We start from the raw sequence: 111,543 nt of genomic DNA, 5'->3' as shown, positions 1-111,543 counted from the left end.
GGGATCGAGTTCGAGTTCGCGGGCCTGCTGCGCCGCGCGTTCCAGCGCGGGCCGCAGCAGCTCTTCGCGCGCGGGCGGACGTTCGCCACGGCCGGCGACCTGCATACCCTGGCCGCGGATGCGCTGGAACAGCCCCTCGCCTTCGAGCATGTTGTAGGCTTTGGACACGGTCATGGGATTGACGGCCAGCGCCTGCGCCACGTCGCGCACGGATGGCAGCAGGTCGCCCGGCGCCAGCGCGCCGGCTGCGATCAGGCGCCGCGCCTGCTCGACCAGCTGGCGGTAGATCGGATCGGAGGAACCGGTCGCGATCGAAAACAGCATGGATGAATGTTGGGTCATAATGTGTATATCTGTATTAGTTGATTAATACAGTATACACATGCAAACGCCCTGTCAAGCAAAAAAAAACCGCGCCGTAGCGCGGTTGTTTTTCAGTCCCGTTTTTTTCAGTCCAGTTTCGCCGCGTGTTCGCGGGTGGCGTGGAAGGTCAGTTGCGGCCAGCGTTCCTGCGTGAGGCGCAGGTTGACGCCGGAGGTTGCGAGGTAGGCCATATTGCCCGCCGCGTCGTAAGCCACATTGTGGCCCAGCGAGGCTTCGAAATCGGCCAGCGCCTTCTTGTCGTCGCTGCTCACCCAGCGCGCGCTGCTGATGCTGGTGCCTTCGAATACGGCATCCACGCCGTACTCGTTCAGCAGGCGGCTCGCCACCACTTCGAACTGCAGCACGCCGACCGCGCCCAGCACCAGCTCACCGCCCTGCACCGGCTTGAAGACCTGTACCGCGCCCTCCTCGCCCAGCTGCTGCAGGCCCTTGTGCAGCTGCTTGATCTTCAGTGGATTGCGGATGCGCACCGAGCGGAAGAAGTCGGGCGCGAAGTATGGAATGCCGGTGAACTGCAGCATCTCGCCTTCCGAGAAGCTGTCGCCGATCTGCATATTGCCGTGGTTCGGCAAGCCGATGATGTCGCCGGCATAGGCTTCTTCCACCTGCTCACGGGAGGATGCCATGAAGGTGACGACGGAGGACACTTTCACTTCGCGGTTCAGGCGCAGGTGCTTGACCTTCATGCCGCGCTCGAAACGGCCGGAACACACGCGCAGGAAGGCGATGCGGTCGCGGTGCGCCGGGTCCATATTGGCCTGGATCTTGAACACGAAGCCGGAGAACGGCTGCTCGGTCGGCGCCACGCTGCGCACCGTTGCATCACGCTCGCGCGGCGGCGGCGCCCAGTCCACCAGCGAAGACAGGATCTCGCGCACGCCGAAGTTGTTGATGGCGGAGCCGAAGAACACCGGGGTCTGCACGCCGGACAGGAACTCTTCCAGGTTGAAGGGATGCGAGGCGCCGTGCACCAGCTCCACTTCCATGCGCAGCTGGTCCATCTCCAGCGGGAACATCTCCTGCAGGCGCGGATTGTCGATGCCCTTGATGATCTCGAAGGCGCCGTCGGCGCGCTCTTCGCCGGCCTTGAACAGCATCACCTCGTCGTTCAGCAGGTGGTACACGCCGCGGAAGTTCTTGCCCATGCCGATAGGCCAGGTAACAGGCGCGCACTGGATCTTCAGCACGGATTCCAGTTCGTCCAGCAGCTCCAGCGGATCGCGCGTTTCGCGGTCCAGCTTGTTCATGAAGGTGACGATGGGCGTATTGCGCATGCGGCAGACGTCGAGCAGCTTGATGGTCTGCGCTTCCACGCCTTTTGCAGCGTCGATCACCATCAGGGCCGAGTCCACGGCCGTCAGCACGCGGTAGGTATCTTCCGAGAAGTCCTGGTGGCCCGGCGTGTCGAGCAGGTTGATGATGTGGTCGCGGAATTCGAACTGCATCACCGAGGAAGCCACGGAAATGCCGCGCTGCTTCTCGATCTCCATCCAGTCCGAGGTGGCGTGGCGCGCGCTCTTGCGCGCCTTCACCGTGCCGGCCATCTGGATCGCGCCCGAGAACAGCAGCAGCTTTTCGGTCAGCGTGGTTTTACCGGCATCCGGGTGGGAGATGATGCCGAAGGTGCGGCGGCGCTGCACTTCGCGCGCGATCAGCGCCGGGGTCTTGGCGCTGCTGGAATCTTGGCTTGTTACTTCAGTATCGTCGGACATGATGGCGGCCACTCAACGGCTCGGCAGGAAAACCTGCGATTTTACCGTTTTTTGGCCGCCTCCGGGTGGAAATCAGTCGCCCTTCACGCGCCGCCAGCCTACCGGGTGGGCGCCTTCCGAGTCCAGTTCCGTGATCGGACGGGTCAGGGTTTCGCCCTTGGCGGTGGTGGTGATCATCTTCAGCTGGCCGTTCGGCAGGCGGATGATGATGAAGCCCACCGCCGCCGAGGTATTCGACAGCGTGCCGCCGACCACCGTGCCGTTCACGCCGCTGCCGTTGCACACATCCACCGCATAGGCATTGCTGGTGCCGCCCACCGAGCAGGAGGAGCTGGAAGTCGGGATGTTGGTGACGACATTGGCCACGCCGCTGACGATGCGCGGGTCGATGTTCATGCGCTCGCCCGCATTCAGCTTCCAGTCGAAGTACCAGCCCGCCTTGGTGCGCAGGTCGGCCTTGTCTTCCTTGATCTCGTACACATTGCTGTTGCCGCCGCCCGTGCTCACCAGCGTCTGCTTTTCCATGCTGCTGCCGCGCAGGTCCACCAGCGCGCCCTGGTCCTTCAGCAGGTAGAGGCTCTGCACATCGGTATTGGTGGTGTCCGGCACGTCCAGCAGGCGGCCGGTGCCGACCAGCACCACGCGCTGCGCAGTCTTCGTGCCGTCAGTGCCCTCGATGGCGCACAGCGTCACGTCTGGCCGTGTGGTGATGGGCTGCTGCGGGCCGGTATCGCCCAGCTTCATCACCGTGCCGCCGCCGGCGCCGGTGAAGTCGAAGCGGAACAGGCGGCCCTGGTTGTCGCCGCCGTAGATATAGGTCACGCGCGGGTCGGTCTGCGGATCTTCCGTAATGGCCGTAATCTTCGCCAGGCCGCTCGGCGTGGTGGTGTTGTCCGAGGCATCGGTCAGGATCTCCTGGATCAGGGCGCCCGTCTGCACATTGACCACGTACAGCCTGCCCCGGCCGTCGCCGGTGTCCACATTGTCCGTGCCCGGCACGTTGTTGTAGCCGGAGGTGAGGAACACGGCCCAGGTGCCGTCCGCCAGCGTGCCGAATTGCGGATTACCGAAGCTGAGGCCCATATTCGGCTGTACATTGCCGCATACATCGGCATCGGCGCAGATTTCCCATAGCTGTTTGGGATTGTCCGGATCCGTGATGTCCAGCGCGTAGTAGCCGCGGCCGCCGCCGTTGTAGCCCGCCACCAGCACCGTATGCCAGGCGCCGCCGAAGTAGACATCGCCCACTTCCGGCGCACCGTCGGTGGTGAACTGGTGATTGGTTGCATAGGTGGTGCTGGCCAGCTTGTACAGCTTGTTCATCGTAACGCGCGGCACGTAAGCCCAGAGTTCCTCGCCGTCATCCGCATTGAAGGCATGCAGCATGCCGTCATTGGCCGCGGTGAACACGGTGGCATGGGTGCGGGCCTTGGCGGTCGCCACCTTCCAGGCCTGGTAGCCGTTCAAGGTGTAGTCCTTGCGCGGATCGCGCACATAGGCCGGGCGCGAGGAAGCGATATCGCCCAGCACCACGGGAATCGAGGGCGAGGTGGGCGACGGCGAATAGGCGCGGAAGATGGTGTCGTTCGCATATTGCTGCTGGCCGCGCAGCCAGTTCACCAGGTTCGTGCCGCTGTTGACGATGGCGCGGTCCGAGGCTGACAGCAAGGTGCATTGCGACAGCAAGGTGCATTTATCGGTGAACCATGGCTTCTCCACCGTCATGGTGCTGAACAGGAAGTTAGCCGGGGTGCTGCCGCTGGTGCCGGCCGCGTTCCACATATAGATCTTGCGCGTGTCGCTGCTGGCATCCACCTGGTGGCCCAGCGTATCGTTGGTGGTCCATTCCGGCGTCAGGCTCACATTGCCGTTGGTGATGTCGATCTTGCGCTTGTTCAGCTCACCGTACCATTTCACCGTGGTGAAGGTATCGGAGAAGATATCGTTGTCCTGCTGCGAAATGTTCGGGGTGGAGGTTGCCGCCGACGACGCCGCGCCCAGCGTGACCTGCATATTGGCCAGCGCATCGCTCAGGCCTTCCACCACTTCCTTCGGCTCGTTCGCGCTGAAGTATTTGCCGTGGCCATTGATGGCCGCGTGCCACAGGTCGTCCACCCGCTCCTGCACCGTGTTGCCGGTGTTGGTGACGTCCGGATTCGGCCAGGTGTAGGCGCCGCCGCCGTTCCATGGGCAGCCGTTGGTCACGCCCGTGATCAGGTTGTAGAAGTCGCCGCCGACCTTGGGCGCGGTGTCGTAGTTCTTCTCGTAGGTCATCACGCCGTCCATGCCCAGGCCCAGCGTGTAGGTGTTCATGTGCAGGTGGGTGTTGTCGCCGTCGCCCGCCGGCACCTGGCCCGGCTTGCTCATGTCCGGCTCCAGGTCGGGCCGCAGCGATACCGTGCTGTTCGAGGAACCGCCGTTGTACCAGTGCAGCGCCACGTCGGCAATCGAGGGCTGGGATTGCGAACGCGGGTCGACGCAGCCGCGCGAAGCCAGGCAGAAGCGGCTGGGCTGGTCGGTATTGTCGTTGCTGGTCACGTTGTTGGTGGTGCTGCCGTTCCAGTAGCCGTCTGTGGTCAGGATCAGGAAGTTCTGCTGGCAGGGATACTGGATCACCTCCTGCCCCGCCGCATAGTTGTAGGGCGAGAGATTGGCGAACATGCGGCCCACATTGTCCATCGCCGTGCGGATCGGGGTGGAACCGCTGGTGGTGGTGTTATACAGCGTGGTGTACCAGTTGGAGCGCGCAGTGCCGGAGAATTCCGCCGGCTTCAGGTCGATGGCGCCGGCAGCGCCGGCCTGCGACAGGCGCACATAGCCCACGCGGTAGTCGCTGGTAATCGCGGCGAAGGCGATGCCGACCGAAGTCTTCATCATTTGCAGGCGGCTCTTGTAGTAGGCGTACCAGTTCGCGAAGTTGGTCATCTCTTCTTCGTAGGTACACACGCCCGCCTGCGCCACGCAATCCACGCGGTTGTTTTCGCGCGGGTAGGTTTGGCCCGGCAGCAGGTTCACGCGGATAAAGGCGGTGGCGCCGGTCTGCGTGGTGGCGATGGCGGTGGCCGTTGCGGGCAGCGCCTCCTTCATGCTGGCGGAAGCCGTGAAGGCCATGCCCAGGGTGCCGCTGTTGGACAGCGTGCCTGTCAGGGCCACGTTGTCCGCCGCGCCGCTCGCGCTGTTGATGACGCATACCGTACTGGACGACTGCGCGGCGCATACCGGCGTCACCGAATCGCCGCCGATATAGGCGCGGATATTGTTGATGTTGGCATTGTTGATCGCGGTGCGGACCGTGGAAGCCACCGTGCTGCTGGTCTTGTTGTTGCCGAGATTGACCGACGAGAACAGCGTGGTGGCGCCGAACTTCAGGGTGCTCAGCTTGGGCGTGCCGCTGTTCGGCGTCTTGTTGCTGAAGGTGATCAGCGCAGTCGGCGGGAAGCCGGAGGTGGCGGCCGTGGTCTGGACTTCGGGGCGCGTCAACAGGATGCCCCAGCCAACGCGCGAGGCGGGATCGGTGGCATCGCTGTAAGGGGTGCAGGTATCGACCGTCTTGGTGCCGGTGCAGCTGACCGGAATCACCACCACCACGTTATCGGTGGACAGCGGAATGCTGTACTGCGAGCAGGACGGCACGCCGGACAAGGCCGAGGTACGCACGCAGGCCAGGTAGCCGGTGGTGGCGGCCGCTCCCTTGCCCTTGTCGATAATCGATTTCGCCAGTTGGTTTGCCAGCGCGGCCTGGTTGGCCGGCGTTTTGGTGCCGTTGGCGGCAGTCACGGCGCCATTGCTGATCAGCGTGGTCGCGCCGCCCGGGTCCTGCACCTTCACTTCCGTGATCTGCATCGAGGAAGTGGACACGGAAGCGCCGATGCTGATGGTGCCGAACACCACGTTCGCTCCGGTCGGCTGCGAATAGCGGGGATAGATATACGTCCCCACGCGTTTGGCCTGGCAGGTGGTCAGGGCGCGGCTGTTACACCAGCGCACCTTGGCGGGCACCGGGAAGCCGCTGGGCGCCGCGGCGCCGGGCGACACGGCGGTGCAGACCGTCATCGTCTCGTCCTTGCAGTACTCGGCAACGGCGATATTGAAGTAGTAAGGGCTGGTGGTGATGGCCGCGGACGCGGTGTAGGTATTGTCCGGATAGCTGTAGGTTGCCGTGTTCACGCGGCAGTCGCTGCTGTCGGCCGAATTGCACCATTTGAGGTCCGGGAATTCGGTGAGCAGGTTGATATTGGTGTCGCTGTTGCCCGACAGGTTCACGTTCTGCTTGCCGAAGCCGTCGCTCGGCACCACCGTCCAGCCGGTGGTCTGGTCCGAATTCATCTCGGCATAGTAGGTGCCGTCCGACTTGATCGGCGGCGTATAGCGGATGCGCGGATTGTAGTACTGGCGGTTGAAATCGGGGCTCATGAAAGGCGGCATGCCCACCTTGCAGCCGGTGAGGCTGCCCAGCGCCAGCGTGAGGCGGGTGCGGCAGATGGAGTCGTCCACATAATCCGGCGTATAGGTCTGGTCCATCGAGCCGGAGTTATCGAACAGCAGCATCAGGTTGGGCTTGACCGCGCCGGTGCCGGCAAGGTTCAGCAGCGGCACCTGGGCGATCTGCGTTACGCCGGCCATGGCGGCGGCAGGCAGGACGGCCAGCGCCAGCAGCAGGCGCGCAAGCATGGGTAAAAAACAGGATGAGATAAATGTCTTCATAGCTTAAGGCCCCATCATGACAACTGCCTGATTCATTACGTTGCCGCCGCGCGGGCCGCTGATGCGTGTGGTGATGACGTAGTGCAGCTGCGGCTTGCCCTGGTAGGCCGGCGCATCGGACGACAGGCTGTCGCCCACGCGCGTTTTGGCCTGCACCTTCTGGCGGGCCGCCGTCTGCACGCAATTATTGGTCGCCGTGTTGTACGCGCCCTGCTCCATGCACATGCGGTGGATCACGTACTGGATGGTGTTCGGATTCTCGGCAGTGGGGGCGATGGTGACTGCGCCGTTCCAGAAGGCGGGATTGCTCACGCCCTGCGCCGGGTCCGGATTGGCGGTGGCCACATAGCCCGCGGCAGGCACATTCACCCACAGCTCATTGCGGTCCACGCGCGAATTGAGCCACTGGTAAGCACGGTGGATGCCCAGGTCGGCCGCCTTGCTCAGCGAGTTCTCGTAAGCCAGGTTGGAGGCCGTCATGGTGGTGGAATTGGTGGAGCGCAGCAGGTAGACGGTACTGATCATCATCACTGCCAGCATGATCAGCATGACCGGCAGCGCAATGCCCTTCTGGTTGGCGGCTTGCCGCATCATGGCCTCCATCCCGCATTGCGGATCGGGACGATCGTTTCGAATACCCGGTAGCGGTAGCAGGTCCAGCTCACGGGATCGCCGGGCACGGCCAGGTCAACCTGCACCGGCACGGCGGCCACGGAGGCTGGCGCATTGCCGGCGAAAACCGTCAGCATGGCCGGCGTCACCGTGCAGGTGGCGGCACCGGCCGCAGGACGTTCCGGCATCGTGCTGCGCGCCACCACGGCAATGCGCACCGCGGCCACGCGCTGGAAGTCGCCCGCGCTGCCCACCGTCAGGTCGTTGTCGGCATCGACCATGGTGGAACTCCACTGCGTGACCTGCATGCCGTCATTAGGCGTGAAGGCCGGGCCAACGCGCGTATCGAAGCCGTATTGCGCCTTCAGCGACACCACATTGTCGATCACGGCCTGCGGGGCCTGCGACGCGCCGGCAAGGTCGGTGGCGCGCAGGCGCAGGGTGCTGCCGTTGATCGACCAGGTATGGAAGGAGAGCTTATCGGCGCGGCCGAGCACAAAAATACGCGCCTGCAGGCCGGTATAGTTGGTGGGCAGCGTGCCGGCGTTGAAACGGTAGGCGCCACTGGCTTCGATCCTCAGGTTCGAGGAATCGGGCGTGGCGCTGACCTGGGCAATGCTGCAGTCCAGGCCTGCCGGTTCCGGCGCCACCACCACCACGTCGCCGCGGTTGAAGCCGAAAGGCAGCGGCGAGTCGGTGCTGAGGATGCTGCCGCCCGCATAATTGTCCTTCAGGCGCACCGACCCCACACCGCTCATGGCGCTGCCGGAATACAGGGACAGCACGTCGGGCTCGTTGCCATTGTTCTGGATGATGACGGGCGCCAGCGGCGTGATGTCGGCGCCGCCGCGCTTCACGGTCGCGAGCTGGAAGCCCTCGTTGTCCGCCAGCGCGGTATTGCAGCCGCTGACCAGTTCATCGTTCAGGCCCCAGCCGGCCTGGGATGCGTCGCTGTTGATGGAGAACAGCGCCAGCATGCCGTTCTGCATGGAGTCCGAGCCGCCGAGCGAGGCGGACTTGTTCTGCTCCGAGCTCACCATCAGCCGGGTGGCGAACATCACGGCGAGCAGGCCCACCACCACGCTGACCATCAGCTCCACCACGGAGAAGCCGCGCATGCGGCCGGGATTCGGCAAGGGCTTCATAGCTTGGGCAGGTTGATGTAGGAGGTAAGGCGGTGCCGGTTCTCGGCCTCGTTGGCCTTGCGCTTCCAGCTGATCTCGATATCGACGCGGCTGCGCAGGGGGTCTTCCTGCACCACGGCCACGCGGACACGCGCGGAAGGAATCGCGCTTTTCGTCTCCGCCATCCAGGGTTCGAGCTCTTCCGGCGGCTGAGCGTCGAGCGCCACCTGGTAGTTCGCGAGGTTGGCGACGTCGTTGCTCATCACGCCGATCAGCTTGTCGGCGGCAATAGTGGCCTCGGCGCGCTGGCCCGCATCGGACAGCGCCGAATAGGCGCGCGCCTGCAGGCCGATGGTGCCCAGCAGGCCAATGCCGAGGATGATGATGGCGATCAGCACTTCCAGCAGTGCCACGCCGCCCTGTTTTTTCATTGGCGCCTTCATTGCGGGCAGGCCCGTGAATCGCCGGCCGCGACGCCGGGGTTGCACTTCACCGCCATGCCGGCCAGCGTGAGCACCAGTGAAGTCGGCAGGATTTCATTGGCATAGCGCGAGGCGGGATTCAGGCGGATCTGCGTGAGGCGCGTGTCCACCGTGGTGTCGGCCCAGCCCAGCTCCGTGAAATAGGCGGCAGTGGCGCCCTCCGGCGTCAGGACAGGCGCAATGACCTCTGACTTGGGCAGCTGCGACGCGGAGCGCAGCAGCGACTTGAATCCGTTCGCGCCCTCCGGATCGTTGGCGGCAACGGCCGCCGTGGTGGACCAGTTGCCCAGCGCGTCGTTGCATGGCGTGCCGGGCACGGGGAAGCAGATGTCCACCTGCCAGTCATACTGGCCGTTGGCATTGGCGCTCAGTACCAGGCGGCTGCGTGCGTTGTGCCGCACGGCTTCGCGGCGCGCCGTGTTCAGGCCCTCCGCGTAGAACTCGTGCGCGGAACGGGCCTTGTGCATGCTCACCCAGTTGTTCATGGCAGGCACACCGAGGGCCATCAGGATGCCGAGGATGGTCAGGCCGACCATCAGCTCGATCAGCGTGAAGCCGCGCTGTGGCGCCCGATGTGCTGTTAATTCGTGCATTGCCCGCTCTTGCGGTCTACCCAGCAGCCGGCCGTGATGCTCCAGCCGGTCGGGACGCTGGTGGTGGCGCGGTTGCCGTTCTGGTCGATGGTGTAGGCAAAGCCGGCCAGCTTGCCCTTGCCCGTTGCGGTCAGGGTATAGGTGGAGGCCGTGGCATTGCTGATGCTGTAGTCGAAGTAGGTGCCGTTCTTCGGGAAGGACGGGTTGTCCGCTGCCGTAAAGCCGGCGTAGCTGCGGGTGTTCGACCAGTGCTGCTCGGCCACCGGCTGCGCCGCGCCCAGCGCCACGAAGGCTTCGTTCAGGCGCGAACGGGTAACGTAGTCGTTATAGGCCGGCAGCGCGACGGCGGAGAGAATGGCCACGATCACAACGGTGATCATCACTTCAATCAGCGTAAAGCCCTGTTGTACGCGTTTCATTGCTGCCTGCCCCCGGAGTTTGTGCATTATGGGAACAGTCTAGCGGGGCAAGCTTGCATTTCCCTGAGGAAACCCTGACAAAACCCTGACAAAAGGAAATTAAGGCGCAAGCGCGTTGGGAAATTGCACGGTAAACAGGGCGCCCTGCCCGCTGGCGGGCGTATCGATCGCTACGGTGGCGCCGTGGGCGTGGGCGATGTCGCGCACGATGGCCAGGCCGAGGCCGCTGCCCGTGGTCTTGTCGTCCAGGCGGACAAAGCGGCTGAACACGGCTTCGCGGCGGCCTGGCGGGATGCCGGGGCCGCTGTCTTCCACCGTCAGCACGGCGCCGGCGCCGGTTTGCCTGCAGGCCACTGTGACGGCGCCATTTTCCGGCGTGTAACGAATTGCGTTGTCGATCAGGTTGTCGACCAGGTCGCGCAGCAGGAAGGGATCGGCGTGCACCACGGCCGGCTCCAGCTCGAAGCCGAGGTCGATCTGCTTGCGGGCGGCCTGGTGCACGAAATGCTGCACGGTGTCGGCAAGCAGCTGGTCCAGCTGGAGCGGTTCCAGGCGCTTCTTCTCGAAGTGGCTGGGCTCGGCGCGCGCCAGCGCCAGCAGCTGATTGGTCTGGCGGATCATGCGCTCGGTGGAGGATTGCATCATTGCCAGCGTGTGGGCGGTGTCCGGATCTTCGTGGCGGCGCGCCAGCACGTCGAGCTGGGTGCGCAGGCCGGCCAGCGGGGTGCGCAGCTGGTGGGCCACGTTGGCCAGGAAGTCCTGCTGGGCGCGTGCGCCGCCCTGGATGCGGTCCAGCAGGCCATTCAGGGCCTGGGCCACCGGCTCCAGCTCATAAGGGACTTCGTTCGACGGCAGCGGCGACAGGTCGTCGGCGCTGCGGGCGGCCAGCACGGCGCGCACCCGGTTCAGGGGGCGCAGGCCGCTGCTGACCGAGAACCAGATCAGCCCGACGGCCGCCAGCGCGAACAGCGTTTCCAGCAGGATCAGGGCGCGCACGATGGCCTGCCGCGCCTGGGTGCGCTTGCGCACCGTCTTGGCCACCGTTACCGATGCCTCCGCTGCGCCCGCCGCCGGCAATGCGCCCGGCTCGCCCTCAGCACGCGCGGCGCGGCGGGACGCGGCGGCCAGGCTGGACGCCGGCGCGCGGGCTGCGGGGGCAGCCGCGGCGGACGCAAAAGCGGTGGCGGCCCGAGCAGCGGGCGGGGGGACGGCGACAGTGAGCGTGACGACGCGGACGGCTTCGCCGCGCATGGCGGCGTCCCAGGCTGCCGGGCGCGGGCCCGAAACGGGCGGGAGGTCGGCGTCGCCCGCGACCAGGGCGCCCTGCGGGGACCGCACGGCGAAAAAGACCTCGTCATCGCCATCGCTGCGCAGCACCTGTTCGGCGCGCGCCGGCAGGTCCAGCTGCAGGCCGCCCTCGCCCATGCTCAGCCGCGCGCCCAGCCCGGCCGCCGCGTCGCCCAGGTTCTGGTCAAAGGCGTGCTGGGCCGGAATCCAGGCCAGCGCATAGATCAGCGCCCCGCCCGCCAGGTTGAGCACGAGAATCGGCCCGATCAGCCATTTCAGCAGGCGCAGCCGGATGCTAGGCATCGCCCGCTTCCAGCAGATAGCCGAAGCCCCGGATGGTGCGGATGGAAATGCCCGCGTCCGCCGTCTTCTGGCGCAGCCGCGAGATATAGACCTCGACCGCATTCTGCGTCACATCCTCGCCCCACGGCAGGATGGCATCGATGATCTGCTGCTTGGACAGCACCCGCCCCGGATGCTGCAGCAGATACTCCAGCAGCGCCCATTCCCGCACCGACAGATCGAGCGCGCGCTCGCCAACGCGCGCCCTCTTTGCGCCAACATCCAGCGTCAACGCGCCAAGAGTCAGCACGGTTGGCTGCGGCGCATTGCGCCGGGCCAGCGCCCGCACCCGGGCCACCAGCTCCGGCGTGGCGAAGGGTTTGACCAGGTAGTCGTCAGCGCCGGTTTCCAGGCCGCGCACGCGGTCCTCGACGGCGTCGCGCGCCGTCAGGAGCAGCACGGGCAGCGTACTGCCCCGCGCCCGCAGGCGGCGCACCACCTCGAAGCCGTCCATGCCCGGCAAGCCGATGTCGAGCACCAGCACGTCGGCCGGCTGGCCGCGCTGCAGGGCCAGGTCGGCTTCACTGCCGCTGCGCAGGGTATCGACCGCCATGCCATGGCCGGCCAGTACGCGGGCCAGGCCGTCGGCCAGCACTGCATCGTCTTCTACCAGTAATACGTGCATGAAATTTGCAAGAGTTGAATGTGCAGAGCATTATGCCCTTGCTTTCCCCCGGCAGGCCACTTTGCGCTTCAAGAGCCTGTAGGAAGATGCCGGGTTCCGGCCCGAACCGCCCTGCCTGGCGCCGGCTGCGCGCCCAGTGTTCCCGGGCGTACAGATAGGGGCCAAAACAGCCCCGACAGGGCGCTGCTGAGCTGCCGCAGGGCAAGCGGGCGACAGGGATGAACCTTTTCGTGATATAGGAATTGTAAGCCCAAGTAGGATCAGGCTTACAAAGTGTCATGTTGCCAACCTACATGAGGGCGGAAACACGTCTTATGTTCGTTACCTACATAGGAACTTAAAGTACTACCAACGCAATCGGCAAAGTGGGCGCGAGAACAGAAGCCCCACCCGGACGTCCAAACCGGCGCCGACCAGCGAACCGTGTACTTAAGTCTGTGAGGATAATATGAACAACGCTCAACCTGGCGCTACCGCTCAACACTCTGCATCGCGTGCCCTGCCTGCCAGCGCCCGCGACTTCAAAGTAGCGTCCCGGCCGGTTGTCAGCTATAGCGGCACCCAGCAGAACGAATTGCTGGCCGCACTGCCTCGTGACGTGCTGGAATCCCTGTTCGAGCACCTGGAACTGGTGCAAATGCCTTTCGGCAAAGAACTCTTCGAATACGGCAGCAAACTCGAAAACGTCTATTTCCCGACCACCGCCATTGTCTCCCTGCTGTATGTGATGGAAGACGGCGCCACCACCGAGATTGCCGTGGTGGGCCATGAAGGCGTGGTAGGCGTGTCGATGTTCCCGGGCGAGCGCGCCATGTGCAGCGCCGTGGTGCAAAGCGCCGGTTACGGCTACCGCCTGAAAGCGCAGGCCCTGCGCGACGTGTTCAACCAGGGCGGCGCCCTGCCCCAGCTGCTGATGCGCTATAACACTGCCCTGTTCGCCCAGATGGCGCAGAACGCCGTGGGCGGCCGCCACAGCTCCATCGAGCAGAAACTGTGCCGCTGGCTGCTGGACCGCCTGGACCGTTCGCCAAGCAATGAACTCAAAGTGACCCAGGAAATGATCTCCATCATGCTGGGCGTGCGCCGCGAAAGCATCACGGCCGCCGCCGGCAAGCTGCAGGAAGATGGCCTGATCACCTACCGCCGCGGCAATATCACTGTGCTGAACCGCGAGGGCCTGGAGCAGTATGCGGGGGAATGCTATAAGGTGGCGAAGACGGAGTATGATCGTCTGCTCGTTGACGTAGCGGGCTGCTGAGCCCGGCCGGTATCGCACGGGCGCCATGCACGGCGTCCTTTCCCTTCAGGGGGATATGGACTTCGATGCAGGTGCCCTGGTCATTCCGGCCACGGCGTATTGTCAGTGTTCCCCCCAGCAGCAGCGCCCTCTCCCGCATTCCCAGCAGGCCATGCGACATCGGCTTCACGATGTTGTTGGCCGCAATCCCCACCCCGTCGTCAATAATGCGCAGCACCAGCTGGCCGTCTTCATTGGTCTTCAGCGTGACCGTCACGTGCGAGGCCTTGGCGTATTTGCGGATATTGGTCAGCGATTCCTGCACGATGCGGAACAGTGCAATGGACAGGCTGTTGTCGCCGGCGCGCGCGATGCCATCCACCTCCGGCCCGATCTCGGTTTCGCAGGGGATCTTCGTCAGGCGGCTGAAGTCTTCAGAATAGCTGTCGATGGCGGCGCACAGGCCAAGGTTATCCAGCAGGCTCGGACGCAGGTTCTCGATGATGCGGCGCTTCAGCTCCACCGTTTCCACCAGCGTGCCGCGCGCCCGGCGCAGCTGCGCCGCCAGTTCCGGATTGGTTTTCTGCAGCTGGTGCGTGACGGCGGCGATATCCATGCTGATGGACGTGAGGTTGGCCCCCATCTCGTCATGCAGCTCGCGCGACAGGCGCATCTTCTCCTCTTCGCTGATGCTGATGAGGTGGCGCGACAGCACTGAGAGCTGCTCGGTGCGCTGCGCCACCATCGCTTCCAGGTTTTCGTTGGACTGCTGCAGCGCGTATTCCACGGCCGCGCGATTGATGAAGCTGCGCCGCACCAGCTGGTAGAACATCACCAGCACCACGATGGCCACCGCATTGATGCCCATGCCCAGCACAATGGCCTTCTGGTATTCGTGATAGAAGGCCGCGCTGCGCTTGGCCAGCATTTCGTTCTGCTCCTGGATCATGATGACGGTGAGCAGGCGGATTTCATCCATGCCATTGCGCTCGTCGGCATAGCGCGCCACATTCACCACTTCATCCAGGCCGCCGTGGCGGTAGATCTCCATGGTCTCGGCCAGGATGCCAAGCTTGCGCCGCACCAGCGTGTGCAGCTGGTTCAGGTTCTTGAGCTGGTTGGGATTATCGGCCAGCAGGCGTTCCAGCTCGCGGAAACTGGCTTCGGTCTTGGAGACGGCGGTACGGGTGGGGCCAAGGTAGATATCCTGGCCGGACAGGAAGTAGCCGCGCATGCTGCTCTCGGCGTCCTGCACCAGCACGTCGAGGTACTGCAGGCGCTCGGCGACGCGCGAGCTTTGCACCAGCTGCGCATTGGCGCCCTTCAGCGACCGCAGGTTCTGGAACAGGCTGATGCCATTTACCACCAGGATCAATGCGATGGTGACGCAGAGAACCGTCTTGTAGATGGGCAGCCTGTGTTGCGGCGCCGGTGTGAGAGTGAAGTGCATCCTGAAAGCGTCCTGACTGGTTTGCTCTACGGCAGGGCAAGTCATTATAGACCCGCCTGCGTGCTGCTGCCCCAGGGAAACCTATTGTGCGCAACATTTGCGCACGGGAAAACTGTAACAGGATGTTGCGGACGTATTAGTCCAACAAGTTGTTTTTCATTGCGTAATACGTCAGGTCGCTGTTCGACTGCAGGCCCATCTTTTCCATGATGCGCGTGCGGTAGGTCGACACGGTCTTGATGCTGAGCGAGAGCGCGGTGCCGATATCGGACACGGTAGCGCCCCGCGCCAGGCGCAGGAAGACCTGGAACTCGCGGTCCGACAATTCGGTATGCAGCGCCGTATTCGGATCGCGGTCGAAGCTCTGGGCCAGCAGCTCGCCAACCTGCGAGCTCACGTAGCGGCGGCCCTGGTAGACCGTACGCACGGCGGTAATCAGTTCTTCCGCCTCGCACTCCTTGTTCAGGTAGCCGTTGGCGCCCATCTTGAACAGGTTCAGCGCATACTGCTGCGCCGGGTAGCCGGACAGGATCAGCACCGGCAGGTCCGGCTGGCCCTGGCGGATGGTGCGCAGCGTGTCGATGCCGCTCTGGTCCGGCATGGCGATGTCCAGCAGGAGAACATCGCAGATTTCGCGGCGCGCAATGTCCAGCGCCTCGCGGCCGGTGCTGCCTTCGGCAACCACGGTGAAATCGTCCGATGACGAAAAGATCTGTTTAAATCCTGCTCTTACAATCTGGTGATCGTCACAAATGGCAACGCGTATCATTATCTAGCCTCAAATTCCTTCTATTGATCGATCAGCGTCTACATTTACTGGCAAAATTATAACGTTATTATTGTAGCACTAAAGATGTAACGTTTCCCGTCATTGTAGCGCCTACAGGCACTCCGGGTACAGGCGAAAAAAAGGCGCCTGCAGAGCGCCTTTCCCAGTGGAATTACTTCAGGAGGCTCAGTATCGCCTGCAGTTCGGCCCGGATCATCACCGGATCGAGCGGCGGTTCGGCCGTGAAATTGTCCAGAACATCGGCGCCATCCGCATGCTGGTGGGCGGCACGGCTGTCCAGCTTGTTGCGTGCGCCGCTGATGGTGAAGCCCTGTTCATACAGCAGCTCGCGGATACGGCGGATCAGCAGCACTTCATGGTGCTGGTAATAGCGGCGGTTGCCGCGCCGCTTCACCGGCTTGAGCTGGGTGAACTCCTGCTCCCAGTAGCGCAGCACGTGCGGTTTTACGCCGCACAGCTCGCTGACCTCGCCGATTGTGAAATAGCGCTTGGCCGGAATCGGCGGCAATACGGCGAGTTCAGTCTTGCTCAGGCGATCGTTCATGCCGCACCCTTATCAGGCTGCACGCGCCATGCCGGCGCTTTCTTCCACCATGGCCTTGAGCTTCTGGCTGGCGTGGAAGGTCACCACGCGGCGCGCGGTGATCGGAATTTCCTCGCCGGTCTTGGGGTTGCGGCCCGGGCGCTGCGGCTTGTCGCGCAGCTGGAAGTTGCCGAAGCCGGACAGTTTCACCGCCTCGCCGCGTTCCAGTGCATTGCGGATCTCGTCGAAGAAAGTCTCGACCATATCCTTCGCCTCACGCTTGTTCAGGCCGACCTGCTCGAACAGCAGCTCAGCCAGTTCCGCCTTGGTCAGCGTGGGCAAGTCTTTTTCAGCTTCCTTGCGTACCTTCGCGGTCTGCATGGCGCTGTGCAGCTCGGCGTCCAATGCGGATTGGAGTACGGCGGAATTGACGTCGTTGTTATTAATTTTCTTGCCCTGCCTTCTTAAAGAACTGGTGTTGCAAAAAGGTTCATCACGCGCGCAGTTTAGCGCCGTGCTTCGACTGCGCCGCATCTGCCAGCGCGGCCATCAGACCGTCCACCAAATCGTCCTGCAAAGTGTTTTGAGTATCTTGCAAGCTAAAGCGGAAAGCAAGCGATTTTTCGTCCACTTCCAGTCCCTTGCCGCGATATTCATCAAACAAAACAATGGCTTGCAAGACCTGGCCTTGGGCGTGGGCCTTGGCTGCAGCAGCGAAGGCGTCCTGCAGGTCCTGGGCCGCCACCTGCTGTTTTACCACCACAGCGAGGTCGCGCGTGGCGCCGGGGAACTTCGAAATTTCCACATATTCTGGCACGCGGCGTTGCTGCAACGCAACTGCATCGACCTCGAAAATGACGGGCGCTTTCGGCAGGTCGTATTTTTGCAACCAGCGCGGATGCAGCTCGCCGATAAAGCCGATGACCTTGCCGTCCAGCTCCACTGCGGCGGCGCGGCCGGGGTGCAGGGCCGGATGCGCCAGCTTGCTGAAACGCAGGGTCGCCGGGGCGAACAGCGCCTCCAGGTCGGCCTTCACGTCGAAATAGTCCACGTCGCGGGTGTCCAGGCCCCACTGCTCGTCGGCGGCCGGGCCGTAGGCGATGGCGGCCACGCGCTGCGGCTGGCTGTAGCCGGCCACGGTCAGCGGGCCGTCGGCCACGCTCGCGTCGCGCTGGTAGATGGCGCCCACTTCGAACACGCGCACACGCGGCGCCTTGCGGTTCAGGTTGTAGCGCACATTGGCCACCAGGCTGCCCACCAGCGAGGAACGCATGACGGACAGCTGGCTGGCGATCGGGTTCTGCAGCTTGATCGGGCTGTCGTTGCCGCTGAAGTCCTGCTCCCATTGCGCTTCCACGAAGCTCATGTTCACCACCTCCTGGTAGCCCAGGTCGGCCAGCTGGTGGCGCACGGCGAAGATCGAGCGGGTGTTCTCCGGCTCGATGCGCATGGTGTTCTCGGCCACCGGCGGCTTGGCCGGAATGTTCTCGAAGCCGTAGACGCGCGCCACTTCCTCGATCAGGTCTTCTTCAATTTCGATGTCGAAGCGGTAGCTCGGCGAAATCACCGAGAACACGCCCTGCTCCAGCGTGAATTCGAGGCCGAGGCGCTTGAAGATGTCGGCCACCACCTCGTCCGTCAGCGGCACGCCGATGACTTTCTGGGCGCGCGCGGTGCGCATCGTGACCGGCTTGCGCTGCGGGACGTTGACGGTCTGGTCATCGACCGGGCCGACCCTGGTGTCCGCGGTGCCGCAGATCTCCACGATCAGCGAGGTGATGCGCTCGATGTGCTCCACGGTCGTGGCGTAGTCCACGCCGCGCTCGAAGCGGTGCGCCGCGTCGGTGGAGAAGTTGTACTTGCGGGCGCGGCCCTGGATGGCGTTCGGCCACCAGAATGCGGCTTCCAGATAAATGTTGGCGGTATCCAGCGACACGGCGGTGGAGTCGCCGCCCATGATGCCGGCCAGCGATTCGATTTCCTTGTCGTCCGAGATCACGCCTACCCACTCATCGACGGCAACGGTATTGCCGTTCAGGAGCTTGAGCGATTCGCCAGCTTTACCCCAGCGCACATCAAGGCCGCCATGGATCTTGTCGAGGTCGAACACGTGGGTAGGACGGCCCACTTCCAGCATCACGTAGTTGGAGATGTCCACCAGCGCGGAGACCGAACGCTGGCCGCTGCGCTCGAGGCGCTGCTTCATCCATTCCGGCGTTGCCGCCTTCGCGTTCAGGCCGCGGATCACGCGGCCGGAGAAGCGGCCGCACAGGTCCGGCGCGCTGATTTTCACCGGCAGCTTTTCATCGGTGTTGACAGCCACGGCGCGGTACTGCGGCAGCGACAGCGGCGAACCGGTGAGCGCGGACACTTCGCGCGCCACGCCCAGCACGGACAGGCAGTCCGCCTTGTTCGGCGTGAGCTTGATGGTGAATTTCAGGTCGTTCAGCGCAAAGTAGTCGCGGAAGTTCTGGCCGACCGGCGCATCGTCCGGCAGCTCCAGCAGGCCGCTGTTCTCTTCCGACAGTTTCAGTTCGCGCGCGGAGCACAGCATGCCCTGCGACTCCACGCCGCGCAGCTGGCCCACCTTGATTTCAAACGGCTTGCCGTCGGCGCCCGGTGGCAGCACGGCGCCCGCCATCGCGCACGCGACCTTCAGGCCCGGGCGCACATTCGGCGCGCCGCAGACGATGTTCAGCAAGGTGCCGGTGCCCACGTCCACCTGGCAGACGTTGAGGCGGTCGGCATTCGGGTGCTTGGCCATTTCGCGCACATGGCCGACCACCACATTGGTGAACGGCGGCGCGACAGGATCCACTTCTTCCACTTCGAGGCCGGACATGGTGAGCAGATGGGAGAGCTCGTCCGAAGTCATCTTCGGATCGACCATGGTGCGGAGCCAGTTTTCGGAGAATTGCATATTGTTAGCCTTTTATCCGTCGTCCCCGCGGAGGCGGGGACCCAGGGGCGCCGCAGCGCACTCCTGGGCCCCCGCCTGCGCGGGGGCGACCATCAGTTGAACTGTTTCAGGAAGCGCAGGTCGCCTTCGTAGAACAGGCGCAGGTCATTGACGCCGTAGCGCAGCATCGTCAGGCGCTCGAGGCCGGAGCCGAACGCGAAGCCGATGTACTTCTCGGGGTCGAGGCCGAAATTGCGCACCACGTTCGGATGCACCTGGCCCGAGCCCGACACTTCCAGCCAGCGGCCTTTCAGCGGGCCGCTGCCGAAGGCGATGTCGATTTCGGCCGACGGTTCGGTAAACGGGAAGTAGGAAGGACGGAAGCGCACCTGCAGGTCGTCGGTCTCGAAGAAGGCCTTCACGAAATTCAGGTACACGCCTTTCAGGTCCGCGAAGCTGATGTTCTCGGCGATCCACAGGCCCTCGACCTGGTGGAACATCGGCGAGTGGGTGGCATCGCTGTCCACGCGGTAGGTGCGGCCGGGCGCGATCACCTTGATCGGCGGCTGGTGGCTGCGCGCATAGCGCACCTGCATCGGGCTGGTGTGGGTGCGCAGCAGCAGCGGCTTGCCGGTGCTGTCGTTGCCTTCGATGTAGAAGGTGTCCTGCATGGAACGGGCCGGGTGGTTTTCCGGGCTGTTCAGCGCAGTGAAATTGGTCCAGTCGGTTTCGATCTCGGGGCCGCCGGCCACGTCGAAGCCGATCGAGCGGAAGATGGCCTCCACGCGCTCCCAGGTGCGCATCACGGGATGGATGCCGCCGGTGGCGCGGCCGCGGCCCGGCAGGGTCACGTCGATTTCTTCGGCATTGAGGCGCAGCTGCAGCTGGGCTTCGGCCAGCGCATCACGGCGCGCGGTGAGCGCGGCTTCGATCTGCTGCTTGGCGGCGTTGATCAGGGCGCCCTGCGCCTTCTTCTCTTCCGGGTCCAGCTTGCCCAGGCCCTTCATCAGTTCCGTGACCTGGCCGGTCTTGCCCAGGTATTTGGCTTTGGCGTTTTCGAGGGCGGCAGCGTCTGCGGCGGCGACAAAATCAGCCTGCGCGGAGACGACGAGTTGTTCGAGGGAGTTCATCCGGCTGTGTTTTCCTGTTTTGGAAATTAAAAACGGGGCTCAGGTTGTTATACCCTGCCCCGCTCTTCACGCCGCCTTGCGGCGGCATGCAACATCAATCACTGTTCTTAGGCAGCGAGTTTTGCTTTCACGGCGTTGACAATCGCTGCAAACGCAGGCTTGTCTGCCACAGCCATATCGGCCAGGACTTTACGGTCCAGTTCGATAGCGGCTTTCTTCAGGCCGTTCATGAAGACGCTGTAGGTCATGCCGTGTTCACGCGATGCCGCGTTGATACGGGTGATCCACAGGGCGCGGAACACGCGCTTCTTGTTACGACGGTCGCGGTAGGCGTACTGGCCAGCGCGCATCACTGCTTGCTTGGCAATACGGTAAACCTTGCTGCGACGGCCGCGGTAACCCTTGGCCAGGTTCAGTACTTTTTTATGACGGGCACGCGCAGTAACCCCACGTTTTACTCGAGGCATAGTAGCTCCTTAGTATATGAGATTAAGCGGATGGCATCATTGCGTAGACGCGCTGGACGTCGGTCGCATCGATGTTACGGGTGCCGCGCAGTTGACGCTTGTTTTTGGTGGTTTTCTTGGTCAGGATGTGACGCTTGAACGCCATACCGGACTTCACGGTGCCACCTGGGCGAACGCGGAAACGCTTCTTCGCGCTGCTCTTGGTTTTCATTTTTGGCATGTTAAATGCTCCAAACATGACCGGATTGCAGGTGGCAGCCCTTTGCTGCGCTTTCGGTGCCTGCTCTCACGGGAACCTCGGATTGTAACACAAGAATTCCAAAACGGAAGGCAAAAGCCATGCACCTAGCCTGCGGCCCACGCCATTGGTGACAATTGGTGACTTTTCGCTATGCACAAAATGTTATGCTGAACCAATACTCGATGATAAAACGCAGGGTAAGCATAACCTTGTGCTCAGTCATCCGAACGTGGGCAACCGTATGGAGATGCAGTGATGGCAGTCAACCCGAGATTAAGCTGGCGCAAACCAATCGATCTTCCTTCGGATCAAAAAGATCCGGCAGTGAAGTCTATACCTGCTGCTGCAGGAATTTATGTATTCTATCGAGAATATGGGGAGTCTGTGCAAGTTTTTTATGTAGGTAAAGCCACGAAACTTCAAAGTCGGATCAAAAATCAACTCAACAATCACAGTCTTATGAAGGCAATTAGTAGTGCCAAGAATGGTAAACGTAAACTTGTTTGGGCGGAACTCAGATTAAAGCCCGGCCAAAGCGCGGCGACCACATTGAAATCAGCAGAAAAGTTAATGATTCGGCACTACGTTGAAGAAGGCCAACCTATACATAATATCCAAGGGAAACGAATTCCCGTTCAGATTTTGACCAACGAAAACATCAAAGCAGTAAAACATTTTGTCCCAAATTCAGTAAGCATTGACGCATAAGCGAATCAATTTACCATGTCGAATTTGCAGACAGCCAGTGTGCGGTATGTCAGATGGCAGGGCCTAGCCATTGCGCAATTCTCAGTTACAATCGCCTTAATTTCGGGACTATCAGTGGCCGGACTCGGCGTGGCCGTTTCAATGCTGATGAGTAGAGAATTACCGTTATCGAATTTCCCTAAGCTATCTAAAATGTGCTTCGCCGTGGCAGTAATATTACTTGTATGCGCCGCGTTCTCTAGCTGCGGTGCCGCGGTTACACGAACTCTGGATTTTCGTCTTACGGCCCGAAAAATTCGAAAAGCCGCGAACTACGCCTATAGGAAGCCACAAACCATTTTTGGCGCTGACTGCGATGGGTATAGCAGAGCCACATGGCGTCTCTTCTGGTGCAGTTTACTTTTTTTTATTAGTGGTGCGACGCTTTTTTCGATCGCAATTGGCACCGCCTATTCATATTTATTCTTTTAGCAGTGACCATTAAATCATAGGACGCGGCCTGAAATATACATCGCTTGCCACCTTCCAAGCAAATTAGTTAGTAGTGGCAGCTAATTCTTCGGGCATTCCTAAAGGGAACGCTCCCTTTAGATGCTCGATGAAGGCCACAACACGCGCGCTTAACAGGCGACGCGATGGGTACAAAACCCACAGCACAGTCTCTGGTAGGTCGGCATCCCCCCAATGTATCAATATGCCGGCTGCCAAGTCATGGAAAACCAATGACAACGGTAGGCGCGCCACACCGACGCCCATACGGGCCGCGTCTCGCGCCATGATCAGCGACGAGAGAGTCAGCACAGGATACACCGCAATACTCGATTGTCCGGCAGCCGTGCGGACGCCCCAGGTGGCGCTTTTTGCCCCCACGTCCCGCACCACGGCTGAGACCGGGGAGCCATCTAACGGGCGGACCAGGCTGGGGCTGGACACCACAACCAGCCGGTCGCGTAAGAGGATCCGACCCACCAAGCTTTCATCCGGATCGGGATTGACGCGAATAACTAAATCGTAGCCCTCCTCCACCATGTCGACGCTGCGGTCCTCCGTTGTCACCTCAAGACGCACTTCGGGGTATTTCAGCGCGAAACTAGCGGCCAGCTTGCCCATTGCCATTTGCGAGAACAGAAGCGGCGCACTGATACGCAAGGTGCCGCGCGGGCGGGCGCCGCCCTGGGCAATGGCGGCTGCGGTTTCGTCGATTTCGGTCAGCAAGGCGCCGGTCCGCTCGTGCAGCGCCCGGCCCTCCTCGGTGAGTTTCAGCATGCGCGAGCCGCGTTCGAAGAGGCGCAGGCCGAGCTCGGCTTCGAGTTCGGCGACGCGGCGGGAGAGCGTGGCCTTGGGGCGGTCAGTGGCGCGGGCGGCGCGGCCGAAGCCGCCGTGGCGGGCGACGAGGTTGAAATCAGCGAGAGCGAGCAGGTCCATGCGTTCCACCAGTGAGACAGGATGTCCAAATATACAGGCTTTCGGATCGCCCGTGGGATGCCTACCATGGGGACTGTCAACTGACATTCACTCACTGGAGAAAAAACCATGACTATCCTCGTTACCGGCGCTAATGGCACTGTGGGCCGCCAAGTTGTTGAACAACTCGTTAAACGCGGCGCCGATGTGCGCGCCCTCGTCCGCGATCCTGCCAAGGCAAATTTCCCTGCAGGCGTCAGCGTCGTGCAAGGCGATCTGCTCGACCCCGATTCCGTGCGCGCTGCGGTCCAGGGCGTTTCCACCATGTTCCTGCTGAACGCCGTGGCGCCGGATGAATTCACCCAGGCGCTGATCGCGCTGAATGTGGCCAGACAGGCGGGTGTGAAGCACGTCGTCTACCTGTCCGTCATCCACAGCGATCGCTACGTGAATGTGCCGCACTTCGCGGGCAAATTCGGGGTGGAGCGCATGATCGAGCAGCTGGGCTTCAGCGCCACCATCCTGCGCCCGGCCTACTTCATGGGCAACGACCTGACGATCAAGGATGTCGTGGTCAACTACGGTGTTTATCCAATGCCGATCGGCAGCAAGGGCCTGGCGATGATCGACGCGCGCGATATCGGCGAGATTGCGGCGATTGAACTGGTGCGCCGGAACGCGTCCAGCGCTGCGCTGCCGCTGGAGCGCTTCAACCTGGTCGGCCCTGATACGCTGACTGGCGCCGGCGTGGCCGCGATCTGGTCCGAAGTGCTGGGCCGGCCTATTGCTCACGGCGGCGATGATACGGCCGCTTTCGAGCAGAACCTGCGCAACTTCATGCCGGGCTGGATGGCGTATGACATGCGCCTGATGAGCGAACGCTTCCTGAGCGACGGCATGGTGCCCGAGGCAGGTGATGTCGAACGCCTGACCAAGCTGCTGGGACGCCCGCTGCGTTCCTACCGCGACTTCGCCAGCGAAACCGCTGCTGTTTAAGGAGAGCCATCATGATCTATGCAAGTGCTACCGTTCCGGTGAATCCGGAAGGCGTCACCCATCTGACCCGCGCGCAGGCATGGGCCGGGCTGGTGCAGAAGGCGCGCGATGCACGCCTGTTCCTGCCGCCCGGGCTCTGCACCCGCTGCGATGTGACCGAGGAGAGCCCCACGCACATCGTGCGCGAGGCCACCATCGGCGCCGATGATCTGCGCGAGATCATCAGCTTCGAGCCGGAGAGGAAAGTCTCTTTCTTCCAGGCCAGCGGCCCGCGCGAGGGCGTCATCATCAATGAATTGTTTGAAGATGACGCCGGTGCGCTGCAGCTCAGGTTCTACTGCTATCTCGGCCTGCGCGGAAAAACGCCGGGCGGGCCGGAAGAACAGGCCGAGCAAGCGTGGATGAGCGGCGAACAGGGATACAGGAAGGCCTTGCTATCCACGCTGGCGCGGACACGCGAGCTGCTTGCGGAGGGCAAGCTGGGCTGAGATGCAGCCAGCGCTATTTGCGCTGGCTTTTCTTTTCCTCCTGCTCGCGCGCCACGCGTTTGGCCAGCGCCTGATAGCCGAATTCGGTGTAAGCCTTGCAGCTGGCTGCGTCGATAAAGGTATTGTGCTGCGGCGTGCGGCGCGCGAGCTTGTCCATGGTATCGGTAACGCCGGGGTGGACGGAGACGATGATGTCGCAAGGGAGCGCTGCCAGCTTGTCGATCGTGCGCTTGAATGCGGCGGAGCGGTCGGGCTGGTTTTCACTGCCGGTGAAATAGTAGCCATCTTCCGAAATCGGGTTGATGCTGTCCGCATACACGATGTTGACGCACGAGGCGCCTTCGCAAGAGCGCCACGCCCAGCTGGTGCCGCCGGGGGTATGGCCTGGCGTGAAGTGCGCCGTCACCGCCAGGCTGCCCACCTTCAGCGTTTCGCCATCCCGGAGCACGCGCACCTTCGCGATTTTCTGCAGCATCGTTGGATTGGTGGGGTTGTACTGCGGATCGTCCTCGCCTACGGTGCCGCGTTCCAGCGCCGCCGCGGCGGAAGGACTGGCCGCCACCTGCGCGCCGCTGGCACGCTGCAATGCCGCGAGGCCGCCGGCGTGATCGAAGTGTTCATGGGAATTCAGGATCAGCTTGACGTCCTCCATCCTGAACCCCAGCTCGCGGATGCTGGCGGCGATCAGCGGCGCCGATTGCGGCAAGGCGCCATCGATCAGGATGTGGCCGTCTTTTCCTGCAATCAGGATGGAGGACAGTTCCGTGGTGCCGACGTAGTAGGTGCTGCCATGGATCCTGAACGGCTTTTGAGGGACGTTCCACTGCTTGCACTGTGTGCAGTTGATTGCGTCTTCATGCGCGGCGGACGGAAGGGCTGCGGCCAGCAGCAGGCTGGCGGCGAAAAGGTAGGAAGTTGGTTTCATGGCTTTCGTGTGGGTGGTTGAACCAGGCGAATCTTGCAACGCCGCGCGCAGGCTGCCAGCAGTTTTGTGACCAAACTCCGCTTCCGTGGGATGAAGGCGCCGCGCGGCCGTTTTTTGCCGATGGGCGCGCTGCTATACTTTTGGCATGACGACACTGGATGCAGCCCCGCCTGCCCTTCCCTTTACCAAAACCCGGTTTACGATCAAGTCCGCCTTCCTGAGCATGCTGCTGTGGGGGACGATCAGCGCGCTGGGCGCCCTGCAGACCTACAGTGACAACCTGAGGGCCGGCGCGGAGAGCCAATACAGCGCACTCCTGACAACGTGGTTCATCGAATATGCCGTCCCTCTCATGGTGCTGGCCACCGTCCTGAGCGCCCTGCTCTCCTACCGGCCGGCCCTCATCGCCAGGCCGCGCCATGTGGTTGCCTTGTTTGCCGGGCTGGTGCTCGTGTTCCAGCCGGCGCAGTGGATCTATATGGCATGGCTGCGCGGCTATCTGGAGCCCGGCGTCTTCCACGATATCTGGAGCGTGTTCCACCGCATGCTGCTGGTGGGGTGGTTCTCCAGCACCGGCACCTTCGCGGCCGTGCTGGCCATGCACTTCTGGCGGCAGGCGATTGCGCGCGAGCTGGCGTGGCAGCGCAGCCAGACCGACCTGCTCAACCTGCGGCTGGCGCTCGAAGAGCAGCGCATGCTGGCGCTCCGGGGGCAACTGGAACCGCACTTCCTGTTCAATGCGCTGAACGCGATCAGTGCACTGGTTCGCCGGGGCGACACGGCGGTGGCGCTGAGCGGCATTGGCAAATTGAGCGACCTGCTGCGCTATGCGCTGTCAGCGGGAATTGGCACGACAACAACGCTCGCTGAAGAATTGCAGTTCGTACGCGACTACCTGGACCTGCAGCGCCTGCGCTACGGGGAACGGCTGCAGGTGCATGTGCAGGGCGACCTTGAGCGTCTGCACCAGCTGGCGTGCGTGCCGCTGCTGCTGCAGCCGCTGATCGAAAATGCGCTGCGCCATGATCTCGATTGCCATGATGGACCAAGCGAAATTGGCCTGAGCTTCACGCAGGATGGCGATACGATGCTTATCAGGGTATCGAATGCGGCCAGCGCCAACATTTCGCCGAACCCGGGCGCCGGACTTGGTCTCGCCAACACCCGCGAGCGCTTGCGGCTCATGAACCCGGCCGCGACGCTGCAGGCTGAACGGCATGGCGAACGCTTCGTGGTCGAGGTTCGCCTGCCGCTGGCCGAAGCGGATTAGCGCCATGCCTGTGCCTTACATGATTGTCGATGACGAGGAGCTTGGGCGGGAGAACCTGCGGCTGGCGATGGCGGCGCATGCCGACTGGACGCTGGTGGCCGAATGCGGCAGCGCCAACGCGGCCCGCACGGCCTTGGCGAGCAGCGAGCCGGATCTCATTTTCCTGGACATCCACATGCCCGGCGAATCCGGGCTGGCACTGGCGCGCGATCTCAGCCGCATGCGCGAGCCGCCGCTGATCGTTTTCTTTACATCGCACAGCGGCCACGCTGTCGATGCATTCGAGGTGCACGCGCTTGACTACCTGCTCAAGCCCTTGAACGATGAACGGCTGGCGCAGGCGGTGGAACGGGCACGGCGCATGCTGCAACTGCGCCAGCGGGAGGCATATGGTGCTGCCCTGCGCGATTTCCTGCGCAGCGGCGAAGCGAAGCACGCCACGCACCTGAATGTGCGCTCGATCGGGCGCATTGAACAGATTCCGGCGGCAGATATATTGTGGGCGGAGTCGGCCGGCAACTACGTCGATCTGCACCTGGCCACACGTTCGGTACTGCACCGGGTGACGCTGGGGCATCTTGAGTCCCTGCTCGGCACGGAAGCGTACTTGCGGGTGCACCGGGGAACCATTGTGAGGCGCGACCAGATCGGCAGCCTGGCGGTCGATCATGACGGTTACTACCGGCTTACCCTGCGCTGCGGCAGCATTGTAAGAGTGAGCGAACGGCACGTGGGCGCTGTGAAAGCCTGCATGCAGTGAGCGCCGTTCAGCGGCTTGCGAGCACTTCGCCCAGGGACCGGGCTTCGGGAGCGTAGGCCTGCATGCCGAAGCCCGCGGCGCTGACCGCCAGCGTGGTGAGGACGAAGGAAAGGATGGTGCGCCTCAAGGCGGCGCGCATCCAGTGCTGCGGCTCCAGCAGGCGAAGCCGCCGGTACAAGCCGGCAGCCAGCAAGGCGTCCACCGCGATTTCGGCAAAGAGCACAGGCGCTGACCAGATCACAAACAGGGATGACAGCGCAATGCCAAGGGCGAGCAGAATGACGGCCAGGGGAATGGCGCCCTCGTCCGCGCTCGCAACGGCTTCAAGCGGATTCTCTGCGACAGCTTCGAGGGCGCTGCGGCTGCTGTCGGTATCGAAATTGGCGCTGGCGCCGCCGCCGTCGAAGCTTCCGCCTCCGCCGGCGATACCGGCAGCATCTTCCGTGGTATTGCCGCTGCCGATCGGAATCATGTCTATGTAGTCGGCTGCACTGGTGCGTAACCAGAGCCACAGGAGCATGAAGAACACGATATACGCAACGCCCATCGCCAGCGTGTAGCGCATGGCCATCGAATCGATTCCGGCACCGAGCATTGCGGCCGATGCGCCGAAACCTGCGAGGCCGGTCAGCGCTACCAGGATAAACATCTGGACGCGCGGGAAGCCCTCCCGCGTCAGGCGGACACGCATGCTTTCGACTGCGCTTGCGCGGGTGAAAAGGCGGGAACGGGTTCGGGTTTGGTTCATCAGCCGAGAATAGCACTGAGACCACAGCTCAAAAAGGGTCTAAAACTTAAGAGCGGGAACGAGAACGCAGTGCGGCTTAGACTTTTTCCCTGAAAAGTTAGACTGGATTAGACTTTCGCGATGAATTATTGGACCGTTTTAGACAGCGGCAGTGTAGATTTAGAACTGTTTAGAACGGAACAGCAGAAATTAGATTGAATTAGACCGGGGCGACATTTGGCATACCCACACCCTCCATCCAACGTGGCCGTTTATGACGGCATTGCGGACTGGTTTGACAGGACGCGGACACGCGAGCTGATCGAGAAGCCTTATCTGGACTTGCTGGTGCAGATGCTGAAGCGCGGCGCGTCGGTGCTCGACGTGGGCTGCGGCACCGGGGAGCCGATTCTGCGCTTTCTCGTGGAGCGGCAGTTCCGGGTGACGGGCGTGGATGCCAGCGCGGCGATGATATCGATTGCGGCCGGGCGCTTTCCTGAGGCGAGGCTCATGGTCGGCGATATGCGGGAACTGGCGCTGGACGAAACCTATGATGCTGCGATCCTGTGGCATAGCCTGTTTCACCTGCAGCATGAGGACCAGCGGGCGATGTTCGCAGCACTGGCGCGCCTGCTGAATCCGGGCGGGGTGCTGATGTTCACGTCGGGCAGCGAGTATGGGGAGACGTGGAGCGATAATGGCGGCGCGATGCTTTACCATGCCGCACTCGATCTGCGGGAGTACCGGAGCTTGCTGGAGGCGAACAGGTTCGAGGTAGTAAAGCTTGCAGTTGATGACGCGGCGTGCGGCGGTGCGACGGTGTGGATCGCGCGGCGCCAATAAAGAAATTAACCAGAGAGATGACAGGATGAGAGAAACACTACGGTTCATAACATTGTGCGCAGCGATGATGGGCGGCTCCGCTCTGGCACAGCAGCCGGCGCAGCCGCTTCCCTCATTGGGCGCCAACCTTGCGCAGACGTCCGTATCGGGCGTCTCGTCGGGCGGCTTCATGGCTGCGCAGGTGGCGACGGCCTATTCCAGCCGCATCATGGGCGTGGGCGTGATCGCGGGCGGCCCTTACTACTGCGCCGGCAGCTATCCGCAGGCATCGCTTCTTCAAACCGCAGTCACGACCTGCATGGCGCCCGTATCGGCCGCCGTGGCAGCGGACGGCAAGACTTCCTTCCGCAATGCCGCGGCGTTCGCGCAGCAAGGCCTGATCGATCCGGTGGCGCAGCTGGCGCGCCAGCGTGTCTACCTGTTCAGCGGGGCGAAAGACAGCACTGTGAGGCCGGTGGTCGTGGATGCTGTGCAGCAGTTCTACCTGCTGGCGGGCGCGCCTGCCGGCCAGCTGCGCTATCACAAAAGCCCGGACGCCGGTCACGGCTTCATCACTGCGAATCCGGATAGCGCGCCCTGCGATGCGACCACGTACCCCTTCATCAACAACTGCGGCTTCAACCAGTCACAGGAGCTGCTTCGGCATATCTATCCGGACAAGCAGGCTCCCGCCGCGCAGGGCGCCCTGGGCGGCGAGCTGATTCAGTTCGACCAGCGGGAATTCATCCGCGGTACGCACAGCAGCATGGACGCCACCGGCTACGCCTACATCCCGCAGGCCTGCCGCAACGGCAACTGCGCGGTGCATGTGGCCTTCCACGGTTGCCGGCAAGGCGCCAGCATGGTGGGCCCGGCATTTTATGGCCGCACCGGCTATAACGAATTCGCCGACAGGAACGCGCTCATCGTTCTTTATCCGCAAGTGCATCCTTCGCAGGGCGTTCCCGCCAATCCGCTCGGCTGCTGGGACTTCTGGGGTTATTCCGGCGACGATCCGCAGCACCCCACCTTCCACACGCGTGCTGCGCCGCAGATGGCGGCGGTGATGGCGATGGTGGAACGCCTCGGCCAGCCGGCGGCACGCCCATAAAGCGGGCAAAGTGTCAGCCCGCTTGCTCCCGCAGGCGGGCCAAGGAAAGAGCAGCACCATCAGCCGCCTGAAACCGGCCTAGGCGTAATCATCATCTTTGAACGCCGAAAAAGTAAGATGCACCTGTTCGGCAGCGTGGCGTTCGGGCAGCGTGAGGTCGGCAAAGTTCCTCAAGGGATTGCGGGATGGGTGATAAAACCCTATCGACGGCGCAGATTCCTCCATTGCGCCACCCACCCCGGTATTGCCGATTGTGTAGTCGCTCGTTTTCCGCGCCTTCATCCGCCCCACGTTCTCGGCAATGTCATGCTCTTGCGTGATGTGCCCGAAAGTGCCGCTGGGACGGCGGTAGTAGACCGTCGGCCGCTGCCCCGGCTGGCTTGTGGTCCCGATGATGTTGATCGGCTGGTATAAATGCTCGGCAACAACGTGATCGATTGCCGCCTTGCGCGCGTCGGAGAAGGATCCGAAGAACGCCTTGATTTTCCCCACCCGGCCAAGCGGCCTGCCCAGGTGTGCATCCACATCTGCCTGGAATTGATTGTATCTTTGCTTGTAACTGGCCATCGCCACCCTCCTTGCCAATGAAGCTTGAACAGGAATGGAATCAAGTGGACACGCTTCCGTGCCCACCTTCCAGTGGCGGCTGACGCAAATTCCATACCATTGGGCACGGCTGCGTATACAGGGGGAAGAGCCGCCTGAACCGGGTCAAATCCCACCCGGTCCAGGTCCCATCTCACCCTGTTGCATCGCGCGCAAAAAGAAAAAGCCAACCGTAAAGGTTGGCTTTTTCTGCGATGACGGCGAAGATTACTTTTTCTTCTTCGGCGCCAGCACCATGATCATCTGGCGGCCTTCCATCTTGGGGAACTGCTCGACCTGGCCGAATGGCTCCAGGTCGGCTTTCAGACGCTCCAGCATGCGCATGCCGATGTCCTGGTGGGCCATTTCACGGCCGCGGAAACGCAGCGTGATCTTGGTCTTGTCACCGTCTTCCAGGAACTTGGTCAGATTGCGCAGCTTGATGTTGTAGTCGCCATCATCGGTACCCGGACGGAATTTGACTTCCTTGACCGAGATCACCTTCTGCTTCAATTTGGCTTCGTGCGCCTTTTTCTGTTCCGAATACTTGAACTTGCCGTAGTCCATCAGACGGCAGACCGGCGGCACGGCGGTCGGTGCGATTTCCACCAGATCAACGTTCGCCTCTTCCGCCAGGCGGAAGGCTTCGGCCAGGCTCACGATGCCCAGCGGCTCATTGTTCACACCGGTCAAACGCATTTCCGGTGCAGTGATTTCGCCATTGATGCGATGCGACTTGTCAGTAGCTATTGCAGTTTCCTTTAAAAATGATTGAGCGGCCGGTAAGACGGGTTTCCGTCAGGCTTTGGAAGCGACATCCGACTGGAGTCGTTCCACCAGGGCATCGATCGACATGACGCCCAGATCGACATTGCCCCGCGCGCGCACGGCCACGGTGTTGGCATCCCGTTCCTTATCGCCAATCACTAGGATATATGGCAATTTTTGCACGGAATGTTCACGTATTTTATACGTTATCTTCTCGTTGCGCAAATCAGCGGTGACGCGGAACCCGAGCTTCCTCAGCTTTTGCTCAAGGTCTTTCGCATATTCCGCCTGGGCATCCGAGATATTCAAGATGGCAACTTGCACCGGCGCCAGCCACATCGGCAGCGCGCCGGCGTAGTTTTCGATCAGGATGCCGATGAAGCGCTCCAGCGAGCCGACGATGGCACGGTGCAGCATGACCGGGGTTTTGCGGGTGTTGTCGACCGCCACATACTCGGCGCCGAGGCGCTCGGGCATGAAGAAGTCCACCTGCATGGTACCCACCTGCCATGGACGGCCCAGCGAATCTTTCAGGTGGTATTCGATTTTCGGGCCGTAGAAGGCGCCCTCGCCCGGCAGCTCGGTCCAGGTCACGCCGCAGGCGCGCAGGCCGTGGCGCAGCGCCTCTTCCGCTTCGTTCCAGATTTCATCGGTGCCGATGCGGTTGTCCGGACGCAAGGCCAGCTTCACGTCGATATTGGTGAAGTCGAAGTCCTCGTACACTTCCATGGCCTGCTTGTGGAAGGCCACCACTTCCGGCTCGATCTGCTCGTGGGTGCAGAAGATGTGGCCGTCGTCCTGGGTGAAGCCGCGCACGCGCATGATGCCGTGCAGCGCGCCCGAAGGCTCATTGCGGTGGCACTGGCCGAATTCGCCGTAGCGCAGCGGCAGGTCGCGGTAGGAGCGCAGGTCGCTGTTGAAGATCTGCACGTGGCCAGGGCAGTTCATCGGCTTCAGCGCGTAGGAACGGTTCTCGGACTCGGTCACGAACATGTTTTCGCGGTAGTTGTCCCAGTGGCCGGTCTTGCCCCACAGGCTGGCGTCCAGGATCTGCGGCGCCTTCACTTCCTGGTAGCCGTTGTCCTGGTACTTCTTGCGCATGTACTGCTCCACCTGCTGCCAGATGGTCCAGCCTTTCGGATGCCAGAACACGAGGCCCGGCGCTTCGTCCTGGAAGTGGAAGAAGTCCAGCTGCTTGCCCAGCTTGCGGTGGTCGCGCTTTTCCGCTTCTTCCAGCATGAACAGGTACTGTTCCTGCTCTTCCTTTTTCGCCCAGGCGGTGCCGTAGACCCGCTGCAGCATTTCGTTCTTCGAATCGCCGCGCCAGTAGGCGCCGGCCAGCTTCATCAGCTTGAACACTTTCAGCTTGCCGGTCGACGGCACGTGCGGGCCGCGGCACAGGTCGGTGAAGTTGCCTTCGCTGTACAGGGACACATCTTCATTGGCCGGAATGGAGGCGATGATCTCGGCCTTGTAATGCTCGCCGATGGATTTGAAGTAGGCCACGGCTTCATCGCGCGGCAGCACCTTGCGGGTGACTTTCTCGTCTTTCTTCGCCAGCTCGGCCATTTTCTTCTCAATGGCTTGCAGGTCGTCCGGGGTGAAGGGACGCTTGTAGGAGAAGTCGTAGTAGAAGCCGTTTTCGATGACCGGGCCGATGGTGACTTGCGCGTCCGGGAACAGCTCCTTCACCGCGTAAGCCAGCAGGTGGGCGGTGGAGTGACGGATCACGTCCAGGCCTTCCGGATCCTTGTCGGTAACGATGGCCAGGTCCACGTCCTTGTCGATCAGGTAGGACGTATCGACCACTTTGCCGTCGACCTTGCCGGCCAGTGCTGCCTTGCCAAGGCTGGTGCTGATGTTGGTGGCAACCTGCGCTACGGTGAGGGGTGCGTCGAACTGACGGACGGAACCATCGGGAAGTCGGACTGAAACCATCATGATCTCCAATTGGGTGCTGCGGATACTGCGCTGAAAACTGCGGACGAAAAAAAACGCGGACTAGCCGCGTTTTTCTTCAATATTGACAAGCAAAAGAAAGCCGATCGACTAGCGTCACTCACTAACCAAGCTGGTAGTTCGCGGTGTCATAACCGGATTTGCCTTTCTCGCTCTTACTGTGTGTTCTGGTGGGCGGTGCAGAATTCGAATCTGCGACCCCTTGGATGTCGACCAAGTATTCTAACCAGCTGAACTAACCGCCCGATGGCCAGCATTATAGAGAGGCCGGGAAATAAAAACAAGGGCTTTTTCAGAGGGAACGCGGTGTTGCCCCTCGTGCTATATTGAGCGCCCCATGAAAAGATTCCTTCTTACACTGTTTATCAGCCTGTCCGCCGCCTGGGTACAGGCCGCGGAACGCGGCACGGTGGAGGAAGCGCAGCAGCTGGTGGAAAAGGCGGCGGCCATGATGCGCACGGCCGGGCCGGCGCGGGCGCTGACCGAATTCAGCAATCCACAAGGCTCCTTTACCTATCGCGACCTCTACATTGTGGTGCTCGACCAGAGCGGCGTGGTGCGCGCGCATGGCGCCCTGCCGCATATGATCGGGCAAAACGTGGCCAACTGGCGCGATGCCGACGACCGCTATGTGATGCGCGAACTGCTGCAGCGCGCACAGCGCGGCGAAACGGGACCAATCCGCTACAAGCGCCCTTATCTCGGCACGGACCAGGTGCGGCTGAAGATGACCTGGTTCAGGAAGGTGGACGGGTATGTGATTTTTTGCGGGGCTTATCCATGAATGATGCAGCACACCTGCATGCGCACCTGAAGGGCGATGCGCGGCACCAGCACTACCGCGCCGACCGCTCGCTGAAAATCCTGGCCTGGGCGCTGGGGCTGACGCTCGGCTTCGCCGGCGTTGAGGTGGTTGCAGGCTTTCTTTCGAATTCGCTGGCGCTGATTTCCGATGCGGGGCATATGGTGACGGATGCCGCGTCACTCGGCCTGGCGCTGTTGGCCCAGTTTATCGCGAAGCGTCCGCCCTCCTCCCGCTATTCCTTCGGCTACGGACGCGCCGAGGCGCTGGCGGCCTTTATCAACGGCATCGCCATGCTGTTCGTGGTGGGCTGGATTGTGTTCGAGGCGGCGCACCGTTTTTCGCATCCGCAGGCGGTGCAGGGCGAGATGGTGTTTATCGTGGCGGCGATCGGGCTGGGTGTGAACGTGCTGGTGGCCTGGGTGCTCTCCAAGGACCGCGACAGCATGAATACGCGCGCGGCGTTTATTCATGTGCTGGGCGATATGCTGGGGTCCGTGGCGGCTTTGGTGGCGGGTGCGGTGATCTGGTACACCGGGTGGATGCAGATCGACCCGCTGCTGTCGGTGCTGGTGTCGCTGCTGATCCTGAAGTCCACCATCGGCATTTTGCGCGAATCGAGCCACCATCTGATGGAAGGGGTGCCTTCGCATATCGATTACGCGCAGCTGGGGGCGGATCTCGAAGCTGTGGAGGGTGTGGTGTCGGTCCATGATCTCCACGTGTGGGACATGTCGCCGGGCGAGCCTGCATTGATCGGGCATGTGGAAGTGCCGGACCTGCAGGCCTGGCCGCGCACGCTGAAGGCCATCAGGACGATGCTGCGCGATAAGCATGGCATCGATCACATTACGCTGCAGGCCGAGGTCGCAGGCCGGCAAGGTGCTCCGCAGTAATATTGCTCAGAAATTGGGGACAGACCCGGATTTAAATAATCCGGGTCTGTCCCCAATTATTAGGCGCGGCGGGCTTCGAGGACGCCGCTGACTTCGGAGATGGCGGACAGGGCCTTCTGCAACTGGCTGGTGGAGCCGATTTCCGCCGTGAAGGTCATGCGCGCCTGGCCTTTCGCGCTTTGCGTGTTCACGCCGATCACATTGATCTTCTCGCGCGAGAAGACCTCGGAGATGTCGCGCAGCAGGCCCTGGCGGTCGCCCGCCAGCACGAACATGTCGACCGGGAACACCGTGTCGGTACGCGTGTTGCCCCACTCCGTCACAATCACCCGCTCCGGCGCCTTGGCGCGCATTTCGGCAAAATTCTTGCAGCTCAGGCGGTGGATCGATACGCCCTTGCCGCGCGTGACGAAACCCACAATCGGGTCCGGCGGCGCGGGCTTGCAGCAGCGCGCGAGCTGCGTCATCAGGCCGTCGGTGCCCACCACCAGCACACCCGACTTGGCGCCCTGTTCCGTGCTCGACGCGCGGCTCTTGTTGAGCACCACTGCATCTTCCGGCTCCACTACTTCCACCGGATCGTGCAGCGCCTGCTCTACGTGGCGCAGGCTGAATTCGTCCTTGCCCACGGCGGAGAACAGGTCGTCCACTTTCGAGAAGCCCAGCTTCTGCGCCAGCGATTCAAGGTTGACGGCCGTCTTGCCTTCTCGCTGCAGCGATTTTTCCACCAGCGCGCGGCCGTGCGCCAGCGTTTCCTGCATGTCGATGGCGTTGAACCAGGCGCGCACCTTGGCGCGCGTGCGGTTGCTGACCGTGTATTCGGCACTCAGCCAGTCGCGCGACGGGCCTACCGTGCCGGGCGCGCCCTTGGCGGTGATGATCTCGCAGGTCTGGCCGCTCTTCAGGCGCGTGTTCAGGGGCACCATCACGCCGTCCACGCGCGCGCCGCGGCAGCGATGGCCGACATCGCTGTGCAGGTGGTAGGCGAAGTCGATCGGGGTGGCGCCGACCGGCAGTTCCAGCACGCGGGCCTGCGGCGTCAGCACGAAGATGCGGTCGTCCAGCGAGGCGGACTTGAGCTTTTCCACCCATTCGCGCTGCACGTCTTCCTGGTCCACCACGGCATCGGCCACGTCGGTCTTCCAGGCCAGCAGCTGGCGCAGCCAGGCGATCTTCTCGTCGTATTTCTGGCCCTTGAAGTCCGAGCCGCCCTCTTCCTTGTAGCGCCAGTGCGCAGCCACGCCGTATTCGGCGAAGTTGTGCATTTCCTGGGTGCGGATCTGCACTTCCAGCGGGCGGCCGTCGTCCGCCGTCACCACCGTGTGCAGCGACTGGTAGCCGTTCGGCTTGGGACGCGAAATGTAGTCGTCGAATTCTTTCGGGATCGGGGTCCAGATGTTGTGGACCACGCCGAGCACCGTGTAGCAGGTCTTCACGTCCTTGACGATGACGCGGAAGGCGCGCACGTCATACAGCTCGGTGAAGTCGAGCTCCTTGCCCTTCATCTTGTTCCAGATGCTGTAGATGTGCTTCGGACGCCCGAACACTTCGGCCGCAATGCCGGCGGAAGCCAGCTCGGACTGCAGACGCTCGATGGACGAGGTGACGAAGCTCTCGCGCATCATGCGCTTCTCTTCCAGCATCTTGGCGATGCGCTTGTAGTTCTCCGGCTCGATCATGCGGAAGGACAGGTCTTCCAGCTCCCATTTGATCTGCCAGATACCGAGGCGGTTGGCCAGCGGCGCGTAGAGGTCCAGCGTTTCGCGGCCGTAGGCATGCGTCATCTCGTTGAACAGCTTGGTGTCCGCGAAGTAGCGCAAGGTGGTGCAGCAGGACGCCAGGCGCACCAGCACCACGCGCATGTCCGAGGCCATGGCCAGCAGCATCTTGCGCAGGGTTTCCAGCTGGGCGACGGCCTGCTGCGCCGCGTTCTTGCCGCGCGTGTCGGCATTGGCCGAGGACTGGGTGAGTTCGCGCAGGCGGATCAGCTGGCGCACGCCGCATACCAGGTCGTCGACTTCCTTGCCGAAGCGCTGTTCGATGAACGGCGCCTGCGCCGGTTCGAGCACGGTGAGCTCGAACATCAGGCCCGCAATGCGCGTTTCCACATCGGTGCGCAGGTAGGCCAGCGTGCTGGCCACACCGATGGCAAATTCAAATGCAGGCTGGCCGCTGCTCGCGGTCTTGCCTGCATAGGCTTCGTGCGCTGCATCGAGCGCGCCCTGCATGCGCAGGGCCTCGTCGGCTGAAAGTCCTTGTACCAGCAGCTCCGACGTAGCGCTGTTCAATGCTGCAGTTGAAACCATACGAAACCTTTACAACTAAAAACCGAACCTTAACGCTGTGCTGCCACCACAACCACTTCAACGAGGCAGGCCGGATTGGCCAGCTTGGCTTCCACCGTCGCGCGCGGCGGCGTGTGGCCGTTGGCAACCCATGCGTCCCACACTTCGTTCATGCCGGCGAAATTGGCCATGTCCGAGATATAGATCTGGGTCGACAGGATGCAAGTCTTGTCGCTGCCGGCTTCGGCCAGCAGGCGGTCCACATGGCCCAGCACTTCCGTCATCTGTTCCTGGATGCCGACGCTGGTGTTTTCAGCGATCTGGCCGGCCAGGTAGACGGTGCTGTTGTGGATTGCCACTTCGGACAGGCGTTTGCCCACGTGCAGTCGTTTGATTTCCATATTCTTCTCTTCTTTACTGGTTCAACAAAAAATCGCGCGCAATGGCGATCTGGTTATCGTGCATGAACGTCGGCGCATGGCCGACGCCCGGAATTTCGACCAGCCTGGCTTTCGGCCCGCGCTGGGTCATGGCCAGTGCAGTCTCGCGCGAGAGCAGGTCTGAATGCTCGCCGCGCACCAGCAGGGTCGGGCAGCGGATCGCATCGTATGCGGCCCACAGCATGGCCTGGTCGCGTTCCGCGGATTCCGGGGTGATGCTGCGGAAGGGATGTGCCAACCCCATATCATAATGGCGGCTCCATTGGCCGTCCTTGTCCTGGCGCAGAACGTCGGCGGCCAGCTTGTGCCATTCGGCGTCCGTATGCTCGCCGAAGGGCTTAGAGACTTCGCGCACCCACTGCGCGCCGGCCTCGAAACTGGGGAAGCGCAGCTCCTGGCTCAGGTAGTCGCCGATGCGGCGCAATGCCACGCCATCCAGCGACGGACCGATATCGTTCAGTATCAGGCGTTCAACCGGCGAGTCCGGCAGCGAGGCCAGGCCCATGCCGATCAGCCCCCCCATCGAGGTGCCGAACCAGGACACGGTCTGCTTTTCGCCATCGGCCAGCACACGCGCCAGCAAAGTCACCATATCGCTGACGTATTGCGGAATGCGGTACAGGTCCGGGTTGTGCAGCTTGCCCGAACGGCCGCGGCCCACAACATCGGGACAAACGATACGGTAATCCTTGCACAATGACTGTGCGAGAGCATCGAAATCGTCCGAAACGCGGGTCACGCCATGCACGCACACCAGTACGTCCGGATTGGAAGCATCGCCCCACTCCTTGTACGCCATGTGGTGCAGGCCTGCCATCGACAGGCATTGAACGGATTTTATTTTCGCTTCGGCCATCGCCTGGTCCCTCTGCCATTTGCTTTTCGGGCTACATTTTAACGTGCATTGGATTTAGAATCCTAACAAGCTTACTTTTACCACAGAGGATGAGATGACGAGCACTAACTTACGAGGCAAAACCGCGCTGGTAACGGGGTCGACTTCCGGCATCGGCCTGGGCATTGCGCGCTGCCTCGCGGCCGAGGGCGCCAATATCGTTTTCAACGGCTTCGGCGATGCAAAGGAAATCGAACAGCTGCAGGCCGATGTGGCAAAGGAATTCGGCATCCAGACCGCCTATCACGGCGCGGACATGAGCAAGCCGGCTGAAATCGAAGCAATGATGAAGTTCATCGACGAGAAATTCGGCGGCACCGATGTGCTCATCAATAATGCCGGCATCCAGCACGTGGCGAACGTGGACGAGTTCCCGGTCGAGAAATGGGACGCGATCATCGCCATCAACCTGACCTCCGCCTTCCACACCTCCCGCCTCGCGCTGCCGGGCATGAAGAAGAAAAACTGGGGCCGCATCATCAATATCGCTTCCGCCCATGGCCTGGTCGGCTCGGCGGGCAAGTCGGCCTATGTCGCGGCCAAGCATGGCATCGTGGGCCTGACCAAGGTGAGCGCGCTGGAAACGGCGACCACCGGCGTCACCGTGAACGCCATCTGCCCCGGCTTCGTGCTGACGCCGCTGGTGCAGAAGCAGGTCGACGCGCGCGCGGAAAAGGATGGGCTGAGCAATGAGCAGGCCAAGCACGCGCTGCTGGCCGACAAACAGCCATCCGGCGACTTCGTGACGCCGGAAGAACTGGGCGGCCTGGCCGTCTTCCTGTGCAGCGACGCGGCCAAACAGGTACGCGGCGTGGCGTGGAATGTGGACGGCGGCTGGGTGGCGCAATAAGCCTTATGGCATAAGTAGTAACGCATAGTGGTTTTCCGCATTGCGGTTAACCACAATGCGGATATTCACAATGGCGATATCTCTCATCGCCGCGCATGATGCGGTCATCAAAAGTGGAGACCGCATCATGAAAAAACCCTTCTACAAAATCCTGTACGTGCAGGTGCTGTTCGCGATTGCGCTCGGCGTCCTGCTCGGCATCTACCTGCCGACCGACGCCGTGGCCATGAAGCCGCTCGGCGACGGCTTCATCAAACTCATCAAAATGATCATCGCGCCGGTGATCTTCTGTACCGTGGTGTCGGGCATCGCCGGCATGCAGGACGTGAAGAAAATCGGCCGCGTGGGCGGCAAGGCCCTGCTCTACTTCGAGGTGGTGTCCACCTTCGCGCTGGTGATCGGCCTGTTCGTGGCCAATATCGTGCAGCCGGGCGCCGGTTTCAACGCCGATCCCGCCACGCTGGACACCAAGGCCATCGCGCAATACACCGAGAAGGCCAAGCACCAGTCCACCGTGGACTTCGTGATGAACATCATCCCGAATACCGTGGTCGATGCTTTCGCCAAGGGCGATATCCTGCAGGTGCTGCTGATCTCCGTGCTGTTCGGCTTTGCGCTGTCGCTGCTGGGTGAGCGCGGCAAGCCGATCACGAACCTGATCGACGATGCGGCCCAGGCCATCTTCGGCATGGTCAACATCATCATGAAGCTGGCCCCGATCGGCGCGTTCGGCGCGATGGCCTTCACCATCGGCAAATACGGCATCGCTTCGCTGCTGCCGCTGGCCAAGCTGATGGGCTCTTTCTACCTGACCTGCTTCCTGTTCGTGTTCATCGTGCTGGGCACCATCGCGAAGGCGACGGGCTTCTCGATCGGCCGCTTCATCCTGTATATCAAGGAAGAACTGCTGATCGTGCTGGGCACCTCGTCCTCCGAAAGCGCCCTGCCTTCGCTGATGCGCAAGCTGGAAAAGCTGGGCGCGCCGAAGTCGGTGGTCGGCCTGGTGGTACCGACGGGCTACTCCTTCAACCTGGACGGCACCAATATCTACATGACGATGGCGGCGCTGTTCGTGGCGCAGGCGACCAATACCGACCTCACGCTGACGCAGGAACTCACCATCCTGGGCGTGGCCATGCTGACGTCGAAAGGCGCTTCCGGCATTACCGGCGCCGGCTTTATCACGCTGGCTGCAACGCTGGCCGTGGTGCCGACCATTCCGGTGGCGGGCATGGCGCTCATTCTCGGCATCGACCGCTTCATGAGCGAATGCCGTGCGCTGACCAACTTCGTGGGTAATGGCGTTGCAGCGATCGTGGTGTCGAAGTGGGAAGGCGAGCTGGATACGGCAACGATGCAGCGCGAGCTGGCGCATCCCTCGCCGGTGGAAGCGGCTACCGGCAGCGCGCCGGAAATCGTGGAGCATGCGCCGGCCAAGTAAGGCTGCGGCGCAAAGCAAAAAGGCACGCCCGAAGCGTGCCTTTTTTTATGGTGCGGCGAAGTTTACAGTGCGCTGAAATCCAGCTCGACGCCGGTAGCGGCGGCGATCTGCTCCTTCGTTACACCCGGCGCCAGCTCGGTGACTTTCAGGCCTTTGTCAGTCACTTCCATCACACCGAGGTCGGTGATGATCAGGTCCACCACGCCCACGCCGGTCAGCGGCAGGTCGCATTTCTTCAGCAGCTTGTGCGAGGTGCTGCCGTCCTTGGCGGTGGCCACGTGCTCCATCAGCACCACCACCTTCTTCACGCCGGCCACCAGGTCCATTGCGCCGCCCATGCCCTTCACCATCTTCCCGGGGATCATCCAGTTCGCCAGGTCGCCCTTTTCGGAGACCTGCATCGCGCCCAGGATGGCGAGGTTGATCTTGCCGCCGCGGATCATGCCGAAGGAATCGGCGGAGCTGAAGTAGGCGGCGCCCGGCAGCGCCGTCACGGTCTGCTTGCCGGCGTTGATCAGGTCTGCATCCACTTCATCGTCGGTCGGGAAAGGACCGATGCCCAGCAGGCCGTTTTCGGACTGCAGGAACACTTCGATATCGGAAGGAACATAGTTGGCCACCAGCGTAGGCAGGCCGATGCCCAGGTTTACATAGAAGCCGTCCTGCAGTTCTTTCGCTGCGCGCGCGGCCATTTCATCACGAGTCCATGCCATGATTGTGTCTCCTCAGTTCGAACGCACGGTGCGCTGTTCGATGCGTTTTTCCGGCGTTGCGTTGAGCACGATGCGGTGCACGAAGATGCCCGGCGTATGCACTTCATCCGGATCGATCTCGCCGATTTCCACCAGCTGCTCCACTTCCACCACGGTGATCTTGCCGGAGGCCGCCACGTTCGGGTTGAAGTTGCGCGCGGTCTTGCGGTAGACCAGGTTGCCGGCCTTGTCGGCCTTCCAGGCCTTGACCAGGGCTACATCGGCCACCAGGCTGCGCTCCATCACGTACTGCTCGCCGTCGAATTCGCGGATCTCCTTGCCTTCCGCGACCACGGTGCCCACGCCGGTCTTGGTGAAGAAGGCCGGGATGCCCGCGCCGCCGGCGCGCAGCTTCTCGGCCAGCGTGCCCTGCGGCGTGAATTCCAGTTCCAGCTCGCCGGCCAGGAACTGGCGCGCGAACTCCTTGTTCTCGCCCACGTAGGATGCGATCATCTTCTTGATCTGGCGCGTTTCCAGCAGCTGGCCGAGGCCGAAACCGTCCACGCCCGCGTTGTTGGAGATGGCCGTCAGCTCTTTCGCGCCAGTGTCGCGCAGGGCTGCAATCAGCGCCTCGGGAATGCCGCACAGGCCGAAACCGCCAACAGCGATGGTCTGTCCGTCCTGGATGATGCCGGCCAGTGCGGCCTTGGCATCAGGGTAGATCTTATTCATGGGTGCCCCCTCTATTTTTTTGATAAGCTTGCTCTGTAGTACAGATCGCGACTCAGAATAGAATACGCGAGTCAAAAGCACAATACCGTAGAACTACCGCACAAACCGAAACGGAAACTGATGAACGCGCCTTACGAGATCGACTACGAGACCATTTTCAAGTATGCCCCGGTCGGCATGTGCATCTCGCTCAACCGCATTATCCAGTCCTCCAACGACGCGCTGACGTCCATGTTCGGCTACGGGCATGGGGAGCTGGACGGGCAATCGTTCCAGGTGCTGTATCCCACGGTGGACGAATTCCTGCGCACCGGCGACCGCATCATTCCCATCATGAACGCCAGGGGGCGCTATTCGGACGAGCGCATCATGCGGCGCAAGAACGGCGAGCTGTTCTGGTGCCACGTGACGGGGCGCGCGCTGGACCCGCAGCAGCCGCTGGGCGCGGGCGTGTGGACCTTCGAAGATGTGAGCGAAAAACGCCCGGTCTCGGCCGAACTGACGCCGCGCGAGCGCGAGATCGCGGCCTTCCTCGTCGAAGGCAAGACCAGCAAGCTGATCGCGCGCGAAACCGGCCTCAGCCCGCGCACGGTCGAGATGCACCGCGCCAAGCTGATGCGCAAATTCGGCGCCTCCACCTCTTCCGAGCTGGTCCACAAACTGATGGGCGTTACCGCCAAACCATGACACCGTGGGGTCAGGCGGGGCCGCCGAGGCACCTGTGTCAGCATGACAGGCGGTGCCTGACCCCATGGTGTCATGTTGCTCAGTGGCTATTGGGCGGTCATGCCGTCGTCGGCGGAGATGATGGCGCCGTTGATGAAGTGGGCTTCGTCGCCGGCCAGCAGCAACAGCAGGCCGTCGAGATCTTCCGGTTTGCCGGGGCGCTTGCGCGGCAGCATTTCGGCCAGGCGCTGGCCCTGCTCGCTGGCGAAGTAGTCCTCGTTGATCTCGGTCAGGATGTAGCCGGGACAGATGGCATTCGTATTGATGTTGTACTTGCCCCACTCCACCGCCATCGCCTTCGTCATGTGGATCACGCCGGCCTTGCTCATGCAATACACGCCGATCTGCGGCAGCACGCGCTGCCCCGCCACCGAGGCGATATTGATGATGCGGTGCTGCTTTTTCGGGTCGCCCTTGGCGCGCGCAATCATGCGCTTGGCCGCTTCCTGCGCCACGAAGAAGGCGCCGCGCAGGTTGGTGTCCATCACGAAGTTGTAGTCTTCCGGACTGACGTCCAGCAGCCTTTGCGTGGTCGATACGCCGGAGTTGTTGACCAGGATGTCGATCGGCCCCGCCTCCGTTTCGGCATGGGCGATCGCCGACTTGATGCTGGCGTAGTCCGTCACGTCCAGCGCCACCACGTGGGCCGCGCCGCCGTCGGCCTCGATCTCCGCCCTCAACTCCTTCAGCCGCTCGGTGCGGCGCGAGGCCAGCACCACCTGGGCGCCGGCGCCCGCCAGCACCTTGGCAAACCGCGCGCCCAGCCCGCTCGACGCACCGGTAATCAACGCGATCTTGCCTTCAAAATTCACTTCGATGCCCACGGCATTCCTCCTCTGTGTTCTGCACCCACATCATTACACAAAATGCCAGTATTAGACGGGAACATCTAATACAATGGCGCCGACATTGCGTTCATGCGAAAAAAGAAGCACACTCGTGCTAATTTGCTTTTTCAATATTCCTATAAAAAACATGACAAACCTCATCGAACAATACGGCCCACGCGAAGCGATGGAATATGACGTGGTCATCGTCGGCGGCGGCCCTGCCGGCCTGTCGGCGGCGATCCGCATCAAGCAGCTGGCCCAGGAGAAGGGCCAGGACGTGTCCGTCGTCGTGCTGGAGAAAGGCGGCGAACTGGGCGCCCATATCCTGTCCGGCGCCGTGATGGATCCGCGCGCCCTGACCGAACTGATTCCGGACTGGAAGGAAAAAGGCGCCCCGCTGAATACGCCGGTCACGGAAGACCGCATGCTGTTCCTGACCGAGGGCAAGGCGCTCAAGACCCCGAACTTCATGCTGCCGCAGTGCTTCCAGAATCACGGCAATTACGTAGTGTCGCTGGGTAATGTGGTGCGCTGGCTGGGCCAGCAGGCCGAGGCGCTGGGCGTGGAAATCTTCCCCGGCTTCCCTGCCGCCGAGATCCTGTACAACGATGATGGCTCGGTCAAGGGCGTGGCCACCGGCAATATGGGCGTGAAGCGGGACGGCGAGCCGGGCCCGGATTTCCAGCTCGGCATGGAGCTGCACGGCAAATACACGCTGTTCGCCGAAGGCGCACGCGGCCACCTCGGCAAGCAGCTGATGGCCAAATTCGACCTGAACAAGGGCAAGGACCCGCAGGCCTACGGCATCGGCATCAAGGAGCTGTGGGAAATCGATCCGGCCAAGCACAAGCCCGGCCTCGTGATCCACACCGCGGGCTGGCCGCTGGCCAGCGATACCTACGGCGGCTCCTTCCTCTATCACCTGGAGAACAACCAGGTGGTGGTGGGCTTCATCGTCGGCCTGAATTACGAAAATCCCTACCTGTCGCCTTACGAGGAATTCCAGCGCTATAAGACGCACCCGGAAATCCGCCACTTCTTCGAAGGCGGCAAGCGTATTTCCTATGGCGCGCGGGCGATCACGGCCGGCGGCCTGCAGTCGCTGCCGAAACTGGTGTTCCCGGGCGGGGCCCTGGTCGGCTGCGATGCCGGCTTCCTGAACATGAGCCGCATCAAGGGCAGCCACGCGGCCATCAAGTCCGGCATGCTGGCCGCCGAGGCCCTGTTCGACGCGCTGGGCGCCGGCCGCCAGCACGACGAACTGGCCGCCTACCCCGCCGCTTTCGAGCAGTCCTGGCTGCACGAGGAACTGCATGTGGCGCGCAATGTGAAGCAGTACCTGAGCAAGGGCCTGTATATGGGTTCGCTGCTGACCGGCATCGACCAGATCCTGTTCCGCGGCAAGGCGCCATGGACTCTGCACCACAGCCATGCCGACCATGAATGCCTGAAGCCGGCCGCCAACTACGCGCCGATCGCCTATCCGAAACCGGACGGCAAGCTGACTTTCGACAAGCTGTCCTCGGTCTTCATTTCGAATACCAACCACGCCGAAGACCAGCCGATCCACCTGACCCTGAAGAACCCGGCGGTGCCGGTGGATGTCAACCTGGCAAAATACGCGGGCCCGGAGCAGCGCTACTGCCCGGCCGGCGTCTACGAGTTCGTGCGCACGGACGAAGGCCAGGACCGGCTGCAGATCAATGCCCAGAATTGTGTGCATTGCAAGACTTGCGATATCAAGGATCCGACCCAGAATATTGTGTGGGTCACGCCGGAAGGCGGCGGCGGGCCGAACTATCCGAACATGTAAGCAGTAACAATATAACAACAGCGCAGCGCCCCGGCCTGCGCTGTTTTTTTATGTGCAAAAAAAATTTCAAAAATTTCCGCGTGGAATTTAATGTATGCTCGTAAACGGTCGTCTTGTACTTCTGAGAGCGCAGAGCGACTGCTGCTCTGGACTTGAACCCACCCCAACAGGAGTTTCTCATGCTGAGCCTTCACACTAATGCAGCGGCACTGTCCGCACAAAACGCGATCTCCAAGACCCAACAGAATCTGTCGATGTCGATGACGCGCCTGTCCACCGGCTACCGCGTCAATTCGGCAATGGACGACGCTGCCGGCCTGCAGATTGCAACCCGTCTGAAAGCGCAGACCAGCGGTATGGCTACCGCAGCGCGTAACACCCAGAACTCGATCTCCCTGCTGCAAACCGCTGAAGGTTCCTTCGACGAAGTGAACAACATGCTGGTGCGTATGAAGGATCTGGCAACCCAGTCCGCCGACGCTTCCTCGACCGACGACGACCGCGTTGCTCTGCAAGCTGAATACGATGCACTGGGCCTGGAACTGGCCAACATCATGAAAAACACCACCTTCGGCGGCCAGATCCTGCTGGAAGGCGGTACCGTTGCTGCTTCGATGGACTTCCAGATCGGTGCAAGCTCGGCTGAAAAAATGACGATCGACCTGTCGGCCGACATGACCCAGCTGACCGCAACCGACCTGACCGCTGTGACCTCGAACTACACCGCCGCTGCAACCGGCGCTGAAGTGACCACCCAGGGCGCGGCTTCCACCATCATCGACGTGATCAACACCGCTATCGACTCCGTCGGTAAAGTGCGTTCCGCACTGGGTGCTGCTGCTAACCGTCTGGACCACGTTGCCACCAACCTGGCCAACGTTTCGACCAACACCAAGAACGCAACCGGCCGTATCATGGACGTGGACTTCGCTTCGGAATCCGCAGCGATGACCTCGAACCAGATGCTGCTGCAAGCTGGTACCGCAATGCTGAAACAGTCGAACAGCCAGTCCTCGCTGGTTCTGTCCCTGCTGCAATAATAAGCGCAGACGAACCCCAGGCGCCCCCAGTGCCTGGCGGTTCCGGACAAGGAGCCAACCGGACGCCCGGTTGGCTTTTTTCGTTTGGACGCATGATATAGTGGCTATATGGCAATTGACCGTGTTCCGCCGTTAAATTCGGCGCTGACCATTCCGGAACGTGTCGCCCGCGAACAGCCGGGCCACGCGCAGCCGATCCCATCGGTCGCCCAGCCACATGACAGCACTCCCGAATTCGCCCTGCATTCCGGGCTGCCGGCCTCGGTCGGCGCCCTGCTCGATGCCGTCGACGGCGCCACCAAGGGCCAGCAGGCGGCCACGGCCGCCGCGGCCGGCCTGGCCGCGCGCCTGCTGTCCGGCGAGGAGCCGGCCGGCTCCATGGCCGCCAACCAGATTTTCCTGACGCGCCAGCTGGTCTGGCATCCGCCCGACACCAGCATCATGGCCGCGTCCTGGATGGTCATGGTGCGCACCTACAGCGAACAGCGCGCCGCGCTGCAGCGCCAGGCCAGCGGCCGCCAGGTGCCGGCCAGCCTGCTGATGGCCGACCCGGCCCACGCCGTCATGCTGCGCGACGGCGGCCGCCCGGCGCCGCAGCTGACGCAGGAGGTGGATGCCTGGCGCTTCGCCGTCTACGCCTGGGGCGCCGAGAAGCTGGTGCTGCGCGTGGTGGCGCGCGATCCGGGCCAGGAAGATGGCCCGAACCGCCAGCGCCGCCGCCCGCGCATCGCGCTGCGGCTGGAACTGAACCTGCCGGAATTCGGCAAGATCGTGATCCAGATGGAGCCCGCCGAAAACGGCGTGGCGCTCGAGATCGGCGCGGCCCAGGGCGCCGCCATGCAGCATGTGCGCGACATGCTGCCGAAAATCGCCTCGATGGTCAGCCGCTGCGGCGTGCAGATCGTGCGCGCGCGCCTGATGCGCGAACTGTCGCCGGTGAACGCCATCGACAACCAGCCCACCCGCAGCCAGGTCAACCTGCTGTCGCCGGCCATCTTCAAGGCGATGGCCGAAGTGGCGGTGCTGATGTCGCAGCCGCTGCCGCCGGATGAGCTGTTCTTCGAGCCTTCCGGCCAGGCCCGCGCCGGCTAGCCGGCGAACGCCGCCCGCAGGCTTGCGGTATCGCGGCGCAGCAGCGTTTCATTGAACCAGAGTTCAACCTTGCCGTCCTTCGGCGCGCGCAGGCGGACCTGCGCCTGCGCCAAGCGCGCTTCCAGTCCCGCCAGGCGTTCCGGCGCAATTTCCAGCACGGCGATATTGCTGCCCTGCTCCACCCGCTGCACGCGGAAGCCGGGCGTGGCCTCCAGCGCCGCCAGCAGCTGGTCGCCCGCGGCGCGCACGGCGGCCCAGCGCTGCTCCACGCCATCCAGCGCGGCCAGGGCCGGCAATGCCGCTTCCCAGCCGTTGTAGATGCTGGCGCCGAACTGGTGGCGCAATGCCCGCGCCTTCGCCATCATGGGCTTGCTGCCGGACAGCACGCCGCCGAAAGGCGCGTTCAGGTATTTGTACAGCGACACATAGACCGTGTCGAAAGGCGCGCAGTAGCCCTGCACCGTGAAGCCGGGCATGCCCGACATCAGCAGCAGGCGGGCGCCGTCCAGGTGCATGGGAATGCCTTTGGCACGCGCCAGCTGCGCGATCGCGGCCACCAGCGGCGGCGCCAGCGTGGCGCCCTGGGCGCGGCGCACCGGGCTTTCCAGCGCAATGGCGCCGACCTTGATCGGGTATGGGCCACTCTCGGCGCGCTCGATGGCGGCGGCCGTTTCGGCCAGCGTGGGCGCGGCGCGGCCCGGCGCCAGCGGCACCAGGTTGATGCCGCTCAGGTTGGTAACAGCATTCGATTCGTCGCGGTAGAGATGGCTTTCCTGCTGCACCAGCGCGTGGCGCGCTTCGCCGCACAGCAGGCGCACGGCAATGTGGTTGGCCAGCGTGCCGGTGGGCAGGAAGACCGTGTCCTCCTTGCCCAGCAGGGCCGAGAACTTCGCTTCCAGTTCCGCCACCGCGCCGCCGGACAGGTAGCTGTCGCTGACTTTCTCGCGCCCGGCCAGCAGGGCCTGCAACTGGGCGGCGTAGCCCGCGGGGCTGCGCGGCAGCGAGTCGCCGGTGAACAGGACCAGCTGGTCCGTATTCGCTGCCGGAAGCGCGCCGGGCTGGCCGGCGGCCTGCGCGGCGGCGGGCACGCCGAGCACCGCCAGCGGCAAGGAAGATCCCAGGAACTGGCGGCGGTTCAGCGTCATGGTGTTTTCCTTTATCCGACGGTGCCGATGATGCTGACTTCGCGGTTTTCCGGCACTTCGTTATACGAGAGCACATGCAGGCCCGGCGCGAACAGGCGCGCGTAGCGCGCCAGCAGCGGACGGATCTGCGGCAGCACCAGCAGCAGCGGCGGCGTGGCCTGCTGCTTCATCTGTTCGCGCGCCACCGGCATATTGACCTGCAGCTGCGACAGCAGGTGCGGGTCGATCGGGTAGTTGTCCAGCACCACCTTGCCGCTCTGGCGCGCCTGGTTCAGGGAACCGAGCAGCATGTTTTCCAGTTCGCCGCCCAGGTTGAAGGCCAGCATTTCGGTCTTCTGGCCGAACAGGCCGGCCACGATCTGGCGCCGCAGCGCGCAGCGCACTTCGGCCGCCAGCAGGATGGGATCCTTGGTGGTTTCCGAGCTGTCCAGCAAGGTGGTGGCGATCGGCACGATGTCCTTCAGCGACACGTTTTCCGCCAGCAGCGCGCGGAACACGCGCAGCATCTGGGTATGGGTCAGCGCCTTGTCCAGCGCACCGCCCAGCTTGGGCGACAGCGCCGTCAGGCGTTCGATGATGGCCGATACGTCCTCATGGCGGAACAGCTCGGGCAGGTATTCGCGGATCAGTTTCGACACGTGGGTGGCGATGGCGCTCGGGGCCTCCACCACCTGGTAGCCGAGGCCCAGGGCCTGGGCCTTGTCCTTGGGATCGATCCAGGTCACGGGCATGCCGTAGGCGGGCTCGATGCCGGGGATGCCGTCGACCTGGCCGTAGGTATTGCCGGAAGCGATGGCCATCAGGCGGTCGGGGAACACTTCGGCCTGCGCCACCACGGCGCCGCTCAGCACCACCGAATACTGCGAAGGCTTCAGGCCCAGGTCGTCGCGCACGCCGATCGGCGGCAGCACGATGCCCATGGATTCGGACAGGCTCTGGCGCACGCCGCGCACCCGCTTGGTCAGCAGCTCGCCGTGCGCCTTGTCGATCATGCCCACCAGCTTGTAGCCCAGCAGCACCTGCATCGGCTGCACCATGGGCAGGTTCTGCCACTCCAGCTCCGGCGTCTTCTGGTCGCTGAGGGCGGCCTCGATGGCGGCCAGGTTGCTATTGTCCGGCACCCGCGCCTGGCGCTGCTGCATGCGCCAGCCGACAAAGGCGATCACGCCGGCAAAGATCAGGAACACCTGCCACGGCATGCCCGGCACCAGGCCGAGGATGACCATGACGGCCGCCGCGCTGAACAGCACGTTCGGCGAGGCCAGCAGCTGGCTGCCGACCTGCTGTTCGAAGTCGCCCGAGTCGCTGACGCGGGTCACGATGATGGCGGCCGCGGCCGACAGCAGCAGCGCCGGGATCTGGGCCACCAGACCGTCGCCGATGGTCAGCAGCGCATAGGTGCGGAAGGCGTCGCCGAAGGACAGGTCGTGCATCAGCGAACCGATGGCCACGCCGCCCACCAGGTTGATGATGAGGATCAGGATGGAGGCGATGGCGTCGCCGCGCACGAACTTGGAGGCGCCGTCCATGGCGCCGTAGAAGTCCGCTTCGGTGGCCACTTCGCGCCGGCGCAGCTGGGCTTTTTCCTGGTTGATCAGGCCGGCATTCAGGTCGGCGTCGATCGCCATCTGCTTGCCGGGCAAGGCATCGAGCGTGAAGCGCGCCGACACTTCGGAGATGCGCTCCGCGCCCTTGGTGACGACGGCGAAGTTAATGATCATCAGGATCACGAACACCACCATGCCGACCACGAAATTGCCGCCGATGACCACATTGCCGAAGGCCTCGATCACCGAACCGGCGGCATGCGTGCCGTTATGGCCGTGCAGCAGCACCACGCGGGTGGAGGCCACATTCAGCGTCAGGCGGGCCAGCGTGGTGGCCAGGATCACGGTCGGGAACACCGAGAAGTCCAGCGGGCGCTTGGCGCTCACCGACACCAGGATGACGATCAGCGACAGCACGATGTTGAAGGTGAACAGCACGTCCAGCAGCATCGGCGGCAGCGGAAGGATGATCATCGCCAGGATCGCGACCACGAAGGCCGGGGTGGCGAATTTATGGCGGCGCATCTCTGCGATCATCCGGTTGAAGAAATTCATGACGTTGAAGCCTCACTCATCGATGTTGGAACCACTACCTGGTCCGGGAACGGGGGCAGCGCCTGGCGCCGGCCGGCCCGGAAAGCTTTCATCTGCAGCACATAATGCAGCACCTGCGACACCGCCTGGTACAGCTGCACCGGTATCTGCTGGTTGACCTGGCTGGTATTGTAAATGGCGCGTGCCAGCGGCGGCAAAGGCATGACCTCGACGCCGCTCTCCTGCGCGATCCTGCGGATGTACAGCGCCATCTCGTCCACGCCCTTGGCCAGCACAAAGGGGGCTTCGGCACGTTTCTCGTCGTACTTGAGGGCCACCGCATAGTGTTCCGGGTTGACCACCACCACGTCGGCATTCGGCACCGTCTTGCGCGCGCTGCGCTGGGCCAGGGCGCGCTGCAGCTGGCGGATGCGCTGGCGCACTTCGGGCCGGCCTTCGCTGGTCTTGTGTTCTTCCTTCAGGTCCTGCTTGCTCATGCGCTGCTGGCGCGCGTAGAAGAAGGCCTGGGCCGGCACGTCGATGATGGCGAAGATGACGAACACCGCCACCAGGGCCATCAGGCCGTCCAGCATCAGGGCCGAGCCGTTCAGCATGGCCTCGTCCAGCGGCAGCGACTGCAGCCGCGTGTAGTCGCCCACCGTGGAGCGCGCCACGTGCACCAGCACCCAGCCCAGCACGCCCGCCTTGCCGACCGACAGCGCCAGTTCCCAGGCGTGCTTGCCGCTGAACAGGCGGCCCAGGTTGGCGGCCGGGCTGAGGCGTTCGAACTTGGGCTCCCAGTGCTTGGTGCTGACCACCCAGCCGCCCGGCACCATGGCGGCCAGCACGATGAACAGCGGCACCACGAACAGCGGCACCAGCATCTTGAGCAGCAGCAGCGCCGAGTTGCCCAGCATGACCGTCATGCCGTTGTCGATGGCGCCCGGGCTGTCCAGGGACAGGAAGCCGGCATGGAACAGCGCGCGGAAATCCTGCAGGTAGCCGGGCAGCAGGAACACGAAAAGCTTGAGGCTGACCAGGATGCCGATGGCCGTGGCCAGGTCGCGCGAACGCACCACCTGCCCTTCCTGGCGGGCCTTCTTCAGCTTCTGGGCTGAGGCCTTCTCTGACTTGTCGCCGGTACTGTTGTCAGCCATGGCCCGCCGCCTGCATCTGCTGCCGTATCATGTCCAGCACGCGGCCGGACATGCGCACATAGTGTTCGGGAATGAAGCGCACCACATGGCCCAGCATCAGCAGGCCGAAGACGGTGATGACGGAAAAGCCCAGCGCGAACAGGTTCAGCGTGGGCGCCACCCGGTTCAGGAAGCCGAAGCCCAGCTGCACCACCAGCGTGGAAAACACGATCGGAATCGCCAGCAGCATGGCGGCCGAGAACACCCAGGCCACGTTCCAGGCCACCGTTTCCAGCAGCAGCGGCCTGTAGCCGCTGCCCAGCGGCCAGGCGCGGAAGCTTTCGCCGATCACGCCGGCCAGCACCAGGTGGGCGTCGACGGCGAAGAAGATGATGATGGTGAGCATGGCCAGCAGCGCCGATACCACGTCCGACGAGGTGCCGTTCAGCGGATCGTTCATCACCGCCAGCGAGAAGCCCATCTGGCTCGAGACGATGAAGCCCAGCACGCCGATGGCCGACATGGTGAAGTGGAAGGCCAGCCCGATCACGCCGCCGATGATGGCCTGCTCCAGCGTGGCCACCACCGCGCGCAAGGTGAAGGGGTCGATGACCACCTGCTCCTTGTTGGTGATGGGCAGCATGATGATGGCCAATACCAGGGACACCAGGATACGGACCGGCACCGGCACCATCATCTCGCCCAGCACGGGCGCGGCGCTCAGCATCGCCATGATGCGCACAAAGGGCCACCACAGTGCGTTCAGCAGGGGCAGCAGGTTGTACAGGACCGGTTCCATGCGGGGGTGGCGCTAGCCGACCAGGGTGGCGGCGCGGTTGAATATCGACACGCAGTAATCCATCAGGTAGCCCGCCATCCACTGCCCGGTGAGGATGATGGCCAGCAGCGTGACCAGCAGGCGCGGCAGGAAGCTCAGGGTCTGCTCGTTGATCTGGGTGGCGGCCTGCACCAGCGCCACCAGCAGGCCGGTGACGAGGCCGGGGATCACCAGCACCATGACCAGGATCATGACGATGTGCAGGGCCTCGATGATCAGGTCGACGGCAATTTCCGGCGTCAGCATATCAGTAGGCCTGGATGCTCGTGACGAGCGTGTTGACGGTCAGGGTCCAGCCATCGACCAGCACGAACAGCAGCAGCTTGAACGGCAGCGAGATAACCAGCGGCGACAGCATCATCATACCCATGGCCATCAGCACCGAGGACACCACCAGGTCGATGATCAGGAAGGGAATGAAGAGCATGCAGCCGATCTGGAAGGCGGTCTTCAGCTCCGACAGCACGAAGGCCGCCAGCTTGACGGCAAAGCCGTGCTCGGCCGGCGTGGCGATATGGTCCTCGCCCGCCAGGTGGGCGATCTGCTTCAGCGAGGCCTTGCTGGTCTGGGCCAGCATGAAGCGCGAAACCGGCTGTTCGGCGATCTTGAGCGCCTCGTTGAGGCCGATCTTGTCCTGGTCGTAAGGGAGGAAGGCGTCGCGCCAGATCTGGTCGCCGACCGGCTTCATCACCAGCAGGGTCAGGATCAGGGCCACGCCGGTGATGATGCGGTTGGGCAGGCCCTGCTGCAGGCCCAGGGCCTGGCGCAGCAGCGACAGCACGATGACGAAACGGGTGAAGCTGGTCATCATCATGACCATGATGGGCAAGAGGCCCAGCAAGGTCATGATGATCAGGATCTGCATCTTCACCGACAGCTCGGTGCGCGCGCCGGGCACGACATTGGCGAGCAGGTCCTGGGCCTGCGCGGGAAGGCAGGCAAACAGCAGTGCAGGCAGAACAAGCAGCGGCAGCGCCGCTGCGGGCATGCCGGCGGGCCTGGCTACGCGGCCGGCCGGCAGCAGGGGCGCCAACATCATGGCGCCATCATGTCCAGATTCAGTCCGTCGAGGTCGATTACCTTGAGGCCGTAGTTTTCGCCTGCCACCACCACTTCGGCGCGGCCGATGGCCGTGCCGTTGACCTTGATCACCAGCGGTTCGCCAGCCAGGGTGTCCAGCTCCACCACGCTGTCCGGTCCGATCGACATCAGTTCCTGCAGCGAGACGCGGGCCGAGCCCACTTCCAGGGTCAGCTGCACCGGGATCTTGCGCATCATCTGCGGCAGGTCGCGGCGCGGCGTGCGCGGCAGCGGCATATCGGACAGGTCGTCGCCAACCGGATCGATCAGCATCTCTTCCGCCATATCGTCCAGCAGACCGTCGTTATTGCCATTGGCATTTACATTCATCATGGATTACTCGATATCTTCAAAAGAGGTTAAGCAGAGTTTGCCTTTATGCTCAGTCACCGCTGCCGTAAACAGGCGGGAATCTTCGAGCATGACTTCTGCCCTGTTCAGGCTGATCGGAATGACGTCGCCGACGCGCATGTCGAACAGCGCGCCGAGCGAGACTTCCTTGCTGACCAGCCGGCCGTTCAGGCCCACCTGGAGCCGCGCCGCCAGCGGCCCCGGTGCTTTTGCCGCCTTGCGGCTGGTGTCGCGCTCGGGCAACAGGCCGCGCAGCACATCGGCAATCATCTGCTTGTCCAGCGCCAGGAAGATGCGGCCGCCGGCCGTGCCTCCCGTCTCGCTGACGGTAATCGTAATCACCCAGGTGCCCTTGGGCGGATGGGACCCGGTGGCCGGGCGGATTTCCTCCGCCGCTGCCTCGCCCTTGTCGACGGCAGGCAGGTTGAGTTCGATGCGGCCGGCCAGGGTGCTGGCCAGCTGTTGTCCCAGCACCACAGCGAGGCGCTCTTCCGTATTGGTGACCTTGATCTGGGATTCGTCCGTCACCGCCAGGCTGCCCTTGCCGCGGCCATACCGGAAGTTCAGCACCGCCAGCAGGGCCTTGCGTTCGAAGGCACAGCCAATACTACCGCCGGGCGCGGAAAAATGCAGCCAGCGCAGCGAGTCCTCGCGCCCCTGGAGTCGGGAAAACGCGACATCGTCGACCTGGAAGCTGCCCCAGTAGCGGCGGTTCAGCGGCAGGCGCATGGCCTGCGCCAGGTCCTCGCGCAGCTGGGCCGCGAACAGCGGCAGCCGGTGTACGGGGCGCCCCAGCAGGCAGGGATCGAGCACGAGGTGTTGGGTTTGTGTCTTGGTCATCAGTCTACTATGTCCGTCTGCACCATTCATCCTATCCCAATCTGTGAGGCGCGGGACGCTTTGGCAGCGTAGAATACATGAAATTCATCCATATTGCCACGCAACAATAGCCCTTTCGGCCAAGCTTCCCAAATACCTCTTTACAGGGTAGTTGCCAGAGGGTAAGCTTGTTCTTGGCGTGGCAGAGCACATGCCGCAGAACCATTGCAGCGCATTGATTCTTACTCGAACATAACAAGACGTGGGCCAAAGTCCACGCGCTGCCGATAAATCGGTCCAAAACGCAACACACTGGCAGAATTTTTTCCGACTTGTGGTTACTGTCCGCGGCGCTGGCGGACAGGACTGCAAACCGAACGATGTGAGACCAAGCTTTGCAAGTGGAGATGGCAAATGGCAAATGAACTCGCCGGCATGATCAAGGCCGATCTGGCGGCATTGAACAATGCGGCTTCCGGTCTGGCCCAGCATGCGGCCACCATCGCGCCGGCCGCGCAATTCAGCGCCGGCCACCAACCCAATACTGCTTCCTTCAGCCAGTCCATGGCCGATGCCATCCATGGCGTGAACGCGGCCGACCGCGCCGCCGGCGAAAAGATGGCCGATGTGGACGCCGGCCGCAGCGACGACCTGGTCGGCGCCATGCTGGCCAGCCAGGAAGCGAGCCTGTCCTTCCAGATGCTGATGCAAGTCCGCAACAAGGTGATGGGCGCTGTCGAAGACCTCATCAAACTCCCGCTGTAAGCTCCTGTCGTTTTACACGAAAGATCTGACGTGCTGAACACCATCAAGTCCGCCTTCGGGCGCTGGCGTACTGGCCCCAATGCCATGCCGGCCGTGCCACCGGCATTGCTGAAAAACCTCTATCCCCTGCTGCTGCTGGCCATCGGCGTGACCGCCCTGGTGCTGATGTTCCTGTGGAAGGACCAGGCCGGCTACAAGCCCGTGTTCGGCGCGCGCGAGAAGGTCGCCGTGGCCGACATGATGAATGTGCTGGACGCGGAGAAGGTTCCCTACCGCCTGCATCCGGATACCGGCCAGGTGCTGGTGCCGGACGAAGAGCTGGGCCGGGTGCGCATGCTGCTGGCCTCGAAAGGCGTGACGGCCCAGCTGCCGGCCGGCCTGGAGCTGATGGACAAGAACGACCCGCTGGGCGTGTCGCAGTTCGTGCAGGACGTGCGCTTCCGCCGCGGCCTGGAAGGCGAGCTGTCGCAAAGCATCATGACGCTGGACGCCATCGCTTCCGCCCGCGTCCACCTGTCGATCGCGAAATCGACCTCCTTCGTGTCGGCCGACGGCGACAAGTCCTCGGCCTCGGTGGTGGTGTCGACCAAGCCGGGCCGCAACCTGGCGCCGGAGCAGATCGCCGCCATCGTCAATATGGTGTCGGGCAGCGTGGCCTCGCTGGCGCCGGCGCGCGTCAGCCTGGTGGACCAGGCCGGCAACCTGCTGTCCTCGCGCGTGGACCTGACGGACGGCTTCGATTCCTCGGCCGCCACCAACGACAACCAGAAGCGCATCCAGGAAGAGATCAAGGGCAATATCCGCGGCCTGCTCGGCCCCATCGTGGGCGAAGACAATTTCCGCATCAGCGTGACGGCCGCCGTCGACAACGACAAGGTGGAAGAGACGGTGGAGAAATTCGGCGAAGCGCCGAAAGTCACCAGCGAAGCGATGCGCGAGGAACAGGACCGCAACCGCCTGGCGATGGGCGTGCCGGGCACCCTGTCGAACCGGCCGCCGGCCGCCGCCCCGGCCCCGGCCACCGGCGAAGACGGCCAGCCGGTCGCCAACCCGCAGGACGGCACCGCGCGCAAGAACGCCACCACCCGCCAGTACGCCTACGACCGCAGCATCACCCAGACCAAGCGCGCCCGCGGCCGCCTGGAACACCAGAATGTGGCGGTGGTGCTGGCCCATGCGGCAGCGCCCTTCCCTAAAACGGGCTGGACCGCGCCGGAGCTGGCCAATATCGACAAGGTGCTGCGCAACGGCCTCGGCATCAATGCCGAACGCGGCGACACCCTGGTGGTGACGGCGATGAACTTCCCGGCCAAGGCCGCGCCGGTGCCATGGTGGCAGGAGCGCGACAATGTGGTCGACTTCAGCACCTGGGCCAGCTACGCCGTGGCCGCCCTGCTCGGCTGGCTGCTGGTCCTGCGCCCGCTGATGAAGCTGCTGACCAACAAGCTGGCCCCGGCGCCGGCGCCGAGCGGCCCGCTGCTGGCCGGCGGCCTGCGCGGTGGCGGCGACCGCCGCGGCGCCAGCGCGGCCGAGGTGGCCGGCATGCCGGGCAGCGTGCTGCAGGGCGGCGCCATGGCCGGCGCGCTGGGCCTGCCGGAAGGCGCGGGCAGCGCCCTCGGCGTGGGCCATGTGGCGGCCGGCCTGCCGGGCGCCGAAATGAATGCCGCCGGCATGCCGGTGGTGCCGCTGCTGGAAAATTACGACCTGCCGCCTGCCGGATCACCGGTGGACGTGATGGTGGACCACCTGAAACTGCTGGCCGAAAAAGAGCCGGAACGCGTAGCCGAAGTCGTCAAACAATGGATGCAGAAACATGGCCGAGCTTAAAGACCAACTGGACGATCTGGACGAAGTCCACACCCCGGCCCTGACGCCGGTGGAGCAGGCAGCCATCGTGCTGCTGTCGATCGGCGAGGAGCAGGCCGCGGCCGTGCTGCGCTGCCTGTCGCGCGAGGAACTGCTGGAAGTGACGGGCGTGATGTCGCGCATGAGCGGCATCAAGGTCGAGGCCGTAAAGGAAGCGGTGCAGACCTTCTTCGACGACTACCGCCAGCAGTCCGGCGTGCACGGCGCCTCGCGCGCCTACCTGAAGCGCTCGCTGGACCTGGCGCTGGGCAACGACCTGGCAAATACCGTGCTGAACAGCATTTACGGCGACGAGCTGCGGCCGAAGATGGCGCGCCTGCAGTGGGCCTCGCCGAAGTGGCTGGCCGAATTCATCGCCAACGAGCACGTGCGCATGCAGGCCGTGTTCCTGGCCTTCCTGCCGCCGGCGCTGGCCGGCCAGATCATCGACGCCCTGCCGCTCGATACGCGCGACCTGGTGCTGCTGTCGCTGGCGCGCCTGGACGAAATCGATTACGACCTGCTGGGCGAACTGGACGAGCTGGTGGACCGCTGCCTGTCCAGCTTCGACATGCAGAGCACCAGCGTGGAAGGCGTGCGCCAGGTGGCCGAGATCCTGAACCGCCTGCCGGGCAACCGGGCCCAGATCGTGGAGCTGCTGCGCGCCCATGATCCGGCCGTGGTGGAACAGATCGAACTGTCGATGTACGACTTCCTGATCCTGGCCAACCAGACCGAGCAGGTGCTCACCCGCATCATCGAGGAAGTGCCGCTGGAGATGTGGGCGATCGCCCTCAAGGGCGCCGACCTGTCGATCCGCGAGGCGGTGATGCGCACCATGCCGAAACGCCAGGCCCAGGCCTTCGAGGACATGATGCGGCGCGCCGGTCCGGTGCCGATGTCGCGTATCGACCAGACCCGCCAGGAAATCATGGCGACCGTCAAGGCCCTGGCCGACGCCGAAGAGGTCGAAATCCAGCTGTTCGCCGAGACGGTGGTCGAATGAAACAGTTCCGTCCCTACCGCTTCCCGCCGCTGTCGCAGTTCGCGCCGCCGCCCGCGGCCGGGCGCAACGGGCATGGCGGCCACAGCGTGGGCGATGCCGCGCAGTGGCAGGCCTCGATCAGCGAAGGCTTCGAGCAGGGCCAGCGCGACGGCTATGAAATCGGTTTGCAGCGCGGCCAGGAGGACGGCTTCGAGGCCGGCCGCCAGTCCGGCTTCGAGCAGGGCCGCGAGGAAGGCCGCCAGGAAAACCTGGTCAACTTCGACCAGCTGGCGCGCCCGGTGGACGCCATGCTGCGCAACCTGAGGAAGCTGCGCGCCGACTACCGCGCGGCGCAGCGCAAGGAAGTGGTGGACCTGGTGGCGAAAGTGGCGCGCCAGGTGATCCGCGCCGAACTGGCGCTGCAGCCGGTGCAGATCATGGCCCTGGTCGACGAGACCCTGGCCTCGATGCCGCCGACCCGCGAGGAAATCGATATCTTCCTCAATCCGGAAGAACTGAAACGCATTGCCGAACTGGATCCGAAGCGCGCCAAGCGCTGGAACCTGATCGGCGACGCGCGCATGGAGCCGGGCGAAATCCGCATCCGCGCCGGCGACAGCGAGGTCGATGCCGGCTGCCACCAGCGCCTGAATGCCGTGATGGAACAGGTGGACCAGCAGCTGCAGGCCGCCGACGTGGATACCGAGACCGAAAGCGAAGAATGATCGCCGACGCCCTGCGCAAGCTGGAACTCGATGAAGTGCCGCTGGCCACCCCGACCGGGCGGCTGGTGGGCGCCTCCGGCCTGCTGCTGGAAGCGGTGGGCTGCAAGCTGCATACGGGCCAGCGCGCGCAGATCGAAACCCAGAGCGGCGAATGGCTGGAAGCGCAGATGGTGGGCTTCCGCGACAAGACCGCCTTCCTCATGCCCTACAAGAAAGCGGCCGGCCTGGCCACCGGCGCGCGCGTGCTGCCGCTGCCGGACAAGGTCAGCCTGCAGATCGGCCCGAGCTGGCTGGGCCGCATGATCAACGGCCTGGGCGAACCGCTGGACGGGCTGGGCAAGCTGGGCGGCGACACGCCGCTGGAGCTGCAGCCGCCGCGCATCAATCCCCTGCGCAAGCAGCCGGTGGCCGAACCGCTGGACGTGGGGGTGCGCGCCATCAATTCCATGCTGACCCTGGGCAAGGGCCAGCGCGTGGGCCTGATGGCCGGCTCCGGCGTCGGCAAATCGGTGCTGCTGGGCATTATCACGCGCCAGACCGTGGCCGACGTGGTGGTGGTGGGCCTGATCGGCGAACGCTCGCGCGAGGTGCGCGAATTCGTCGAGCTGTCGCTGGGCCCGGACGGCCTGCGCAAGGCGGTGCTGGTGATTGCGCCGGCCGACGAATCGCCGCTGATGCGCATCATGGCCACCGAACTGTGCCACTCGATCGCGGCCCACTACCGCGACCAGGGCAAGAACGTGCTGCTGCTGGTGGACTCGCTGACGCGCTATGCGATGGCGCTGCGCGAAGTGGCGCTGGCGCTGGGCGAGCCGCCGGCCACCAAGGGCTATCCGCCGTCCGTGTTCTCCAACCTGCCGCAGCTGGTGGAATCGGCCGGCAACGGCGAGAATCCGCAAGGCAGCATGAGCGCCATCTACACCGTGCTGGCCGAGGGCGACGACCAGCAGGACCCGGTGGTCGATACCGCGCGCGCCATCCTGGACGGCCATATCGTGCTGTCGCGCGAGCTGGCCGAACGGGGCCACTACCCGGCCATCAATGTGGCCGCCTCGATCAGCCGCTGCATGAACAGCATCATCAGCCGCGAGCACATGCTGGCGGCGCGCGCCCTGAAAGCGTCGATGGCGCGCCATGAACGGGTGCGCGACCTGATTCCGCTGGGCGCCTACGTGCCGGGCGCGGACCCGGTGACGGACAAGGCCGTCAACCTGCATCCGCACATCGAAGAATTCCTGTGCCAGGGCACCAAGGAAGGCGCGCCCTTCACGGCCTGCGTGGAACAACTGGAAAGGCTGATGGCATGAGCGAGAACCTGATCCGCAACCTGTCCACCCTGGTCGCGCTGCGCACCACGGAACTGGAAAAGCTGCAGTCCGAGCAGGCCGCCAAGGAGCTGATGGCCGAGCGCTACCGCAAGAACCTGGAGCGCCTGAACCAGCTGGCCATCAATAGCGGCGCGAGCGGCAAGCTGCCGATGGCGCTCGCCTCCAACTGCGGCGACTACAAGCAGGCCGTGCTGCAGATGGCCGACAACCACCGGCTCGACCTGACGATGCACGAGGCCGACATGGCGGTCTCGCAGCGGGCCCTGAACGCGGCCTGGACCAGGCGCGAAGTGCTGGGCCAGGTGCTGGAAAAGAAGCAGGCCGTGGTGGACACGGAAAAACGTGTCCAGGAACGCAAGCAACATGACGATCTGGCAACCCAACTGTGGTTGCGCAGTCAAAAAACGGACTGAAAACCAAGAAATTTCATAGAGAGCCTTCTTTGGTCGCCTTATAGCAGGGTACACTCTCATTTAATTTCCGCGGAGCACGAAAATGGCCACCTCTTCCGTCCCAACCTACGATCCGAAAACCACTGCGACCAACCTGGCCACGCTGTTGACGCAGGACCGGCAGGCACTGATCACTTCGCAGACCCAGTTCAGCAATTCCGTGAACACGGGATTGACCCAGCTCAACTCCGCGCTCAGCACCTTCCAGAGCGCGCTGAGCGCCATGACCACCAAGAAATCGGTGGTCGCCAATACCGCCACCCTGAGCGGCGACGCCGGCAAGGCCACGGCCAGCGCCAGCGCCATGCCGGGCACCTACAATTTCTACGTGGAACAGCTGGCGACCGCGGGCCAGGTGGCCTATAACGGCATGACGGACGCCACGGCCGCCGGCGCCGGCGTGCTGCAGATCACGCTGGCCAACGGCAGCACCTTCTCGGTCGACCTGACCACGGCCGACAAGGACCTGGACGGCGCGCTCAGCCCGAAAGAAATCGCGGCCGCGGTCAACACGGCGGTGGACAACAAGTCCATGGTGGTGGCCTCCACCATGACCATCAACGGCAGCTCCTCGCTGGTGCTGACCAGCGTGGAATCGGGCGGCGACGGCCTCAGCTCCGGCATCACCATCGATACCAGCGGCGCCAGCGGTGAACTGCAGGCCATGCTCGACCCTGGCATCGCCCAGGAACTGGTGAAAGGCCAGAACGCGATCATCTGGGTCGGCGCCCAGGGCACCGGCACCCAGATCGAACAGGCCTCCAATACCTTCAGCACGGTGGACGGCGTCAGCATGACCTTCAGCAAGGCTGCCACCGACGTCACGCTGACCGTGACCAACGACAAGGCCGGCACCGCGGCCAATGTGCAAGGCTTCGTCGATGCCTGGAACAAGGCGGTCGGCACCATCCGCGCCCTGGTCGACCCGGGCGATCCGTCCAGCGGCAAGAATGCCGGCATCTTCTCCGGCGACGCCGGCATCAATGCCCTGCTGACCCGCATGCAGGCCATGCTGCGCAAGGAGATCGGCACCCAGAGCCTGGTGTCCTTCGGCATCACGGCGCAGCGCGACGGCACCCTGGCGCTGAACACCTCGCGCCTGGAAAAGGCGATGGCCGCCAGCCCCGAGATCCTCGACAAGCTGTTCGGCAGCGCGAGCCTGACCACGCCGTCCGGCGTGATGGGCGACCTGGACACCCTGCTGCGGCAGTGGACCAATACCGTGGACGGCCAGGTCGGCGTGCGCAAGGAAACCAACCAGCGCCTGCAGAAAACGCTGGGCCAGCGCCAGGAGCGCCTGACCCAGCAGTACGACACGGCCTACGCGCGCTACCTGGACCAGTTCACGCGCCTGCAGACCCTGCAGAACCAGATGAACAGCAACACCAGCATCTTTGACGCCCTGTTCGGCAAAGATTCGAAGTAAGTTTTAAAGAGAGCCATGAATTACGACGCCTACAGCAGCTACCACGCCACCAATCTGGATGCCCAGACCGCCCGCGCCTCGCCAGTCGAACTGGTGCTGGTGCTGACGGATGGCCTGCTGGAAGAACTGGCGCGCGCCCGCGGCCATATCGTGGGCCGGCGCTTCGAACAGAAGGCGATCAGCCTGGACAAGTGCACCCAGATCCTGAACGGCCTGTCGAGCTCGCTCGACTTCGACAACGGCGGCGAAGTGGTAGCCAACCTGAGCCGCCTGTACGACTACTGCGTGGCCCGCCTCTACCGCGCCGGCGTCGATATGGACCCGGCCGTCATCGACGAGGTCACCGGCCTGCTGGGCACGATCAAGCAGGGCTGGCTCGGCGTGCAGGCCAAGCATGGATAGGCAACACCAGCTGCTGAAGATGGCGCAGCGCATGAGCGCGGCGGTGGCGGCCAGCGACTGGACCGAGCTGGCCGCCCTGAACACCATGATGAGCGCCTCGCTGCCGGCGATGGCGGCGCAGGGGCGCTGGACGGCGGCCGAAAAGGCTGCCCTGCTGGCCCTGCGCCAGCAGCACCGCCTGGCCGTCGCGCATACCGCGGCCGCCAGCGCCGAGCTGGGCAAGCAGCTTGAACACATGATAGCACACAAGACGGGCTGGCTTGCCTATGCCCTGGACAACGAACTGGCCGATAACGAAGCATGATACAAATGAACTTGCCCGCCAATGGCGGACCGGCCGCCCCCGACAGCATCCTGCTGCCCGGTTTTGCCGCCCCGGCCGATCCGGCCGCTGCGGCGGCCGCCGATGGCGCCGCCGCCCTGCCCCAGTTTGCCCAGCTGCTGGACCTGGCGGCCGCCCAGCCGGAAGATGCCGCGGCCGATGAAGCCCCGGCCGGCGAGGACAGCCAGGCCGGCAGCGGCACCGGCGCCGACAGTGCGCTGGCCGCGATGCAGGCGCCGTTGACGGGCCTGCCCCTGCCGGTGGCCGCCGCGCCCGCTCCTGCCGCTCCTGCCGCCCAGCCGCAGACCGGCGCAGCCGCGGCCGACGCCGCCGGCGCCATCGAGGGCGTGGCCGGCGTGACGGCCGATGCCGCCGCACCGGCGCGCAGCGCCGCCCCGTCTGGCACGGCAGCCCCCACCGCCGCACCGGCCCAGCCGGGCAAGCCTGCCGTCCAGGATGCCGGCGCCGTGGCAGCAAACAGCAGCACCGAACCGCAGCGCCAGGCCGAGGCCCCGCGCGCCGCCCTGGCCGCCAGCCAGGCAGCCGTGGCCACGCCTGCGCCGCAGACTGCCGCCGACAGCACGGCCCGCAGCACCGCCCGCAGCACGCCGGCGCCATCGGCGGCGCCGGCCGCCGGCACCGGCGGCAGCGCGGCCGCCGCACCGGCCCTGGCCGCCGCACCGGCCGCCGGCAAACAAGCCGGCAGCGAAAGCGGCAGCCAGGACCAGCCGCAACAGCAGGCGCCTGCCTTCCGCAGCGTGCTGGCCGGGGTGCGCGAAGCGGCGCCAGCGGCCGACAGCAGCGTGCGCCTGACGGGCAGCCCGGAACAATGGCAGCAGCCGCTGCGCGCCGCCCTCGGCGACCGCCTGCAGCTGCAACTGCAGCGCAACAGCGAGCAGGCGGTGATCCGCCTGGAGCCGCCGAATATGGGCACGGTCGAGATTTCGATCCGCCACAGCGGCGGCGCCCTGCAGGTCAACCTGTCGGCCTCCAACAGCGAGGTGCTGCGCCAGCTGAACAATATCGGCGATAACGTGCGCCAGGACCTGTCGCAGCGCCAGCTGGGCGATGTGGCGGTGACGGTGTCGTCGAGCGCCGGCCGCGGCCTGGCCGATGGCGGCAGCGGCCGCCAGCCCGAGCGCGAGCAGCAGGAGCGCACGCCGGGCCGCGCCCTGTCCGACGGCGCCGACACCAATTCCACCTTTGCCATGCTGACCGAGCGGGAGTAATTTTTAGATGAACAAGAAACTGGTGATCGTTTTCGCGGCTGTGCTACTGCTGGGAGGCGCTGCCGCCGGCGGCGCCCTGTGGTATCTCGGCAAGCCGGCCCCGGCCAATGCCGCGAACAAGGCCAAGCCGGTCGAGGAAGCGAAGCCCATGAAATACCTGACCGTGGACAAGGTCATCGTCATGCTGCGCCGCATGCCGGGCGAGAACGTGGCCCACTACATGTCGGCCGACCTGGTGGTGGCGACCCCGGTGGCCAAGGAAAAGGAAACCAAGGAACACCTGCCGATGCTGCGCAGCGTGGCCGTGCGCACCCTGTCGGCCTATCCGATGTCCAAGGCCGAGGCCATGACGATCGACCAGTATGCCGAGGAACTGAACAAGGCCTTCGACGAGACCTATGCGAAGGAAGGCCGCGAGCGCCCCTTCAAGGAAGTCATGATCGGCAAGCTGATCCTGGAGTGATGCCGCCGGCATCGCAAACCGAGTGAGACACGCAGCGAGACAAGCATGGCATATGCGGAACCGATAGCAGAAGCGTATTCGGAAGGCTATGGCGAGGCGCTGGCCCCCTCGCTCAGCCCGGCCGAGGAAGGCAAGCATCTGCTGGCCTATGCGCCGCTGGTCAAGCGCATCGTACGCCAGCTCAATTCGCAGGTGGCGGGCGCCATCGACCGCGACGACATGGAGCAGATTGGCCTGATGGGCCTGCTCGAAGCGCTGCGCCGCTACGGCCAGCCGGACGCCGCCTTCGGCAGCTACGCCAGCCTGCGCGTGCGCGGCGCCATCCTCGACGAGCTGCGGCGCCAGGACTGGCGCCCGCGCGCCGTGCGCCAGCACAGCCACAAGCTGCGCGACGCCGTGCGCGAACTGACGCGCAAGCTGGGGCGCGAACCGAACGAGCAGGAAACCATCGCCGGCCTCGGCATCACGGCCGACGAATACATGGCCTACCAGCTGGACGAGAATGCGGAGCTGATCGCCAGCTTCGACGAAGTGCTGCACGATGTGACGGCCAACCAGGGCAGCGCGCCCGGCCCGGAGGAGGCGCTGATGATACGGCGCAGCCTGGAACAGGCGCTGAACGGCCTGTCCGAACGCGAGCAGCGCGTGGTGCAGATGTATTACGAATTCGAACTGAGCTACAAGGAAATCGCGGCCGTGCTGGACCTGACCGATGCCCGCGTATGCCAGCTCAACAAAGCGGCGCTGGGCAAGATGAAAGCAGTGCTGACGTCCTGAGCGCGGACGCAGCCAATATAAAAACTAAGGGTAGAAAATCATGCAGCAACTAGTCGGCATATTTATCGTTCTGGGCAGTGTGTTCGGCGGCTACGCCATGATGGGCGGTTCGCTGCACCAGATCTGGCAGCCGATCGAGGTGCTGGTGATTGCCGGCGCCGGCCTGGGCGCCATTATCCTGGGCAACCCGATGCACGTGCTGCACGAGATGGTGGCCCAGATCAAGAAGATCGTCACCCGCAAGAAATACGACTCCGAGTTCCAGCGCCAGCTGCTGCTGCTGATGTATGAACTGCTGCAGCTGGCGGCCGGCGGCCTGAAGGCGCTGGACGCCCACGTGGAGGCGCCGAAGGACAGCCCGCTGTTCAAGCGCTACCCGGCCGTGCTGGAAGAGCCCAAGCTGCTGGCCTTCATCGTCGACAACTTCCGCCTGATGGCGATGGGCAAGATCAATGCGCACGAGCTGGAAGGCGTGCTGGAGCAGGAGCTGGAAGCCATCCACGAGGAGCTGACCCAGCCGGCCAAATCGCTCAACAAGATCGCCGAAGCGATGCCCGGCTTCGGCATCCTGGCCGCGGTGCTGGGCATCGTGATCACCATGGGCACCGTGAACGAAGGCGCGACCTCGGGCGAGATCGCGGAACACGTGGGCGCCGCCATGGTCGGCACCTTCATCGGTATTTTCTTCTGCTACGGCGTGCTGGACCCGATCTCGAACATGATGAAGCAGCTGGTGGGCGAAGAAGCGTCCACGCTGGAATGCGTGAAGGTGGTGCTGGTCACGCACGTGGCCGGCAAGCCGCCGCTGCTGGCGATCGACGCCGGCCGCCGCCTGGTGCAGCTGAACATCAAGCCAAGTTTCGCCCAGCTGGAAGGCTGGATCAATGCCATGGAAGGCCGCAACAGCGAGCCGGAAGGCGGTTCGCGTCGTGGAGGCAGCCGTGCTAAAGCCGCATGAGAAGGCCCATAGCGAAACCATCGTCAAGCGCGGCGGCGGCAAGCACGCGCACGACGAGCACGGCGGCGCCTGGAAGGTAGCGTTCGCCGACTTCTGCCTGGCGCTGATGTGCCTGTTCCTCGTGCTGTGGCTGATGGCCGCGCGCAATACCGAATCGCTGGAGCAGGTGCTGACCGAATCGGACGGCAACCGCACCGACCAGGGCAAGGGCGTGATGCCGCAGCAGGTGGGCGGCCCGCGCGGCAGCCTGATCGAACGCTTCCAGATGCCGCGCACCGGCACCGCCGACGTGCAGGGCGAAGGCAAGACCACCGACCCGGCCGACCCGTCGACCACCAAGGTCAGTTACCAGAGCCCGGAAGACCTGAAGAAGCTGGCCGACGCGCTGACGGAGATGAGCAAGGAAGCGGGCCTGGCGCCCAACCTGGAGTCCATCATCACGCCCTACGGCCTGCGCGTGATGCTGCACGATACCGACAAGCAGGGCATGTTCGTGCGCGGCAGCGCGGTGCCGACCGGCCGTTTCGCCAAGCTGCTGAAGAATATGGGCCCGCTGTTCGCGAAGATGGAAAACCAGATGCTGATCGTCGGCCATACCGACTCGGCGCAGTACGCCGACACCAGCTATTTCGCCTTCTCCAACTGGAACCTGTCGTCCAATCGTGCGATGGCTGCGCGCGCCCAGCTGCTGCTTGGTACAATGCCCACCAGCAGCGTGCTGCAGGTGGTCGGCATGGCCGACCGCGCGCCGCTGAACACGAAGAATGCCGCCGCGTCGGAAAACCGCCGCATCGAGCTGCTGATCCTGACCACCGGCCAGGCCAACGCCATCAAGGATATGTTCGGCATGCCGGGCGAACGCAGCAACACGACCGAGCTGGGCCAGGGCATCGACGCCCAGGTGCCGGATGCCGGCGTCATTCAGCAATTGCGCAACAAGCTCGCGCCGCAGAGGTAAGGCATGAGCATCGAAACCAAGGCAAGGGGGCCACGCATGAGAATTGTTACCGGTACGCCAGGCGGCGTCGTGGTACAGACCGTTACCGACGCAGCGCCGGCGGAAGCCGTGCGCGCCCCCGCTGCCGCGCCCCAGCAGGCCCTGCAATCGGCCGTGCTGCAGCCTGCGCTGCAGGCCATGAAGGAGATGCCGGATATCGACCACGAGCGCGTGGCCGAGCTGCGCGACGCGCTGGCCAAGGGCGAGCTGCCCTTCAACGCCGGCAAGCTGGCGGGCCTGATCCAGCGCTTCCATGGAGGCGAAAAGTGACGGAAGCCATTGCGCGCCCGGAAGCCATGAAGCAGCTGCTGCAAGGCATTGCGGACGATGCGCAGGATTATGCGAAGCTGCTGGAGCTGCTGGAACAGCAGTTCCGCGCCGCCATCAGCCACAAGCTCGGCATGCTGGCCGAGCTCGCTGAACAGCTGGGCCAGGTGGCCACGGCGCTGGAAACGCGCCGCGCGCGCCGCGTCGAACTGGCCACCGTGCTGGCCGGCCCGCAACCGAGCATGGACGCCGTGTTCGCCCTGCTGCGCCCGGACGCCCGGGCCCGCGTGCTGGCCGACTGGGCCGCGCTGGAACAGCAGGTCATCAGCGCCAAGGCCCTGAGCCGCCGCAACGGCGACCTGATGGCCGAGCAGTACACCATCATGCAGCGCGTGCTGCATGGCGACGACCAGACCTATGAGCCGGCCTGAATTCACGCTGCCGACCGCAGCCACCGCCGCCACCGTCTCCAATGTCACGGCGACGCGCCCTGCCCTGCCTGCCGCCTTCGGCAACAGCGGCGGCGCGCGCTTTTCCTCCACCTTCCTGGCCGTGCAGGCCGAGGTGGCCGGCTTCATCGAGAGCGGCAGCGGCGCCGCGTTCGCGGCCCCGGCGGCCGGCCTGAATGTGGACGGCGCCGCACTGCGTGCGCGCCTGAACAGCCAGGCCGCGATCGGCGGCACCGAGCCGCAGGCCGAGGGTGTGGACCAGCCGCTGCAGCAGGCCTTCCTGGCCTCCATCCGGCCCTATGCCGAAGAGGCGGGCCAGAAACTGGGCGTGTCGCCGGACCTGGTGGCGGCCCATGCCGCGCTGGAATCGGGCTGGGGCCAGCGCCCGCTGCGCCAGGGCGCGGCCGACAGCAATAATCTGTTCGGGATCAAGGCCGGCAGCGGATGGCAGGGCGCCGTGGCGGCCGCCGCCACCACCGAATACGAAGGAGGCGTGGCGCTGCGCAAGGTGGAGCGCTTCCGCAGCTACCCGGACCAGGCCAGCGCCTTCCGCGACTACGCCAGCCTGCTGGCCGGCAATCCGCGCTACCAGCATGCGCTCAATGCCGGCAACGATGCCCAGGCCTTCGCCAGGGGGCTGGCAGCGGGCGGCTATGCCACCGACCCGTCCTACGCGGACAAGCTGGCCAGCGTGGCCAAACGCATTTCCGCCCTCTCCAACTAATTCGCGGCCGGGGTATCGGCCGGCTCCACCTGCCCCAGGTCCGTGACCCGGGCGCGGATGGTATTGCCGCTGGCATTCTTCACCCGCACCACGGCGCCGCGCGCGCCCGCATCCAGCGCTTCGCCCGCCATGCTTACCTCAATCTGGTCGCGCCGCGCCACGATGCGCACCGGGTCGCCCCGCTTCACCAGCAGCGGCGCCGTCAGCATGTTCTGGCGCAGCACGTCGCCCGTGCGCAGCGAACGGCGGGCCGACATCTCGGCCACCGCCCCCAGGTCGGACAGGGCGTCCGGAATGGTGCTGATGTCGTGGCGCTCCAGCAACAGGTCGTTCGGGGATAAAAGTTTCCCTGCAGGCACGTCATTTGCCGCAACCACAACACGGGCCGTGATCCGGTTGCGGGTCTGGAAATCGTAGCGCCAGCCGCCCGGCTCCGGGCAGACGGCGATGAAGCGCATGCGGGCCGGATTGCGGGTATCGGCCGCCTCCACTCTGACCGGCTGGCCGCAGGGCGCGGCGGGGCGCCCGGTCCTGGCCACTTCGACATCGAAAGCAGGGTCGTTCAGGCCGGCGCTTTCCGCGTAGCGCACCAGCTGTTCCCGGGCCGCTTTCTGCACCTGGGCCGCCACCCCGCCCTGGTCCGGCGCCGCCGCCTGCAGCGCCGGTGTTGCGGCCAGCGCTAAAAATGCTAAAAAGTAGCACACAGGGGGGTTGTTGAGCATGGGCAATACCTTTACTATGATGAGTGCGGCGGTTTCACGCCGGAAATCGCTTGGGCGCCATTTTCACACGCCCTCCTTCCGGCAGGCAACCGCAGCCAACAAAACTGGGGAAAAATATGGGAATCAATTTCAAGGACGCTGCCGGCCCGCATGCGGATGCATTACATCTGCGCGCCGAACGCACCCGCATCCTCGCTTCCAACATCGCCAACGAAAATACGCCGGGCTTCCAGGCGCAGGATATCGACTTCGCGTCTTCCATGGCGCGCCTGCAGGCTGAAGCAAACGGCGAACTGCCACTGGACGGCGACTCGTCGCCGCTGTACCGCGTGCCCTACCACCCGACCGCCGACGGCAATACCGTCGAGATCGGTGTCGAGCAGGCGGCCTTTTCGCAGAACGCAACCGATTTCCAGACCAGCCTCACCTTCGTGAACATGAAGCTGCGCGGTCTGGCCAAGGCCATCAACGGCCAATAGGCGAGGTAGCCCATGAGCTTCAAGGATATATCCCAGATCGCCGGCTCGGCGATGGCGGCGCAGACCGTGCGCCTGAATACGGTGGCATCGAATCTGGCCAATGCCGATTCAGTGGCCGGCAGCGAGAACGAAACCTACCGCGCCCGCAAGCCGGTCTTCGCGGCCGTGATGAACGAAGGCCTGGACCCGAACGCGGGCGGCCGGGTGCAGGTGCTGGACGTGGTGCAAAGCGCCGAGCCGCTGCGCCGCGTGTATGAACCGGACAATCCTCTGGCCAACGCCGAGGGCATGGTGTTCTACCCGAATGTCAACCAGGTGGCCGAGATGACGGACATGATGTCCGCCTCGCGCGCTTTCGAAACCAATGTCGAGGTGCTGGGACGCATCCGCGGCATGCAGCAGTCGCTGCTCAAACTCGGCGAAGGCTAAGCCATGGCGATCGATACCAATTACTTCGGCAGCAGCGCCAATGCGGCGGCCAATGCCAACAATCCGCTGCAGAACGGCGTCAGCGCGCAGCAGGACATGTTTACCAAGCTGCTGGTGGCCCAGATCAAGAACCAGGATCCGCTGGCGCCCAGCGACCCGGCCCAGTTCGTGCAGCAGCTGACCCAGCTGGCGCAGACCGAAGCGCTGCAGAACCTGTCCAACCTGACCAGCGCGAACGCCAGCGTGCTGCAGAGCATGCAGGTGCTGGCCCTGGGCGCCCAGGTGGGCTCCGACGTCATGGTCAATGTCGACCAGGTGCAGCTGGACGGCGCCAAGGTCAAGGGCGAAGTCACGCTGGGCGCGTCGAGCACCAAGACCACGCTGGTGCTGACCAGCGTGGGCGGCAAGGAATACAAGGTCGAGCTCGGCTCCGTGGCGGCCGGCTCGGTGCCCTTCTCCGTCGACCCGACGGCGCTCGGCCTGCCGGCCGGCACCTACAAGCTGAAAGTCACCACCAGCACCGGCGAGGAACCGCCGGTCGACATCGCTGGCCGCCTGAACAGCGTGCGCCTCGGCGCCGGCGGCGCCATCGTCCTGAATGTCGCCAATGTGGGCGAAGTGGCGCCGGGCGCCATCACCGCCTTCAACGGCAAAGCCACCACTTCCACTGTCGCCACTGCCGGCGCAACGTCTTCCGCTCAATAAGGAAAGGAAACACCATGAGTTTCGATATCGCCCTGTCCGGCATCCAGGCCATCAACGAGCAGCTGGATACCATTTCGAACAATATCGCCAACGCCGGGACCTACGGCTTCAAGTCCTCGCGCGCCAACTTCTCGGCCATGTACGCAGGCACCACGCCGGTCGGCACCCAGGTGACCTCGACCACCCAGAGCATCGGTCTGAACGGCGGCGTGCTGAACACCGGCCGCGCCACCGACGCCTCGATCAACGGCCGCGGCTTCTTCGTGCTGAAAGACAACAGCGGCCAGACCGTGTACAGCCGTGTCGGTCTGTTCACCAAGAATGCTGACGACTTCCTGGTCGATGCCAACGGCCGCAAGGTGCAAGGCTTCCCGATCGCGCCCGGCGCCACGACCCAGGGCCCGCTGGGCGACCTGAAGGTTCCGACCGGCCTGATCCCGGCCAAGCCAACCACCGACATGAAATATGTCGCCAACCTGTCACTCGACTGGACCATTCCGGACCCCACCCTGTGGACCCCGCCGACCACTACCACCACGCCGCCCACGGTGCCGGACGTGGACGACTACAACATGACCAAGACCACGCTGGTGTACGACTCGCGCGGTACCGAACACACGATTACACAGTACTTCGTGAAAGTGGATGCCGACACGGTCCAGGTCCACATCGCCTTTGACGGCGAAGAAGTCACTACCCCGGCTACGCCGCCTACCCTCGAATTCGATGCGACCGGCAAACTGATCGACGTAGCGCCGGCCATCACCAGCTTTACGCCCGGCGACGGCAACACGCCACCCGGGCTGCCGATTGCCGGTGCGGATCCCCTGCTGTTCACCATCGACTGGAGAGGTACCACCTTCCAGGCCGGCGATGCCGTAACCTCGACCAACAAGGCGGATGGCTACTCCTCCGGCAACTATGTCGGCGTCGAGCTGCAGGACGATGGCAGCGTGATCGCCAAATACTCGAACGGCGAGCGCCAGCGCGTCGGCGTGATCGGCATTGCCACCTTCCCTAACGAAGACGCCCTGACCCAGGCCGACAACACCAGCTGGACCGCCAATACCGCAGCCGGCGACGTGAACGTGGAAAATCCGGGCATCGGCCTGGCCGGCACCCTGTCGGCCCAGACCCTGGAAGGCTCGAACGTGGACATCACCTCGGAACTGGTGGGCCTGATGACTTCGCAGCGCAATTACCAGGCGAACTCGAAGGTCATCACCACCGAGAACCAGATGCTGCAGTCGCTGATGCAGGCGATGTAAAGAGACTGAGCCGACATGGATGCGCTGATCTACACAGCAATGAGCGGGGCCGAGCGGGCCCTGCGCGGCCAGCAGGTACACGCCAACAACCTGGCGAACATGGACACCAATGGTTTCCGTGCCAACCTGGAACTGGCGGCCGCCCAGGCGGTGCCGGGCTACGGCTACGACGACCGCCATATGGCCAACCTGCAGGCCAATGCCATCTCCACCAAGCAGGGCGTGCTGAAGGCCACCGGCCGCGAACTGGACGTGGCCGTGTCCGGCCCCGGCTACTTCGCGGTGCAGGGCCCGACCGGCGAGGCCTACACCCGCGCCGGCGGCTTCACGCTGGACGCGGACGGCACGCTGACCGTGAACGGCATGCCGGTGCTGGGCGAAGGCGGCCCGATCACCCTGCCCCAGTACAACAAGATCGAAATCGGCACCGACGGCACCATCTCGATCCAGAGCCCGGGCGGCCTGGGCGAAATGCAGACCATCGACAAGCTGAAGCTGGTGCGCGCCGACGGTCCGGAGCTGACCAAGAACGAAGCGGGCCTGATCGTGACCCGCGACGGCCAGCCGCTGAACGCGGATGCCACGGTGCAGGTGCGCGCCGGCCACCTGGAAGGCAGCAATGTATCGGCGGTGGAGGAAATGATCGCCACCATGAGCCTGAACCGCACCTTCGAAGTGCAGATGAAACTCTTTAAAGCCAGCGACGACATGACCGTGGCCGGCAACCGCCTGCTCGGCGGCTAAGCAAGACAACCATTCGGGAGTAAGCCATGAATCCAGCAATGTGGATCAGCAAGACCGGCGTGCAGGCACAGGATGCCAAGCTGCAGGCCATCGCCAACAACCTGGCCAATGCCAACACCGTGGGCTACAAGAAAGACCGCGTGGTGTTCGAAGACCTGTTCTACTCGGTCGAAGGCCAGCCTGGCGCACAGCGCGCGGACAACAACACGCTGGCGCCGACCGGCGTGCAGCTGGGTAACGGCACCCATGTGGTGGGCACGCAGAAGGTGCACACCACCGGCGGCGTGCAAGTGACCAATAACCAGTACGACGTGATGGTCAACGGCAACGGCTTCCTGCAGGTGCGCCGTCCGAACGGCGAAGCGGGCTACACCCGCGCCGGCCAGCTGGGCGTGGACCAGAACGGCGTGCTGATCAACGCCCAGGGCCTGCCCCTGGTGCCGCAGATCACGGTGCCGAACAATGCCATCGGCGGCAGCCTGACCATCGGCGAGAACGGCACCGTGTCGGTGCTGCTGCAGGGCCAGACCGCGCCGACCGAGCTGGGCCAGCTGACCGTGACCACCTTCATCAATCCGGCCGGCCTGCAGGCCATGGGCGAGAACCTGTTCCAGGAAACGGCCGCCAGCGGCGCGCCGACCGAAGGCCGTCCCGGCGACGCCCAGTTCGGCAAGCTGCGCCAGGGCGCGCTGGAAAGCTCGAACGTGCAGGTGGTGGAAGAGATGGTGGACATGATCGCCGCCCAGCGTACCTACGAAATGAACACCAAGGTGCTGTCGGCGGCCGACAATATGCTGCAGTACCTGGCACAGGCGGCACGCTGATGAAAGCGCAACTGAGCGCAATGGCCGCGCTGCTGCTGGCCGGTTGCGCAAGCCTCAAGCCGGCGCCCGTGACGCCGGGACCGATCGACGAGCCGCCGCAGGTGGCCCGTACCTTTGCGCCGCGCGCCGTGGGCGGCGGCGTCTACCGCGAGGGCGGCCTGTCGCTGACCTCGGACAGCCGCGCCTTCCGCGTCGGCGACGTCGTCACCGTGATCCTGCAGGAGACCACCCAGGCCTCGAAGAGCGCCGGCACCACGGTGAGCAAGGACAACAGCCTGAGCATTGCCCCGCCTTCGCTGCTGGGCAAGACCTTCCCGAAAGGCGGCCTCGACCTGTCGAGCGGCCATTCCTTCGAAGGCGACGCCTCCAGCACCCAGCAGAACGCCCTGTCCGGCGCCATCACCGTGATCGTGCAGGAAGTGCTGCCGAACGGCCTGCTGCGCGTGGCCGGCGAAAAGGCGCTGACCCTGAACCAGGGCGAGGAATTCGTGCGCCTGCGCGGCTTCCTGCGCCCGGCCGATATCGATTCCAGCAACCAGGTGTCCTCGCTGCGCATCGCCAATGCGCGCATTGCCTATTCCGGCAAGGGCACGCTGGCCGAAGCCAACCAGCCGGGCTGGCTGACCCGTTTCTTCCTCGGCCCGCTGATGCCGTTCTGATGCAGGTGCGACCATGAAATTCCGATCCCTCCTCCCTCTCGCGCTGTGCGCCATGGCCCTGCTGGGCGCCGGTCCCGCCGGCGCGGCGCAGGCGCTGCGCAACCTGGTGTCCGTGGAAGGCGTGCGCGACAACCCGCTGGTGGGCTACGGCCTGGTGGTGGGCCTGAACGGCAGCGGCGACTCCACCCAGGTGAAGTTTTCCAGCCAGTCCATCGTCAATATGCTGAAGCAGTTCGGCGTCAAGATGCCGGACGGCGCCGATGCCAAGTCGAAGAACGTGGCCGCCGTCATGGTATCGGCCGTATTCCCGCCCGGCTACCGCCGCGGCCAGCCGATCGACGTCACCGTGTCCTCGCTGGGCGATGCCAAGAGCCTGCGCGGCGGCGCCCTGCTGCTGACCGAGCTGCGCGCGGCCGATAATGAAGTGTATGCCATCGCCCAGGGCAATGTGGTGGTGGGCGGCCTGAGCGCCTCCGGCAAGAGCGGCTCCTCGGTCACGGTGAATACGCCGACCGCCGGCCGCATTCCGAACGGCGCCATCATCGAGCGCGAGATCCCGACCGATTTCGCCACCAATCCCACGGTGCGCCTGTCGCTGCGCCATCCGCAGTTCGAAACGGCCACCAATATCGTCGACAGCATCAACCGCAAGTTCGGCAATATCGCCACCACCATGGACGGCACCAGCGTGGACGTGGTGGCGCCGGAGAACCCGACCCAGCGCGTGGCCTTCATGGCCCGCCTCGAAGCGCTGCCGATCGATGTCGGCGCCGAGAACCCGAAAGTGGTGTTCAATTCACGCACCGGCACCGTGGTGATCGCCGACGGCCTGCGCGTGAAGGCGGCCGCCGTGACCCACGGCTCGCTCAAGGTGGTGATCTCGGAGAGTGCCAAGGTCAGCCAGCCGGCGCCGTTCAGCCAGGGCCAGACCACGGTCACGCCGCAGTCCCAGGTCAGCGTGGACCAGGGCAATGCCCAGATGTTCAAATGGCCGGCCGGCGCCCGCCTGCAGTCCATTATCGACGTGGTCAACAGCCTGGGCGCGACGCCGGATGACATCATGGCCATCCTGCAGGCGCTGGACCAGGCCGGCGCCATCGAAGGCGAACTGGTGGTGATCTGATGAGCGGCGACTTCCTGCCCCTGCCCTCGTCCATCTTGCCGGCCAGCAATACCGGCGCGGACGAGACCATCAAGGCCGCCGCCGCGCCCCAGGACGACCCGGCTTACCGCAAGAAGGCCACCGAAGCGGCGCTCAAGTTCGAGAGCTTCTTCATCGCCCAGATGCTGCACAAGATGCGCGACAGCACCCGCACGCTGGCCGCGGACGACAGCCCGAACAAGAGTTCGGTGCACGACGACATGCTGGACATGGCCGACAACCTGGTGGCCGACCAGCTGGCGAACCGGCGCGCCTTCGGCGTGGCCGATGTGCTGCTGCGGCAACTGCTGCCCCAGCCGGCCGCCGCACCGGCCCAGCCGGTGATCAGCCAGGACAAAAAACTGCCGCCCGCTTAATATTGCGCCGCGGGTGGTCGCCTATTACCGTTAACGGCCCGGCATGGCCTGACAAACGCCGGCCTTTCGCCTCACCAGGAAAAAGAATCGCCCATGAGCAGCCTTATTAATAATGCATTGTCCGGCACCCTCGCAGCGCAGGCCTCGCTGAATACGACCAGCCAGAACATTGCCAATCTGCAAACGAAAGGCTACACCCGCCAGGGTGTGCTGCTGAACTCGATCGCCCCGGCCCAAGGCACCACGGGCGCCGGTTTCGGCGTGAAAGTGAGCGGGCTGCTGCGCTATAGCGATGCTTACAAAACCCAGCAGCTGTGGCGCGCCAACACCGATATGGCCCAGTACACGCAGGCCCAGCCTTACCTGACCCAGCTGGAACAGGTGATGGGCGATGCGACGGCCGGCCTCAGCGTGGGCATCGACAACTTCTTCAAGGCGCTGAACGCGGTGGGCGTGGACCCCACGTCGACCCCGCTGCGCGGCCAGGTGGTGCACACCGCCGAGGCGCTGGCCCAGAACATCAACAGCATTTACCAGCTGACCCGTACCCAGCAGCTGTCCATCGTCCAGCAGCGCGAGTCGGTGGTGCCGCAGTTCAATACCCTGACGGCGACGATTGCCACCCTGAACAAACGCATTACCGAGGCCAGCTCCCTGGGCACCAATCCCTCGGCCCTGATCGATGAGCGCGACCGCGCGATCGACTCGCTGTCCGAACTGGCGGCGCTGGAAGTGATCGAGCAGTCCGACGGCACGGCCACCGTGTCGCTGCGCACCGGGCAGCCGCTGGTGGTGGCGGGCGTGGCCGCCAAGATGGTGGTGGCGACCGGCAGCACGCTGGAAATCAACTTCGGCAACAACAGCTTTGCACTCGACGATACCCGCATGGGCGGCCGCCTGGGCGGCATCGGCAAGATGGAAAAGGAAACCCTGCTGCCGCTGCAGGCCTCCCTGCTCGACCTGGCGGAACAGGTGACCACCATGGTCAACACCCAGCACGCGGCCGGCTTCACGCTGGGCCCGCCTCCGGTGCCGGGCGGCGACATTTTCCAGTTCAATGGCGGCGGCAGCGGCGGCATCATGTCCCTCGTGCCCGGCTTTACCTCGACCGACCTGGCCTTCTCGTCCGATGGCACGCCGGGCGACAGCGGCAACCTGCAGCTGCTGGTGGACCTGAAAAACCAGACGGTGACGCTGGATTCGGTGGGCACCGTGATCCTGGGCGACGCCGATACCCAGCTGGTGGGCAAGCTGGCCGTGGAGAGCAAACAGAACCAGGCGCTGATCAAGACCAGCACCACCATCCGCCAGCAGGCCGAGGACGACTGGGCATCGACCAGCTCGGTCAACAAGGATGAAGAAGCGGTCAACCTGGTCGAGTTCCAGAATATGTATCAGGCCAATATGAAAGTGCTGGCCGTGGCCAATAACCTGTTCGACGCCACGCTGGCGATGTTCAACTAAGGATTAGCAGCATGCGTATCGCCTCCATGCAATTTGCGGCCACGATGAACCGCTCCCTGAGCCTGAATCAGGACCCGCTGGCGCGCCTGACGCAGCAGATGGCGGCCGGCACCCGCATCCTGGTGCCCTCGGACGACCCGATCGGCAATGTCCGCATTTCGCGCCTGCAGCGCGAAGAAGCCATCGTCGGCCAGTACCGCGACAATATCGCCTCCGTGCAGATCCGGCTGAACAAGAGCGAAGCCTTCCTCGACAGCATGATTTCGGACATGAACGAGGCGCGCGACCTGCTGGTCTGGGCTCCGGACACCAGTAATAACGCGGACGACCTGCGCGCCATGGTCAACAGCATGGTATCGCTGCGCGACAGCCTGTTCTATACCTCCAACCAGCGCGACCAGGAAGGCAACTACGCTTTCTCCGGCACCCAGACCGATATGGCGGCCATCGGCTACGACGCTACCCAGCCCCTGGGTTCGCGCTACACCTACCAGGGCAATAACAACAAGCAGGAAGTGGTGGTGGGCAGCGGCGTGACGCAGGATGCGAACGTCGATGTGGAAGGCATGGAACAATACCTGAACCTGCTCGACGTGGCGATCGACGGCCTGGCTACGGCGACCACCAATGGTTCCGAACCTGTGCTGGCCGGCAAGCTGCGCGCCGCGCTGGACGGCACCGATACGGCCCTGGCGCTGATCTCCGCCAAGATCGCGACCCTGGGCGGCGCCGGCAATGTGCTGAAAACGCTGGAAGAAAACCACGCCAACGTCAGCCTGTCGAACCAGACCGCCATCCGCGATATCGGCTCGCTCGATTACGCGGTGGCAGCGACCGAATTGAACGGGTATAGTCTGGCCTTGCAGGCAACGTACAAGTCGTATTCCCAGATTACTGGCCTCTCGCTGTTTAACGTCATCTGACCGCCATGCAAATCGCCCCGCGCTCATCCTCAGGAATCGGTACCGCCGGCCCGGCCACCTCGGCCAGCCAGCTGGACCCGCTCAACCTGGCGGAACAGAGCGACGCCCAGGAAACTGCCGCCGGCTCCGCGCCGGCGCAGCCTTCCGCGCCCTTGCGCCGCGGCCTGAGCAACTGGGACCAGCCCTTGCAGAACGATATCTCCAGCGCCCAACAGGCGGTCGACTTCCTCGAACAGAGTGCAGCCCAGCTGCGCGCCCTGAAATCGGACCTCAGCGCCAAGCTGGCCACGCGCCAGATGCGCGAAGGCCAGGTGGAACAGCGCATCCGCCAGTTCGCCGATACCTGGCGCCAGCGCCAGGAAGCCTCGGGCGGCACGCTGGACAACCGCCTGAACTACAGCACCGAACCGTCGGCGCAGCGCTTCAGCGTACGCGGCATGACCCTGGCCCACCTGCGCAACGGCGGCCGCGAAACCCTGGCGGTGGCGGTCGGCACCGGCCCGCAAAGCCTGCGCTCGGTACACCTGAGCCCCGGCCTGTCGGATGCCGAGATCGTGGCCCGCTTTGACGCCGCCCTGTCGCCGGTTGGCGTGCGCGCCGGCCTGACCCAGCAGGGCGAGCTGCAGTTCTCGACCTCGGAGGCGAACTGGCCGGGCGTGCGCGACGCGATCGCCGTGCAGGGCAGTGGCATCCGCTTCCCGACCGGCCAGCTGAACCGCCTGAAAGCCGAGCCGGAAGCGTCGCCGATTGCACCGGAAGCCTGGGGCACCGCTGATATCGAAGCCATGCGCGCCACCTTGCAGCAGGTGATGCAGGCCCTGTCCCATGTGGAAGCCGCGCTGGCCAAGGTGCGTGCCGAACTGAGCAACGCGTCGGTGCGCGCCGATGCCGCCATGCCGGAGATTGAAACGGCGGGCGTGGACAATCTGGCCGAACAGTTCGCCAATATCGCTGACGAACCCGGCTACCAGTCGCTGCTGGCGCTGACCTCGGCGCTGGTGGGCATCAACCGCGAACGCGTGGTATCCCTGCTCAGCTTGCGCTGAGCCCCCTGCCCTGGCGCGCCAGCGCCGCCACCTGGGCGGCCGGCATCGGCGCCGCCAGCACGAATCCCTGGGCGTAATCGCAGCCTGCCGCCTTCAGCGCGGCCAGCTGCCGCACATTCTCCACACCTTCCGCCACCACCTCCAGCCCCAGCTTGTGCGCCAGCGCCACAATGCCCTCGCACATGGCGTGCTGGCCGGCATCCTGCGGCAGGCCGGCCACCAGGCTGTGGTCGATTTTCAGGAAGTCGATGTCGGCCTGGCTGAGGTCGGCCAGCGCGGCCTGGCCGGTGCCGAAGTCGTCCAGCGCCACCTGCAGGCCCATGGCATGGAAGCGGCGCAGCTGGGCCAGCATGTCCAGGCCCGCCTCGCCCAGCACGGCTTCGCCGATATCGAGCACGATGCTGCGCGGCGGCAGGCCGAGGCCATCCAGGAAAGCGCCCCACTCATCGCAGCAGCCGCCGTCGCGCAGCAGGCTGGGCGAATGGTTGACGCTGACCTGGAAGGGCCGGTCCAGCTCGTGCTGCCAGCGCTGCACCTGCAGCGCCGCCTCGCGGAAGGCCCAGTCGCTGATCTCGCCCATCAGGCCGGCCGTTTCCGCGCTGCCGATGAAATCGCCCGGCGCCAGCAGGCCGCGCTGCGGATGGCGCCAGCGCAGCAGGGCTTCGGCGCGCGCCACCTGGCCGGTGGCCAGCTGCACGATGGGCTGGTAGACCAGCTCGAACTCCTGCTGTGCAACGGCGCGCCGCAGCTCGGCGGCCAGGCGCAGGCGCTGCTGGGCCGCGGCCTGCATGCTGCCGGTGAAATAGCTGTAGCGGTGGCGGCCCGAGTTCTTGGCGGCATACATGGCCTGTTCGGCGTGCCGCACCAGGTCTTCGGGATCGGCCGCGTCCGAAGGATAGAGGGCGATGCCGACGCTGGCCGAGACCATGGCCTTGCCGCCTGCCAGCGGGAAAGGCTGGTTCAGCGCGCCCAGCAGGTGCTGCGCCACGCGTTCGGCCAGGGCGATGTCCTCCAGCCCGCCGATCACGGCCGCGAACTCGTCGCCGCCGGTGCGCGCCAGCGAATCGGAAGCGCGCATGGCCGCGCCCAGCCGCACCGCGGCCTCGGCCAGCAGCACATCGCCCTGGGCCCGGCCCAGCTGCTCGTTGATCAGGCGGAACTGGTCGAGGTCGATGTACAGCAGGGCCAGGTAGTGCTGGCCGCGCCGGCACTTCTTCATTTCCTGGCCCAGGCGGTCGTACAGGATATGGCGGTTAGGCAGTCCGGTCAGGGTATCGAAGCTGGTCTGCTGCCAGGCCATGCCGGCCGGCAGGCCCTGGCTGTCCAGCTCATTGACCAGGGCCAGCGCGCCGAGATAGTTGCCGTGGGCGTCGAAGATGGGATTGGTGTCCAGGCTGGCCCATACCTCATGGCCGGCCCGGTGCAGGAACTTGAACTCGTGGCGCTCGGCCAGGCCCTGCTGGCGGCGCGCGATATTGCGTTCCAGGATGGAGCGCCCTTCGCGGTCCATGAAGCGCACCAGGGGCTGGTCCAGCATCTCCTCGATGCGGTAGCCCAGCATGGCCGCCATGCGCGGGTTGACGAAGCTGGTGCGCGCATGGGCGTCGATTTCCCAGATCCCTTCGCGCGCCATGTGCACGATGCGGCGGAAGCGCTCCTCGCTCTGCTGCAAGGCTGGCAGCCGCCCTTCCGCCGGCTCCACGACCACGCGCACCGCCTGGCCGCCCGCCGCGCCGCTGCCGATCAGCGTGACGGCGCATTCGGTCGCGCCGGGCCGCGCACGCAGCTTGAGCTGGCAGCGCTGCGCCTGTTCGCTGTTCAGCGCATGGCGCATGAAACCGGCGAAGTCCTCATGAAAACGGGGCACCACGAAATCGCGGAAATGGTGGCGGCCGGGCGCCCCGCGCACCAGGCCCAGCAGGCTGGCGGCGAGCACATTGCTCTGCAATACAAGGCTGTCCAGCCCCAGCAGCAGGTAGCCGACCGGCGCCAGCAGATAGAGTTCGTTAAACAGGTCCTGTTCGCGTTCCAGCCGCAGGCGGGCCGGACTCAGGGGCAAATCTTCGGGCAAGGCCATGCTGCGGCTGCCGCCCATGGCGGCCAGCATGGCCTCATGCGGCAGCAGGCCCGCAATGCCGGCGACGCCGGGCGCCAGGCCCTGCAGCAGGTCCGGCGCACGCTGGTCCTTCTCCATAAGCCCTCCGCTGGGGTTAGTGGAACCAGCCTACCATGCACGTTTGGCGATGTCGAGGGAGCAGCCCCAGCGGTGTTCAGCCGTGCTGGTGCGAACGGTTCAGGCGCCGCTCGGCATGGCGCTGCACCGCCTCGAACGCCAGGCTTAGCACCCAGTAAATGGCCGCCGCAGCCATATACAGGGGCAGCGGCTGGAAAGTGGTGGCGATCACTTCCTTGGTGGCAAGCATCAGCTCGGCCATGGTGATGACCGACACCAGCGAGGTGTCCTTGATCAGGCTGATCAGCGTGTTGCTCATGGCCGGCACCGCAATGCGCAGGGCCTGCGGCAGCACGATCCAGCGCAGGGTGGCGCCGTAGCCCATGCCCAGGCTGTAGCTGGCCGACCACTGGCCGCGCGCCACGCTGAGGATGGCGCCGCGCAGGCTTTCCGACAGGTAGGCGCCGGAATTGAGGCTCAGCGCCAGCACGCCCGCCGTGACCGGCGAGAACTCGATGCCCACGCTGGGCAGGCCGTAGTAAATGACGAACAGCTGCACCAGCAGCGGCGTGCCGCGGAACAGGCTCACATAGAAGGCGGCCGGCCAGCGTGCCAGCTTCCAGGGCACGATGCGCAGCACGGCCACGGGGAAACCGATCAGCAGGCCGCCCAGCATGGCCGCCACCGCGTACAGCACCGTATAGCCGGCGCCCTTGAGCATCACCGGGGCGGCCAGCTCCAGCAGTTCCATCCAGTCCATCGCTTACGGCGCCTTGCTGACGTCGATGCCGAACCACTTGACCGAAATCGCGGCCAGGCTGCCGTCGGCCGTGGCTTCGGCCAGGGCCTTGTTGATGGCGGCCTTGAACTCCGGATCGCCCTTGCGGAAGGTAACGGCCGCGCGCTCCACCTTGCCCACGCGGGCGCCGGCCTTGACCGGCAGCTTCGTCGTCTTCAGCAGCCAGGCGGTGATCAGGCTGTCGTTCAGCGCGGCGTCGATGCGGCCGGCGGCCAGGTCGGCCAGGTTTTCCGGCGCGGCCGGATAGCTCTTCACGTCGATGCCGCCCGCGGCGCGCGCCTGCTGCTCATACACGCTGCCCTGCCCCGCGCCCACGCGCTTTCCTTTCAGGTCGGCCAGGCTGCGGTAGTTGCTGTTGTCGTCCTTGCGCAGGATGAGCATGGGCGAGGAATAGGTATAGGGCGTCGAAAAATCGAAGCTCTGCTCGCGCACCGGGTTCACCGTTACCTGCGACACGATCATGTCGTAGCGTTTCGCGGCCAGGCCGGCGAGGATGGCCGGCCACTCGGTGGCCACGAACTGCGCCTTTACGCCCAGCTTTTTCGCCAGCAGGTTCGCCACATCCACGTCGTAGCCCGCCAGCTGGCCCGTTTTCTGGTCCTTGAAATTGAAGGGCGGATAGGTGCCCTCCATGGCCACGGTGACGGTGCCGCGCGCCTTGACGGTGGCCAGCAGGCCGGCCGCCGAAGCGTGCAGGGAGGCGGCAGCCAGCAACAGGCCGGCGGCGAAGCTCAGGACGGGTTTGCGCATGCGGGAATTCCTTCCGGTCAGAAAAAGCGGCGGCGGCCGAAGTTGTGGCCGACTACGAGGGTGGTGCTGGCAATCAGCGGAGACAGGCCCAGCACCAGCTGCACCAGTTTATCGTCGGGCAGCACCCACAGCGAGCCTTTCGGCGGCTCATCCTTGGACACGGCCACGATCAGGGGCGACACCCAATCGGCGTCCGGCGTAACATCGAGGAAAATGGCGCCATCGGCGGTCTGCATATAGATGTCGCCGCCTTCGGCCAGCGTGAAGCGCACGCCATAGCCGGTTTCGTTCTTGCCGACATGCTCCTGCAGGGCGAGGTTATGTTCGGCGATCCACAGTTCGGCGTCGGCCGGCGTTTCCAGCGCCATCCACGGCACGGGGCGGAAACGCGGCGGGGCCGCATCATCGTTATCATCAGGCTGCATAGCGCAGCAGTGTAACCGAAGAAGGAGGGAAGATGAAACTGACGCGTTACGTCTCGGAATTTGAAGAATTCCTCAACAAGTTCAAGGCAGAGCACCCCGGCACCGAGGAAAACCAGCGCCGCGGCTGGAATATCTGGTGGGACCACCGGCTTGACCTGGACGCGGTGGACCGGCAGCGCAAGGACAGCGTGCCGCCGAATCCCTATTACTACAGCTAGCCTTTCCAGCTCCGCTTGAGGCCCGTATCGGCGTGGATCCAGCCGCCGCGCGGGCCTTCGCGGTAATAGAAGCCGACGCCGCCCTGGCGGAAGCTCTTCACCAGTTCGCCCAGCACTTCGGCGTTCAGGTTGGCGATGCGGATATCGGCCGCCTTGCCTTCCATGTGCAGGGACTGGCGCGCGGCCGGCACGCCCTGCTCGATCAGGCGCTTATTGGAGGCCGGCGTGCGGTAGCCGGACAGGATCTCGACCGGGCTGTCGATGCCGTAGCGCGCCACGAAGGCCTGGGTGCCCCACAGGGTTTCCAGCAGCTTGGGATCGATGGGCGCGGTTTCCTTGCCGTTCACGTCGCGCAGCAGGTGGCACAGCTCCTGGTAGGCTGAATCGATCAGCTCGCCATCCCGCCAGTACAGCACCTTGGTCTTCTCCCCGCTCTGCGGGCGGGTGACGGCGATGGTGCGCGGCTTGACCCAGAATTCCAGGTCCAGCATCTGGGCGTCGAACAGGTCCGGCGGCGGCGCAATATCCTGCGCCTTGGCCGAAGTGAAGCCCAGCATCGGCGCGCCGACCAGGGCCAGGGACTGCTGAATGAATGCTCTGCGTGTTGCCATAGAACCATCCCATGATAGCGATAGGGTGAACTATAGCGTATAGCGGAGGGAGTTGAGAAAGCGCTTTAAGTTTGTGGCGCAAATTACTACAGATTTAAGCCTGGCCTAAGCTGCGGCAGCCTCCTCGGCCCGCGGCAGCGCGGCGGCGGGCTGGTCCAGCACCTGGCCCTGCACCAGCGGCCAGATGCCGGCCTGCTCGGCCTGACTGCTGAGGGCCGCGAGGGTTGCGCTGTCCTCGACGCGGCGAAACACGATGCGCGCGCTGGATTCGGCGGCGCACTGCAGCAGCTGCGGCAGCGCCCGGGCATCGCCCAGCTGGCGCGCGTCGACCCGGATCACGTCCGGCCGCACGCGGTCCAGCAGCTGCAGGGCTTCCTGCGCGCTGGCGGCGGCCGCGCCGAAGCGGAAACCGTTGCGGCGGTAATTGTCGGCCACATAGTTGAGCAGCCAGCCCTGCTGCGGCGTCGCCTCCGGCAGCTGCAGCACGATATGTTCAAGCGGCAGGCCCAGCGCATCCAGGATGCGGCGGAAAGCATGGCCATGGTTGCTGCTCACGGCGCCCAGCAGGCGGGCGTGCACGTTCAGGTGCAGGTCCACGCCATCGCTTTCCGGCTGGCGGAAGAAATTAATGGCATGCAGCATGCGGCACAGGCGGTCCAGTTCGATGGATTCATCGTCGCTGGCCGCATGGTCCAGCATGCGCCACAGCGACAGGCCATCATCCTCGCCGCTCGCGCTGCGCGCCAGGCCCTCGGCGGCGATGACGCGCCCGCTGTCCAGCTCGCGCACCGGCTGGAACACGCTGCCCATGGTGCAGTTGAAGAACCGCCCGCGCGCCCTGCCCTGCTGGTCGAGCCAGATGCTGCTGTGGGAATTCTCGCCGGCGCCGAGCCGCGCCAAGTACTGCTGGAGAACGGGGTAAGTCATTGCTGCCTCTGCGGATTGCATCGAAAGCGCCAGACTAAGGCCCGCCCCAAGCTTACGGAACGAATGGTTTCACCGATGCTTATGCGGCGGTGTTATATGCCACGGCTCACATAAACATATTAGAAAAGATTAGTTCTGGTTATAAGCGGCCACCGGTATCGTAGAGGCGTGTTCAATCAGGTGGTGAAACAGCATGTGCCAGCTCCTCGCAGTCAACAGCAGCAAGCCAGCCGACCTCGGCCAGTTCTTCGACGTGTTTGCGGAGCGTGGCGGCCGTACTGACGAGCACAAGGACGGCTGGGGCATCGCCTTCCACAGCGGCAAGCGCTGCCGCCTGTTCACCGACCACCGCGCCTGTGTGGAATCCCCGCTGGCGGCGCGCATCCGCGGCGCCTCGCTGCGGGCGCGCAACATCCTGGCCCACATCCGCAAGGCCACGCAGGGCCGGATCGCGCTGGAAAACAGCCACCCGTTCGCGCGCAAGCTGTGGGGCCAGACCTGGTCCTTCGCGCACAACGGCGACCTGAAGGGTTTCGCCCCGGCAGCGGGCCAGTTCATGCCGCAGGGCGACACCGACAGCGAGGCCGCCTTCTGCCACCTGCTGTCGCGCCTGGCAGAACGCTTTGCGGAAGCGCCGCCGGCTGTCGAGCTGCGCGCCGCACTGGCCGAGCTGTCAGCCGGCATTGCCAGCCACGGCACCTTCAACTTCATCCTCTCGAACGGCGAAACCCTGTACGCCCACTGCTCGACCAAGCTGCACTACCGCCTCGACGGCCGCCAGGCCCTGATCGCGACGGAGCCGGTCGACAGCGAAAGCGGCTGGATCCCCTTCGCCGCCGGCGAACTCAAAGCCTTCGCCACCGGCACCCTCGCCCACTAAGCCAATAACTTAATTGGGGACAGACCCTGATTATGGAAATTAGGGTCCGTCCCCAATTTCCAGCGTTTTGCGAGGCAGATAAATGCGCAAGGATGCGCAGGGCCATGCTTATCTGCTTCCGTCGCAGTCACTTCCGACAGGATCTGCCACTTCTGGGCGAATGGTCACAGGAAAAATTGGGGACAGACCCTAATTATCGAAATTAGGGTCTGTCCCCAATTAAAAAGCAATTAGTTGCTGCTGCAGCTGCAGAAGCGCTTGCGCTTGGTGGCGTCGGGCGGGGAGCCGTCGGCGGTGAGGGATTTCCAGAAGAGGATGGTTTCCACGCCGTAGGGAGAGCGGACATTGCCGTCGGCGGCGTAGCCGAGGCCGGCGAAGAAGGTTTCGGCGGTCGCCGTGCTGTGCAGGAAGAGGCTCTTGATGCCGAGCTCCAGCGCCAGCGCTTCCACCTGCTGCAGCATGGCCTTGCCCGCGCCGTGGCCGCGCGCTTCCGGCAGCAGGTAGCATAGGGCCAGCTTGCCGGCGCTGGTCAGCAGCGACACGCCAACCACCCGCCCTTCGCTGGTGGCAACGAAGGCGTGGTTGGTGGGGGATTCGAACCAGCTGGCCACCATCTGCGGCGTCTTGTTGCCCAGCCATGGCCCCAGAATCGCGGGGTCGTTGCGGTGGTCCGGTACACAGCATTCCGAGATGGACCGGCGCAGCACCTGGCATGCTGCCTCGGCGTCCCCTGCTTCCGCTCTGCGAATTTCAAAACCCATGTGTACTCACAAAATCTGCATTCCAAGGCCGGACTATACAACAAAGCGCGCACAAACGTGGCTCAGGGAATGTCTAAGCATATTACGAAAGATTCTTGGCGATCCGCATCAAAAGAACCCATCATTCGATATCTGTTTTTACTTCAGGAACCGTCATGCCAAATAAGAAAACCGAATTTAGCGCTGCCCGCCGCTCCGCCTCCCGCCTGCTCGCCGCCACCCTCGCCGCCGCTTCGCTGGCCCTGCCCGTGGCGGCATCGGCCAGGGATGTAACGCTGCTGAACGTCTCCTATGACGTCGCGCGCGAACTCTACAAGGAAATCAATCCGGCTTTCGAAGCGGCCTACAAGAAGCAGACCGGCACCGAAGTGAACGTGAAGCAGTCGCATGGCGGCTCCTCCAAACAGGCCCGCTCCGTGGCCGACGGCCTGGAAGCCTCGGTCGTCACCATGAACCAGGCCAATGACATCGACATGCTGGCCGACCGCGGCCTGGTGGTGCAGGACTGGGCCAAGAAGTTCCCGAACAATGCAGCGCCAAGCTATTCGACCATGGTCTACCTGGTGCGCAAGGGCAATCCGAAAGGCATCAAGGACTGGGCCGACCTGGCCAAGCCGGGCGTGCAGGTCGTCATTCCGAACCCGAAAACCGCCGGCAACGGCCGCTATACCTATCTGGCGGCCTGGGGTTCGGTGCTGAAGAAAGGCGGCAACGACGCCCAGGCGCGCGAGCTGGTGACGAAGATCTTCAAGAATGTGCCGGTGCTGGACGGCGGCGGCCGTGCAGCCACCACCACCTTCACCCAGCGCCAGATCGGCGACGTGCTGGTGACGTTCGAGAACGAGGTGCAGCTGGTGCGCGCCGAGTTCGGCGATAACTTCGACATCGTCTACCCGTCCATTTCCATCCTGGCCGAGTCGCCGGTGGCCGTGGTCGACAAGGTGGTCGACAAGAAAGGCATCCGCAAGGAAGCCACCGCCTACCTGAACTTCCTGTACTCCGAACAGGGCCAGGAAATCATCGCCAAGCATTACCTGCGCCCGCGCTCGGCCGCGGTGGCGAAGAAATATGCGGCAACCTTCAAGCCGATCAACCTGTTCACCGTGGACGAGGTGTTCGGCGGCTGGCGCGCAGCCCAGAAGCGCCACTTCGACGACGGCGGCGAGTTCGACAAGATTTTCGCCTCCAAATAAGCAAAATCGCATCGAAAAGGCCGCCATCAGCGGCCTTTTTTTCGTTTACTGTGAAATTTCTGTCGCGAACGGCTGACATGCCTTGGATGAGAAATCACTTTAATGTTATTCTCTAAGCTTGCAAAATATTTCCACACGGCTAGATTCCCATGCTTAAACATTTCGCTGCTGCTGCGTTGATGCTCTCGCTGTCCGCTGCCGCCCTGGCGGACGTGCGCCTTGGTTCCCAATCCGTGCTGGTGGTTGAGGATGGGACCGGCAAGGTATTGCTGGAAAAGAACGCGAATGTCGTGGTGCCGATCGCGTCCCTGACCAAGCTGATGACCGCCATGGTGGTGCTGGATTCCAAGCTGGACATGGATGAAGAGATCAGCATCGACAAGGAAGACGTGGACCTGCTCAAGCACAGCACCTCGCGCGTGCCGGTGGGCGCCACGCTGAGCCGCGGCGAGATCCTCCAGCTGGCCCTGATGTCCTCCGACAACCGCGCCGCCGCTTCGCTGGCCCGCACCTATCCGGGTGGCCCGACTGCCTTCAAGGCTGCCGTCAACGCGAAGATCCGCGCCCTCGGCATGAGCCAGACCCGCATTGCCGAGCCCACCGGCCTGTCGCCGCAGAACACCTCCACGGCCACCGACCTGGTGAAGATGGCCACTGCCGCTGCCGCCTATCCTGAAATCACGCGCCTCACCACCGACACCCGCGAGACCATGAAGATCAAGGGCCGCGCCGTCGAATACCACAACACCAACCGCCTGGTGGGCGCCAAGGGCTGGGACATCGGCCTGTCGAAAACCGGCTATACGGAAGAAGCCGGCCGCTGCCTGATCATGCGCATGACGGCCGCGGGCAAGAACGTTTCCGTGGTGCTGCTGAACGCGAAGGCCAGTTCCGCGCGCCTGATGGATGCGCTGAATATCCGCCGCTTCATTACCGGCGCCGACGAGCCGAAGGTGATGAAGGCAAATGGCCGCAAGAAGGCCAAGGCCTCGAAACCGCGCCGCCGCCGCGCGGCATCGTAAGGAGAAAGGACGCTGCGGCGTCCTTTTTTATTGCCCGATCAGGCCGCGCAAGCCGCTGGCGCGGTGCGTGCGTTCGGCGATGGCGGCAGGCAGCACCGCGGCATTGGGCGATACCAGCGTGAAGAATTCCTTCGCGCGCGTGATGCCGGTGTAGATCAGTTCCCGTGCCAGCACCGTGCCGCCGTCGCGCGGCAGCACCAGCACCGTGTGGCGGAACTCCGATCCCTGGGATTTGTGCACCGTCATGGCGTAGGCCGTGTCCACATTGCGCAGCCGGGTCGCGAGCACGCTGCGCACCGACTCGCCGTCGCTGAAGTAGACGCGCAGCACGCCGGGCCGCGCCGGGTCGGGCAGCGTGAGGCCGATATCGCCGTTGTACACGCCCGTGGCGTAGTCATTGCGCGTGACCATGACCGGCCGCCCCACATACCATTCGCTGCGGCGCCGGATCAGGCGCGCCGCTTCCAGCCGCTGTTCAATGGCCTCGTTCAGGCCCGCCACACCCCACTCGCCTTCGCGCACCGCGCACAGCAGGCGGAAGGCTTCGAAGCTGGCCAGCACGCCGCGCACCCATTCTTCATGCTGCGCAGGGTCTGCGCCTTCCGGCATGGCGCGGATCTTCTGCAGGTAGTCGCGGTAGCCGCCCGCCGCGCCTTCCCGGCCCTGCAGAGCCAGCTGCAGCACGGCCGATGGCTGGGCCGGATCGATCCAGTGCAGCACGCCGCCGCTGTCGCTGCGCAGCACCGCGCGCGCCGCCTCGGCATCGCCGTGATTGACCGCCAGTGCCAATTGGCCGATCGGGCCGCCGAAGCGACGGCTCTGGCGCAGCATGACGATCTGCTGCGCCAGCGCGCCGCCGGCGCCGGTGAATTGCGCGGGAAGCTGCTGGCCCGCGGCCGCTTCCACATAGGCCAGCGTTGCGGCGCTGTAGTTGCCCGCTTCCGCGTCATGGCAAAGGTCGCCCAGCACCGCGCCCGCCTCCACCGATGCCAGCTGGTCCTTGTCGCCCAGCAGGATCAGGCGCGCATGCGGCGGCAGGGCGGCCAGCAGCGCGGCCATCATCTCCAGGTGCACCATCGATGCTTCATCGACGATCAGCACATCCACTTCCAGCAGATTGCCGGCGTTGTGCTGGAAGCTGCGGGTGTCGGGACGGGCGCCCAGCAGGCTGTGGAGCGTGCGCGCCGCGCCCATGCGGGCGGCCAGCTCGCGCAGCGGCAGGTCGGCGCCAAGCTTGCCCGCCAGCTGGTCGAGGGCGCCGTCGATGGATTGCTTGAGGCGGGCCGCCGCCTTGCCGGTCGGCGCCGCGAGCGCAATGCGCAGCGATCCGGCCTCCGGTCCCGCCATGGCAAACAGCAGTGCCAGCAGGCGCGCTACCGTGTAGGTCTTGCCGGTGCCCGGACCGCCGGTGATCACGCCAAGGTCGCCGCGCAGCGCAACCGCACACGCGATCTTCTGCCAGTCAGGCCCGCCGTCGCGCGCGGCATGGTCGAACAGGCGGTCCAGCCAGCGCCGGACTTCGGCCGTGTCCACCGCATGAGTGTTCAGCGCGCGCTGGCGCACGGCGTGGGCCACGGTGGTTTCATCGCGCCAGTAGCGGCGCAGGTAGAGGCGTTCCCCATCCAGCACCAGCGGCTGCTTGAAATCGAGGCCGCCCACCGGCCACACCGCCTCGCGCGCCTGCAACAGGGTGCGCCAGCCGGCGGCATGGCGCGGCAAGGCGCCTGCCGCAGCACGCAAGGTGTTCCACTCGCCTTCGCTCCAGCCCAGCAGGCCGGAAGGATCGCCGGCCAGGTCGCCCAGCATCAGACAGCTGTGGCCGCGGCCTTCCAGCTCCGACAGCAGCAGGCAGGCCAGCATCAGCGGCGGCGAATCCTGGCCGAGCCCCGCGACGAAACGCGCGAAGGCGCCGCTCAGGCGGCGCAGGCGGCCCGCTTCGGTCAGCAGCTCGATCTGCTCCAGCAGTGCGGCGCTGTCAGCCATGGCTGCCTCCCTCCAGCAGTGCATCCAGCCCGTCCAGCAAGGCCGGATCGGGCGGCAGCAGGTAGCAGCCATGGGTCTGCGCGTTGGCCACACCGCGCAGGAAGAAGAAGATGGCGCCCCCAAGATGCCGCGCAGGCTCGTACTGTTCGCCGAGGCGGCTGCGCAGCAGGCGGTGCAGGGCCAGCATGTAAATGGCGCCCTGGATGTCGTAGCGGTGCTCCGCCATGCCCAGCGCCAGCGCCCCCTTGTGGTAGGCCGCGTCGCCGCCGCCCAGTGCGTTCGATTTGTAGTCCAGTACCCAGTAGCGCCCTTCATGTTCGAAGACGAGGTCGCAGAAGCCCTTCAGCATGCCGTGCAGCTCGCGCTCCGGCAGCGCGGGGCGCGCGATACCTTCCAGCAGGTGCCGGCGGCACAGCTGGTCCAGCGCCTGCGAGGCAAGGTGCTCGCTGGGGAACCAGAATTCCATTTCCGGCAGCACGCCATGCAGGCGGTCCAGCGCGGCGCCCAGCGGCGGCAGTCCGGTGGTGGCGATGGCGCGCAGCCAGGCCAGCGCATCGTCGAAACGGTTGGCCCATCCGGCGCGCTCGATACGGCGCGCAAGGCGCGTTTCGAAATGCGGGTCATGCACGGTCGTGAAGCCTTCCTGGCCCAGCCACTCCAGCTGCTCGTGCAGGAAGTTGCCCGGCACGGAGCCGCGCGGGAAGCGGTGCCAGGGCGTGTCGTCCACGCGGCCCGGCAGCTCGCGGTCCGCCTCTTCCAGCAGCTTTTCCTCCAGCGCATCGCGCGGCACGGGCGCCGGCTCCGGCGAGCGCGTATAGGCTGCGGGGCCGGTGCGGCGGGCCAGCGATGTAAAACTGCCCACCGACCAGTCGCGCTCGAAACTGGCCCTGAAGGGCCGGGCCTCCAGCAGCGGCGGGCGCTGTTCAATGCGTTTCAGCAGCGTGGGCCGGCCGGTCTCGGGCAAGCGCGAAAGCCCGATGGCGGAGCAGCCGCCGCGCAGCCGTTCCCAGCGTTCCAGCAGCTGGTCCGCCGGCAGCGGCTCGCCGCCGGTGAGCAGGTAGCCCAGCGCCGATTCATGCAGCGTGTTCTCGCCCGCCTTGCGCGAAGGCAGGGCCGCCACGCCCAGCCACAGGAAGTGCCGGGCGCGCGTCAGCGCCACATAAAGCAGGCGCAGGTCTTCCGCGATGCGCGCCGCTTCCACGGCCTCCAGCGCTTCATCCGTCAGCGCCAGGTCAATGCGGCGCGCGCCTTCGCCATCGGTGAATTCGAGGAAGCTGCGGTTGCGCTTTTCCGCCTTGCGCGCGGTGACGGCGAAGGGCAGGTAGACCAGCGGATATTCCAGGCCTTTCGACTTGTGCACGGTGACGACCTTGACCAGCTCCGCATCCGATTCCAGCCGCAGCACGCGTTCGTCGCCGCCGCTGTCTTCGCCTTCGATCTGCTCCGCCATCCAGCGGATCAGGGCCTGTTCGCCATCGAGCTGGCGGCTGGCCGACTGCAGCAGTTCGGCCAGGTGCAGCAGGTTGGTGAGGCGCCGCTCGCCGCCGGGCTGCGCCAGCAGCGCCGCCGGCAGCCCGAGTTCATGGATGAAGCGGCGCAGCATGGCCAGCACGCCCTGGCGCTGCCAGACGCCGTGCAGGATCTTGAGCTGTTCCACGCGCTGTTCCCACGCCAGTTCGTCCGCCGACAGCTGCGCCAGTTCGGCCAGCGACAGGCCTGCCGTGCGGGTCGCAAAGGCGGCCCGCGCCAGCGCGCCGTCCAGCGGGCTGGCCAGCGCCGACAGCCAGCGCAGCACATCGGCCGCCTCCTCGCTCTTCAGCACGGAATCCTTGTCCGACAGGTAGACGCTGGGCACGCCGCGCTGCTGCAGGGCCTTGCGGATGGCGCCCGCTTCCCTGCGGTCGCGCACCAGGATGGCGATATCGGCAGGCTGCAGGCGCCTGAACTCCGCACCATTGGCGAAGCCTGCGCGCTTGTCGTTCAGCAGGCCGACGATGTGTTCCGCGCAGTGGTGGGCGAAGAAGTCGCGGTAGGCATCGGCCCTCAGGCCGTCCGTGCCGCAGGACACCGTCAGCGCCTGGATATCGCCATCGGTGCCCACCAGTTTTTCGGGACGGCCCTTGGCATCGACTGCATCGAAAGGCAGCGGGTTCTCCTCGCCGTCGCGGAAGCGGAAGGCGCCGCGCGCGAAACCGCCCTCGCCCACTGAGCGCTCGGCATGCAGGAAGATCTGGTTGACCGCCTGCACAACGTCCGCCGTGGAGCGGAAATTGGTACCGAGCTGGTAGTGGCGGCCTTCGGTGGCGCGGCGCGCCGCCAGGTAGCTGTGGATGTCGGCGCCGCGGAAGCCGTAAATCGACTGTTTGGGGTCGCCGATCAGGAACAGGCCCAGCGCGGCGTCGTTCTCCGCCACCCGGTACAGCAGGTTGAAAATCTGGTACTGGCTGGGCGCCGTATCCTGGAACTCGTCCACCAGCGCCACCGGATACTGCTCCGTGATGCGCTTGCGCAGTGCGGCGCCGTTGGCGCCCAGCAGCGCATATTTGAGGCGCTCCAGCATGTCCGCAAAGCCGAACTGGCGGTTGCGCTGCTTGAGTTCCTGCATGCGGCCCGCCACGCTGGACGCGGCATGGCGCAGCAGCAGGTGCTTCAGCGGCGTGATGGCCTGCAGCGCTGCCTGCAGGGGCGCCACTTCATCGAAATCCGCCGGCAGCTGCGGCGCGAAGCCCTTGGCGCAGGCATCCAGCAGGCCTTCCGGCGTCAGGCGTTCCCAGTTCTTCGCCGTGAGCTCCGGCAGCACGGCGCGCGGATCGGCCGCCCATTCGCGCAGCGCGGCGAACCATCTGGCCACCGATTCTGGTTTCATCTTCACGCCGTTGAAGCATTTGGGCGAGGCTTCGCGCTGCTGCAGTATCCATTGCTCCATGCGGTCCGCGCGTTTCGCCCAGCCCTGCTTCAGCCCCGCGAGCACTGCCTGCTGCTCATGCTGCACGCGCGCGATCAGCACGCCCAGCGGCTCGCTGCTGGCGCCGCCCAGCGTTTCCGCACGCCAGACCAGGTCGCGGATCGACTGCTTGAGCGCTTCCACGTCCGGCCAGGCGGCCAGCAACGGCGCCAGCGCATTGGCGTTCAGCGGATAGACCTGCTGGCGCCAGTAGTCGTGCGCCGCATCTTCGAACAGCGCGGATTCGTCGCTGACCAGTTCTTCGTCGAACAGGCTGCCGCTGTCGAATGCATGCTCGCGGAGCATGCGCTGGCACCAGGCATCGATGGTGAAGATCGCCGCCTCGTCCATCGTTTCCGCAGCCAGCATCAGGCGGTGCGCGCCCTGCTGGCGCTCGGTTTCGCCGGGATACGATTCCAGCAGCGCGTCCAGGTAGGGATCGGCCTTGTCCGACTGCCCACGGAAGTAGGCCGCCGCTTCCACCAGCCGTTCTCGCACGCGGTTCGACAGTTCGCGCGTGGCGGCGCGGGTAAACGTCATCACGAGGATATCGGCCGGCAGCAAGGGCCGCTGGTAGGCGGCGTCGCCGCCATGGCCGAGCACCAGGCGCACATACAGCGCGGCGATGGTCCAGGTTTTGCCGGTACCGGCGCTGGCTTCGATCAGGCGTGAGCCGTGCAGCGGGAAGCTGAGGGCATTCAGCAGCTGGCTCATTCGGCCTCCCCCGCCAGCGGCTCGGCCTGTACCGACGTGGCCAGCCACTCGGCCAGCGCGCCGTACAGCTCCAGCGAGCGCGCCATGAATTCAGGTTCGGCCGACAGGCACGCGAAATCGGGCCACAGGCGGGCCAGGCACAGGTCATCCACTTCGCCGTTCACTTCAAAGCCGCCGTCGTACACACTGCGCGGGTCGCCGTCGCGCGCCAGCGCCAGGCCGGTCTTGCAGGCCACCGGCAGCGGCTTGTCCATATTGGCCCGCCACAGGCGCGCGAGCGCCGCCAGCATGGCATGCGAATCCTGGGGCTCCAGCGGCGCCATGCGCAGCACGGCGTCGCGCGCCACCAGGATCCCGGCCACCGGCTGGCCCTGCGCGGCCGCAGCCAGCTGGCGCAGCCACATGCCTATCAGCTTGTCGCCGCGCGGCGCACCGGATTTATCCAGCGCTTTCGAGGACATCTGCATCAGCCATACCGTTTTGCCATCGCGGCGGTGCAGCTGGTCCACCCAGTCTTCCAGCACGATGCCGTCCAATACGAGGCTGATGGCCAGCTTGGGCGCGTCTTCCATGTGCTGCGCGCGCAGCTCCAGCCATTTGCTGCGCACCGGCACCAGCGCTTCCACCAGTTCTTCCTGCATACGCTCGCCGAGCAGGCCGATGGGCAGCACACCTTCGCGCCGCAGCCGTTCGGCACGCGCGCCCAGGCTGGCGCGCACGCTGGTTTCGGCTTCTTCACCTGCATCGTCCAGCATCATGTCTTCGCGCTTATACCGTTCCAGCCCATTCAGCAAGAACGGCTCCTCGTCCTCTCCCACTAAAGCTGACTCACCGAACCTTACACCCAGGCGCTGGCTGAAGAAATACTTCACCGGCTGGCGGATGAAGGCCGCCAGCGCCGACAGGCGCAACCTGAATTTCTCGTCCAGCTCATACGGCGGCAGGTCCGCCGGAATGGCCGCCGGCGCATCGTCCGCATGCGCCGCGCGCCATTCGCCGGCATAGGTCAGCAGGCCGCCGTCTTCAAAGTAGACGCGGCTGAAGGGCTGCAGCGCGTGCTCGGTACTGCGGCCTGCCAGGCTGTCCAGCTTCCAGCCGGCCTTCAGGTAGTCGCGCAGCTGCGCCACCAGCACGGAGGCCGGCTGTTCACTGTTGTCCCGCACATTGCGGCCGCACCAGCTGATATACAGCTTGTGGCGAGCCGCCAGCACGGCTTCCAGCATCAGGTAGCGGTCGTCGTCGCGGCGCGAGCGGTCGCCGGGCCGCGCCATGCCCGGCAGCGCCAGCAGGTCGAAATCGGCCTTGCTGGCGCGGCGCGGGAAATCGCCGTCGTTCATGCCCAGCAGGCAGACCACGCGGAACGGCACCGCGCGCATCGGCATCAGGGTGCAGAAGGTAACACCGCCGGACACGAACTGGTGCTCCAGCGAAGGCTCGTCCAGTGCGCCCAGCCAGGCTTCGCGCAGCACGGCCAGCGGCACCGCCTCGTCGAAGCCGGCGTTCTCGCAGGTCTCCAGCCATTTGTTCAGGGTTTCGTTCAGCTGGTTCAGCGTCAGCCTGTCGTCCTGCGCTCCGGCGTCGAAGAAGGCTGCCAGCAGCGCGCGCGCCTGGACGCCCCATTCCGCCGGGGTACGCGGCTGGTCCAGGATATCGCGCCATGCCAGCAGGCGTTCCACCAGCAGCGCCAGCGAGCCCGCCAGCGCGGCATCGAGGCCGCCCACTTCGCCATACGGTTCAATGCCGTTGAAGGCTGCGTCATTGCCGCTCGCGTAGCCGAGCAGCATGCGGCGCACGCCGAAGATCCAGGCATTCTGTTCGCCGGCCGGCGCCAGGCCCAGGCCTGCGCGGTGCCGCTGGTCCAGGCCCCAGCGCACGCCGGAACCTTCGATCCACAGGCCCAGGGTGGGCAGGTCGTCTTCCGACAGGCCGAAACGCTTCGCGACCGCAGGCACGTCCAGCAGGTCGCGCACCTCGCTCTGGCGGCAGCGCTGCTGCGGCAGGCGCAGCAGCCATTCCAGCGCCACCAGCAGCGGGTTCACGCTGCGGTCGTTCACATCGCCGATTTCGTGCGGGATAAAGCGTGGATCGCCGCGCCGGTGCTGGCCGAATACGGAACGGATGGAGGCGGTGAACACATCGATGTCCGGCACCATCACCACCACGTCGCGCGGGCGCAAGGTGCTGTCGGCCGCGAACATGGCCAGCAGCTGGTCATGCAGCACTTCGACTTCGCGCTGCACGCTGTGCGCGATATGGAACTCGATGGAACGGTCGCTGTCCGGCGGCGGCGCGAAATGGTGTTCGCGCAGCGGCAGCAGGTCACGCACGGCGCCCTGCACCTGCGCCAGCAGCGTGGCGCCTTCGCCTTCGCTGAACAGGTCTACGCGCAGGTGTTCATTGCCTTCGCCGGCGGCCGCCGCGTCGAATTCATCCAGCATGCGGATATAGTCGCGGCCCTGGCGTCCCCAGCTGGCCAGCAGCGGATGGCTGTGGGCATGCAGTTCTTCCAGCGGGATCTGGCCCAGGTCCAGGCCATTGCGCAGCTTCTGGCGGCGGTGGGCGGCGCGCAGCAGGTCGCGGCCGTCGATGATGTCGCCCCAGTAGAACTGGCAGGGATTCGGCACCGCCAGGATCACCTGCGTGAAGCGCGACAGCGAGGCCAGCGCCTGCAAGGTCTGGTAAGGCAAGGCGGATACGCCGAACAGCACCACGCGGCGCGGCAGGCGGCCCGCAGGCTTCTCCCCGCGTTCGATGGCGCGCACGAATTCGGTATGCACGCTGGCGCGTCCCAGGCTGCGCTCCTGCTCCGGCACGCTGGCCACCACGGCCCGCCACAGCGCGGCCTGCCAGCACTGGTCCTCCGGCAGCGGCAGTGCATCGCCGCGCGCGCTGCGCAGCACGTTGCGCCCGGCGGCCCAGTCTTCCAGCCAGTCGGCGCGGTACACCTGGTACTGGTCGAACAGGTCGGACAGGCGTTCGGCCAGCTGCAGGCGCCGTTCGGGATCGCCGTCGCCGAGGAAGTGGCGCAGCGGCGCGAAGACGGATTGCGCCAGCAGCGAAGGCAGGAGGCGCATCAGGCGCCAGGCCAGCGGCCCTTTGTCGAAGGCGGAAATGCGGGGCACGCGCTCGCGGTCCAGCATGCCGCGGTAAGCCTCCCACAGGAAACGGGCGGGCAGCGCCACGCGGGTGGCGGCGCACACGCCGCCCTCCTCGGCCAGCGCGATCTTCAGCCATTCGGCAACGCCGTTGGACTGCACCAGGAAGATGTCGGTTTCGAGCGGATCGAGCGGATGCGCGCGCAGCCACTGGAATACGGCGGCCCGCAGCTGTTCCAGCTGGTTGCCGTGCAGGATGATCAGGCCCGGTGCGATGCTCGATGTCATAGAAACGTTATTATCGCCGCTCCCGCCCCCTCAGGGAAGCTGCGCAGACATTTCCCCGGCAATCTGCGTTTTCAGGCGTTCCAGCATCAGGTGCATCTGGGCGACGATGGCCTGCGCCTCCTGCGGCGGGGCATCGGGCTTCAGCCGCTCCAGGGCCAGGCACAGCTCCGCGAAGCTCATGGCGCCCACGGCGCGCGCGGAGGACTTGATGCGGTGCCCCAGTTCGGACAGGCGCCGGCTGTCGCCGCGCCCCAGCGCTTCATCCACTTCGGCCAGGCTGTCGCGCGCGGAATCGAGGAACATGAGCGCGTACTTGCGCATTTTTTCGGGCTTGTTGCCGAAGGTTTGCGCCAGCATCGCCATGTCGAACAGTTCCGCCGACCCGGTATCCACCACCGCCGCCGGAGGCGCCAGCGGCACCTGCAAAGGCACCGCGCGCGGGGCGCGTTCGCCGGCGCGCTGGCTCATCCACTTCGAGAGCACCGAGAACAGCAGGTTGGGCGCAATGGGTTTGGTGACAAATTCGTCCATGCCTGCGGCGAGGCAGCGCGCCTGGTCTTCGCGCCCCGCATTGGCCGTCATCGCAATCACCAGGGTGCCGGAGAGGCGCGGATCGGCGCGGATCAGGCGCGTGGTTTCATAGCCATCCATCACCGGCATCTGCACGTCCATCAGCACGCAGTCGAAATGCTCCTTCAGCAGCAGGTCGATGGCTTCCTTGCCGTTGTTGGCGATGACCACCGTGGCGCCGGCATCCTCCAGCAGCTCCTGGCCCACCTGCTGGCTGAAGACATTGTCCTCCACCAGCAGGATGGACGAGCCCTGGATGGACGCGCGCAGGTCCGGCTCCAGCGCTTCGCCGTCCGCCGGCTGCAGCATCTGTACGCTTTTCTGCAGGCGCGCAGTGAACCAGAAGGTGCTGCCCACGCCCGGCGTGCTGTCCACGCCCACGGTGCCGCCCATCAGCTCCGCCAGCTGCTTGCTGATGACGAGCCCCAGCCCGGTGCCGCCGTAGCGGCGCGTGGTGGAGCTGTCGGCCTGGTGGAAGGACTGGAACAGCTTGGCCACCTGCTGCTGCGTCATGCCGATGCCCTGGTCCTGCACTTCGAAGCGCACCAGCACCTGGTTGTCGCGTTCTTCCACCGCCCGCGCGCGGATATGCACCTTGCCCTCCTCCGAGAACTTGATGGCATTGCTGGTGTAATTCAGCAGCACCTGTTCCAGCCGCAAGGGATCGCCGCTCACCTGATTTTCCAGTCCGGGCCAGATCTCGCACACCAGCTCCAGCCGGCGGCGCGCGGCCTGCTCGCTCAATTGGCTGCATACATTCGACAGCAGTGCGGACAGGTCGAAAGCCACCGATTCCAGTTCCAGCATGCCCGCCTCGATCTTCGAAAAATCGAGGATATCGTTGATGATGCCCATCAGGTGCTGGCCCGAATGGTAGATCTTCTGCAGGTAGTCGCGCTGCTTGGGATTGGTGACGGATTTGAGCGCGAGGTGGGCCATGCCGATCACGCTGTTCATCGGCGTGCGGATCTCGTGGCTCATATTCGACAGGAAGTCGCTCTTGGCGCGGTTGGCGGCCTGCGCCTCCTGCTTCAGCCGCTGCAGCTCCGTCACGTCGGTGGAGAGCGCGATGACGGCCAGCGCATCCGCGCTCAGTTCCACCGGCGCCTTCACCGTCCACAGGTGGCGCACCACGCCGTCGGCATCGGTGTACTGGGTTTCGCTGCTGCGCTTGACCCCATCGACGAAGACCTGGCTGTCTTCCTGCCATTCGCGGTCGGCCTCCGCGGCCGGGATCAGTTCCCGGTCCAGGCGGCCCACAATCTGGTCCACCGGCCGCCCCATCACCTGGGCCATCTTGGCATTCACATAGATATAGCGGCGGTCTTCGCCCTTCATATAGACCTGGGCGTCCACATTATTCAATATGCTGTCCAGCAGGCGGCGCTGTTCCTGCGCGCTGCGGCGCTGGGCGTACAGCGTGGCCATATAGCCGAAGAACAGCAGGCTGCCGGTAAAGCCGGTGGCCAGCGCCACCAGCGGCAGCCAGCGGTCGAAGCCGCTGATCAGTTCCGTCTTGCGGGCCACGAACTGCGCCTTCCACAGGCTGCCATTGAAGTCGATCGGCAGTACGGCAGCGAAATGCGTGGCCGGATCCGGCGCCAGGGCCGGCGGCGCATCGATGGAGCCGTTGTCGTTGTACAGCAGGCGGTCATCGGGCGTGATGGAAAGGCTGCGGCGATCCGGCTCGCTCGATCCGTCCGAGTACAGGATCATATGCACGTGGCGGTTCGCCATTTCGTCTATCGCGCCCTGCACCAGCTGCGCCACCGAAAAGCCGATGCCGACGGAGCCGAGGAAGGCCGCGCGGCGGCTCTCCACATCGTCCACCTTCGCGCCGGCGCGGTAGACCGGCAGGCGCATGCCGAGCCCGATATGGGGCTTGGGCCCCTTCACCACCACCGGCTGGCCGGAAGCGCTCATGGCGCCGGTATCGCGCGCCAGGTTGAGCGCCTTCTCGATGGCCGGGTTGGCGATGATGTTGACACCGAAGCGGCCCGGAATCACCGGCTCCATATAGGTCAGCGGCGCGTAATGTTCACGCTCGCCGGCGGGCTTGATGTCGAAGTCGGGGAAGCCCTCGGCCCGCACGCGGGCCACGAAAGCGGCGCGCTGGCCGTGGCTCACATCCGGCGCGTAGTTCACCGACTGGATCGCGGGGAAATGCTGCTGCAGGTCGAGCGCCTTCACATAGCTGTGGAACTGGGCGCGCGTAAGCTCATCGCTGGTCTGGAACAGGGCCACCAGGCCGCGCACCAGGTCGGTATAGGCTTTCACCCGCGCCGAAATGCTGTACTGCGTGGCGCGCGTGAGGTTGTCGAAACGCAGGCGCGCGTCCTCCTCCACCGAGTTGCGCACCGTCACGTACAAGGTGGCGCCCACTGCCGCCGCCAATCCGAGGCCGAGCACCCAAAGCAGCAGGCGACTGCTGATCAGGCCGCGGGATGATGGGGACGATTTGCGCATAGCGGCAGCATACTATCAAAGCATGAGATAGAACAAACTTCCCGCACGGGACCAGGGGAACTTGCATTTGCTCAGCCTGTCGAAGCAACAGGAGGTGAGCAAGATGTTTCGTCCTGGCGTTATCTTAGCGGGAAGCGGCGCGGACAGGCGGTCCGCTTCCCGCGGGGCAACGTTTGTGCTGGCGGCGCTGCTGCTCGCGCCGCCAGCAGCTTTTTGCGGCGAGCATGATGAGCTGGAAGCCTGGCTCCAGACGCCCTTCCGTCCGCAGCGGGGAGATGCTTTCATGCTGCACTTTGCCCATCCGGCGGCCCCGGCCGCCACGGTGGGCTGGCGCCTGGTCCTGTTGGGGCCGGATGGCGCCGCCGTGCGGCACTGGCGGGGCGAGGCGGCGCTGCGCCAAGGCAAGACGCAGGTCCGGCTGGCGCCCGGCGCCCTGCTTCGCTCGCCGCCCGGGTTGTATACCTTGCGCCTGGAAGCGGCGCTGCGCGGCCGGCACGAAGTCCCCGTGCAACAGGAACGCCGGCTGGCACTGGGCGCCTTGCCGCCGGTCAGGCTGGAGCCGTCGCAAGCTGTAGCGCCTGCTTTCGACATCTACCTTGGCAACCTGCACAGCCAGACCGGCCACAGCGACGGCGGCGGCCCGCTCGACCGCTGCACCGGTTCGCAGGCGCCGCAAAGCGCGGCTGACGGACCGGCCCAAGCCTATGCCTATGCGCAGCGGCATGGGCTGGACTTCCTGCTCACTTCGGAACATAACCATATGTATGACGGCTCGGAAGGCAGCGATCCCGATGCGGATCCGGAGGCCGCCGTGCAGCGCTACCGCGATGGCCTGGCGCAGGCCGCCGCCTTCAATGGCGCGCAGCCGGACTTCGCGGCCATGTACGGCATGGAATGGGGCGTGATCAGCAACGGCGGCCACCTGAATATCCTGAACAGCCCTGAACTGCTGGCCTGGGAGCGTGCTGCGGACGGCCGCCTGATGGGCGACACCTTCGTCGCGAAGGGCGACTACGGCGCGCTGTATGCGCTGATGCGCACGCGCGGCTGGCTGGGACAGTTCAACCATCCGTCGGCAAACCAGTTCCGTATCGGCACACAGGCGCTGGCCTTCAATGCGGACGGCGACGAGACGATGGCCCTGTGCGAAGTGATGAACAGCGCGGCCTTCTCCTCCAACGACAGCGAAACGGAAACGCGGCACAGCTTCTACGAAGCCGCCTGCCAGCGCCTGCTGGAAGCGGGCTACCACCTGGCCTTCAGCAGCAACCAGGACAATCACTGCGCCAACTGGGGTTCGGCGTACACCAACCGCAGCGGCATACTCCTGCCGCGCGGTACGCCGCTGGGCACCGCCGCGCTGCTCGACGCCATCCGCGCCCGCCGCGTTTTCGCGACGATGGACAAGGCCTCCAGCCTGGTGCTCACCGCAAACGGCCACCTGATGGGCGAACGCTTCACCAACCGCGGTCCGCTGACGCTGGCCCTGCAATACAGCGCCGGGGCCGGCCGCACCGCCCCCGGCGTCGCGGCCGTCGACATCGTGCACGGCATCCCCGGCCGGCGCGGCACACCGGACAGCATCGCGCTGCAGGACGGCAACCTCACCCTCACGCCGCCGCCCGGCGAGCACTACTACTATGCCCGCCTGACGCAGGAAGACGGCCGCATCCTGTGGAGCGCCCCGGTCTGGGTCACGCAGCAGCCCTGAGCGGGAATGGCGCCGCTCAGGATCTGTTCAAGGCAGTGCCACGGAGTCGCTGAGCTTCAGGTTGTCGATCACCAACCTGGAGGTCTGCGTGCCCCAGGAATATCCAAGGCCCGCGCGAAGCATGCCGACTTCGTACACTGCCGCGTCGTACACCGTGCGCGCGACTTCGGCGTCGTTCAGCAGCACTACCAGCGTCGTATTGCGCGTGCCGTTGCGCAGGATACGGAAGGTCCATTTATTCCATTGCCCCGTCAGGACATCCCGGTCGCTCAGTTTGCCGCCCACGGTGCCGTCCGGACGCAAATAGGACATCCCGGCATACAACTTGGCGCCCCACTTTTGCAGCCCCGCGCCGGCAGCGAACGCAACACCCGTGCGTGTCAGGAAAAACAGCGGGAACACGGATTCGCCATCGACCAGCGCCAGCGACGCCGGCATGACCCAAGCTTCCGCGCTCCATTGGAAGCGCCCGGCCGGAAGCACCGCCGCAATGCCCGCAAACTGGATCCCGGAGGCCCGTTCGCTGTCACTGGCGGCGAGCCCGCGCGAGTCCTCATATCCGGCGCCCCGGACGTTCGCCAGCGCGGCGCCGGCGCTGACGGCCGGGGTCCAGCCGGCAGGGCTCAGGGCGCCATCTTCAAAATCCAGGTTCCAGTCGGCCGCCATCTGGTCCGGCACCGGGACCGGCGCGCTGGCCGAGACGTTGCCGCGGACATCGGTCACGCGCGCCACCAGCGCGTTGCCGTTCGCCGGCAGATTGCGCACCATCACACCGTAGCTGAGGTCGTTGACGCCGTTCTTCGACATCGGCGATTCCTGGTATCCCTCCACCGCGATATCCCGCTCGTTATACATCAGCGCATCCCCCATGCCACGCCTCACCGTACGCGCGTCATCGAAATCGACCGTGCGGGTTTCCAGCACCGTGGCGCCATCCAGGATATCGACCTCAACCCTGGCAAGGTCGCCTTCCAGCCTGCTCGGCGCGCTGAAGCTCAGGCGCGCTGCCATCGCGCCGCCGATGCGATTGAAGCGCGCATCCGCAGGTGCGGTGAAGTTGGCCGTATCCGTATAGGGCAGGTAGCGCAGCGGATGAATGCTGAGGTCCTGGGCCGTGCCGCCTTTGCGGAACTCCAGGTGCAGGTGGCAATAGCTCGCGTCGTCCGTGCCCAGCACGCCCACCTCGTCACCCTGGCGAACGGCGGCGCCGGCCACCATGCCGTCGTTGACGCGCTTGAGGTGGAAGTAATATACGTACAGCTCGCCGCCACCGGCCGGGTCGTTCATCTTGAGCACGACATGGTTGGAACTGTAACCGCCGCCGGGCCCGCCCGCCTTGTACACGGTGCCGCCGCGCACCGCGTGAACCGGGGTGTTGCGGGCATCGCCCGTGCAGTCCGCATCCGCAGGCTGCGGCAGGTCGATGCCGTCATGAAAGTTCCAGCGCGCGAAGTCCAGGCGCGGGCCAAACGAGGTATTCATTGCATCCGGCGTGGCGGTGCCGCTGATCGGCCAGATGAAGCCGTCGGCCTCGTCCTGAGCCCGGGCCAGGCCCAGCGCGAGAGCCAGCAGCAGCCCAAGATATTTTTGCATGGCGCATCCCTTCGTAGTTTGTGCGAAGCCGATGCTAGGGTTGCAGGATGGCATCGTCAACGCGGCAAGGCCAGAAACAGACGCCCTGCACAAACTTCCGGACAACATGCAAATTTTTGCGGCGAAAATGCACGCCGGCCGTCATCGCCGCGCCTGGTGTAGAGTACGGCATCCACACTACAGGAGAAACAATGCGATCGTACGTGAAACTGGCCAGCGGCATGCTGCTGGGATTGGCCCTCGGCCACTCGCAGGCGCAGCAGAAGACCGATCCCTATGAATGGCTGGAAGATGTCGGCGGCGACCGCCAGCTGGCCTGGGTCAAGGACCAGAACGCCGTGGCGCTGAAGGAGCTGGAAGGCCGCGCGCAGTATCCCGCCATCCACGAGCGCCTGAAGACCATCCTGAATTCACGGGAACGCATTCCCTATGTGCAGCAGCACGGCGGCTACGTCTACAACTTCTGGCGCGATGCCGAGCATGTACGCGGCATCTGGCGCCGCACCACGCTGGCCAAGTTCCAGACCCCGGATCCGCAATGGGACACGGTGCTCGATATCGACCAGCTGGCCGCCGACGAGAAGGAAAACTGGGTGTGGCATGGCGTGTCCTGCCTCTACCCGAAAGGCGAGCGCTGCCTGGTATCGCTGTCGCGCGGCGGCGGCGATGCGGCCGTGGTGCGCGAGTTCGACACGGCCAGCCGCAGCTTCGTCAAGGACGGCTTCAACCTGGCCGAAGCGAAGAGCGACACCGGCTGGATCGACCAGGACACCCTGTTCGTCTCCACCGATTTCGGCCCGGACACCATGACGGCCTCCGGCTACCCGCGCATCGTCAAGGAATGGAAGCGCGGCCGCCCGCTGGCCGAAGCGCAGACCCTGTATGAAGCGAAGAAGGAAGACCTCGGCGTCGGCGCCTGGAAGGACTTCACGCCCGGCCTCGAATGGCAGTTCGTCACGCGCCAGATCGGCTTTTACAGCAGCGAATTGTTCCTGCGCGAAGGCGGCAAGCTGACCAAGGTGCCGAAGCCGGACGATGCCAATGCCTACACGGTGCGCGACCAGATCGTGATCGACCTGCGCTCGGACTGGACCGTCGGCGGCAGGACTTATCCGCAAGGCGCCCTGCTGGCCACGGATTTCCGCCGCTTCATGGCGGGCGAGCGCCAGTTCGAGGTGCTGTTCACACCCACCGCCACCAGCTCGCTGGACGGCGTGGCCGCCACCCGCAGCGCCCTGCTGCTGAATGTGCTCGACAATGTGAAGAACCGCCTGGTGGAGCTGCGCCGCGACGACAAGAGCTGGCAGCGCCGCGATGTGGATGCGCCCGCTTTCGGCACGCTGGAAGTCACCGCACTGGACGCCATCGCCTCCGACCAGTACTTCCTCACTGTGACGGACTTCCTGACGCCGACCACGCTTTACCTGGGCCAGTCCGGCAGCGACCAGCGCACCAGGCTGAAATCCCTGCCCGGCTTCTTCGACGCCAGCCCGTTTACGGTGAAGCAGTTCCACGCCACGTCGAAGGACGGCACCAAGGTGCCCTACTTCGTGCTGATGAACAAGAAGGCCAAACTGAACGGCAAGAACCCGACCGTGCTGTACGGCTATGGCGGCTTCGAAGTGTCGATGAAGCCGAACTACAGCGCGCTGGCTGGCTCCGCGTGGCTGAGCAACGGCGGCGTCTACGTGCTGGCGAATATCCGGGGCGGCGGCGAGTTCGGCCCGCGCTGGCACCAGGCGGCGCTCAAGCAGAACCGCCAGAAGGCCTTTGACGACTTCATCGCCGTGGCCCAGGACCTGGTCAAGCGCAAGGTGACGAGCCCGCGCCACCTCGGCATCATGGGCGGCAGCAACGGCGGCCTGCTGGTGGGCGCCGTGATGACGCAGCGTCCCGACCTGTTCAATGCCGTGGTGTGCCAGGTGCCCCTGCTCGACATGAAACGCTACAGCAAGCTGCTGGCCGGCGCTTCCTGGATGGGCGAATACGGCGACCCGGACGATCCCGAACAATGGAAGTTCATCAGCAAATACTCGCCTTACCAGAACGTGTTCAAGGACAAGCACTATCCGCGCGTGCTGTTCACCACCTCCACCCGCGACGACCGCGTGCACCCCGGCCATGCGCGCAAGATGGTGGCGAAGATGAAGGAACAGGGCCACGACGTGCTGTACTGGGAGAACACGGAAGGCGGCCATGCCGGCGCCGCCAATAACGACCAGCAGGCGCATATGTGGGCCCTGACCTATACCTTCCTGCTGAACCAGCTGAAGTAGCAATTGAAATAGCGCAGAAACAACACCGCGCGCAATCGTGCGCGGTGTTTTCCCCATCCTGCGTATCCTAGCGAAACATTTCCTGATAGCATTAAAAATAAGGCAAGAGTGTGTCTTCCAGAAATGGAGGATGCACCACTTTTCGCTTGACTCAGGCTCGCACAGGCGTATCGTTGGCGGGTTGGGCGAATTGACGAGAACAATCCATAAAAACCTGGCGATCTTCCTGTGCAGACTCCAAAAGTGCTACTGGTGAACGACGATCCAGCCGGCCTGTTCGCGCTGGAAAGCCTGCTGGCCGGCGAAGCCGTGCGGCTGGGCTATGAGATCGTCGGCGCCAGTTCGGGCGCGGAAGCCCTGCGCCAGGTGCTCAGGCACGAATTTGCCGTCATCATCCTCGACGTCAATATGCCGGACATGGACGGCTTTGCTGCCGCCGAAGCCATTCACTCGCATCCCCGCTCCTCGCATGTGCCCATCATCTTCGTCACCGCGCACTATGCGGACGAGATCAACCGGCTCAAGGGCTACCAGGCCGGCGCCGCCGACTATATGTTTACACCGCTGATTCCGCAGATCCTGCAGACCAAGGTGGCGGTCTTCGTCGAGATGACGAAGCAGAACATGCAGCTGCGCGAACAGGCGGCCGAGCTGCGCAAGCTGAACCAGGACCTGCGCGTGCAGCGCATGCAGGACCTGGAACGCGCCAACCGCGAGCTGGAACTGGAAATCGCCGAACGCAAGCTGGCCGAACAGCGCGCCAACGCCCTGTCCACGCGCGACCCGCTGACCGGGCTGGTGAACCGCCGTTCCCTGATCCAGCAGCTGGAACACGCGGTGGCCGCGGCCGAACGCCATCACAACCAGTTCGCCCTGCTGTTCCTGGACCTGGACCGCTTCAAGCAGGTGAACGACAGTTTCGGCCACGATGTGGGCGACGAACTGCTGCGCCAGGTTGCGGCCCGCATCACCTCCTCGGTCCGCATGGCGGACGTGGTGGCGCGCCTCGGCGGCGATGAATTCGTGGTCCTGATCGAAGGCAAAACCCCGGCCGCCAATGCGGCGCGTGTCGCGCGAAAGATCGCCCAGGCCCACGCGCGTCCCTTCGATATCGGCGGGCGCGGCATCTACACGTCCACCAGCATCGGCATCGCGCTTTATCCGCAAGACGGGGCGAATGCCCGCCTGCTGATGAAGAATGCGGACCTCGCCATGTACCACGCCAAGCAGGAGCGCGACGTGGCCGGCGCCGGGGTGCGCTTCTTCCATGAAGAGCTGAACCGGCGCGAAAAGGAACACGAGCTGTGGACCACGGAACTGCGCCACGCGCTGATCGGCGGCCAGCTGCTGCTGCACTACCAGCCGCAGGTGGACCTGGCCAGCGGCCAGGTACGCACGGTGGAAGCGCAGCTGACGTGGAACCACCCGCGCATCGGCCTGATCGCGGCCGAACGCTTCCTGCCCTGCATCCATGACCGCGGCCTGCTGGAGCGGCTCGATGCCTGGACCATCGCCGCGGCCTGCGAACAGGCGGCAGCATGGCGTGCCGCGCCTTCGGGCCTGGAGCGCGCCACGCTGGCGATCAACCTGGCCTCGCCCCAGCTGACCACGGAAACCCCGGCGCGGCTGGTGGCCGAAGTGCGCAAGCTGCGCCTGCCACCAGGCGCCATGATGCTGGAGCTGAACGAAGACCTGCTGGCCGCCCATCACAACGCGCTGGAACCGCTGCTGCGCCAGCTGCAGGCGGGCGGCGTGCGCCTGGCGCTGGACGAATTCGGCCACTCGCGCAGCTCCCTGGCCGCCTGCAAGAAGCTGGGCCTGGACCAGATGAAAATAGGCCGCGCCTTCATCCGCAATATCGGCGATGACGAAGGCGGCACGGATATGGTGGCCGCCATCATCCACCTGGCGCGCGCGCTGCGCATGCAGGTGGTGGCGCTGGGCGTGGACAGCGCCGAGCAGCTGGCCGTACTGAACACCCTTGGCTGCGACAGCTACCAGGGCGAATTTTTCTGCACGCCGCTGCCGGCGGCGGACCTGATGCACCGGCTGGAACAGCCAGCGCTTTCTACTTAGTAAATGAGGACTTCGTCGATGAATGACATGACCGAACTGCCAGAAGAACTGGATCTGAAGCTGATCCTGCAGACTTTGATGGCACTGAAAAAAGGCGACTTCTCGGCCCGCATGCCGTCCGACTGGACCGGCGTGTCCGGCAAAATCGCCGACACCCTGAACGACATCATCGAGACCAACGAAAAGCTGGTCAAGGCGGTGACGGAGGTGAGCCGCGTGGTGGGCCGCGAAGGCCGCTTGACGCAGCGCGCCTCGGTGCATAACGTATCCGGCGGCTGGTCCACCATCATCAGCGCGGTCAACACGCTGATCGATGACCTGGTGCGCCCGACCACGGAAATGGCGCGCGTGATCGGCGCCGTGGCGAAGGGCGACCTGTCGCAGACCATGGCGCTGGAAGTGGACGGCCACCCGCTGAAGGGCCAGTACCTGCGCGCGGCCACCACGGCGAACACCATGGTGGAACAGCTGTCCTCCTTCTCCTCCGAAGTAACGCGCGTGGCGCGCGAGGTGGGTACCGAGGGCAAGCTGGGCGGCCAGGCGCAGGTGAAAGGCGTGGCGGGCACGTGGAAGGACTTGACCGACTCCGTGAACTCCATGGCAGGTAACCTGACGTCGCAGGTGCGTAACATCGCGGAGGTGACCACCGCGGTGGCGAACGGCGACTTGTCCAAGAAAATTACAGTGGACGTGCGCGGCGAGATCCTGCAGCTGAAAGACACCATCAACGTGATGGTGGACCAGCTGCGTTCCTTCGCATCGGAGGTGACGCGTGTGGCGCGTGAGGTGGGCACCGAGGGCAAGCTGGGCGGCCAGGCATACGTGCCAGGCGTGGGCGGCACCTGGAAGGACTTGACCGACAACGTGAACTTCATGGCGTCCAACCTGACGGGCCAGGTGCGTAACATCGCGGCGGTGACCACCGCGGTGGCAAACGGCGACTTGTCGAAGAAGATTACCGTGGACGTGAAGGGCGAGATTCTCGAACTGAAAAACACCATTAACGTGATGGTGGACCAGCTCTCTTCCTTCGCATCGGAAGTGACGCGTGTGGCGCGTGAGGTGGGTACCGAGGGCAAGCTGGGCGGCCAGGCGCAAGTGAAGGGCGTGGCAGGCACGTGGAAAGACTTGACCGACTCCGTGAACTCCATGGCAGGTAACCTGACCGGCCAGGTGCGTAACATCGCGGACGTGACCACCGCCGTGGCAAACGGCGACTTGTCGAAGAAGATTACGGTGGACGTGAAGGGCGAGATTCTTGAGCTGAAAAACACCATCAACGTGATGGTGGACCAGCTGAACTCCTTCGCATCCGAGGTGACGCGTGTGGCGCGCGAGGTGGGTACCGAAGGTAAGCTGGGCGGCCAGGCAAACGTGCCGGGCGTTGCGGGCACGTGGAAAGACTTGACGGAGAACGTCAACCAGCTGGCAGGTAACCTGACGGGCCAGGTGCGTAATATCGCGGAAGTGACCACCGCCGTGGCGAACGGCGACCTCTCGAAGAAAATTACGGTGGACGTAAAGGGCGAGATCCTGGAGCTGAAAAACACCATCAACGTGATGGTGGACCAGCTGTCCTCCTTCGCATCGGAAGTGACCCGTGTGGCGCGTGAGGTGGGTACCGAAGGTAAGCTGGGCGGCCAGG

At 64.6% G+C, this 111,543-nt stretch carries 104 protein-coding genes and 1 tRNA gene (1 of these 105 only partly in view); 53 read left to right on the top strand and 52 right to left on the bottom strand.

Annotation, left to right across the window (positions count from 1 at the left end; translation table 11 throughout):
* The 10 genes from ACJRPG_RS19145 to ACJRPG_RS19100 all read right to left on the bottom strand — a co-directional run.
* Positions 1-324: the 5' portion of a GntR family transcriptional regulator gene (locus ACJRPG_RS19145; protein ID WP_408001699.1), read on the bottom strand. Its footprint begins 48 nt before the window's first position; only the first 324 of its 372 coding nucleotides appear in the window; its start codon is at positions 322-324; its stop codon lies beyond the left edge, outside the window.
* A 125-nt stretch (positions 325-449) separates the two neighbouring features.
* Complete coding sequence (locus ACJRPG_RS19140; RefSeq protein ID WP_408001698.1) at positions 450-2,096, bottom strand: peptide chain release factor 3; 1,647 nt, start codon at positions 2,094-2,096, stop codon at positions 450-452.
* Positions 2,097-2,168: 72 nt separating this feature from the next.
* Positions 2,169-6,767, bottom strand: a complete 4,599-nt coding sequence (locus ACJRPG_RS19135; protein WP_408001697.1) for a pilus assembly protein — start codon at positions 6,765-6,767, stop codon at positions 2,169-2,171.
* Between the two features lie 36 nt (positions 6,768-6,803).
* The gene (locus ACJRPG_RS19130) at positions 6,804-7,394 is read right to left on the bottom strand and encodes a pilus assembly PilX family protein (RefSeq protein WP_408001696.1); all 591 of its coding nucleotides are present in this window, start codon (positions 7,392-7,394) and stop codon (positions 6,804-6,806) included.
* The gene (locus ACJRPG_RS19125; protein WP_408001695.1) at positions 7,391-8,557 is read right to left on the bottom strand and encodes a PilW family protein; all 1,167 of its coding nucleotides are present in this window, start codon (positions 8,555-8,557) and stop codon (positions 7,391-7,393) included. The genes ACJRPG_RS19130 and ACJRPG_RS19125 overlap by 4 nt, the downstream gene beginning before the upstream one ends.
* Entirely contained in the window at positions 8,554-8,967 is a 414-nt protein-coding gene (locus tag ACJRPG_RS19120; protein ID WP_408001694.1) for a prepilin-type N-terminal cleavage/methylation domain-containing protein, read from the bottom strand. The genes ACJRPG_RS19125 and ACJRPG_RS19120 overlap by 4 nt, the downstream gene beginning before the upstream one ends.
* 8 nt (positions 8,968-8,975) lie before the next feature.
* Positions 8,976-9,611, bottom strand: a complete 636-nt coding sequence (locus tag ACJRPG_RS19115) for a GspH/FimT family pseudopilin (protein ID WP_408001693.1) — start codon at positions 9,609-9,611, stop codon at positions 8,976-8,978.
* A complete protein-coding gene (locus ACJRPG_RS19110) occupies positions 9,599-10,030 on the bottom strand; it encodes a type IV pilin protein (protein ID WP_408001692.1) in 432 nt (143 codons plus the stop codon). The genes ACJRPG_RS19115 and ACJRPG_RS19110 overlap by 13 nt, the downstream gene beginning before the upstream one ends.
* A 99-nt stretch (positions 10,031-10,129) precedes the next feature.
* Positions 10,130-11,620 (bottom strand): sensor histidine kinase, encoded by a 1,491-nt coding sequence (locus ACJRPG_RS19105; RefSeq protein WP_408001691.1) that lies wholly within the window; start codon positions 11,618-11,620, stop codon positions 10,130-10,132.
* Entirely contained in the window at positions 11,613-12,284 is a 672-nt protein-coding gene (locus ACJRPG_RS19100; protein WP_408001690.1) for a response regulator transcription factor, read from the bottom strand. Before ACJRPG_RS19100 ends, ACJRPG_RS19105 begins: the two co-directional genes overlap by 8 nt.
* A gap of 448 nt (positions 12,285-12,732) precedes the next feature.
* Between ACJRPG_RS19100 and ACJRPG_RS19095 the strand changes: the two genes are divergently transcribed.
* The gene (locus tag ACJRPG_RS19095) at positions 12,733-13,542 is read left to right on the top strand and encodes a Crp/Fnr family transcriptional regulator (protein ID WP_408001689.1); all 810 of its coding nucleotides are present in this window, start codon (positions 12,733-12,735) and stop codon (positions 13,540-13,542) included.
* On the opposite strand, the gene ACJRPG_RS19090 is transcribed toward ACJRPG_RS19095, so the two are convergent.
* The 8 genes from ACJRPG_RS19090 to rpmI all read right to left on the bottom strand — a co-directional run bounded on the left by ACJRPG_RS19090 (position 13,439) and on the right by rpmI (position 21,000).
* On the bottom strand, positions 13,439-14,971 hold the full coding sequence (locus ACJRPG_RS19090) for a CHASE3 domain-containing protein (protein WP_408001688.1): 1,533 nt from the start codon (positions 14,969-14,971) through the stop codon (positions 13,439-13,441). The two genes, ACJRPG_RS19095 and ACJRPG_RS19090, sit on opposite strands and share 104 nt — an antisense overlap.
* A 136-nt stretch (positions 14,972-15,107) precedes the next feature.
* Positions 15,108-15,740 (bottom strand): response regulator, encoded by a 633-nt coding sequence (locus ACJRPG_RS19085; protein WP_408001687.1) that lies wholly within the window; start codon positions 15,738-15,740, stop codon positions 15,108-15,110.
* Positions 15,741-15,912: 172 nt separating this feature from the next.
* Positions 15,913-16,305, bottom strand: a complete 393-nt coding sequence (locus ACJRPG_RS19080; protein ID WP_408001686.1) for a MerR family transcriptional regulator — start codon at positions 16,303-16,305, stop codon at positions 15,913-15,915.
* Between the two features lie 12 nt (positions 16,306-16,317).
* A complete protein-coding gene (locus tag ACJRPG_RS19075; RefSeq protein WP_408001685.1) occupies positions 16,318-16,665 on the bottom strand; it encodes an integration host factor subunit alpha in 348 nt (115 codons plus the stop codon).
* A gap of 112 nt (positions 16,666-16,777) precedes the next feature.
* Positions 16,778-19,204: a phenylalanine--tRNA ligase subunit beta gene (gene pheT, locus ACJRPG_RS19070; protein WP_408001684.1), complete on the bottom strand. Its 2,427-nt coding sequence runs from the start codon at positions 19,202-19,204 to the stop codon at positions 16,778-16,780.
* A gap of 92 nt (positions 19,205-19,296) precedes the next feature.
* Positions 19,297-20,313 carry a phenylalanine--tRNA ligase subunit alpha gene (gene pheS / locus ACJRPG_RS19065; protein WP_408001683.1) on the bottom strand — a complete coding sequence of 339 codons (1,017 nt, stop codon included), beginning with the start codon at positions 20,311-20,313 and terminating at the stop codon, positions 19,297-19,299.
* Between the two features lie 107 nt (positions 20,314-20,420).
* Complete coding sequence (gene rplT / locus ACJRPG_RS19060; RefSeq protein WP_231769783.1) at positions 20,421-20,780, bottom strand: 50S ribosomal protein L20; 360 nt, start codon at positions 20,778-20,780, stop codon at positions 20,421-20,423.
* 22 nt (positions 20,781-20,802) lie between these two features.
* On the bottom strand, positions 20,803-21,000 hold the full coding sequence (gene rpmI / locus ACJRPG_RS19055; RefSeq protein WP_056156036.1) for a 50S ribosomal protein L35: 198 nt from the start codon (positions 20,998-21,000) through the stop codon (positions 20,803-20,805).
* Between the two features lie 276 nt (positions 21,001-21,276).
* Here rpmI and ACJRPG_RS19050 point away from each other — a divergent pair, with 276 nt between their 5' ends.
* On the top strand, positions 21,277-21,729 hold the full coding sequence (locus tag ACJRPG_RS19050; protein WP_408001682.1) for a GIY-YIG nuclease family protein: 453 nt from the start codon (positions 21,277-21,279) through the stop codon (positions 21,727-21,729).
* Positions 21,730-22,263: 534 nt separating this feature from the next.
* Here ACJRPG_RS19050 and ACJRPG_RS19045 read toward each other — a convergent pair.
* Complete coding sequence (locus ACJRPG_RS19045; protein ID WP_408001681.1) at positions 22,264-23,154, bottom strand: LysR family transcriptional regulator; 891 nt, start codon at positions 23,152-23,154, stop codon at positions 22,264-22,266.
* A gap of 108 nt (positions 23,155-23,262) precedes the next feature.
* Here ACJRPG_RS19045 and ACJRPG_RS19040 point away from each other — a divergent pair, with 108 nt between their 5' ends.
* Positions 23,263-24,129: an SDR family oxidoreductase gene (locus ACJRPG_RS19040; protein WP_408001680.1), complete on the top strand. Its 867-nt coding sequence runs from the start codon at positions 23,263-23,265 to the stop codon at positions 24,127-24,129.
* A gap of 11 nt (positions 24,130-24,140) precedes the next feature.
* Positions 24,141-24,617 (top strand): AtaL-like protein, encoded by a 477-nt coding sequence (locus ACJRPG_RS19035; protein ID WP_408001679.1) that lies wholly within the window; start codon positions 24,141-24,143, stop codon positions 24,615-24,617.
* A gap of 13 nt (positions 24,618-24,630) precedes the next feature.
* On the opposite strand, the gene bla is transcribed toward ACJRPG_RS19035, so the two are convergent.
* Positions 24,631-25,542, bottom strand: coding sequence for a subclass B3 metallo-beta-lactamase (gene bla / locus ACJRPG_RS19030; protein ID WP_408001678.1), 912 nt, complete (start codon positions 25,540-25,542; stop codon positions 24,631-24,633).
* A gap of 145 nt (positions 25,543-25,687) precedes the next feature.
* Between bla and ACJRPG_RS19025 the strand changes: the two genes are divergently transcribed.
* Entirely contained in the window at positions 25,688-26,812 is a 1,125-nt protein-coding gene (locus ACJRPG_RS19025; RefSeq protein WP_408001677.1) for a sensor histidine kinase, read from the top strand.
* Positions 26,813-26,816: 4 nt separating this feature from the next.
* The gene (locus ACJRPG_RS19020) at positions 26,817-27,572 is read left to right on the top strand and encodes a LytR/AlgR family response regulator transcription factor (RefSeq protein ID WP_408001676.1); all 756 of its coding nucleotides are present in this window, start codon (positions 26,817-26,819) and stop codon (positions 27,570-27,572) included.
* Positions 27,573-27,579: 7 nt separating this feature from the next.
* On the opposite strand, the gene ACJRPG_RS19015 is transcribed toward ACJRPG_RS19020, so the two are convergent.
* Positions 27,580-28,263: a hypothetical protein gene (locus ACJRPG_RS19015; RefSeq protein WP_408001675.1), complete on the bottom strand. Its 684-nt coding sequence runs from the start codon at positions 28,261-28,263 to the stop codon at positions 27,580-27,582.
* Between the two features lie 300 nt (positions 28,264-28,563).
* Here ACJRPG_RS19015 and ACJRPG_RS19010 point away from each other — a divergent pair, with 300 nt between their 5' ends.
* On the top strand, positions 28,564-29,142 hold the full coding sequence (locus ACJRPG_RS19010; RefSeq protein WP_408001674.1) for a class I SAM-dependent DNA methyltransferase: 579 nt from the start codon (positions 28,564-28,566) through the stop codon (positions 29,140-29,142).
* A gap of 67 nt (positions 29,143-29,209) precedes the next feature.
* Complete coding sequence (locus ACJRPG_RS19005; protein ID WP_408001673.1) at positions 29,210-30,232, top strand: extracellular catalytic domain type 2 short-chain-length polyhydroxyalkanoate depolymerase; 1,023 nt, start codon at positions 29,210-29,212, stop codon at positions 30,230-30,232.
* Positions 30,233-30,310: 78 nt separating this feature from the next.
* On the opposite strand, the gene ACJRPG_RS19000 is transcribed toward ACJRPG_RS19005, so the two are convergent.
* The 4 genes from ACJRPG_RS19000 to ACJRPG_RS18985 all read right to left on the bottom strand — a co-directional run bounded on the left by ACJRPG_RS19000 (position 30,311) and on the right by ACJRPG_RS18985 (position 33,789).
* On the bottom strand, positions 30,311-30,799 hold the full coding sequence (locus ACJRPG_RS19000) for a hypothetical protein (protein WP_408001672.1): 489 nt from the start codon (positions 30,797-30,799) through the stop codon (positions 30,311-30,313).
* Between the two features lie 246 nt (positions 30,800-31,045).
* Positions 31,046-31,567 (bottom strand): translation initiation factor IF-3, encoded by a 522-nt coding sequence (infC, locus tag ACJRPG_RS18995; protein ID WP_408001822.1) that lies wholly within the window; start codon positions 31,565-31,567, stop codon positions 31,046-31,048.
* 48 nt (positions 31,568-31,615) lie between these two features.
* A complete protein-coding gene (thrS, locus tag ACJRPG_RS18990) occupies positions 31,616-33,523 on the bottom strand; it encodes a threonine--tRNA ligase (protein WP_408001821.1) in 1,908 nt (635 codons plus the stop codon).
* A gap of 189 nt (positions 33,524-33,712) precedes the next feature.
* Positions 33,713-33,789, bottom strand: a tRNA-Val gene (locus tag ACJRPG_RS18985).
* A 92-nt stretch (positions 33,790-33,881) separates the two neighbouring features.
* Here ACJRPG_RS18985 and ACJRPG_RS18980 point away from each other — a divergent pair.
* Together ACJRPG_RS18980 and ACJRPG_RS18975 are read left to right on the top strand one after the other, a co-directional pair.
* Entirely contained in the window at positions 33,882-34,328 is a 447-nt protein-coding gene (locus ACJRPG_RS18980; RefSeq protein WP_408001671.1) for a cache domain-containing protein, read from the top strand.
* The gene (locus tag ACJRPG_RS18975) at positions 34,325-35,242 is read left to right on the top strand and encodes a cation diffusion facilitator family transporter (protein WP_408001670.1); all 918 of its coding nucleotides are present in this window, start codon (positions 34,325-34,327) and stop codon (positions 35,240-35,242) included. The genes ACJRPG_RS18980 and ACJRPG_RS18975 overlap by 4 nt, the downstream gene beginning before the upstream one ends.
* A gap of 59 nt (positions 35,243-35,301) precedes the next feature.
* Here the strand turns inward: ACJRPG_RS18975 and ACJRPG_RS18970 are convergent, their stop codons facing one another.
* The 3 genes from ACJRPG_RS18970 to ACJRPG_RS18960 are packed head-to-tail and all read right to left on the bottom strand — an operon-like array spanning position 35,302 to position 38,823.
* Positions 35,302-37,548 (bottom strand): RelA/SpoT family protein, encoded by a 2,247-nt coding sequence (locus ACJRPG_RS18970; RefSeq protein WP_408001669.1) that lies wholly within the window; start codon positions 37,546-37,548, stop codon positions 35,302-35,304.
* Positions 37,549-37,577: 29 nt separating this feature from the next.
* Positions 37,578-37,928, bottom strand: coding sequence for a RidA family protein (locus ACJRPG_RS18965; protein ID WP_408001668.1), 351 nt, complete (start codon positions 37,926-37,928; stop codon positions 37,578-37,580).
* Positions 37,929-37,941: 13 nt separating this feature from the next.
* Positions 37,942-38,823, bottom strand: coding sequence for an alpha/beta fold hydrolase (locus ACJRPG_RS18960; protein ID WP_408001667.1), 882 nt, complete (start codon positions 38,821-38,823; stop codon positions 37,942-37,944).
* A 94-nt stretch (positions 38,824-38,917) separates the two neighbouring features.
* Here ACJRPG_RS18960 and ACJRPG_RS18955 point away from each other — a divergent pair, with 94 nt between their 5' ends.
* Together ACJRPG_RS18955 and ACJRPG_RS18950 are read left to right on the top strand one after the other, a co-directional pair.
* The gene (locus ACJRPG_RS18955) at positions 38,918-39,712 is read left to right on the top strand and encodes a 3-hydroxybutyrate dehydrogenase (protein WP_408001666.1); all 795 of its coding nucleotides are present in this window, start codon (positions 38,918-38,920) and stop codon (positions 39,710-39,712) included.
* Positions 39,713-39,839: 127 nt separating this feature from the next.
* The gene (locus tag ACJRPG_RS18950; RefSeq protein WP_408001665.1) at positions 39,840-41,153 is read left to right on the top strand and encodes a dicarboxylate/amino acid:cation symporter; all 1,314 of its coding nucleotides are present in this window, start codon (positions 39,840-39,842) and stop codon (positions 41,151-41,153) included.
* A 62-nt stretch (positions 41,154-41,215) separates the two neighbouring features.
* Here ACJRPG_RS18950 and ACJRPG_RS18945 read toward each other — a convergent pair whose 3' ends face one another.
* Positions 41,216-41,866 carry a CoA transferase subunit B gene (locus ACJRPG_RS18945; RefSeq protein ID WP_408001664.1) on the bottom strand — a complete coding sequence of 217 codons (651 nt, stop codon included), beginning with the start codon at positions 41,864-41,866 and terminating at the stop codon, positions 41,216-41,218.
* A 12-nt stretch (positions 41,867-41,878) separates the two neighbouring features.
* Complete coding sequence (locus ACJRPG_RS18940; protein ID WP_408001663.1) at positions 41,879-42,577, bottom strand: CoA transferase subunit A; 699 nt, start codon at positions 42,575-42,577, stop codon at positions 41,879-41,881.
* A gap of 120 nt (positions 42,578-42,697) precedes the next feature.
* On the opposite strand from ACJRPG_RS18940, the gene ACJRPG_RS18935 reads away from it, so the two are divergent.
* Positions 42,698-43,264 (top strand): LuxR C-terminal-related transcriptional regulator, encoded by a 567-nt coding sequence (locus ACJRPG_RS18935; RefSeq protein WP_408001662.1) that lies wholly within the window; start codon positions 42,698-42,700, stop codon positions 43,262-43,264.
* Positions 43,265-43,350: 86 nt separating this feature from the next.
* Here the strand turns inward: ACJRPG_RS18935 and ACJRPG_RS18930 are convergent, their stop codons facing one another.
* A complete protein-coding gene (locus tag ACJRPG_RS18930) occupies positions 43,351-44,127 on the bottom strand; it encodes an SDR family oxidoreductase (RefSeq protein ID WP_408001661.1) in 777 nt (258 codons plus the stop codon).
* Between the two features lie 190 nt (positions 44,128-44,317).
* On the opposite strand from ACJRPG_RS18930, the gene ACJRPG_RS18925 reads away from it, so the two are divergent.
* From ACJRPG_RS18925 to ACJRPG_RS18915, 3 genes are all read left to right on the top strand, one after another.
* Positions 44,318-45,946 (top strand): electron transfer flavoprotein-ubiquinone oxidoreductase, encoded by a 1,629-nt coding sequence (locus ACJRPG_RS18925; RefSeq protein ID WP_408001820.1) that lies wholly within the window; start codon positions 44,318-44,320, stop codon positions 45,944-45,946.
* A gap of 179 nt (positions 45,947-46,125) precedes the next feature.
* Positions 46,126-46,986 carry a flagellin N-terminal helical domain-containing protein gene (locus ACJRPG_RS18920; RefSeq protein ID WP_408001660.1) on the top strand — a complete coding sequence of 287 codons (861 nt, stop codon included), beginning with the start codon at positions 46,126-46,128 and terminating at the stop codon, positions 46,984-46,986.
* Positions 46,987-47,094: 108 nt separating this feature from the next.
* On the top strand, positions 47,095-48,078 hold the full coding sequence (locus ACJRPG_RS18915; RefSeq protein ID WP_408001659.1) for a hypothetical protein: 984 nt from the start codon (positions 47,095-47,097) through the stop codon (positions 48,076-48,078).
* Here ACJRPG_RS18915 and ACJRPG_RS18910 read toward each other — a convergent pair.
* Genes ACJRPG_RS18910 through ACJRPG_RS18875 form a run of 8 tightly spaced genes read right to left on the bottom strand, consistent with a single transcriptional unit; the run spans position 48,075 to position 55,549 of the window.
* Positions 48,075-49,223, bottom strand: coding sequence for a threonine aldolase family protein (locus ACJRPG_RS18910; RefSeq protein WP_408001658.1), 1,149 nt, complete (start codon positions 49,221-49,223; stop codon positions 48,075-48,077). The genes ACJRPG_RS18915 and ACJRPG_RS18910 overlap by 4 nt on opposite strands.
* Positions 49,224-49,234: 11 nt before the next feature.
* Complete coding sequence (locus ACJRPG_RS18905; protein ID WP_408001657.1) at positions 49,235-51,325, bottom strand: flagellar biosynthesis protein FlhA; 2,091 nt, start codon at positions 51,323-51,325, stop codon at positions 49,235-49,237.
* Positions 51,322-52,461, bottom strand: a complete 1,140-nt coding sequence (locus tag ACJRPG_RS18900) for an EscU/YscU/HrcU family type III secretion system export apparatus switch protein (protein WP_408001656.1) — start codon at positions 52,459-52,461, stop codon at positions 51,322-51,324. The genes ACJRPG_RS18905 and ACJRPG_RS18900 overlap by 4 nt, the downstream gene beginning before the upstream one ends.
* Positions 52,454-53,239 (bottom strand): flagellar biosynthetic protein FliR, encoded by a 786-nt coding sequence (locus ACJRPG_RS18895; protein ID WP_408001655.1) that lies wholly within the window; start codon positions 53,237-53,239, stop codon positions 52,454-52,456. Before ACJRPG_RS18895 ends, ACJRPG_RS18900 begins: the two co-directional genes overlap by 8 nt.
* A 12-nt stretch (positions 53,240-53,251) precedes the next feature.
* Complete coding sequence (locus ACJRPG_RS18890; protein ID WP_408001654.1) at positions 53,252-53,524, bottom strand: flagellar biosynthetic protein FliQ; 273 nt, start codon at positions 53,522-53,524, stop codon at positions 53,252-53,254.
* Between the two features lies 1 nt (position 53,525).
* Positions 53,526-54,266, bottom strand: coding sequence for a flagellar type III secretion system pore protein FliP (fliP, locus tag ACJRPG_RS18885; protein WP_408001819.1), 741 nt, complete (start codon positions 54,264-54,266; stop codon positions 53,526-53,528).
* A 47-nt stretch (positions 54,267-54,313) separates the two neighbouring features.
* Positions 54,314-54,688, bottom strand: coding sequence for a FliM/FliN family flagellar motor switch protein (locus ACJRPG_RS18880; RefSeq protein WP_408001818.1), 375 nt, complete (start codon positions 54,686-54,688; stop codon positions 54,314-54,316).
* Between the two features lie 6 nt (positions 54,689-54,694).
* Complete coding sequence (locus ACJRPG_RS18875) at positions 54,695-55,549, bottom strand: FliM/FliN family flagellar motor switch protein (protein WP_408001653.1); 855 nt, start codon at positions 55,547-55,549, stop codon at positions 54,695-54,697.
* Between the two features lie 393 nt (positions 55,550-55,942).
* On the opposite strand from ACJRPG_RS18875, the gene fliE reads away from it, so the two are divergent.
* From fliE to ACJRPG_RS18790, 17 genes are all read left to right on the top strand, one after another.
* Positions 55,943-56,293, top strand: a complete 351-nt coding sequence (gene fliE / locus ACJRPG_RS18870) for a flagellar hook-basal body complex protein FliE (RefSeq protein ID WP_408001652.1) — start codon at positions 55,943-55,945, stop codon at positions 56,291-56,293.
* 30 nt (positions 56,294-56,323) lie between these two features.
* On the top strand, positions 56,324-58,120 hold the full coding sequence (gene fliF, locus ACJRPG_RS18865; protein ID WP_408001651.1) for a flagellar basal-body MS-ring/collar protein FliF: 1,797 nt from the start codon (positions 56,324-56,326) through the stop codon (positions 58,118-58,120).
* Entirely contained in the window at positions 58,107-59,144 is a 1,038-nt protein-coding gene (locus tag ACJRPG_RS18860; RefSeq protein WP_408001650.1) for a FliG C-terminal domain-containing protein, read from the top strand. The genes fliF and ACJRPG_RS18860 overlap by 14 nt, the downstream gene beginning before the upstream one ends.
* Positions 59,141-59,848: a flagellar assembly protein FliH gene (gene fliH, locus ACJRPG_RS18855; protein ID WP_408001649.1), complete on the top strand. Its 708-nt coding sequence runs from the start codon at positions 59,141-59,143 to the stop codon at positions 59,846-59,848. The genes ACJRPG_RS18860 and fliH overlap by 4 nt, the downstream gene beginning before the upstream one ends.
* A complete protein-coding gene (gene fliI, locus ACJRPG_RS18850) occupies positions 59,845-61,155 on the top strand; it encodes a flagellar protein export ATPase FliI (RefSeq protein ID WP_408001648.1) in 1,311 nt (436 codons plus the stop codon). Before fliH ends, fliI begins: the two co-directional genes overlap by 4 nt.
* A complete protein-coding gene (locus tag ACJRPG_RS18845; RefSeq protein WP_408001647.1) occupies positions 61,152-61,589 on the top strand; it encodes a flagellar FliJ family protein in 438 nt (145 codons plus the stop codon). Before fliI ends, ACJRPG_RS18845 begins: the two co-directional genes overlap by 4 nt.
* 82 nt (positions 61,590-61,671) lie before the next feature.
* The gene (gene fliD / locus ACJRPG_RS18840) at positions 61,672-63,054 is read left to right on the top strand and encodes a flagellar filament capping protein FliD (RefSeq protein ID WP_408001646.1); all 1,383 of its coding nucleotides are present in this window, start codon (positions 61,672-61,674) and stop codon (positions 63,052-63,054) included.
* A 15-nt stretch (positions 63,055-63,069) separates the two neighbouring features.
* A complete protein-coding gene (fliS, locus tag ACJRPG_RS18835; protein ID WP_408001645.1) occupies positions 63,070-63,456 on the top strand; it encodes a flagellar export chaperone FliS in 387 nt (128 codons plus the stop codon).
* The gene (locus tag ACJRPG_RS18830) at positions 63,449-63,760 is read left to right on the top strand and encodes a hypothetical protein (RefSeq protein WP_408001644.1); all 312 of its coding nucleotides are present in this window, start codon (positions 63,449-63,451) and stop codon (positions 63,758-63,760) included. The genes fliS and ACJRPG_RS18830 overlap by 8 nt, the downstream gene beginning before the upstream one ends.
* A gap of 5 nt (positions 63,761-63,765) precedes the next feature.
* The gene (locus ACJRPG_RS18825; RefSeq protein ID WP_408001643.1) at positions 63,766-65,007 is read left to right on the top strand and encodes a flagellar hook-length control protein FliK; all 1,242 of its coding nucleotides are present in this window, start codon (positions 63,766-63,768) and stop codon (positions 65,005-65,007) included.
* A gap of 7 nt (positions 65,008-65,014) precedes the next feature.
* The gene (locus ACJRPG_RS18820; RefSeq protein WP_408001642.1) at positions 65,015-65,470 is read left to right on the top strand and encodes a flagellar basal body-associated FliL family protein; all 456 of its coding nucleotides are present in this window, start codon (positions 65,015-65,017) and stop codon (positions 65,468-65,470) included.
* Positions 65,471-65,515: 45 nt separating this feature from the next.
* Positions 65,516-66,247 carry a FliA/WhiG family RNA polymerase sigma factor gene (locus ACJRPG_RS18815; protein ID WP_408001641.1) on the top strand — a complete coding sequence of 244 codons (732 nt, stop codon included), beginning with the start codon at positions 65,516-65,518 and terminating at the stop codon, positions 66,245-66,247.
* 40 nt (positions 66,248-66,287) lie between these two features.
* The gene (gene motA, locus ACJRPG_RS18810) at positions 66,288-67,205 is read left to right on the top strand and encodes a flagellar motor stator protein MotA (protein ID WP_408001640.1); all 918 of its coding nucleotides are present in this window, start codon (positions 66,288-66,290) and stop codon (positions 67,203-67,205) included.
* A complete protein-coding gene (locus ACJRPG_RS18805) occupies positions 67,189-68,163 on the top strand; it encodes a flagellar motor protein MotB (protein ID WP_408001639.1) in 975 nt (324 codons plus the stop codon). Before motA ends, ACJRPG_RS18805 begins: the two co-directional genes overlap by 17 nt.
* 3 nt (positions 68,164-68,166) lie before the next feature.
* Positions 68,167-68,472, top strand: a complete 306-nt coding sequence (flgM, locus tag ACJRPG_RS18800; RefSeq protein ID WP_408001638.1) for a flagellar biosynthesis anti-sigma factor FlgM — start codon at positions 68,167-68,169, stop codon at positions 68,470-68,472.
* Positions 68,469-68,900, top strand: a complete 432-nt coding sequence (flgN, locus tag ACJRPG_RS18795; protein WP_408001637.1) for a flagellar export chaperone FlgN — start codon at positions 68,469-68,471, stop codon at positions 68,898-68,900. The genes flgM and flgN overlap by 4 nt, the downstream gene beginning before the upstream one ends.
* Positions 68,887-69,642, top strand: coding sequence for a glycoside hydrolase family 73 protein (locus ACJRPG_RS18790; RefSeq protein ID WP_408001636.1), 756 nt, complete (start codon positions 68,887-68,889; stop codon positions 69,640-69,642). The genes flgN and ACJRPG_RS18790 overlap by 14 nt, the downstream gene beginning before the upstream one ends.
* Here the strand turns inward: ACJRPG_RS18790 and flgA are convergent.
* Positions 69,639-70,364 (bottom strand): flagellar basal body P-ring formation chaperone FlgA, encoded by a 726-nt coding sequence (gene flgA, locus ACJRPG_RS18785; protein WP_408001635.1) that lies wholly within the window; start codon positions 70,362-70,364, stop codon positions 69,639-69,641. The genes ACJRPG_RS18790 and flgA overlap by 4 nt on opposite strands.
* A gap of 116 nt (positions 70,365-70,480) precedes the next feature.
* Between flgA and flgB the strand changes: the two genes are divergently transcribed.
* The 12 genes from flgB to ACJRPG_RS18725 all read left to right on the top strand — a co-directional run bounded on the left by flgB (position 70,481) and on the right by ACJRPG_RS18725 (position 80,423).
* Positions 70,481-70,843 carry a flagellar basal body rod protein FlgB gene (gene flgB, locus ACJRPG_RS18780; protein ID WP_408001634.1) on the top strand — a complete coding sequence of 121 codons (363 nt, stop codon included), beginning with the start codon at positions 70,481-70,483 and terminating at the stop codon, positions 70,841-70,843.
* Positions 70,844-70,855: 12 nt separating this feature from the next.
* Positions 70,856-71,272 (top strand): flagellar basal body rod protein FlgC, encoded by a 417-nt coding sequence (gene flgC, locus ACJRPG_RS18775; protein ID WP_408001633.1) that lies wholly within the window; start codon positions 70,856-70,858, stop codon positions 71,270-71,272.
* 3 nt (positions 71,273-71,275) lie between these two features.
* Positions 71,276-71,977: a flagellar hook capping FlgD N-terminal domain-containing protein gene (locus tag ACJRPG_RS18770; protein ID WP_408001632.1), complete on the top strand. Its 702-nt coding sequence runs from the start codon at positions 71,276-71,278 to the stop codon at positions 71,975-71,977.
* 14 nt (positions 71,978-71,991) lie between these two features.
* On the top strand, positions 71,992-73,245 hold the full coding sequence (locus ACJRPG_RS18765; RefSeq protein ID WP_408001631.1) for a flagellar hook protein FlgE: 1,254 nt from the start codon (positions 71,992-71,994) through the stop codon (positions 73,243-73,245).
* A 15-nt stretch (positions 73,246-73,260) separates the two neighbouring features.
* Positions 73,261-73,989 (top strand): flagellar basal-body rod protein FlgF, encoded by a 729-nt coding sequence (flgF, locus tag ACJRPG_RS18760; protein ID WP_408001630.1) that lies wholly within the window; start codon positions 73,261-73,263, stop codon positions 73,987-73,989.
* A gap of 26 nt (positions 73,990-74,015) precedes the next feature.
* Complete coding sequence (gene flgG, locus ACJRPG_RS18755; protein WP_408001629.1) at positions 74,016-74,813, top strand: flagellar basal-body rod protein FlgG; 798 nt, start codon at positions 74,016-74,018, stop codon at positions 74,811-74,813.
* Positions 74,813-75,472, top strand: coding sequence for a flagellar basal body L-ring protein FlgH (gene flgH / locus ACJRPG_RS18750; RefSeq protein ID WP_408001628.1), 660 nt, complete (start codon positions 74,813-74,815; stop codon positions 75,470-75,472). Before flgG ends, flgH begins: the two co-directional genes overlap by 1 nt.
* Before the next feature lie 13 nt (positions 75,473-75,485).
* The gene (locus tag ACJRPG_RS18745) at positions 75,486-76,595 is read left to right on the top strand and encodes a flagellar basal body P-ring protein FlgI (protein WP_408001627.1); all 1,110 of its coding nucleotides are present in this window, start codon (positions 75,486-75,488) and stop codon (positions 76,593-76,595) included.
* Entirely contained in the window at positions 76,595-76,990 is a 396-nt protein-coding gene (locus tag ACJRPG_RS18740) for a flagellar biosynthesis protein FlgJ (RefSeq protein ID WP_408001626.1), read from the top strand. Before ACJRPG_RS18745 ends, ACJRPG_RS18740 begins: the two co-directional genes overlap by 1 nt.
* Before the next feature lie 93 nt (positions 76,991-77,083).
* Positions 77,084-78,454 (top strand): flagellar hook-associated protein FlgK, encoded by a 1,371-nt coding sequence (gene flgK, locus ACJRPG_RS18735; protein WP_408001625.1) that lies wholly within the window; start codon positions 77,084-77,086, stop codon positions 78,452-78,454.
* Between the two features lie 11 nt (positions 78,455-78,465).
* Complete coding sequence (gene flgL / locus ACJRPG_RS18730; RefSeq protein WP_408001624.1) at positions 78,466-79,377, top strand: flagellar hook-associated protein FlgL; 912 nt, start codon at positions 78,466-78,468, stop codon at positions 79,375-79,377.
* Positions 79,378-79,382: 5 nt separating this feature from the next.
* The gene (locus ACJRPG_RS18725; protein WP_408001623.1) at positions 79,383-80,423 is read left to right on the top strand and encodes a hypothetical protein; all 1,041 of its coding nucleotides are present in this window, start codon (positions 79,383-79,385) and stop codon (positions 80,421-80,423) included.
* On the opposite strand, the gene ACJRPG_RS18720 is transcribed toward ACJRPG_RS18725, so the two are convergent.
* From ACJRPG_RS18720 to ACJRPG_RS18705, 4 genes are all read right to left on the bottom strand, one after another.
* Positions 80,410-82,617, bottom strand: coding sequence for a putative bifunctional diguanylate cyclase/phosphodiesterase (locus tag ACJRPG_RS18720; RefSeq protein WP_408001622.1), 2,208 nt, complete (start codon positions 82,615-82,617; stop codon positions 80,410-80,412). The two genes, ACJRPG_RS18725 and ACJRPG_RS18720, sit on opposite strands and share 14 nt — an antisense overlap.
* A 76-nt stretch (positions 82,618-82,693) precedes the next feature.
* Complete coding sequence (locus ACJRPG_RS18715) at positions 82,694-83,356, bottom strand: amino acid ABC transporter permease (RefSeq protein WP_408001621.1); 663 nt, start codon at positions 83,354-83,356, stop codon at positions 82,694-82,696.
* A gap of 3 nt (positions 83,357-83,359) precedes the next feature.
* The gene (locus tag ACJRPG_RS18710) at positions 83,360-84,145 is read right to left on the bottom strand and encodes a transporter substrate-binding domain-containing protein (RefSeq protein ID WP_408001620.1); all 786 of its coding nucleotides are present in this window, start codon (positions 84,143-84,145) and stop codon (positions 83,360-83,362) included.
* Positions 84,146-84,162: 17 nt separating this feature from the next.
* Positions 84,163-84,570: a hypothetical protein gene (locus ACJRPG_RS18705; protein ID WP_408001619.1), complete on the bottom strand. Its 408-nt coding sequence runs from the start codon at positions 84,568-84,570 to the stop codon at positions 84,163-84,165.
* A 32-nt stretch (positions 84,571-84,602) separates the two neighbouring features.
* Between ACJRPG_RS18705 and ACJRPG_RS18700 the strand changes: the two genes are divergently transcribed.
* Positions 84,603-84,788: a DUF3460 family protein gene (locus ACJRPG_RS18700; RefSeq protein ID WP_408001618.1), complete on the top strand. Its 186-nt coding sequence runs from the start codon at positions 84,603-84,605 to the stop codon at positions 84,786-84,788.
* Here ACJRPG_RS18700 and ACJRPG_RS18695 read toward each other — a convergent pair.
* Positions 84,785-85,399 (bottom strand): YcbK family protein, encoded by a 615-nt coding sequence (locus tag ACJRPG_RS18695; protein WP_445322690.1) that lies wholly within the window; start codon positions 85,397-85,399, stop codon positions 84,785-84,787. The two genes, ACJRPG_RS18700 and ACJRPG_RS18695, sit on opposite strands and share 4 nt — an antisense overlap.
* A gap of 105 nt (positions 85,400-85,504) precedes the next feature.
* On the bottom strand, positions 85,505-86,326 hold the full coding sequence (locus ACJRPG_RS18690) for an EAL domain-containing protein (protein ID WP_408001617.1): 822 nt from the start codon (positions 86,324-86,326) through the stop codon (positions 85,505-85,507).
* Positions 86,327-86,519: 193 nt separating this feature from the next.
* On the opposite strand from ACJRPG_RS18690, the gene ACJRPG_RS18685 reads away from it, so the two are divergent.
* Positions 86,520-87,206 carry a class II glutamine amidotransferase gene (locus tag ACJRPG_RS18685; RefSeq protein WP_408001616.1) on the top strand — a complete coding sequence of 229 codons (687 nt, stop codon included), beginning with the start codon at positions 86,520-86,522 and terminating at the stop codon, positions 87,204-87,206.
* A gap of 230 nt (positions 87,207-87,436) precedes the next feature.
* Here the strand turns inward: ACJRPG_RS18685 and ACJRPG_RS18680 are convergent, their stop codons facing one another.
* Positions 87,437-87,967 (bottom strand): GNAT family N-acetyltransferase, encoded by a 531-nt coding sequence (locus tag ACJRPG_RS18680; protein ID WP_408001615.1) that lies wholly within the window; start codon positions 87,965-87,967, stop codon positions 87,437-87,439.
* Between the two features lie 155 nt (positions 87,968-88,122).
* Between ACJRPG_RS18680 and ACJRPG_RS18675 the strand changes: the two genes are divergently transcribed.
* Together ACJRPG_RS18675 and ACJRPG_RS18670 are read left to right on the top strand one after the other, a co-directional pair.
* Complete coding sequence (locus ACJRPG_RS18675; RefSeq protein WP_408001614.1) at positions 88,123-89,160, top strand: sulfate ABC transporter substrate-binding protein; 1,038 nt, start codon at positions 88,123-88,125, stop codon at positions 89,158-89,160.
* 149 nt (positions 89,161-89,309) lie between these two features.
* Entirely contained in the window at positions 89,310-90,182 is an 873-nt protein-coding gene (locus ACJRPG_RS18670; protein ID WP_408001613.1) for a serine hydrolase, read from the top strand.
* Between the two features lie 27 nt (positions 90,183-90,209).
* Here ACJRPG_RS18670 and recD read toward each other — a convergent pair whose 3' ends face one another.
* The 4 genes from recD to ACJRPG_RS18650 are packed head-to-tail and all read right to left on the bottom strand — an operon-like array spanning position 90,210 to position 102,242.
* Positions 90,210-92,165, bottom strand: a complete 1,956-nt coding sequence (gene recD / locus ACJRPG_RS18665) for an exodeoxyribonuclease V subunit alpha (protein WP_408001612.1) — start codon at positions 92,163-92,165, stop codon at positions 90,210-90,212.
* Positions 92,158-95,823, bottom strand: a complete 3,666-nt coding sequence (recB, locus tag ACJRPG_RS18660; protein WP_408001611.1) for an exodeoxyribonuclease V subunit beta — start codon at positions 95,821-95,823, stop codon at positions 92,158-92,160. Before recB ends, recD begins: the two co-directional genes overlap by 8 nt.
* Complete coding sequence (gene recC / locus ACJRPG_RS18655) at positions 95,820-99,206, bottom strand: exodeoxyribonuclease V subunit gamma (RefSeq protein WP_408001610.1); 3,387 nt, start codon at positions 99,204-99,206, stop codon at positions 95,820-95,822. Before recC ends, recB begins: the two co-directional genes overlap by 4 nt.
* Positions 99,207-99,236: 30 nt before the next feature.
* Complete coding sequence (locus ACJRPG_RS18650; RefSeq protein WP_408001609.1) at positions 99,237-102,242, bottom strand: CHASE domain-containing hybrid sensor histidine kinase/response regulator family protein; 3,006 nt, start codon at positions 102,240-102,242, stop codon at positions 99,237-99,239.
* A 283-nt stretch (positions 102,243-102,525) separates the two neighbouring features.
* Here ACJRPG_RS18650 and ACJRPG_RS18645 point away from each other — a divergent pair, with 283 nt between their 5' ends.
* Entirely contained in the window at positions 102,526-103,953 is a 1,428-nt protein-coding gene (locus tag ACJRPG_RS18645; RefSeq protein ID WP_408001608.1) for a CehA/McbA family metallohydrolase, read from the top strand.
* 27 nt (positions 103,954-103,980) lie between these two features.
* Here the strand turns inward: ACJRPG_RS18645 and ACJRPG_RS18640 are convergent, their stop codons facing one another.
* Positions 103,981-105,546, bottom strand: a complete 1,566-nt coding sequence (locus tag ACJRPG_RS18640; RefSeq protein ID WP_408001607.1) for a M23 family metallopeptidase — start codon at positions 105,544-105,546, stop codon at positions 103,981-103,983.
* 191 nt (positions 105,547-105,737) lie between these two features.
* On the opposite strand from ACJRPG_RS18640, the gene ACJRPG_RS18635 reads away from it, so the two are divergent.
* From ACJRPG_RS18635 to ACJRPG_RS18625, 3 genes are all read left to right on the top strand, one after another.
* A complete protein-coding gene (locus ACJRPG_RS18635; RefSeq protein ID WP_408001606.1) occupies positions 105,738-107,822 on the top strand; it encodes a prolyl oligopeptidase family serine peptidase in 2,085 nt (694 codons plus the stop codon).
* A gap of 252 nt (positions 107,823-108,074) precedes the next feature.
* The gene (locus tag ACJRPG_RS18630; RefSeq protein ID WP_408001605.1) at positions 108,075-109,898 is read left to right on the top strand and encodes a putative bifunctional diguanylate cyclase/phosphodiesterase; all 1,824 of its coding nucleotides are present in this window, start codon (positions 108,075-108,077) and stop codon (positions 109,896-109,898) included.
* Between the two features lie 18 nt (positions 109,899-109,916).
* Positions 109,917-111,543 (top strand): HAMP domain-containing protein (locus ACJRPG_RS18625; RefSeq protein ID WP_408001604.1); only part of this gene is annotated, 1,627 nt, incomplete at its 3' end.

The sequence above is a fragment of the Pseudoduganella rhizocola genome (assembly GCF_045984285.3).
GTDB lineage: Bacteria > Pseudomonadota > Gammaproteobacteria > Burkholderiales > Burkholderiaceae_D > Rugamonas.
The sequence above is the reverse complement of the archived record's forward strand: the minus strand, read 5'-3'. Positions and strand labels throughout refer to the sequence as shown.

Bases quoted from the DNA above. Each gene is read 5' to 3' on its own strand.
- ACJRPG_RS19140 (WP_408001698.1), bottom strand. From the start codon at position 2,096: ATGTCCGACGATACTGAAGTAACAAGCCAAGATTCCAGCAGCGCCAAG.
- ACJRPG_RS19135 (WP_408001697.1), bottom strand. From the start codon at position 6,767: ATGCTTGCGCGCCTGCTGCTGGCGCTGGCCGTCCTGCCTGCCGCCGCC.
- ACJRPG_RS19130 (WP_408001696.1), bottom strand. From the start codon at position 7,394: ATGATGCGGCAAGCCGCCAACCAGAAGGGCATTGCGCTGCCGGTCATG.
- ACJRPG_RS19125 (WP_408001695.1), bottom strand. From the start codon at position 8,557: ATGAAGCCCTTGCCGAATCCCGGCCGCATGCGCGGCTTCTCCGTGGTG.
- ACJRPG_RS19120 (WP_408001694.1), bottom strand. From the start codon at position 8,967: ATGAAAAAACAGGGCGGCGTGGCACTGCTGGAAGTGCTGATCGCCATC.
- ACJRPG_RS19115 (WP_408001693.1), bottom strand. From the start codon at position 9,611: ATGCACGAATTAACAGCACATCGGGCGCCACAGCGCGGCTTCACGCTG.
- ACJRPG_RS19110 (WP_408001692.1), bottom strand. From the start codon at position 10,030: ATGAAACGCGTACAACAGGGCTTTACGCTGATTGAAGTGATGATCACC.
- ACJRPG_RS19105 (WP_408001691.1), bottom strand. From the start codon at position 11,620: ATGCCTAGCATCCGGCTGCGCCTGCTGAAATGGCTGATCGGGCCGATT.
- ACJRPG_RS19100 (WP_408001690.1), bottom strand. From the start codon at position 12,284: ATGCACGTATTACTGGTAGAAGACGATGCAGTGCTGGCCGACGGCCTG.
- ACJRPG_RS19095 (WP_408001689.1), top strand. From the start codon at position 12,733: ATGAACAACGCTCAACCTGGCGCTACCGCTCAACACTCTGCATCGCGT.
- ACJRPG_RS19090 (WP_408001688.1), bottom strand. From the start codon at position 14,971: ATGCACTTCACTCTCACACCGGCGCCGCAACACAGGCTGCCCATCTAC.
- ACJRPG_RS19085 (WP_408001687.1), bottom strand. From the start codon at position 15,740: ATGATACGCGTTGCCATTTGTGACGATCACCAGATTGTAAGAGCAGGA.
- ACJRPG_RS19080 (WP_408001686.1), bottom strand. From the start codon at position 16,305: ATGAACGATCGCCTGAGCAAGACTGAACTCGCCGTATTGCCGCCGATT.
- ACJRPG_RS19075 (WP_408001685.1), bottom strand. From the start codon at position 16,665: ATGCAGACCGCGAAGGTACGCAAGGAAGCTGAAAAAGACTTGCCCACG.
- pheT (WP_408001684.1), bottom strand. From the start codon at position 19,204: ATGCAATTCTCCGAAAACTGGCTCCGCACCATGGTCGATCCGAAGATG.
- pheS (WP_408001683.1), bottom strand. From the start codon at position 20,313: ATGAACTCCCTCGAACAACTCGTCGTCTCCGCGCAGGCTGATTTTGTC.
- rplT (WP_231769783.1), bottom strand. From the start codon at position 20,780: ATGCCTCGAGTAAAACGTGGGGTTACTGCGCGTGCCCGTCATAAAAAA.
- rpmI (WP_056156036.1), bottom strand. From the start codon at position 21,000: ATGCCAAAAATGAAAACCAAGAGCAGCGCGAAGAAGCGTTTCCGCGTT.
- ACJRPG_RS19050 (WP_408001682.1), top strand. From the start codon at position 21,277: ATGGCAGTCAACCCGAGATTAAGCTGGCGCAAACCAATCGATCTTCCT.
- ACJRPG_RS19045 (WP_408001681.1), bottom strand. From the start codon at position 23,154: ATGGACCTGCTCGCTCTCGCTGATTTCAACCTCGTCGCCCGCCACGGC.
- ACJRPG_RS19040 (WP_408001680.1), top strand. From the start codon at position 23,263: ATGACTATCCTCGTTACCGGCGCTAATGGCACTGTGGGCCGCCAAGTT.
- ACJRPG_RS19035 (WP_408001679.1), top strand. From the start codon at position 24,141: ATGATCTATGCAAGTGCTACCGTTCCGGTGAATCCGGAAGGCGTCACC.
- bla (WP_408001678.1), bottom strand. From the start codon at position 25,542: ATGAAACCAACTTCCTACCTTTTCGCCGCCAGCCTGCTGCTGGCCGCA.
- ACJRPG_RS19025 (WP_408001677.1), top strand. From the start codon at position 25,688: ATGACGACACTGGATGCAGCCCCGCCTGCCCTTCCCTTTACCAAAACC.
- ACJRPG_RS19020 (WP_408001676.1), top strand. From the start codon at position 26,817: ATGCCTGTGCCTTACATGATTGTCGATGACGAGGAGCTTGGGCGGGAG.
- ACJRPG_RS19015 (WP_408001675.1), bottom strand. From the start codon at position 28,263: ATGCGTGTCCGCCTGACGCGGGAGGGCTTCCCGCGCGTCCAGATGTTT.
- ACJRPG_RS19005 (WP_408001673.1), top strand. From the start codon at position 29,210: ATGGGCGGCTCCGCTCTGGCACAGCAGCCGGCGCAGCCGCTTCCCTCA.
- ACJRPG_RS19000 (WP_408001672.1), bottom strand. From the start codon at position 30,799: ATGGCCAGTTACAAGCAAAGATACAATCAATTCCAGGCAGATGTGGAT.
- thrS (WP_408001821.1), bottom strand. From the start codon at position 33,523: ATGGTTTCAGTCCGACTTCCCGATGGTTCCGTCCGTCAGTTCGACGCA.
- ACJRPG_RS18980 (WP_408001671.1), top strand. From the start codon at position 33,882: ATGAAAAGATTCCTTCTTACACTGTTTATCAGCCTGTCCGCCGCCTGG.
- ACJRPG_RS18975 (WP_408001670.1), top strand. From the start codon at position 34,325: ATGAATGATGCAGCACACCTGCATGCGCACCTGAAGGGCGATGCGCGG.
- ACJRPG_RS18970 (WP_408001669.1), bottom strand. From the start codon at position 37,548: ATGGTTTCAACTGCAGCATTGAACAGCGCTACGTCGGAGCTGCTGGTA.
- ACJRPG_RS18965 (WP_408001668.1), bottom strand. From the start codon at position 37,928: ATGGAAATCAAACGACTGCACGTGGGCAAACGCCTGTCCGAAGTGGCA.
- ACJRPG_RS18960 (WP_408001667.1), bottom strand. From the start codon at position 38,823: ATGGCCGAAGCGAAAATAAAATCCGTTCAATGCCTGTCGATGGCAGGC.
- ACJRPG_RS18955 (WP_408001666.1), top strand. From the start codon at position 38,918: ATGACGAGCACTAACTTACGAGGCAAAACCGCGCTGGTAACGGGGTCG.
- ACJRPG_RS18950 (WP_408001665.1), top strand. From the start codon at position 39,840: ATGAAAAAACCCTTCTACAAAATCCTGTACGTGCAGGTGCTGTTCGCG.
- ACJRPG_RS18945 (WP_408001664.1), bottom strand. From the start codon at position 41,866: ATGGCATGGACTCGTGATGAAATGGCCGCGCGCGCAGCGAAAGAACTG.
- ACJRPG_RS18940 (WP_408001663.1), bottom strand. From the start codon at position 42,577: ATGAATAAGATCTACCCTGATGCCAAGGCCGCACTGGCCGGCATCATC.
- ACJRPG_RS18935 (WP_408001662.1), top strand. From the start codon at position 42,698: ATGAACGCGCCTTACGAGATCGACTACGAGACCATTTTCAAGTATGCC.
- ACJRPG_RS18925 (WP_408001820.1), top strand. From the start codon at position 44,318: ATGGAATATGACGTGGTCATCGTCGGCGGCGGCCCTGCCGGCCTGTCG.
- ACJRPG_RS18920 (WP_408001660.1), top strand. From the start codon at position 46,126: ATGCTGAGCCTTCACACTAATGCAGCGGCACTGTCCGCACAAAACGCG.
- ACJRPG_RS18915 (WP_408001659.1), top strand. From the start codon at position 47,095: ATGGCAATTGACCGTGTTCCGCCGTTAAATTCGGCGCTGACCATTCCG.
- ACJRPG_RS18910 (WP_408001658.1), bottom strand. From the start codon at position 49,223: ATGACGCTGAACCGCCGCCAGTTCCTGGGATCTTCCTTGCCGCTGGCG.
- ACJRPG_RS18905 (WP_408001657.1), bottom strand. From the start codon at position 51,325: ATGAATTTCTTCAACCGGATGATCGCAGAGATGCGCCGCCATAAATTC.
- ACJRPG_RS18900 (WP_408001656.1), bottom strand. From the start codon at position 52,461: ATGGCTGACAACAGTACCGGCGACAAGTCAGAGAAGGCCTCAGCCCAG.
- ACJRPG_RS18895 (WP_408001655.1), bottom strand. From the start codon at position 53,239: ATGGAACCGGTCCTGTACAACCTGCTGCCCCTGCTGAACGCACTGTGG.
- ACJRPG_RS18890 (WP_408001654.1), bottom strand. From the start codon at position 53,524: ATGCTGACGCCGGAAATTGCCGTCGACCTGATCATCGAGGCCCTGCAC.
- fliP (WP_408001819.1), bottom strand. From the start codon at position 54,266: ATGCCCGCAGCGGCGCTGCCGCTGCTTGTTCTGCCTGCACTGCTGTTT.
- ACJRPG_RS18880 (WP_408001818.1), bottom strand. From the start codon at position 54,688: ATGAATGTAAATGCCAATGGCAATAACGACGGTCTGCTGGACGATATG.
- ACJRPG_RS18875 (WP_408001653.1), bottom strand. From the start codon at position 55,549: ATGACCAAGACACAAACCCAACACCTCGTGCTCGATCCCTGCCTGCTG.
- fliE (WP_408001652.1), top strand. From the start codon at position 55,943: ATGGCAAATGAACTCGCCGGCATGATCAAGGCCGATCTGGCGGCATTG.
- ACJRPG_RS18860 (WP_408001650.1), top strand. From the start codon at position 58,107: ATGGCCGAGCTTAAAGACCAACTGGACGATCTGGACGAAGTCCACACC.
- fliH (WP_408001649.1), top strand. From the start codon at position 59,141: ATGAAACAGTTCCGTCCCTACCGCTTCCCGCCGCTGTCGCAGTTCGCG.
- fliI (WP_408001648.1), top strand. From the start codon at position 59,845: ATGATCGCCGACGCCCTGCGCAAGCTGGAACTCGATGAAGTGCCGCTG.
- ACJRPG_RS18845 (WP_408001647.1), top strand. From the start codon at position 61,152: ATGAGCGAGAACCTGATCCGCAACCTGTCCACCCTGGTCGCGCTGCGC.
- fliD (WP_408001646.1), top strand. From the start codon at position 61,672: ATGGCCACCTCTTCCGTCCCAACCTACGATCCGAAAACCACTGCGACC.
- fliS (WP_408001645.1), top strand. From the start codon at position 63,070: ATGAATTACGACGCCTACAGCAGCTACCACGCCACCAATCTGGATGCC.
- ACJRPG_RS18830 (WP_408001644.1), top strand. From the start codon at position 63,449: ATGGATAGGCAACACCAGCTGCTGAAGATGGCGCAGCGCATGAGCGCG.
- ACJRPG_RS18825 (WP_408001643.1), top strand. From the start codon at position 63,766: ATGAACTTGCCCGCCAATGGCGGACCGGCCGCCCCCGACAGCATCCTG.
- ACJRPG_RS18820 (WP_408001642.1), top strand. From the start codon at position 65,015: ATGAACAAGAAACTGGTGATCGTTTTCGCGGCTGTGCTACTGCTGGGA.
- ACJRPG_RS18815 (WP_408001641.1), top strand. From the start codon at position 65,516: ATGGCATATGCGGAACCGATAGCAGAAGCGTATTCGGAAGGCTATGGC.
- motA (WP_408001640.1), top strand. From the start codon at position 66,288: ATGCAGCAACTAGTCGGCATATTTATCGTTCTGGGCAGTGTGTTCGGC.
- flgM (WP_408001638.1), top strand. From the start codon at position 68,167: ATGAGCATCGAAACCAAGGCAAGGGGGCCACGCATGAGAATTGTTACC.
- ACJRPG_RS18790 (WP_408001636.1), top strand. From the start codon at position 68,887: ATGAGCCGGCCTGAATTCACGCTGCCGACCGCAGCCACCGCCGCCACC.
- flgA (WP_408001635.1), bottom strand. From the start codon at position 70,364: ATGCTCAACAACCCCCCTGTGTGCTACTTTTTAGCATTTTTAGCGCTG.
- flgB (WP_408001634.1), top strand. From the start codon at position 70,481: ATGGGAATCAATTTCAAGGACGCTGCCGGCCCGCATGCGGATGCATTA.
- flgC (WP_408001633.1), top strand. From the start codon at position 70,856: ATGAGCTTCAAGGATATATCCCAGATCGCCGGCTCGGCGATGGCGGCG.
- ACJRPG_RS18770 (WP_408001632.1), top strand. From the start codon at position 71,276: ATGGCGATCGATACCAATTACTTCGGCAGCAGCGCCAATGCGGCGGCC.
- ACJRPG_RS18765 (WP_408001631.1), top strand. From the start codon at position 71,992: ATGAGTTTCGATATCGCCCTGTCCGGCATCCAGGCCATCAACGAGCAG.
- flgF (WP_408001630.1), top strand. From the start codon at position 73,261: ATGGATGCGCTGATCTACACAGCAATGAGCGGGGCCGAGCGGGCCCTG.
- flgG (WP_408001629.1), top strand. From the start codon at position 74,016: ATGAATCCAGCAATGTGGATCAGCAAGACCGGCGTGCAGGCACAGGAT.
- flgH (WP_408001628.1), top strand. From the start codon at position 74,813: ATGAAAGCGCAACTGAGCGCAATGGCCGCGCTGCTGCTGGCCGGTTGC.
- ACJRPG_RS18745 (WP_408001627.1), top strand. From the start codon at position 75,486: ATGAAATTCCGATCCCTCCTCCCTCTCGCGCTGTGCGCCATGGCCCTG.
- ACJRPG_RS18740 (WP_408001626.1), top strand. From the start codon at position 76,595: ATGAGCGGCGACTTCCTGCCCCTGCCCTCGTCCATCTTGCCGGCCAGC.
- flgK (WP_408001625.1), top strand. From the start codon at position 77,084: ATGAGCAGCCTTATTAATAATGCATTGTCCGGCACCCTCGCAGCGCAG.
- flgL (WP_408001624.1), top strand. From the start codon at position 78,466: ATGCGTATCGCCTCCATGCAATTTGCGGCCACGATGAACCGCTCCCTG.
- ACJRPG_RS18725 (WP_408001623.1), top strand. From the start codon at position 79,383: ATGCAAATCGCCCCGCGCTCATCCTCAGGAATCGGTACCGCCGGCCCG.
- ACJRPG_RS18720 (WP_408001622.1), bottom strand. From the start codon at position 82,617: ATGGAGAAGGACCAGCGTGCGCCGGACCTGCTGCAGGGCCTGGCGCCC.
- ACJRPG_RS18715 (WP_408001621.1), bottom strand. From the start codon at position 83,356: ATGGACTGGATGGAACTGCTGGAGCTGGCCGCCCCGGTGATGCTCAAG.
- ACJRPG_RS18710 (WP_408001620.1), bottom strand. From the start codon at position 84,145: ATGCGCAAACCCGTCCTGAGCTTCGCCGCCGGCCTGTTGCTGGCTGCC.
- ACJRPG_RS18705 (WP_408001619.1), bottom strand. From the start codon at position 84,570: ATGCAGCCTGATGATAACGATGATGCGGCCCCGCCGCGTTTCCGCCCC.
- ACJRPG_RS18700 (WP_408001618.1), top strand. From the start codon at position 84,603: ATGAAACTGACGCGTTACGTCTCGGAATTTGAAGAATTCCTCAACAAG.
- ACJRPG_RS18695 (WP_445322690.1), bottom strand. From the start codon at position 85,399: ATGGCAACACGCAGAGCATTCATTCAGCAGTCCCTGGCCCTGGTCGGC.
- ACJRPG_RS18690 (WP_408001617.1), bottom strand. From the start codon at position 86,326: ATGACTTACCCCGTTCTCCAGCAGTACTTGGCGCGGCTCGGCGCCGGC.
- ACJRPG_RS18685 (WP_408001616.1), top strand. From the start codon at position 86,520: ATGTGCCAGCTCCTCGCAGTCAACAGCAGCAAGCCAGCCGACCTCGGC.
- ACJRPG_RS18680 (WP_408001615.1), bottom strand. From the start codon at position 87,967: ATGGGTTTTGAAATTCGCAGAGCGGAAGCAGGGGACGCCGAGGCAGCA.
- ACJRPG_RS18675 (WP_408001614.1), top strand. From the start codon at position 88,123: ATGCCAAATAAGAAAACCGAATTTAGCGCTGCCCGCCGCTCCGCCTCC.
- ACJRPG_RS18670 (WP_408001613.1), top strand. From the start codon at position 89,310: ATGCTTAAACATTTCGCTGCTGCTGCGTTGATGCTCTCGCTGTCCGCT.
- recD (WP_408001612.1), bottom strand. From the start codon at position 92,165: ATGGCTGACAGCGCCGCACTGCTGGAGCAGATCGAGCTGCTGACCGAA.
- recB (WP_408001611.1), bottom strand. From the start codon at position 95,823: ATGAGCCAGCTGCTGAATGCCCTCAGCTTCCCGCTGCACGGCTCACGC.
- recC (WP_408001610.1), bottom strand. From the start codon at position 99,206: ATGACATCGAGCATCGCACCGGGCCTGATCATCCTGCACGGCAACCAG.
- ACJRPG_RS18650 (WP_408001609.1), bottom strand. From the start codon at position 102,242: ATGCGCAAATCGTCCCCATCATCCCGCGGCCTGATCAGCAGTCGCCTG.
- ACJRPG_RS18645 (WP_408001608.1), top strand. From the start codon at position 102,526: ATGCTGCACTTTGCCCATCCGGCGGCCCCGGCCGCCACGGTGGGCTGG.
- ACJRPG_RS18640 (WP_408001607.1), bottom strand. From the start codon at position 105,546: ATGCAAAAATATCTTGGGCTGCTGCTGGCTCTCGCGCTGGGCCTGGCC.
- ACJRPG_RS18635 (WP_408001606.1), top strand. From the start codon at position 105,738: ATGCGATCGTACGTGAAACTGGCCAGCGGCATGCTGCTGGGATTGGCC.